General features: G+C 71.6%; 106 protein-coding genes, 1 tRNA gene and 1 pseudogene (1 of these 108 only partly in view). 51 read left to right on the top strand and 57 right to left on the bottom strand.

Annotated elements, in window-relative coordinates:
• The 3 genes from ACF1AG_RS08735 to glgB all read left to right on the top strand — a co-directional run.
• A partial coding sequence (locus ACF1AG_RS08735; RefSeq protein ID WP_391809534.1) for an alpha-glucosidase C-terminal domain-containing protein occupies positions 1-486 on the top strand: 486 nt, incomplete at its 5' end.
• A gap of 110 nt (positions 487-596) precedes the next feature.
• A complete protein-coding gene (locus ACF1AG_RS08740) occupies positions 597-2,015 on the top strand; it encodes a maltokinase (RefSeq protein ID WP_359607536.1) in 1,419 nt (472 codons plus the stop codon).
• Between the two features lie 32 nt (positions 2,016-2,047).
• Positions 2,048-4,648 (top strand): 1,4-alpha-glucan branching enzyme, encoded by a 2,601-nt coding sequence (glgB, locus tag ACF1AG_RS08745; RefSeq protein ID WP_391809535.1) that lies wholly within the window; start codon positions 2,048-2,050, stop codon positions 4,646-4,648.
• 15 nt (positions 4,649-4,663) lie between these two features.
• On the opposite strand, the gene ACF1AG_RS08750 is transcribed toward glgB, so the two are convergent.
• The 4 genes from ACF1AG_RS08750 to ACF1AG_RS08765 all read right to left on the bottom strand — a co-directional run bounded on the left by ACF1AG_RS08750 (position 4,664) and on the right by ACF1AG_RS08765 (position 9,448).
• Positions 4,664-6,895, bottom strand: coding sequence for a HelD family protein (locus ACF1AG_RS08750; RefSeq protein ID WP_391809678.1), 2,232 nt, complete (start codon positions 6,893-6,895; stop codon positions 4,664-4,666).
• A 170-nt stretch (positions 6,896-7,065) separates the two neighbouring features.
• On the bottom strand, positions 7,066-7,389 hold the full coding sequence (locus tag ACF1AG_RS08755) for a thioredoxin family protein (protein WP_359607532.1): 324 nt from the start codon (positions 7,387-7,389) through the stop codon (positions 7,066-7,068).
• Positions 7,386-7,814: a MerR family transcriptional regulator gene (locus tag ACF1AG_RS08760; RefSeq protein ID WP_391809536.1), complete on the bottom strand. Its 429-nt coding sequence runs from the start codon at positions 7,812-7,814 to the stop codon at positions 7,386-7,388. Before ACF1AG_RS08760 ends, ACF1AG_RS08755 begins: the two co-directional genes overlap by 4 nt.
• Before the next feature lie 230 nt (positions 7,815-8,044).
• Positions 8,045-9,448 (bottom strand): cation:dicarboxylate symporter family transporter, encoded by a 1,404-nt coding sequence (locus ACF1AG_RS08765; protein WP_359599169.1) that lies wholly within the window; start codon positions 9,446-9,448, stop codon positions 8,045-8,047.
• 155 nt (positions 9,449-9,603) lie between these two features.
• On the opposite strand from ACF1AG_RS08765, the gene ACF1AG_RS08770 reads away from it, so the two are divergent.
• Both ACF1AG_RS08770 and ACF1AG_RS08775 read left to right on the top strand, forming a co-directional pair.
• Entirely contained in the window at positions 9,604-11,247 is a 1,644-nt protein-coding gene (locus ACF1AG_RS08770) for an ATP-binding protein (protein ID WP_387794848.1), read from the top strand.
• Between the two features lie 62 nt (positions 11,248-11,309).
• Positions 11,310-11,927 (top strand): response regulator, encoded by a 618-nt coding sequence (locus ACF1AG_RS08775; protein ID WP_387795064.1) that lies wholly within the window; start codon positions 11,310-11,312, stop codon positions 11,925-11,927.
• Between the two features lie 9 nt (positions 11,928-11,936).
• On the opposite strand, the gene ACF1AG_RS08780 is transcribed toward ACF1AG_RS08775, so the two are convergent.
• Complete coding sequence (locus ACF1AG_RS08780) at positions 11,937-12,479, bottom strand: hypothetical protein (protein ID WP_387794849.1); 543 nt, start codon at positions 12,477-12,479, stop codon at positions 11,937-11,939.
• 173 nt (positions 12,480-12,652) lie between these two features.
• On the opposite strand from ACF1AG_RS08780, the gene ACF1AG_RS08785 reads away from it, so the two are divergent.
• From ACF1AG_RS08785 to ACF1AG_RS08800, 4 genes are all read left to right on the top strand, one after another.
• Positions 12,653-14,044 (top strand): extracellular solute-binding protein, encoded by a 1,392-nt coding sequence (locus ACF1AG_RS08785; protein WP_387794850.1) that lies wholly within the window; start codon positions 12,653-12,655, stop codon positions 14,042-14,044.
• 19 nt (positions 14,045-14,063) lie between these two features.
• Positions 14,064-15,011, top strand: coding sequence for a sugar ABC transporter permease (locus ACF1AG_RS08790; protein ID WP_359599164.1), 948 nt, complete (start codon positions 14,064-14,066; stop codon positions 15,009-15,011).
• 5 nt (positions 15,012-15,016) lie between these two features.
• Complete coding sequence (locus ACF1AG_RS08795; RefSeq protein WP_391809537.1) at positions 15,017-15,880, top strand: carbohydrate ABC transporter permease; 864 nt, start codon at positions 15,017-15,019, stop codon at positions 15,878-15,880.
• 287 nt (positions 15,881-16,167) lie between these two features.
• Positions 16,168-16,890 (top strand): XRE family transcriptional regulator, encoded by a 723-nt coding sequence (locus ACF1AG_RS08800; protein ID WP_391809538.1) that lies wholly within the window; start codon positions 16,168-16,170, stop codon positions 16,888-16,890.
• Between the two features lie 73 nt (positions 16,891-16,963).
• Here the strand turns inward: ACF1AG_RS08800 and ACF1AG_RS08805 are convergent, their stop codons facing one another.
• On the bottom strand, positions 16,964-17,989 hold the full coding sequence (locus ACF1AG_RS08805; protein ID WP_359599159.1) for an ATP-dependent 6-phosphofructokinase: 1,026 nt from the start codon (positions 17,987-17,989) through the stop codon (positions 16,964-16,966).
• Positions 17,990-18,204: 215 nt separating this feature from the next.
• Between ACF1AG_RS08805 and pta the strand changes: the two genes are divergently transcribed.
• From pta to pyk, 3 genes are all read left to right on the top strand, one after another.
• The gene (gene pta / locus ACF1AG_RS08810) at positions 18,205-20,301 is read left to right on the top strand and encodes a phosphate acetyltransferase (protein WP_391809539.1); all 2,097 of its coding nucleotides are present in this window, start codon (positions 18,205-18,207) and stop codon (positions 20,299-20,301) included.
• Positions 20,298-21,509, top strand: a complete 1,212-nt coding sequence (locus tag ACF1AG_RS08815; protein ID WP_391809540.1) for an acetate kinase — start codon at positions 20,298-20,300, stop codon at positions 21,507-21,509. The genes pta and ACF1AG_RS08815 overlap by 4 nt, the downstream gene beginning before the upstream one ends.
• 73 nt (positions 21,510-21,582) lie before the next feature.
• A complete protein-coding gene (pyk, locus tag ACF1AG_RS08820) occupies positions 21,583-23,010 on the top strand; it encodes a pyruvate kinase (RefSeq protein WP_359599155.1) in 1,428 nt (475 codons plus the stop codon).
• Positions 23,011-23,102: 92 nt separating this feature from the next.
• Here the strand turns inward: pyk and ACF1AG_RS08825 are convergent, their stop codons facing one another.
• The 4 genes from ACF1AG_RS08825 to ACF1AG_RS08840 all read right to left on the bottom strand — a co-directional run bounded on the left by ACF1AG_RS08825 (position 23,103) and on the right by ACF1AG_RS08840 (position 27,363).
• Positions 23,103-24,422, bottom strand: a complete 1,320-nt coding sequence (locus ACF1AG_RS08825; protein ID WP_359599154.1) for a hypothetical protein — start codon at positions 24,420-24,422, stop codon at positions 23,103-23,105.
• Positions 24,412-24,981: a DUF6114 domain-containing protein gene (locus tag ACF1AG_RS08830; protein WP_359599152.1), complete on the bottom strand. Its 570-nt coding sequence runs from the start codon at positions 24,979-24,981 to the stop codon at positions 24,412-24,414. The genes ACF1AG_RS08825 and ACF1AG_RS08830 overlap by 11 nt, the downstream gene beginning before the upstream one ends.
• Before the next feature lie 116 nt (positions 24,982-25,097).
• On the bottom strand, positions 25,098-25,733 hold the full coding sequence (locus tag ACF1AG_RS08835) for a DUF6230 family protein (RefSeq protein WP_354763626.1): 636 nt from the start codon (positions 25,731-25,733) through the stop codon (positions 25,098-25,100).
• Between the two features lie 655 nt (positions 25,734-26,388).
• Positions 26,389-27,363, bottom strand: coding sequence for a tetratricopeptide repeat protein (locus ACF1AG_RS08840; RefSeq protein WP_391809541.1), 975 nt, complete (start codon positions 27,361-27,363; stop codon positions 26,389-26,391).
• A 236-nt stretch (positions 27,364-27,599) separates the two neighbouring features.
• On the opposite strand from ACF1AG_RS08840, the gene ACF1AG_RS08845 reads away from it, so the two are divergent.
• Positions 27,600-28,220: a TetR/AcrR family transcriptional regulator gene (locus ACF1AG_RS08845; RefSeq protein WP_359599149.1), complete on the top strand. Its 621-nt coding sequence runs from the start codon at positions 27,600-27,602 to the stop codon at positions 28,218-28,220.
• Between the two features lie 118 nt (positions 28,221-28,338).
• Complete coding sequence (locus ACF1AG_RS08850) at positions 28,339-29,139, top strand: SAM-dependent methyltransferase (RefSeq protein ID WP_359599148.1); 801 nt, start codon at positions 28,339-28,341, stop codon at positions 29,137-29,139.
• A gap of 78 nt (positions 29,140-29,217) precedes the next feature.
• Here ACF1AG_RS08850 and ACF1AG_RS08855 read toward each other — a convergent pair whose 3' ends face one another.
• The 5 genes from ACF1AG_RS08855 to ACF1AG_RS08875 all read right to left on the bottom strand — a co-directional run bounded on the left by ACF1AG_RS08855 (position 29,218) and on the right by ACF1AG_RS08875 (position 32,631).
• A complete protein-coding gene (locus tag ACF1AG_RS08855) occupies positions 29,218-30,918 on the bottom strand; it encodes a methylmalonyl-CoA mutase family protein (protein ID WP_359599147.1) in 1,701 nt (566 codons plus the stop codon).
• An 84-nt stretch (positions 30,919-31,002) separates the two neighbouring features.
• On the bottom strand, positions 31,003-31,335 hold the full coding sequence (locus ACF1AG_RS08860) for a DUF3817 domain-containing protein (RefSeq protein ID WP_359599146.1): 333 nt from the start codon (positions 31,333-31,335) through the stop codon (positions 31,003-31,005).
• Positions 31,336-31,378: 43 nt separating this feature from the next.
• On the bottom strand, positions 31,379-31,888 hold the full coding sequence (locus ACF1AG_RS08865; protein WP_145827411.1) for a MarR family winged helix-turn-helix transcriptional regulator: 510 nt from the start codon (positions 31,886-31,888) through the stop codon (positions 31,379-31,381).
• A 108-nt stretch (positions 31,889-31,996) separates the two neighbouring features.
• A complete protein-coding gene (locus tag ACF1AG_RS08870; protein ID WP_359599145.1) occupies positions 31,997-32,290 on the bottom strand; it encodes an MTH1187 family thiamine-binding protein in 294 nt (97 codons plus the stop codon).
• A complete protein-coding gene (locus tag ACF1AG_RS08875; RefSeq protein WP_359599144.1) occupies positions 32,287-32,631 on the bottom strand; it encodes a DUF3817 domain-containing protein in 345 nt (114 codons plus the stop codon). The genes ACF1AG_RS08870 and ACF1AG_RS08875 overlap by 4 nt, the downstream gene beginning before the upstream one ends.
• A gap of 190 nt (positions 32,632-32,821) precedes the next feature.
• Here ACF1AG_RS08875 and ACF1AG_RS08880 point away from each other — a divergent pair, with 190 nt between their 5' ends.
• The 4 genes from ACF1AG_RS08880 to ACF1AG_RS08895 all read left to right on the top strand — a co-directional run bounded on the left by ACF1AG_RS08880 (position 32,822) and on the right by ACF1AG_RS08895 (position 35,474).
• Positions 32,822-33,454, top strand: a complete 633-nt coding sequence (locus ACF1AG_RS08880; RefSeq protein WP_359599174.1) for an AIM24 family protein — start codon at positions 32,822-32,824, stop codon at positions 33,452-33,454.
• Between the two features lies 1 nt (position 33,455).
• Entirely contained in the window at positions 33,456-34,106 is a 651-nt protein-coding gene (locus tag ACF1AG_RS08885) for an AIM24 family protein (RefSeq protein ID WP_359599143.1), read from the top strand.
• Complete coding sequence (locus ACF1AG_RS08890; RefSeq protein WP_387794855.1) at positions 34,103-34,900, top strand: AIM24 family protein; 798 nt, start codon at positions 34,103-34,105, stop codon at positions 34,898-34,900. Before ACF1AG_RS08885 ends, ACF1AG_RS08890 begins: the two co-directional genes overlap by 4 nt.
• A 97-nt stretch (positions 34,901-34,997) precedes the next feature.
• Positions 34,998-35,474, top strand: a complete 477-nt coding sequence (locus tag ACF1AG_RS08895) for a MarR family winged helix-turn-helix transcriptional regulator (protein ID WP_006130189.1) — start codon at positions 34,998-35,000, stop codon at positions 35,472-35,474.
• 25 nt (positions 35,475-35,499) lie between these two features.
• On the opposite strand, the gene ACF1AG_RS08900 is transcribed toward ACF1AG_RS08895, so the two are convergent.
• Both ACF1AG_RS08900 and ACF1AG_RS08905 read right to left on the bottom strand, forming a co-directional pair.
• Positions 35,500-36,951 carry a sensor histidine kinase gene (locus ACF1AG_RS08900; protein WP_391809542.1) on the bottom strand — a complete coding sequence of 484 codons (1,452 nt, stop codon included), beginning with the start codon at positions 36,949-36,951 and terminating at the stop codon, positions 35,500-35,502.
• Complete coding sequence (locus ACF1AG_RS08905) at positions 36,948-37,613, bottom strand: response regulator transcription factor (protein ID WP_359599141.1); 666 nt, start codon at positions 37,611-37,613, stop codon at positions 36,948-36,950. Before ACF1AG_RS08905 ends, ACF1AG_RS08900 begins: the two co-directional genes overlap by 4 nt.
• 121 nt (positions 37,614-37,734) lie before the next feature.
• Between ACF1AG_RS08905 and ACF1AG_RS08910 the strand changes: the two genes are divergently transcribed.
• Entirely contained in the window at positions 37,735-38,367 is a 633-nt protein-coding gene (locus ACF1AG_RS08910) for a PepSY domain-containing protein (RefSeq protein ID WP_359599140.1), read from the top strand.
• 119 nt (positions 38,368-38,486) lie between these two features.
• On the opposite strand, the gene meaB is transcribed toward ACF1AG_RS08910, so the two are convergent.
• Positions 38,487-39,458, bottom strand: a complete 972-nt coding sequence (gene meaB / locus ACF1AG_RS08915) for a methylmalonyl Co-A mutase-associated GTPase MeaB (protein WP_359599139.1) — start codon at positions 39,456-39,458, stop codon at positions 38,487-38,489.
• A 40-nt stretch (positions 39,459-39,498) separates the two neighbouring features.
• Positions 39,499-40,722, bottom strand: coding sequence for an acetyl-CoA C-acetyltransferase (locus tag ACF1AG_RS08920; protein WP_359599137.1), 1,224 nt, complete (start codon positions 40,720-40,722; stop codon positions 39,499-39,501).
• A 147-nt stretch (positions 40,723-40,869) separates the two neighbouring features.
• On the opposite strand from ACF1AG_RS08920, the gene mce reads away from it, so the two are divergent.
• The 7 genes from mce (at position 40,870) to ACF1AG_RS08955 (ending at position 50,592) form a co-directional block, all read left to right on the top strand.
• Positions 40,870-41,310 (top strand): methylmalonyl-CoA epimerase, encoded by a 441-nt coding sequence (mce, locus tag ACF1AG_RS08925; RefSeq protein ID WP_359599136.1) that lies wholly within the window; start codon positions 40,870-40,872, stop codon positions 41,308-41,310.
• 226 nt (positions 41,311-41,536) lie between these two features.
• Positions 41,537-45,418: a polarized growth protein Scy gene (gene scy, locus ACF1AG_RS08930; RefSeq protein WP_391809543.1), complete on the top strand. Its 3,882-nt coding sequence runs from the start codon at positions 41,537-41,539 to the stop codon at positions 45,416-45,418.
• A 183-nt stretch (positions 45,419-45,601) separates the two neighbouring features.
• Positions 45,602-46,540, top strand: a complete 939-nt coding sequence (locus ACF1AG_RS08935; RefSeq protein WP_359599132.1) for a cellulose-binding protein — start codon at positions 45,602-45,604, stop codon at positions 46,538-46,540.
• 89 nt (positions 46,541-46,629) lie between these two features.
• The gene (locus ACF1AG_RS08940) at positions 46,630-47,592 is read left to right on the top strand and encodes an ABC transporter ATP-binding protein (RefSeq protein WP_391809544.1); all 963 of its coding nucleotides are present in this window, start codon (positions 46,630-46,632) and stop codon (positions 47,590-47,592) included.
• 2 nt (positions 47,593-47,594) lie between these two features.
• Positions 47,595-48,368 carry an ABC transporter permease gene (locus ACF1AG_RS08945; protein WP_359599128.1) on the top strand — a complete coding sequence of 258 codons (774 nt, stop codon included), beginning with the start codon at positions 47,595-47,597 and terminating at the stop codon, positions 48,366-48,368.
• Between the two features lie 143 nt (positions 48,369-48,511).
• The gene (locus ACF1AG_RS08950) at positions 48,512-49,708 is read left to right on the top strand and encodes an ABC transporter ATP-binding protein (RefSeq protein ID WP_359599127.1); all 1,197 of its coding nucleotides are present in this window, start codon (positions 48,512-48,514) and stop codon (positions 49,706-49,708) included.
• Positions 49,705-50,592 carry an ABC transporter permease subunit gene (locus ACF1AG_RS08955; RefSeq protein ID WP_359599125.1) on the top strand — a complete coding sequence of 296 codons (888 nt, stop codon included), beginning with the start codon at positions 49,705-49,707 and terminating at the stop codon, positions 50,590-50,592. Before ACF1AG_RS08950 ends, ACF1AG_RS08955 begins: the two co-directional genes overlap by 4 nt.
• A 34-nt stretch (positions 50,593-50,626) precedes the next feature.
• Here the strand turns inward: ACF1AG_RS08955 and ACF1AG_RS08960 are convergent, their stop codons facing one another.
• Positions 50,627-50,959, bottom strand: coding sequence for an ATP/GTP-binding protein (locus tag ACF1AG_RS08960; RefSeq protein ID WP_359599124.1), 333 nt, complete (start codon positions 50,957-50,959; stop codon positions 50,627-50,629).
• A 241-nt stretch (positions 50,960-51,200) separates the two neighbouring features.
• Between ACF1AG_RS08960 and ACF1AG_RS08965 the strand changes: the two genes are divergently transcribed.
• Entirely contained in the window at positions 51,201-52,229 is a 1,029-nt protein-coding gene (locus tag ACF1AG_RS08965) for an LLM class flavin-dependent oxidoreductase (RefSeq protein WP_387794858.1), read from the top strand.
• 84 nt (positions 52,230-52,313) lie between these two features.
• Here the strand turns inward: ACF1AG_RS08965 and ACF1AG_RS08970 are convergent, their stop codons facing one another.
• Complete coding sequence (locus ACF1AG_RS08970; RefSeq protein ID WP_359599121.1) at positions 52,314-52,706, bottom strand: SCO5389 family protein; 393 nt, start codon at positions 52,704-52,706, stop codon at positions 52,314-52,316.
• Positions 52,707-52,994: 288 nt separating this feature from the next.
• Here ACF1AG_RS08970 and nucS point away from each other — a divergent pair, with 288 nt between their 5' ends.
• Positions 52,995-53,666, top strand: a complete 672-nt coding sequence (gene nucS / locus ACF1AG_RS08975; protein WP_359599120.1) for an endonuclease NucS — start codon at positions 52,995-52,997, stop codon at positions 53,664-53,666.
• 74 nt (positions 53,667-53,740) lie between these two features.
• On the opposite strand, the gene ACF1AG_RS08980 is transcribed toward nucS, so the two are convergent.
• From ACF1AG_RS08980 to ACF1AG_RS08990, 3 genes are all read right to left on the bottom strand, one after another.
• Positions 53,741-56,257 (bottom strand): ATP-binding protein, encoded by a 2,517-nt coding sequence (locus tag ACF1AG_RS08980; RefSeq protein WP_391809545.1) that lies wholly within the window; start codon positions 56,255-56,257, stop codon positions 53,741-53,743.
• Positions 56,258-56,518: 261 nt separating this feature from the next.
• Entirely contained in the window at positions 56,519-56,842 is a 324-nt protein-coding gene (locus tag ACF1AG_RS08985; RefSeq protein ID WP_019524073.1) for an STAS domain-containing protein, read from the bottom strand.
• A 153-nt stretch (positions 56,843-56,995) separates the two neighbouring features.
• A complete protein-coding gene (locus ACF1AG_RS08990; protein WP_359599117.1) occupies positions 56,996-57,844 on the bottom strand; it encodes a 3-hydroxyacyl-CoA dehydrogenase family protein in 849 nt (282 codons plus the stop codon).
• A gap of 287 nt (positions 57,845-58,131) precedes the next feature.
• Here ACF1AG_RS08990 and ACF1AG_RS08995 point away from each other — a divergent pair, with 287 nt between their 5' ends.
• Both ACF1AG_RS08995 and ACF1AG_RS09000 read left to right on the top strand, forming a co-directional pair.
• Positions 58,132-58,797, top strand: a complete 666-nt coding sequence (locus ACF1AG_RS08995; RefSeq protein ID WP_359599115.1) for a 1,4-alpha-glucan branching protein — start codon at positions 58,132-58,134, stop codon at positions 58,795-58,797.
• A 51-nt stretch (positions 58,798-58,848) separates the two neighbouring features.
• Positions 58,849-59,421, top strand: coding sequence for a cob(I)yrinic acid a,c-diamide adenosyltransferase (locus ACF1AG_RS09000; RefSeq protein WP_163086965.1), 573 nt, complete (start codon positions 58,849-58,851; stop codon positions 59,419-59,421).
• A 3-nt stretch (positions 59,422-59,424) separates the two neighbouring features.
• Here ACF1AG_RS09000 and ACF1AG_RS09005 read toward each other — a convergent pair whose 3' ends face one another.
• Positions 59,425-59,607 carry a DUF5708 family protein gene (locus ACF1AG_RS09005; protein WP_391809546.1) on the bottom strand — a complete coding sequence of 61 codons (183 nt, stop codon included), beginning with the start codon at positions 59,605-59,607 and terminating at the stop codon, positions 59,425-59,427.
• Entirely contained in the window at positions 59,604-60,167 is a 564-nt protein-coding gene (locus ACF1AG_RS09010) for a hypothetical protein (protein WP_391809547.1), read from the bottom strand. The genes ACF1AG_RS09005 and ACF1AG_RS09010 overlap by 4 nt, the downstream gene beginning before the upstream one ends.
• A 153-nt stretch (positions 60,168-60,320) precedes the next feature.
• Between ACF1AG_RS09010 and ACF1AG_RS09015 the strand changes: the two genes are divergently transcribed.
• The 3 genes from ACF1AG_RS09015 (at position 60,321) to ACF1AG_RS09025 (ending at position 64,117) form a co-directional block, all read left to right on the top strand.
• Entirely contained in the window at positions 60,321-61,511 is a 1,191-nt protein-coding gene (locus ACF1AG_RS09015; protein ID WP_359599110.1) for a histidine kinase, read from the top strand.
• Positions 61,511-62,152: a response regulator gene (locus ACF1AG_RS09020; protein ID WP_391809548.1), complete on the top strand. Its 642-nt coding sequence runs from the start codon at positions 61,511-61,513 to the stop codon at positions 62,150-62,152. The genes ACF1AG_RS09015 and ACF1AG_RS09020 overlap by 1 nt, the downstream gene beginning before the upstream one ends.
• Before the next feature lie 141 nt (positions 62,153-62,293).
• Positions 62,294-64,117, top strand: coding sequence for a glycoside hydrolase family 18 chitinase (locus ACF1AG_RS09025; RefSeq protein WP_359599106.1), 1,824 nt, complete (start codon positions 62,294-62,296; stop codon positions 64,115-64,117).
• Positions 64,118-64,332: 215 nt separating this feature from the next.
• Here the strand turns inward: ACF1AG_RS09025 and ACF1AG_RS09030 are convergent, their stop codons facing one another.
• The 25 genes from ACF1AG_RS09030 to ACF1AG_RS09150 all read right to left on the bottom strand — a co-directional run bounded on the left by ACF1AG_RS09030 (position 64,333) and on the right by ACF1AG_RS09150 (position 91,076).
• Positions 64,333-64,779 carry a DUF2550 domain-containing protein gene (locus ACF1AG_RS09030; RefSeq protein WP_279329966.1) on the bottom strand — a complete coding sequence of 149 codons (447 nt, stop codon included), beginning with the start codon at positions 64,777-64,779 and terminating at the stop codon, positions 64,333-64,335.
• A gap of 128 nt (positions 64,780-64,907) precedes the next feature.
• Positions 64,908-65,285: a F0F1 ATP synthase subunit epsilon gene (locus tag ACF1AG_RS09035; protein ID WP_033275518.1), complete on the bottom strand. Its 378-nt coding sequence runs from the start codon at positions 65,283-65,285 to the stop codon at positions 64,908-64,910.
• A 131-nt stretch (positions 65,286-65,416) separates the two neighbouring features.
• Positions 65,417-66,853, bottom strand: coding sequence for a F0F1 ATP synthase subunit beta (gene atpD, locus ACF1AG_RS09040; RefSeq protein WP_215211545.1), 1,437 nt, complete (start codon positions 66,851-66,853; stop codon positions 65,417-65,419).
• Positions 66,853-67,770 (bottom strand): F0F1 ATP synthase subunit gamma, encoded by a 918-nt coding sequence (locus tag ACF1AG_RS09045; protein WP_391809549.1) that lies wholly within the window; start codon positions 67,768-67,770, stop codon positions 66,853-66,855. Before ACF1AG_RS09045 ends, atpD begins: the two co-directional genes overlap by 1 nt.
• 21 nt (positions 67,771-67,791) lie before the next feature.
• Positions 67,792-69,381: a F0F1 ATP synthase subunit alpha gene (gene atpA, locus ACF1AG_RS09050; protein ID WP_359599103.1), complete on the bottom strand. Its 1,590-nt coding sequence runs from the start codon at positions 69,379-69,381 to the stop codon at positions 67,792-67,794.
• Between the two features lie 148 nt (positions 69,382-69,529).
• Entirely contained in the window at positions 69,530-70,345 is an 816-nt protein-coding gene (locus ACF1AG_RS09055) for a F0F1 ATP synthase subunit delta (protein ID WP_359599101.1), read from the bottom strand.
• Positions 70,342-70,884, bottom strand: a complete 543-nt coding sequence (locus tag ACF1AG_RS09060; protein ID WP_048459222.1) for a F0F1 ATP synthase subunit B — start codon at positions 70,882-70,884, stop codon at positions 70,342-70,344. Before ACF1AG_RS09060 ends, ACF1AG_RS09055 begins: the two co-directional genes overlap by 4 nt.
• 41 nt (positions 70,885-70,925) lie before the next feature.
• Positions 70,926-71,156: an ATP synthase F0 subunit C gene (atpE, locus tag ACF1AG_RS09065; protein WP_006130155.1), complete on the bottom strand. Its 231-nt coding sequence runs from the start codon at positions 71,154-71,156 to the stop codon at positions 70,926-70,928.
• A gap of 75 nt (positions 71,157-71,231) precedes the next feature.
• Entirely contained in the window at positions 71,232-72,059 is an 828-nt protein-coding gene (gene atpB, locus ACF1AG_RS09070) for a F0F1 ATP synthase subunit A (protein WP_359599099.1), read from the bottom strand.
• Positions 72,060-72,284: 225 nt separating this feature from the next.
• A complete protein-coding gene (locus ACF1AG_RS09075; RefSeq protein ID WP_359599097.1) occupies positions 72,285-72,722 on the bottom strand; it encodes a hypothetical protein in 438 nt (145 codons plus the stop codon).
• Between the two features lie 310 nt (positions 72,723-73,032).
• Positions 73,033-74,388: an MraY family glycosyltransferase gene (locus ACF1AG_RS09080; RefSeq protein ID WP_391809550.1), complete on the bottom strand. Its 1,356-nt coding sequence runs from the start codon at positions 74,386-74,388 to the stop codon at positions 73,033-73,035.
• 124 nt (positions 74,389-74,512) lie between these two features.
• On the bottom strand, positions 74,513-75,751 hold the full coding sequence (gene glyA / locus ACF1AG_RS09085; protein WP_391809551.1) for a serine hydroxymethyltransferase: 1,239 nt from the start codon (positions 75,749-75,751) through the stop codon (positions 74,513-74,515).
• A gap of 101 nt (positions 75,752-75,852) precedes the next feature.
• Positions 75,853-76,533, bottom strand: coding sequence for a protein-tyrosine-phosphatase (locus ACF1AG_RS09090; RefSeq protein ID WP_359749215.1), 681 nt, complete (start codon positions 76,531-76,533; stop codon positions 75,853-75,855).
• On the bottom strand, positions 76,530-77,177 hold the full coding sequence (locus ACF1AG_RS09095) for an L-threonylcarbamoyladenylate synthase (RefSeq protein WP_359599091.1): 648 nt from the start codon (positions 77,175-77,177) through the stop codon (positions 76,530-76,532). The genes ACF1AG_RS09090 and ACF1AG_RS09095 overlap by 4 nt, the downstream gene beginning before the upstream one ends.
• Positions 77,178-77,233: 56 nt before the next feature.
• Positions 77,234-78,073 (bottom strand): peptide chain release factor N(5)-glutamine methyltransferase, encoded by an 840-nt coding sequence (prmC, locus tag ACF1AG_RS09100; protein WP_233226695.1) that lies wholly within the window; start codon positions 78,071-78,073, stop codon positions 77,234-77,236.
• 70 nt (positions 78,074-78,143) lie between these two features.
• Positions 78,144-79,211, bottom strand: coding sequence for a peptide chain release factor 1 (gene prfA / locus ACF1AG_RS09105; RefSeq protein ID WP_359599089.1), 1,068 nt, complete (start codon positions 79,209-79,211; stop codon positions 78,144-78,146).
• Positions 79,212-79,316: 105 nt separating this feature from the next.
• Positions 79,317-79,538: a 50S ribosomal protein L31 gene (gene rpmE, locus ACF1AG_RS09110; protein ID WP_024884511.1), complete on the bottom strand. Its 222-nt coding sequence runs from the start codon at positions 79,536-79,538 to the stop codon at positions 79,317-79,319.
• Positions 79,539-79,704: 166 nt separating this feature from the next.
• Positions 79,705-81,480: a trypsin-like serine protease gene (locus ACF1AG_RS09115; RefSeq protein WP_359599087.1), complete on the bottom strand. Its 1,776-nt coding sequence runs from the start codon at positions 81,478-81,480 to the stop codon at positions 79,705-79,707.
• Positions 81,481-81,647: 167 nt separating this feature from the next.
• A complete protein-coding gene (gene rho / locus ACF1AG_RS09120; protein ID WP_359599085.1) occupies positions 81,648-83,681 on the bottom strand; it encodes a transcription termination factor Rho in 2,034 nt (677 codons plus the stop codon).
• Between the two features lie 418 nt (positions 83,682-84,099).
• Entirely contained in the window at positions 84,100-85,017 is a 918-nt protein-coding gene (gene thrB, locus ACF1AG_RS09125) for a homoserine kinase (RefSeq protein ID WP_086700728.1), read from the bottom strand.
• Between the two features lie 470 nt (positions 85,018-85,487).
• The gene (gene thrC, locus ACF1AG_RS09130; protein WP_391809552.1) at positions 85,488-86,546 is read right to left on the bottom strand and encodes a threonine synthase; all 1,059 of its coding nucleotides are present in this window, start codon (positions 86,544-86,546) and stop codon (positions 85,488-85,490) included.
• A 6-nt stretch (positions 86,547-86,552) separates the two neighbouring features.
• Positions 86,553-87,845 carry a homoserine dehydrogenase gene (locus ACF1AG_RS09135; protein ID WP_190002609.1) on the bottom strand — a complete coding sequence of 431 codons (1,293 nt, stop codon included), beginning with the start codon at positions 87,843-87,845 and terminating at the stop codon, positions 86,553-86,555.
• Positions 87,846-88,025: 180 nt separating this feature from the next.
• Positions 88,026-89,417 carry a diaminopimelate decarboxylase gene (gene lysA, locus ACF1AG_RS09140; protein ID WP_359599082.1) on the bottom strand — a complete coding sequence of 464 codons (1,392 nt, stop codon included), beginning with the start codon at positions 89,415-89,417 and terminating at the stop codon, positions 88,026-88,028.
• 17 nt (positions 89,418-89,434) lie between these two features.
• On the bottom strand, positions 89,435-90,496 hold the full coding sequence (gene nrtL / locus ACF1AG_RS09145) for an ArgS-related anticodon-binding protein NrtL (RefSeq protein ID WP_391809553.1): 1,062 nt from the start codon (positions 90,494-90,496) through the stop codon (positions 89,435-89,437).
• Positions 90,497-90,593: 97 nt separating this feature from the next.
• Complete coding sequence (locus ACF1AG_RS09150) at positions 90,594-91,076, bottom strand: response regulator (protein WP_359599171.1); 483 nt, start codon at positions 91,074-91,076, stop codon at positions 90,594-90,596.
• 133 nt (positions 91,077-91,209) lie between these two features.
• Between ACF1AG_RS09150 and ACF1AG_RS09155 the strand changes: the two genes are divergently transcribed.
• Positions 91,210-91,281: transfer RNA gene (locus ACF1AG_RS09155), tRNA-Arg, on the top strand.
• A gap of 316 nt (positions 91,282-91,597) precedes the next feature.
• Positions 91,598-91,690, top strand: a pseudogene (locus tag ACF1AG_RS09160) (DNA-binding protein); the annotation flags it as partial.
• 9 nt (positions 91,691-91,699) lie between these two features.
• Here the strand turns inward: ACF1AG_RS09160 and ACF1AG_RS09165 are convergent.
• Together ACF1AG_RS09165 and ACF1AG_RS09170 are read right to left on the bottom strand one after the other, a co-directional pair.
• Complete coding sequence (locus ACF1AG_RS09165; RefSeq protein ID WP_391809554.1) at positions 91,700-92,047, bottom strand: hypothetical protein; 348 nt, start codon at positions 92,045-92,047, stop codon at positions 91,700-91,702.
• The gene (locus tag ACF1AG_RS09170; protein WP_391809555.1) at positions 92,040-92,894 is read right to left on the bottom strand and encodes a class I SAM-dependent methyltransferase; all 855 of its coding nucleotides are present in this window, start codon (positions 92,892-92,894) and stop codon (positions 92,040-92,042) included. Before ACF1AG_RS09170 ends, ACF1AG_RS09165 begins: the two co-directional genes overlap by 8 nt.
• Positions 92,895-93,135: 241 nt before the next feature.
• On the opposite strand from ACF1AG_RS09170, the gene ACF1AG_RS09175 reads away from it, so the two are divergent.
• From ACF1AG_RS09175 to ACF1AG_RS09200, 6 genes are all read left to right on the top strand, one after another.
• The gene (locus tag ACF1AG_RS09175) at positions 93,136-94,434 is read left to right on the top strand and encodes an extracellular solute-binding protein (RefSeq protein WP_391809556.1); all 1,299 of its coding nucleotides are present in this window, start codon (positions 93,136-93,138) and stop codon (positions 94,432-94,434) included.
• Positions 94,434-95,375 (top strand): carbohydrate ABC transporter permease, encoded by a 942-nt coding sequence (locus ACF1AG_RS09180; protein ID WP_391809557.1) that lies wholly within the window; start codon positions 94,434-94,436, stop codon positions 95,373-95,375. Before ACF1AG_RS09175 ends, ACF1AG_RS09180 begins: the two co-directional genes overlap by 1 nt.
• Positions 95,372-96,232 carry a carbohydrate ABC transporter permease gene (locus ACF1AG_RS09185; RefSeq protein WP_359749237.1) on the top strand — a complete coding sequence of 287 codons (861 nt, stop codon included), beginning with the start codon at positions 95,372-95,374 and terminating at the stop codon, positions 96,230-96,232. The genes ACF1AG_RS09180 and ACF1AG_RS09185 overlap by 4 nt, the downstream gene beginning before the upstream one ends.
• 185 nt (positions 96,233-96,417) lie before the next feature.
• On the top strand, positions 96,418-97,245 hold the full coding sequence (locus tag ACF1AG_RS09190) for a CPBP family intramembrane glutamic endopeptidase (RefSeq protein WP_391809558.1): 828 nt from the start codon (positions 96,418-96,420) through the stop codon (positions 97,243-97,245).
• Positions 97,242-98,399 carry a histidine kinase gene (locus ACF1AG_RS09195; protein ID WP_359599071.1) on the top strand — a complete coding sequence of 386 codons (1,158 nt, stop codon included), beginning with the start codon at positions 97,242-97,244 and terminating at the stop codon, positions 98,397-98,399. Before ACF1AG_RS09190 ends, ACF1AG_RS09195 begins: the two co-directional genes overlap by 4 nt.
• Positions 98,396-99,061: a response regulator transcription factor gene (locus tag ACF1AG_RS09200; protein WP_359599069.1), complete on the top strand. Its 666-nt coding sequence runs from the start codon at positions 98,396-98,398 to the stop codon at positions 99,059-99,061. The genes ACF1AG_RS09195 and ACF1AG_RS09200 overlap by 4 nt, the downstream gene beginning before the upstream one ends.
• Here ACF1AG_RS09200 and ACF1AG_RS09205 read toward each other — a convergent pair.
• Both ACF1AG_RS09205 and ACF1AG_RS09210 read right to left on the bottom strand, forming a co-directional pair.
• Positions 99,054-99,722 carry a hypothetical protein gene (locus ACF1AG_RS09205; protein WP_391809559.1) on the bottom strand — a complete coding sequence of 223 codons (669 nt, stop codon included), beginning with the start codon at positions 99,720-99,722 and terminating at the stop codon, positions 99,054-99,056. The two genes, ACF1AG_RS09200 and ACF1AG_RS09205, sit on opposite strands and share 8 nt — an antisense overlap.
• The gene (locus ACF1AG_RS09210) at positions 99,712-100,227 is read right to left on the bottom strand and encodes a SigE family RNA polymerase sigma factor (RefSeq protein ID WP_359599065.1); all 516 of its coding nucleotides are present in this window, start codon (positions 100,225-100,227) and stop codon (positions 99,712-99,714) included. Before ACF1AG_RS09210 ends, ACF1AG_RS09205 begins: the two co-directional genes overlap by 11 nt.
• A 436-nt stretch (positions 100,228-100,663) precedes the next feature.
• Here ACF1AG_RS09210 and ACF1AG_RS09215 point away from each other — a divergent pair, with 436 nt between their 5' ends.
• On the top strand, positions 100,664-102,439 hold the full coding sequence (locus ACF1AG_RS09215; RefSeq protein ID WP_359599064.1) for a beta-ketoacyl-[acyl-carrier-protein] synthase family protein: 1,776 nt from the start codon (positions 100,664-100,666) through the stop codon (positions 102,437-102,439).
• 361 nt (positions 102,440-102,800) lie between these two features.
• On the opposite strand, the gene ACF1AG_RS09220 is transcribed toward ACF1AG_RS09215, so the two are convergent.
• On the bottom strand, positions 102,801-103,814 hold the full coding sequence (locus tag ACF1AG_RS09220) for a Ku protein (RefSeq protein WP_359749249.1): 1,014 nt from the start codon (positions 103,812-103,814) through the stop codon (positions 102,801-102,803).
• Positions 103,815-103,878: 64 nt separating this feature from the next.
• On the opposite strand from ACF1AG_RS09220, the gene ligD reads away from it, so the two are divergent.
• The gene (ligD, locus tag ACF1AG_RS09225; RefSeq protein WP_391809560.1) at positions 103,879-104,760 is read left to right on the top strand and encodes a non-homologous end-joining DNA ligase; all 882 of its coding nucleotides are present in this window, start codon (positions 103,879-103,881) and stop codon (positions 104,758-104,760) included.
• A gap of 147 nt (positions 104,761-104,907) precedes the next feature.
• Here the strand turns inward: ligD and ACF1AG_RS09230 are convergent, their stop codons facing one another.
• The gene (locus ACF1AG_RS09230; RefSeq protein ID WP_391809561.1) at positions 104,908-105,720 is read right to left on the bottom strand and encodes an NERD domain-containing protein; all 813 of its coding nucleotides are present in this window, start codon (positions 105,718-105,720) and stop codon (positions 104,908-104,910) included.
• Positions 105,721-105,819: 99 nt separating this feature from the next.
• Between ACF1AG_RS09230 and ACF1AG_RS09235 the strand changes: the two genes are divergently transcribed.
• The 8 genes from ACF1AG_RS09235 to ACF1AG_RS09270 all read left to right on the top strand — a co-directional run.
• Positions 105,820-106,326, top strand: a complete 507-nt coding sequence (locus ACF1AG_RS09235; RefSeq protein WP_391809562.1) for a dual specificity protein phosphatase family protein — start codon at positions 105,820-105,822, stop codon at positions 106,324-106,326.
• A gap of 150 nt (positions 106,327-106,476) precedes the next feature.
• On the top strand, positions 106,477-107,055 hold the full coding sequence (locus ACF1AG_RS09240) for an SH3 domain-containing protein (RefSeq protein ID WP_391809563.1): 579 nt from the start codon (positions 106,477-106,479) through the stop codon (positions 107,053-107,055).
• A 43-nt stretch (positions 107,056-107,098) separates the two neighbouring features.
• Positions 107,099-108,460 carry an FtsW/RodA/SpoVE family cell cycle protein gene (locus ACF1AG_RS09245; RefSeq protein WP_359749259.1) on the top strand — a complete coding sequence of 454 codons (1,362 nt, stop codon included), beginning with the start codon at positions 107,099-107,101 and terminating at the stop codon, positions 108,458-108,460.
• Positions 108,457-109,917: a penicillin-binding protein 2 gene (locus ACF1AG_RS09250; RefSeq protein ID WP_359599054.1), complete on the top strand. Its 1,461-nt coding sequence runs from the start codon at positions 108,457-108,459 to the stop codon at positions 109,915-109,917. The genes ACF1AG_RS09245 and ACF1AG_RS09250 overlap by 4 nt, the downstream gene beginning before the upstream one ends.
• 164 nt (positions 109,918-110,081) lie before the next feature.
• The gene (locus ACF1AG_RS09255) at positions 110,082-111,020 is read left to right on the top strand and encodes a diiron oxygenase (RefSeq protein ID WP_359599053.1); all 939 of its coding nucleotides are present in this window, start codon (positions 110,082-110,084) and stop codon (positions 111,018-111,020) included.
• Between the two features lie 95 nt (positions 111,021-111,115).
• Positions 111,116-111,769: a helix-turn-helix domain-containing protein gene (locus ACF1AG_RS09260; protein WP_359599052.1), complete on the top strand. Its 654-nt coding sequence runs from the start codon at positions 111,116-111,118 to the stop codon at positions 111,767-111,769.
• Positions 111,770-111,808: 39 nt separating this feature from the next.
• A complete protein-coding gene (locus ACF1AG_RS09265; RefSeq protein WP_359599050.1) occupies positions 111,809-112,123 on the top strand; it encodes a hypothetical protein in 315 nt (104 codons plus the stop codon).
• Positions 112,124-112,226: 103 nt separating this feature from the next.
• Positions 112,227-113,265, top strand: the 5' portion of a protein-coding gene (locus ACF1AG_RS09270; protein ID WP_391809564.1) for an NlpC/P60 family protein. 131 nt of this gene lie beyond the right edge of the window; only the first 1,039 of its 1,170 coding nucleotides appear in the window; its start codon is at positions 112,227-112,229; the stop codon falls past the right edge of the window.

The following is a 113,265-nucleotide window of genomic DNA, read 5'->3' on the forward strand; positions in this document are numbered from 1 at the left end:
GTGCGCACCCCCATGCAGTGGACCCCCGACCGCAACGCGGGCTTCTCCTCCTCCGACCCCGGCCGCCTCTACCTGCCCACGATCATGGACCCGGTCCACGGCTACCAGGTCACCAACGTCGAAGCCTCCATGGCCTCGCCTTCCAGCCTGCTGCACTGGACCCGGCGCATGATCGAGATCCGCAAGCAGAACCCCGCCTTCGGCCTCGGCTCCTACACCGAGCTGCCCTCCTCCAACCCCGCCGTCCTCGCCTTCCTCCGCGAGGCCCCCCCGAACGGGGAAGACGGGGACGACCTCGTCCTCTGCGTCAACAACTTCTCCCGTTTCGCGCAGCCCACGGAGCTGGATCTCAGCGCCTTCGAGGGGCGGCACCCGGTGGAGCTGTTCGGGGGGGTGCGGTTCCCGGCCATCGGCGAGCTGCCGTACCTGATGACGCTCGGGGGGCACGGCTTCTACTGGTTCCGGCTCCGGAAGGACGCCGCGTAGAACCCGGGGCGGGGCGGTTTCTCCCGCTCCGCCCGGGGCACGCATGAGTAACACCCCGCCCACCGGCGGCGCCCCGTGGCGCGCCGACAGAGGGGAAAGGACGCGACGCCATGTCGGAAGCCGTCACACGCACCGTCACGACCCCGCCCGGCCTCATTGCGTCACTGGATCCACTGTTGCGGGAATGGCTGCCGAGACAGCGCTGGTTCGCCGGGAAGGGCCGCCCGGTCACCGGGTTCGACCTGGTCGCGGCCACCGAGCTGCTGCCGGCCGGCGCCAAGCTCGGCCTGTACCACCTGCTGGTGCGCGCCCATCAGCCCCTCCAGCCCGGCCACGGCGGGCACGAACAGCCGGGCGACTGCTACCAGCTGTTCATAGGCGTGCGCGAGGCGCTGCCGCCCCGGCTGGCGCCCGCGCTGATCGGTCATGTGTCACAGGGTCCCCTGGCCGGACGGACGGTCTACGAGGCCCTGCACGACACCCGGCCCGCCGATCTGCTCCTGGAGGCCCTGCGCACCCGGGCCCGGATCGGCGGGCTTCGCTTCGAGCGCGACCCGCGCCAGGAGATGCGGCCCGGCCTGGTGCCGCGCCTGATGACCGCCGAGCAGTCGAACTCGTCGGTCGTCTACGGCGACACGTTCATCCTGAAACTGATGCGCCGGGTGGTGCCCGGGGTCAACCCCGACCTGGAGCTGCCGCTGGCGCTGGCCCGCGAGGGCTGCCCCCGGGTGCCTCCGCCGACCGCGTGGCTGGTCGCGGACGCCGAGGACACGGCCGGGCCTTCGCACACGGCCGAGCCGTACGTCCTGGGCGTGCTCCAACCCTTCGTGCAGGGCGCCACCGACGGCTGGGAGCTGGCGCTGCGGGAGCTGGCCAAGGGCGAGGACTTCACCGCCGAGGCGCGGGCCATCGGGCGGGCCACCGCCGAGGTGCACACCGCGCTGGCGCGCGCCCTGCCCACGGTCACCCTGGGTCATGTGCAGATGCGCGCGCTGGTCGGCGGCATGACCGAGCGGCTGGAGGCGGCCGTGCACGCGGTGCCCGCGCTGCGGCCGTACGCGGAGGATCTGCGCTCGGCATACACCGCGCTGGACGACCTCGCGTCCGAGGGCCGCACCTGGACCGCCCAGCGGATCCACGGTGACCTGCACCTCGGGCAGTGCCTGCGCTCCCCGGCCGGCACCTGGTCGCTGATCGACTTCGAGGGGGAGCCGGCCAGGCCGCTGGCCGAGCGCCGGATGCCGCAGCCGGAGCTGCGGGACGTGGCGGGCATGCTGCGCTCCTTCGACTACGCGGCGCGCACGACGGACCCTCCGCAGCCCGACTGGGCCAACCACTGCCGGGCGGCCTACTGCACCGGGTACGCGGAGGCCGCCGGCCGTGACCCGCGCACCGAGCCGGTGCTGCTGCGCGCGTACGAGACCGACAAGGCGGTCTACGAGGCGGTCTACGAGGCCCGGCACCGCCCCGACTGGCTGCCCGTGCCGCTGGCGGCGCTGCGCCGGCTCGCCTCGGCCGGCCCCACCTGATCCACCCGACCCGCGTCCAGGAGGCTTCGCCCGTGACCCCCCGCCCCGAGTCCAGCGGTCCGACCCCGGAGCAGCCGGCCGACCGACGCCCCACCGAGCCACCGGCGCCCGCGCGGAAGAAGAAGCCCGCGAAGAAGCAGCCCGCTCCGGCCGCGACGGAGAAGCCCGGCCCGCGCAAGACGTCCGCGAACTCGCGCAAGACGTCCGCGAAGAAGACGGCCGCCGCGGCGACGAAGAACGCCCCGGCCGCGAAGGCCACGGTGCAGAAGGCCGCCGCCGAGAACAGGAAGGGGACGCCGACGCGGCCCGCGCGCCGTCGCACCGCCGAGGCAGCACCGCAGCCCACGGGCAGCCGCACCACTGAAGCAGCACCGCCACCGGCGGCAGTGACACCCCCGGTGCCGGAGAAGACACCGCGATGCGCGCCGCCGGAGGCGGAGATCGCCGTCTCCCCCGCCGTCGACGCCGGCGACCGGGACCGGCTGCTGCACGGCACGCATCACGCACCGCACTCCGTGCTGGGCGCGCACCCCGTGCCCGGCGGGGTCGCCTTCCGGGCGTTCCGGCCGTACGCGCGGGCCGTGACCGTGGTGTCCGGTGGCATGACCGTCGGCCTGCACGACGACGGCGACGGCTTCTTCTCCGGCCTGCTGCCGCTGCGGGACGTCCCCGCGTACCGGCTGCGCGTCGCGTACGAGGGGGCCGAACTGGAGACGGAGGACGCCTACCGCTTCCTGCCCACACTGGGCGAGCTGGACCTGCATCTGATCGGCGAGGGCCGGCACGAGGAGCTGTGGACGGTGCTGGGCGCGCACCCCATGACCCACCAGGGTGTGAGCGGCACCCGCTTCTCGGTGTGGGCGCCGAACGCGCAGGGCGTGCGGGTCGCGGGCTCGTTCAACCTGTGGGACGGCACCGGCTTCCCGATGCGCTCGCTGGGCTCGACCGGGGTGTGGGAACTGTTCGTGCCCGGGATCGGCGAGGGCGAACTGTACAAGTTCGAGATCACCCGCCCGGACGGGTCGAAGACCCTGCGCGCCGACCCGATGGCCCGCCGTACCGAGGTGCCCCCGGCCACCTCGTCGATCGTCACGTCGTCGCGGTACGAGTGGGGCGACGCGCAGTGGCTGGGGCGGCGGGCGGAGGTGCCCGCGCACCGGGCGCCACTCTCGGTGTATGAGGTGCACCTGCCGTCGTGGCGGCCGGGGCTCACCTACCGGCAGCTCGCCGAGCAGCTCCCCGCCTATGTGAAGGACCTGGGCTTCACGCACGTCGAGCTGATGCCGGTCGCCGAGCACCCCTTCGGCGGCTCCTGGGGGTACCAGGTCACCGGCTTCTACGCGCCGACCGCCCGCATGGGCACCCCGGACGACTTCAAGTACCTGGTGGACGCTCTCCACCAGGCCGGCATCGGCGTGATCATGGACTGGGTGCCGGCGCACTTCCCGCGTGACGAGTGGGCCCTGGCCGAGTTCGACGGCCGCCCCCTGTACGAGCACTCCGATCCGCTGCGTGCCGCGCACCCCGACTGGGGCACCCTGGAGTTCGACTTCGGGCGGCGCGAGGTGCGCAACTTCCTGGTGGCGAACGCCCTGTACTGGTGCGAGGAGTTCCACATCGACGGGCTGCGGGTGGACGCGGTCGCCTCCATGCTCTACCTGGACTACTCGCGCGAGCCCGGCCAGTGGACGCCGAACGAGCACGGCGGCCGGGAGAACCTGGACGCGGTGGCGTTCCTGCAGGAGATGAACGCGACCGTGTACCGCAGGGTGCCGGGGGTCGTGACGATCGCCGAGGAGTCCACCGCCTGGGACGGCGTCACCCGCGCCACCCACCACCGCGGCCCGAGCGGTTTCGGCGGACTGGGCTTCGGGCTGAAGTGGAACATGGGCTGGATGCACGACTCGCTGGAGTACATGAGCCACGAGCCGGTGCACCGCAGGTACCACCACGGCGAGATGACCTTCTCGATGGTGTACGCGTACAGCGAGAACTACGTGCTGCCGGTCTCCCACGACGAGGTGGTGCACGGCAAGCGGTCGCTGGTGTCGAAGATGCCCGGCGACTGGTGGCGGCAGCGCGCCGACCTGCGGGCCTACCTGGGCTTCATGTGGGCCCACCCCGGCAAACAACTTCTCTTCATGGGCCAGGAGTTCGCGCAGGGCGCGGAGTGGTCGGAGACGCACGGCCCGGACTGGTGGCTGCTCGACCCGCACTACGGCGCGGAGGCCGACCACCGCGGTGTGCGGGACCTGGTGCGCGACCTCAACACCGTCTACCGGGCCAGCCCCGCGCTGTGGCGGTACGACACCGAGCCGGCCGGATTCCGCTGGGTGGCCGGGGACGCCGCCGACGACAACGTGCTGGCGTTCCTGCGGTACGACGCCGACGGCTCGCCGCTGCTCGCGGTGTCCCACTTCGCGCCGGTGGTGCGGCACGACTACCGCGTCGGCGTCCCGGACGACGTGCCCGCCTGGCACGAGGCCCTGAACACCGACGCGGCCCGCTACGGCGGCTCCGACGTCACCAACCCCGACCCGGTGAAGCCGGAGCCGCAGGGGTGGCACGGTCTGCCGGCGAGCATCCGGCTGACCCTGCCGCCCCTGGCGACGGTGTGGCTGCGCCCGGCCTGACGGCGGGCGGGCGGTCTACGCGAGCGCCTTGGCCAGCGGCTCCGGTAGCGGCTCGGTGTGCAGCACGCCGAGCCGCTGGGTGGCGCGGGTGAGCGCCACGTACAGGTCGCTGGTGCCGTAGCGTCCCGGCTCGACCACCAGGACCGAGTCGAACTCGAGTCCCTTGGCCTGGCGCGGGTCGAGGAGCACCACCTGGTGGGTGAGGTCGGGTTCGGCGCCCGCCGTGACCCCGTCCAGGCGGGCGGCCAGGGCGCGGTGCAGCTCGCGCGGGGCGACGACCGCGAGACGGCCCTCCTCGGGGGTGAGCTCCCTGACCGCCTCGGCGGTGGCGGCGGGCAGGTCCGCGGTGGCGCGGGCCCACGGCCTCACCCCGGTGGCCCGCACCGAGCCGGGCGGTTCGAAGCCGGGGTACGCGTCCCGGACCACGGCGGCGGCGACCTCCATGATCTCCGCGGGGGTGCGGTAGTTGACGCCGAGCCGGTGGTGCTCCCAGCGGTCCTCGACGTACGGGTCGAGGATGCCTTCCCAGGAGCCGACGCCGCCTGCCTCCGAGGTCTGCGCCGGATCGCCGACCAGCGTCATCGACCGGGTGGGGCTGCGCCGCATCAGCAGCCGCCACGCCATCGGGGACAGCTCCTGCGCCTCGTCCACGATGATGTGGCCGAACGCCCAGGTGCGGTCGGCGGCGGCGCGTTCGGCGGCGCTGCGGTGGTCGTCCTCCTCGTGCCGTTCGGCGAACCGCTCGGCGTCGATGATGTCGTGCGCGGAGAGCACCTCGGAGGACTCGGGGTCGTCCTCCTCCTTGTCCTCGAACTCGAAGGTCCGGGAGGCGTAGGAGACGTCCAGCACGCCTTGGGCGTAGGCGATCTGCCGTTGCCGCTCGCGTTCGGCGCGCTCGCGGGCGAGCCGGTCGTCCTCGCCGAGGAGTTCGGCGGCCTCGTCCAGCAGCGGCACGTCGGAGACGGTCCAGTGCCGGGTGACCGGGCGCCGGACCGCGGCGGCGTCCCCGTCGGGGAGGTAGCCCTCCGGGGCGGCGAGGAAGTCCGCGACCAGCCGCTGCGGGGTGATCCGCGGCCAGAGCTGGTCGATCGCCGACCACACCTCGGGGTTCTCGGCCAGCTCGTCGCGGATCTGGGTGATGTCGCTCGGGTCGAGCAGGTTGGACCCGTCGTACGGGTCGGTGCCGATGCGCTCGGCGAGCATGTCGGTGAGCGTGTTGAGGATGTACCCCTCGAAGTGCTCGCGTGCCGCGTTGTGCGGCAGCTTCGTGGCGCGGGTGCGCTCCCGGGCGACGTTCACCAGGCCGTCGTCGAGCATCAGGACCTCGCGGTCGTGCTCGATGGCGATGACCGGATCGGGCAGCGCCTGCCGGTCGCGGACGTACTCCGCGAGCACGCCGGCCATCTCGGCCCGCCCCTTGACGGCGGCGGCCTCCGGCGTGTCCGTACGGGTGGTCCGCACGCCCGGGAACAGCTCGCCGACGGTCGCGAGGAGCACGCCGGTCTCGCCGAGGCTGGGCAGCACCTCGCCGATGTAGCCGAGGAACGCCGGGTTGGGTCCGACGATCAGCACGGCGCGGCGGGCGAGCAGCTCGCGGTGCTCGTAGAGCAGGTACGCGGCCCGGTGCAGGGCGACGGCGGTCTTGCCGGTGCCGGGGCCGCCCTCGACCACCATGATGCCCCGGTGCGGAGCCCGGATGATGCGGTCCTGGTCGGCCTGGATGGTGCGGACGATGTCGCCCATGCGGCCGGTGCGGGCGGAGTTGAGGGCGGCGAGCAGCACGGCGTCGCCGGTGGGATCCTCGTGACCGGTGCGGGTGTCGTCGCCGAGGTCGAGGATCTCGTCGTGCAGGCCGGTGACCCGGCGGCCCTCGGTGGCGATGTGCCGGCGGCGGCGCAGCCCCATCGGGGTGTGGCCGGTGGCCAGGTAGAACGGGCGGGCGACGTCGGCCCGCCAGTCGATGAGGAGCGGAGTCAGCTCGTCGTCGTCGGCGCGCAGGCCGATGCGTCCGATGTGGTGGGTCCGTCCCGGGACGAGGTCGATGCGGCCGAAGCAGAGGGAGCCGTCCACCGCGTTCAGCGCGGCGAGCAGCCCGGAGCGCTCGGCGACCAGGATGTCGCGCTCCAGCCGGGCCTGACGGGGCGTGTCGCCCTGGGCGAGGGCGTCCGCCACACCGGCCTCGGCGTCGCCCCGCAGGACGTCCACCCGTGCGTACAGTCCGTCGATGAATTCCTGTTCCTGCCGCAATTCATCGTCCGGATATTCGGTGTTTGACAATTCCACTCCCGCCCGGATATACTGTGCTCACTGAACTTCTTCGCGACTTCGCATAACGAAGGCGTGAATGGACGAATATACGCAAGGAAAACCCCCGGGCGCAATTACCCGGGGGTTTTCCTTGCGCGGAGGGCGACGGTTCAGAGCACGTCGCGCAGTTCCTCCCGCAGCCGCCGGCCCGGGCGCGCGCCGACCATGGAGCGCAGCGGCTCCCCGTCGCGGAAGACGACGAACGTCGGCATCGACAGCACCTTGTACGCGTTGGTCGTCGCCGGATTGCGGTCCACGTTCAGCTGGACCACCTTCAGCCGGTCCTCCTCCGCCGCCGCCAGCTCACGCAGCACCGGCGCCATCTGCCGGCACGGCGGGCACCAGTCGGCGGTGAACTCCACCAGCACCGGAAGCCCGGCGCCCAGCACCTCCTCCGCGAAATCCGCGTCGGTCACCTCGGGCACGCCGCTCATCGCGGTCCCCCTCCCAGTTCGCACTCCGGTTCCGGACCACCCGGGACCGCCGCGTCGGCTGCCAGCTCCGCACGGGCCGCCTCCGCCCTCGCCAGCTGCCGCCCGACCTGCTCCCGCACCGCGCCCAGCTCGGCGATGAGCGTGTCGATCTCGTCGAGCTTGCGCCGGTAGACCTGGAGCGAGGCCGGGCAGGAGTCGCCCTCGGGGTGCCCGGCGCGCAGGCACTCCACGAACGGCCGGGTCTCCTCCAGGCCGAACCCGAAGTCCTGGAGGGTGCGGATCTGCCGCAGCAGCCTCAGGTCGGACTCGTCGTAGGTCCGGTATCCGTTCCCGTTCCGCCGTGCGGGCAGCAGCCCGCGGGACTCGTAGTACCGCAGCGTCCGCGTCGTGGTCCCGGCGCGTGCGGCCAGCTCGCCGATTCGCATGCCGTCGAACGTAAAGCTTGACGCGGGCGTCAGGGCAAGGGCGCAGGGCGGGGACGGGAACGGGGAGAGGCCGGAGGGCCGAGGAAGGGAAGAGGCCGGGCGGCCGGACCCACGGGGAGAGAGTCCGGCCGCCCGGCGGGAGGCCCTGTCAGGGGGCGGGCCTCCGGGGACCGGCCGGCCGGGGCGACGGGGGGTGCGGCCCGGCCTGCCGGGGTGGGGAGGGCCTGGGGTCAGGCCTTGGCGAGCTCCTTCTCGCCGCCCGGTCCGGACGCCTCGGCGTGGTCGTCCCGGCCGGCGCCGTCGCCGCCGTCGCCGTGGTCGTCGAGCAGCGTGCGCTCGTCGAACGGGGCGCGTCCGGCCAGCACCTCGGCGACCCGCTCCTTGTCGATCTCCTTCGTCCAGGTGCCGATCAGCACCGTGGCGATCGCGTTGCCGGCGAAGTTGGTCAGCGCGCGGGCCTCGCTCATGAAGCGGTCGATGCCGACGATCAGGCCGATGCCGTCCACCAGGGCGGGCTTGTGCGACTGGAGACCGCCGGCCAGGGTCGCGAGGCCGGCGCCGGTGACACCGGCGGCGCCCTTCGAGGCGACCAGCAGGAACAGCAGCAGCGGGATCTGCTCGCCGACCGACATCGGCGTACCCATGGCGTCGGCGATGAACAGCGAGGCCATGGTCATGTAGATCATGGTGCCGTCGAGGTTGAAGGAGTAGCCGGTCGGGACGGTGATGCCGACCACCGGCTTGCTGACGCCCAGGTGCTCCATCTTCGCGATGAGCCGCGGCAGCGCGGACTCCGAGGAGGAGGTGGACAGGATCAGCAGGAACTCACGGCCCAGGTACTTGAACAGGGTCCACACGTTCAGACCCGCGACGATCTTCAGCATCGCGCCGAGCACCACGAAGATGAACAGCACACAGGTGACGTAGAAGCCGAGCATCAGCACGGCGAGGCTCTTGAGCGCGTCCAGGCCCGCCGAGCCGGTGACCGCGGCCATGGCGCCGAAGGCACCGACCGGGGCCGCCCACATGATCATGGCGAGGACGCGGAAGACGAGCCGCTGGATGTGCTCGATGCCGCGCAGGATCGGCTGCCCCGCGTTGCCCATGGCCTGGAGGGCGAAGCCGCAGAGCAGGGCGATCAGCAGGGTCTGGAGCACCTCGCCCTGGGTGAAGGCGGACACGATCGTGGTCGGGATGATGCCGAGCAGGAACTCGGTGGTGTCCTTGGCCTCCGCGTCGATCTGCGCGTGGCCGGTCTCCTTGACCGCGTCGGTGATCGCGAGGCCGGTGCCCGGCTCCAGGATGTTGCCGACGACCAGGCCGATGGCGAGCGCCACCACCGACATGACCATGAAGTAGCCGAGGGCGATGCCGCCCACCGCGCCCACCTTGGCGGCCTTCCGCACGGACCCGATGCCCAGCACGATCGTGCAGAAGATGATCGGCGAGATCATCATCTTGATCAGGTTCACGAAGCCGGTGCCGATCGGCTTCAGCTCGACCGCGAAGTCCGGCGCGATCAGGCCGACGGCGATGCCGAGGGCAACCGCGATGATCACGGCGATGTAGAGATAGTGCGTGCGGTCCCGCTTTGCCTTGGGTGCGGCAGGTGCCGTATCGGCGGTGCTGGTCACGGCGGCCCTCCTTGACGTCGTCGTCGGCATCACCGGCGTGCGGCTCACGTCCGGGGGATGGTTCGGGGGAACGCGGCGACTATGTCGTGCCTTGTGAGTGCGGTCACCCTTCCGTTCATTTAGTTCACCGGGAGGGCGCGAGGCAGACTGGCTGGATGCGCATCCCCCTCCCCCGGCCCCGCAGCCTCGCGGGACAGCTCTTCGCCATGCAGGCCGTGCTGCTCACGGTCGTCGTGGCGGGGTACGCGCTGGCCACCTATCTCAGCCACCGCAGCGAGGCCGAGGAGGCCGCGGGACGGCAGGCCGCGTCGGTGGCGCGCTCCGTCGCCGACTCGCCGTCGGTGCGGGAGGCGATCCGCTCGTCGGACCCGTCGGGACGGCTCCAGCCGTACGCGGTGGCGGTGGTGCGCGACACCGACGTGGACTTCGTCACGATCATGGATCCGCGGGGCATCCGCTGGACCCACCCCGACCCGGCCCAGATCGGCCTGCCCTTCCAGGGGCACACCGGCCCGGCGCTCCAGGGGCGCACCTTCACCGAGACCTACACCGGCACGCTCGGCCCGTCCGTGCGCGCCGTGACACCGGTGCGGGACGGCGACCGGATCGTCGGCCTGGTCAGCGCGGGCATACGGGTCGACGAGATCGGGCGGCGTGTGCAGGAGCAGCTCGCAGCGCTGCTGGCGGTCGCGGCGGGCGCGCTCGGGCTCGGCGCGATCGGCACATACGTGATCAACGCGCGGCTGCGCCGGCACACGCACGGGATGAACGCGACCGAGCTGAGCCACATGCACGACTACCATCAGGCCGCGCTGCACGCCGTGCGCGAGGGGCTGCTGATGCTGGACGGACAGTTCCGGGTGGCGCTGATCAACGACGGCGGCCGGGAGCTGCTCGGGGTGGACCAGGAGGAGGACGTGGTGGGCCGGTCGGTCCCGGAGCTGGGCCTGCCGGCCCCCTTGACGGGGGCGCTGCTCGCCTCCGAACCCCGGGTCGACGAGGTGCACCTCACGGCCGACCGGGTGCTGGTGGTGAACACCTCGCCGGTCACCGGCGGCCAGCGGCGCGGCTCCGTGGTGACGCTGCGGGACGTCACCGAGCTGCAGTCGCTGATGGGCGAGCTGGACTCGGAGCGGGGCTTCACGCAGGCGCTGCGCTCCCAGGCGCACGAGGCGGCCAACCGGCTGCACACCGTGGTGTCGCTGATCGAGCTGGGCCGCGCCGAGGAGGCCGTCGAGTTCGCCACGGCCGAGCTGGAGCTGGCGCAGGCCCTCACCGACCAGGTGGTGGCGGCGGTGAGCGAGCCCGTGCTGGCGGCGCTGCTGCTGGGCAAGACCGCGCAGGCCAACGAGCGGGGTGTGGAGCTGGTGGTGTCCCCGGACAGCCGCCTGGACGACGGTCTGCTGCCGGAGGCGCTGCCCTCCCGCGACCTGGTGACCATCCTCGGCAACCTGATCGACAACGCGGTGGACGCGGCCCAGGGCGGGGTGCGGCCGCGGGTGACGGTGACGGCGCTGACCGAGGAAGACGGCTCGGAGCTGGTCCTGCGGGTCGGCGACACCGGGCCGGGCGTCGACCCGGAGCGCGCCGAGGAACTGTTCCGGCTGGGCTACACCACCAAGCCGTCCGGCCCCGGCGGCCGGGGTCTGGGTCTCGCCCTGGTCCGGCAGGCGGTGTCCCGGCACGGCGGCACCCTCGCGGTGACCTCCGGCGAGGACGGCGGCGCCGTGTTCGACGTGCGGATGCCGCTGCGGGAGACGGCCTGTGCGGTCGTGAACGGCGCGGGCGGTGCCGTGTGACCGCGCAGCCGATCAGGGTGCTGGTCGTCGAGGACGACCCGGTGGCCGCCGACGCGCACGTGATGTACGTGGGGCGGGTGCCCGGCTTCGTCGCCGTCGGCAAGGCGCACACCGGGGCGCAGGCCCGCCGGGCGCTCGACCGCACCCCAGTCGACCTGCTGCTCCTCGACCTGCACCTGCCGGACGTGCACGGGCTGCAGCTGGCCCGCACGCTGCGGGCGGCCGGCCATCACGCCGACGTGATCGCGGTGACCTCGGCGCGGGACCTCGCGGTGGTCCGCGAAGGGGTGTCGCTCGGCGTCGTGCAGTACGTGCTGAAGCCGTTCACCTTCGCGACGCTCCGCGACCGGCTGGTCCGGTACGCCGAGTTCCGCGCGGCGGCCGGCGAGGCGAGCGGCCAGGACGAGGTCGACCGCGCGCTGGCGACCCTGCGCGCCCCCGGCCCGGCCGCCCTCCCGAAGGGCCTCAGCGGCCCCACCCTGGAACGCGTCTCCACGGCCCTGCGCGACGCCCCCGACGGCCTCACCGCCACGGGCGTCGCGGAGGCGGTCGGCATATCCCGCATCACGGCCCGCCGCTACCTGGAACACCTGGTCGACGCCGGCTGCGCGGCCCGCCGCCCGCAGTACGGGACGGTGGGACGGCCGGAACTCCAGTACCGGTGGGTGCCGGGCACCTGATCCGGGCCGTCACGCGGCCCGCGCGAACCGCACGACCTGCGAGGCGAGCCCGGCCACGGCGAGCGCCTCCAGCACGGACAGCGCGACCATCAGTCTCCCGTGGCCGTCGTCCTGCGCCCAGAACACCACCAGGGCGGCGAGCGGGACGGCGCAGAACGCGGTCAGGTCGACGGCGAGCTGCACCGCCTTACGGGACCGCCGCCGGGTGTCCCTGCCGTGCGAGGCCTCCCACCCGAACGTGGTGAAGCCGCTTTCGCCGGCCGCGAGCGCGGCCAGCCGGGGTCCCAGGGAGTCCCGGACGTAGAGGCCTATCGCCGTGATCTTCTCGTCGTTGACCACGTAGGTCCATCCGAGGACCACGCACACCGGCGGCAGCGCCAGCAGCATCGACGGCTGCTTCGCCTGCGCCGCGGCGGCGATGACGGCAGCCACCACGGCCAGCGTCACATAGAGGAGGTTGTCCCGGAACCCGATCCTCGCCTTCTGCTCGTCCTTCACGCTCTGGTACTCGGCCAGCAGCAACTGCCCCACAGTGACGCCCTGTTCCGGCACTCCGTCTCCCATCCTCCGGTGAACCGACCGGTGACTGCCCAAGCTCACGAAGCCTTCACCGCCCCCGGCGGTTCCCCATGCGCACGCTCATTGACCTGGCTGGACCACTCAACTTACGTTCGCCGGGCAGCCGTCCAGGCCACAGTGTCGTGTGCCCGTAGGAGGTCGTGCCCGTGCGCCCCACCGCCGCTCGCCCCCGCACAACCGTCCGTCCGACCGCGTTCGTCGCCCTCTGCGCCGCCGCCCCGCTGCTGCTGACCGCCTGCGGCGGCGGGTCCGGCGGGGACCCGGACACGCTGAAGGTGTCCTTCAAACAGTCCACCGACAACTCCGTGAAGGTGATGGACACCTATCTCGCGGACATCAAGAAGCAGTTCGAGAAGGCCAACCCGGGCAAGAAGGTGGAGCTCGTCCCCATCAAGGCGCCGGACGCCGAGTACTACACCAAGCTCCAGCAGATGCTCCGCTCCCCCCGGACCGCGCCGGACCTGGTGTACGAGGACACGTTCCTCATCAACTCCGACATCACCAGCGGGTACTTGAAGCCGCTCGACCCCTATCTCGCCGGCTGGAAGGACTGGGACCTGTTCGCCGACACCGCCAAGGCCGCCGCGCGGGGCGAGGACGGGAAGACGTACGGCGTCCCGGACGGGACCGACACGCGGGGGCTGTGGTTCAGCAAGGACGTCTTCGCGAAGGCGGGTCTGCCCGCCGGCTGGCAGCCGAGGACCTGGGAGGACGTCCTGGACGCCGCCCGCGCCATCAAGGAGAAGGTACCCGGCGTCATCCCGCTGAACGTCTACACCGGCAAGCCGGTCGGTGAGGCGGCCACCATGCAGACCTTCGAGATGCTGCTGTACGGCACGGGCGACGGCACGTCCGACCCGCTGTACGACAAGGACAGCAAGAAGTGGGTCACGGCGGGCGAGGGCTTCCGGGACGCCCTGACGTTCGTCGAGACCGTCTACGAGGAGAAGCTCGGGCCCGACGTCGCCGACGCCCTCGACCCCAACGTGGGCACCCGGGTGCGCGGCGAGTGGCTGCCGGAGGGCAAGCTCGGCATCGCGCTGGACGGTTCCTGGCTGCCGCAGGACTGGCTGGAGGGCAGCGGGCACGAGTGGCCGGAGTGGCCGAAGGAGCTGGGGCTCGCGGCGATGCCCACCCAGAACGGGCAGGCGCCCGGCAAGGTGAGCATGTCCGGCGGCTGGACCTGGGCGATCCCCGCCAAGGCCGCCAACCCCGACCTGGCCTTCGAGTTCGTGAAGACGATGCAGACCAAGGCCAACGCGCAGAAGTGGTACGTCGCCAACTCCGGCATCGCCGTCCGCGAGGACGTCGCGGCGGACCCGGCGTACACGGCGGCCCAGCCCGGCATCCGGTTCTTCACCGATCTGGTGGAGCACACCCACTACCGGCCCGCGTACCCGGCGTACCCGAAGGTGTCGACCGCGATCCAGGAGGCGATGGAGGCCGTGACCACGGGTGACGCGTCCGTGGAGGAGGCCGCGCGGGCCTACGACGAGGCGCTGCGCGACGCCGCCGGCGGCGAGGTCACCTCGAAGTGAGCGGCGACGGGACGCTCCGATGACCGCCGCCGCACCTGACGCGGGCCCGGACCTCGCGAAGACCCCGGGCCCGCCCGCCGCCTCTCCGTCCCCTCGGGACCGGCGCGCCCTGCGCCGGTTCCTCCCCCGCCTCCTGCCGCTCACCCCCGCGCTGGCCCTGCTGCTGGTGTTCCTCGCGGGGCCGATCGCGTACTGCGTCCTCATCGCGTTCACCGATCTGCAGCTGACGGGGCAGGCGCAGGAGTCGTTCGTCGGTCTGGACAACTTCCGGCGGGCGTTCCGCGACGAGGCGTTCCTCAACGCCGTCTGGCTGACCCTGGTGTTCACGGTGGTGTCGGCGCTGGTCGGGCAGAACACCCTGGGTCTGGCACTGGCCGCGCTGATGCGGCGGGCGTCGAAGCCGGTGCGCACGCTGACCGGCGGGGTCGTCGTGACGGCGTGGGTGCTGCCGGAGGTGGTGGCGGGGTTCCTGCTGTACGCCTTCTTCCGCCGCGAGGGCACGCTGAACGCGGTCCTGGACCTCCTCCACCTGCCGTCGCAGAACTGGCTGTTCACCCTGCCGATCCTCGCGGTGTCCTTCGCCAACGTGTGGCGCGGCACCGCCTTCTCGATGCTGGTGTACTCCGCTGCGCTGAACGAGATCCCGAAGGAGATCACCGAGGCCGCCGAGGTGGACGGGGCGAGCGGGTGGCGCCGGATGTGGCACGTCACGCTGCCGATGATCCGCCGCTCGATCGGCACCACGCTGATGCTCAACACACTCCAGACGCTGTCGGTGTTCGGTCTGATCTGGGTGATGACGCGGGGCGGCCCCGGCGGGAAGAGCCAGACGCTGCCGCTGTTCATGTACGAGCAGGCCTTCCAGAACAGTCTGATCGGTTACGGCACGGCGGTGGCGCTGCTGCTTCTGCTGGTCGGCTCGCTGTTCTCGCTGCTCTACATGCGTCTGCTGCGGACGGAGGTCTGACCGCCATGTCCCTGTCGTCGCGGTCCTTGTCGTCGCGGTCCCTGTCGTCGCGCCGCACCGCCCGGCGGCTGGCCGCCGACGCCGGGCTGCTCGTCGTCGCCGTCGCGTTCCTGCTGCCGCTGGCGTGGGTGGTGCTCTCCGCGGTCGACCCGCACGCCGGTCTGCGGGTGAAGGCGCCGGACGGGCTGACGGCGGAGCACTTCGACGCGATCCTCACCGACGAGATCACCTTCACCCCGCTGCTCAACAGCCTGGTCCTCTGCGGGGGCGCGACCGCGCTGACCGTGGTGTGCGCGGCGCTGGCCGCGTATCCGCTGTCCCGCTTCCGGTCGCGGCTCAACCGGCCGTTCCTGCTGACGATCCTCTTCGCGACCAGCCTCCCGATCACCGCGATCATGGTGCCGGTGTACGCGCTGTTCGTGCGGGTGAATCTGATCGACACCGTGCAGGGCACGGTCTTCTTCTTCGCCGCCTCCCAACTTCCCTTCGCCATATGGCTGATGAAGAACTTCATGGACGGCGTGCCGAGGGAACTGGAGGAGGCGGCCTGGACCGACGGGGCGTCCTCGCTGCAGTCGCTCGCACGGATCGTGCTGCCGCTGATGGGGCCGGGCCTGGCGGTGGTGACCGTCTTCTCGTTCGTGATGACGTGGGGGAACTTCTTCGTCCCGTTCATGCTGCTGCTCAGCCCGGATCTGATGCCGGCGTCGGTGAGCATCAACGACTTCTTCGGCAACCGCGGGATGGTGGCGTACGGCCAGCTCGCCGCGTTCTCGATCGTCTACTCGACGCCGGTGATCCTGCTGTACGTACTGATCTCGCGGCGGCTGGGGGCGGGGTTCGCGCTGGGCGGTGCGGTGAAGGGGTGACCGGCGGATTCGCGCCGCGCGCCGGGACGCGGGCGGAGGGGCGCACGGGGCGCGGAGCCCGTACGGGGGTGCGAGGGGCGGGCGTCCGTTCCGTCCCGCTCCTGCGCGGGCAGGGGGCGTGCGGACACGCATATGCCCACTGAGCTTGCCGTTCGCAATACGGAGCGCGTCGCTCCGGGACCGGCCCGGTCCTCCCGCCGAAACGCGACCGGCCGGTAGCCGTACCTTCCTACGATCCGTGTTCCTGGCCGAACAGACCGTAGTCACCCCAGGCGTTCGCGCCTAGCTTGTGGGCCGTGCGCCGACCTCCCCTTCGCAGCGACCGCCATCCGCCCCCGCCGTTCAACGCCCCCGCCGCCCGGCGGCTGCGCGCCGCGCTGGGCCTGGGCCCGGACCATGTGGCCCACGCCCTGCGCGCCTCCTACGACCTGCAGTACGTCACGCCGGCCCTCGTCGCCGCATGGGAACGCGGCAGCGCCTCCCCGTCCCATCCCGAACTCACCGCTCTCGCGGGCGTGCTGTGGTGTTCACCCGGCGAACTCATAGGCCGCCCGCGCACCTTGCGCGAGCACAGGATGGCCCGCGGCCTTGCCCCGGAGGACGTCGCCCACACCGTGGGGCACGAACTCCAGGCGTATCTGCGGATGGAGGAGACGGGGCAATGGCGGGGCACCGAGCGCCAGACGGCCGCCCTGACGAGACTGCTCGGTCTGTCCCTGGCCGACGCCCTCACCGTCACCGGCCGTGAGGAGCACCTGGCGGAGCTGCTGCGCGACGCGGTGACCACGCGCTGGCAGGCGTACGTCCGGCCGGTGTCGAAGATCGCCCCGCTGGAGCGGCGCCTCCTGGAGGAGGTGCTGCACCGGCTGCACCAGGACTACCAGGGCCACATGGCGGCCACGCTCAGCTGGGGCGGCGGCCCCACCGACGCGTCCGACCCGGGGCGGGACTTCCTGGCCCGCGTCGTCGACCACTTCTGGACGGCGGTCGAGGACGGCGGCCGCGCCTGAACGGCGCACGGGACGCGCCCGCCCGGTCCGCCGCCGACCGGGCGACACCCTCTCGGGAGTCGAAGGGACCGGTCTAGAAGACCGACTCCGCCTCGTCCATGCGGTCCTTCGGGACCGTCTTCAGTTCCGTGACCGCCTCCGCCAGCGGCACCATCACGATGTCCGTGCCGCGCAGGGCGGTCATCCTGCCGAAGTCGCCCCGGTGGGCGGCCTCGACCGCGTGCCAGCCGAAGCGGGTGGCGAGGACGCGGTCGTACGCGGTCGGTACGCCGCCGCGCTGGACGTGGCCCAGGATGACCGGCTTGGCCTCCTTGCCGAGGCGCCGCTCCAGCTCGTACGCCAGGGCCGTGCCGATGCCCTGGAAGCGCTCGTGGCCGAACTTGTCGATCTCGCCCTTGCCGTAGTCCATGGTGCCCTCGGCCGGGTGGGCGCCCTCGGCGACGCAGATGACCGCGAACTTCTTGCCCCGGTCGAAGCGCTCCTCGACCATCTTGACCAGCTGGACCGGGTCGAAGGGCCGCTCGGGCAGGCAGATGCCGTGGGCGCCGGCGGCCATGCCGGACTCCAGGGCGATCCAGCCCGCGTGCCGGCCCATGACCTCGACGACCATCACCCGCTGGTGCGACTCGGCAGTGGTCTTCAGGCGGTCCATCGCCTCGGTGGCGACGCCGACGGCCGTGTCGAAGCCGAAGGTGCGGTCCGTGGAGGAGATGTCGTTGTCGATCGTCTTGGGGACGCCGACCACCGGCAGACCGGCGTCGGACAGCATGCGGGCCGCCGTCAGCGTGCCCTCGCCGCCGATCGGGATGAGCGCGTCGATGCCGAACTCGTGGATCATGTCGGAGGCGTTCTCGCAGGCCTCGCGCAGCCGGTCGCGCTCCAGCCGGGAGGAACCCAGTATGGTCCCGCCGCGCGCCAGGATGCCGCTGACCGCGTTGAGGTCCAGCGTCCGGTAGCGGCCGTCCAGCAGGCCGGAGTAGCCGTCCTCGAAGCCGATGACCTCGTCGCCGTAATTGTCCACCGCCCGGTGCACGACCGACCGGATCACTGCGTTCAGCCCAGGGCAGTCGCCGCCTGCGGTGAGGACTCCTATACGCATCGTGCTGTGTCTCCTGGTCGCTGTCGATACCGGTGAGCCGTTGCCGATTCTTTCACGTCCCCCGGAGCACCGCCGACGGCCCGATGCACGGGCGTCCTAGCCAGCGCCGCGGGTATTGTCAAGAGGGATCCGCTCACCTGTGTGGGCGGTTTCCAGGCCCCGCCGTCGCCCCTCGCGGCCCCCGACGAAGCCCCTCGACGAAAGGGAGAGCGCGCGTGACCCGCAGCGTGTACGTGACCGGAATCGACCGCGGCGACGGCCGCCAGGTCGTCGAGCTCGGGGTGATGGAGCTGCTGACCCGGCAGGTCGACCGGGTGGGCGTCTTCCGCCCCCTGGTGCACGACGGTCCCGACCGGCTCTTCGAACTGCTGCGCGCCCGCTACCGGCTCTCCCAGGACCCCGGGACCGTCTACGGCATGGACTACGCCGAGGCGTCCGCGCTCCAGGCCGAGCGCGGCACGGACGAGCTGGTGTCCACCCTGGTCGACCGGTTCCACCTGGTGGCCCGTGACTACGACGTGGTGCTGGTGCTGGGCACCGACTACGCGGACACGCAGTTCCCGGACGAGCTGTCCCTGAACGCCCGCCTGGCCAACGAGTTCGGCGCCTCGGTCATCCCCGTCGTCGGCGGCCGGAAGCAGACCGCCGAGTCCGCGCGCGCGGAGACCCGCAACGCCTACCGCGCCTACGACACCCTCGGCTGCGACGTACTGGCGGTGGTGGTCAACCGGGTCGCGCGCGAGGACCGGGACGAGATCGCCGAGCGGCTCGCCACCCGGCTGCCCGTGCCCTGCTACGTGCTGCCCGACGAACCCGCGCTGTCCGCGCCCACCGTGTCCCAGATCGTCCACACCCTGGGGGCGAAGGTGGTCCTCGGCGACGACTCCGGACTCGCCCGCGACGCCCTGGACTTCGTCTTCGGCGGTGCGATGCTGCCCAACCTCCTGGCCGCGCTGACCCCCGGCTGCCTGGTGGTGACCCCGGGCGACCGGGCGGACCTGGTGGTGGGCGCGATGGCCGCGCACAGCGCCGGCACCCCACCGATAGCCGGGGTGCTGCTGACCCTGGACGAGGTGCCCGGCGAGCGCATCCTCACCCTCGCCGACCGGTTGGCGCCCGGCACCCCGGTGCTGTCGGTGCCGAGCAACAGCTTCCCCACCGCCGAGCAGCTGTTCTCCCTGGAGGGCAAGCTGAACGCGGCCACCCCGCGCAAGGCGGAGCGGGCGCTCGGCCTGTTCGAGCGGTACACCGACACCGCCGAGCTCACCCGCGAGGTGTCCGCGCCCAGCAGCGACCGCGTCACCCCGATGATGTTCGAGCACAAGCTGCTGGAGCAGGCCCGCTCCGACCTGCGCCGGGTGGTGCTGCCGGAAGGCTCCGAGGAGCGGGTGCTGCACGCGGCGGAGGTGCTGCTGCGCCGGGGCGTGTGCGAGCTGACGCTGCTCGGCGACGTCGACCAGATCCGCAAGAAGGCCGCCGACCTGGGCATCGACCTGGGCGACACCCAGCTGATCGACCCGGCCACGTCGGAGCTGCGCGACTCCTTCGCGGAGAAGTACGCGGCGCTTCGCGCCCACCGGGGCGTCACCGTGGAGCTGGCGTACGACGTGGTGTCCGACGTGAACTACTTCGGCACGCTGATGGTCGAGGAGGGCCTCGCCGACGGCATGGTGTCCGGCTCCGTGCACTCCACGGCGGCGACCATCCGCCCGGCCTTCGAGATCATCAAGACCCGCCCCGACGCGGACATCGTCTCCTCGGTGTTCTTCATGTGCCTGGCCGACAAGGTGCTGGTGTACGGCGACTGCGCGGTCAACCCGGACCCGGACGCCGAGCAGCTCGCCGACATCGCGGTGCAGTCGGCGGTCACGGCGGCGCGGTTCGGGGTCGAGCCGCGGATCGCGATGCTGTCCTACTCGACGGGCACGTCCGGTTCCGGCGCCGACGTGGACAAGGTGCGCCGGGCGACCGAGCTGGTCCGCGAGCGCAGGCCCGACCTGAGCATCGAGGGGCCGATCCAGTACGACGCGGCCGTGGAGCCGTCGGTGGCGGCGACCAAGCTGCCGGACTCCGAGGTGGCCGGCCAGGCATCCGTGCTGATCTTCCCCGACCTGAACACCGGCAACAACACCTACAAGGCCGTGCAGCGCTCGGCCGGCGCGATCGCCGTCGGCCCGGTCCTCCAGGGCCTGCGCAAGCCGGTCAACGACCTGTCCCGGGGCGCCCTGGTGCAGGACATCGTCAACACCGTCGCGATCACCGCCATCCAGGCGCAGGTCCCGGCCCCGAGCGAGAAGGCAGCCGCCCAGTGAGCCCCTCCCGTGTCCTCGTCCTCAACTCCGGCTCCTCGTCGGTGAAGTACCAGCTGCTGGACATGGGCGACAGCAGCCGGCTGGCGTCCGGTCTCGTGGAGCGGATCGGCGAGCGCACCTCCCTGGTGCGCCACACCCCGCTGGCGTCCGGCGGGGAGACCCGGGAGCGCACCGGCCCGGTCGCCGACCACGAGGCCGCGCTGAAGGCGATGGGCGAGGAACTCGCGGCCGACGGTCTCGGCCTGGACTCCCCCGAGCTGCTGGCGATCGGCCACCGGGTGGTGCACGGCGGCAAGTACTTCACCGAGCCGACGGTGATCGACGAGCGGGTGCTCGCCGAGATCGAGCGGCTGATCCCGGTGGCGCCGCTGCACAACCCGGCCAACCTCACCGGCATCCGCACGGCGACGGCGCTGCGCCCGGACCTGCCGCAGGTCGCCGTCTTCGACACCGCGTTCCACACGACGATGCCGGAGTCGGCGGCCCGCTACGCGATCGACGTGGAGACCGCCGACGCGCACCGGGTGCGCCGCTACGGCTTCCACGGCACCTCGCACGCGTACGTCTCCCGGGCGACGGCGCGGCTGCTGGGGAAGGCGCCCGAGGAGGTGAACGTGATCGTGCTGCACCTGGGCAACGGGGCGTCCGCCTCGGCCGTGCGGGCGGGCCGCTGCGTGGACACCTCGATGGGGCTCACCCCCTTGGAAGGGCTCGTGATGGGTACGCGGTCCGGTGACATGGACCCGGCCGTGATCTTCCATTTGATGCGCGTCGGCGGAATGTCCGCCGACGAGGTCGACGCCCTTCTGAACAAGAGGAGCGGGCTGGTCGGGCTGTGCGGGGACAACGACATGCGGGAGATCCGGCGCCGTATCTCCGAGGGCGACGAACGGGCGCAGCTCGCCTACGACATCTACATTCACCGGTTGAGGAAGTACATCGGCGCCTATTACGCCGTTCTCGGACAGGTGGACGCGGTGGCCTTCACCGCCGGTGTCGGCGAGAACTCCGCCGAGGTGCGGGAGGCCGCGGTGGCGGGCCTCGAAGGGCTCGGCCTGGCGGTCGACGGCGAGCGCAACGCGGTGCGCGGCGGCGGGGCGCGGCTGGTCTCGCCCGAGGGGGCACGGGTCGCGGTCGCGGTGGTACCCACGGACGAGGAAATGGAGATCGCCCAGCAGACATACGCACTGGTCGGAAAGAACAACTGAGCATCGGGAACCTCATTTGTACATTCCGCCAGACGGAATATTCCGTAGCGAAACAAACCGATAGGATCGCCCCATGCGCCGTTCGAAAATCGTCTGTACTCTCGGCCCCGCGGTCGACTCCCATGAGCAGCTCGTCGCTTTGATCGAAGCCGGCATGAACGTGGCCCGCTTCAACTTCAGCCACGGCTCGCACGCCGAGCACCAGGGCCGGTACGACCGGGTCCGGGCCGCCGCCAAGGAGACGGGCAGGGCCGTCGGCGTCCTCGCCGACCTCCAGGGCCCCAAGATCCGTCTGGAGACCTTCGCCGAGGGCCCCGTCGAGCTGGTGCGCGGTGACGAGTTCACCATCACCACCGAGGACGTACCCGGTGACAAGACGATCTGCGGGACCACCTACAAGGGCCTCCCGGGCGACGTCTCCCGCGGCGACCAGGTCCTGATCAACGACGGCAACGTCGAGCTGAAGGTGCTGGACGTCGAGGGCCCCCGGGTGAGGACGATCGTCATCGAGGGCGGCGTCATCTCCGACCACAAGGGCATCAACCTGCCCGGCACGGCCGTGAACGTGCCCGCGCTGTCCGAGAAGGACGTCGAGGACCTGCGGTTCGCCCTGCGGATGGGCTGCGACCTGGTCGCCCTGTCCTTCGTCCGGGACGCGAAGGACGTCGCCGACGTCCACCGCGTGATGGACGAGGAGGGCCGCCGCGTCCCCGTCATCGCCAAGGTGGAGAAGCCCCAGGCGGTGGAGAACATGGAGGACGTCGTGATGGCGTTCGACGGCGTGATGGTCGCGCGTGGCGACCTGGCCGTCGAGTACCCGCTCGAGAAGGTCCCCATGGTGCAGAAGCGCCTGATCGAGCTGTGCCGGCGCAACGCCAAGCCGGTGATCGTGGCGACCCAGATGATGGAGTCGATGATCACCAACTCCCGTCCGACCCGCGCCGAGGCCTCCGACGTGGCCAACGCGATCCTGGACGGCGCGGACGCGGTCATGCTGTCGGCGGAGTCCTCGGTCGGCGCGTACCCGATCGAGACGGTCCGGACGATGTCGAAGATCGTCACGGCCGCCGAGCAGGAGCTGCTCTCCAAGGGCCTCCAGCCGCTGGTGCCGGGCAAGAAGCCGCGCACGCAGGGCGGCTCGGTGGCCCGCGCGGCCTGCGAGATCGCCGACTTCCTCGGCGGCAAGGGCCTGGTCGCCTTCACCCAGTCCGGCGACACGGCCCGCCGCCTGAGCCGCTACCGGGCGGCACAGCAGATCATCGCGTTCACGACGGACGAGTCCACGCGCAACCAGATGACCCTCAGCTGGGGCGTGGAGCCGCACGTGGTGCCGTTCGTGAACAGCACCGACGAGATGGTCGCGCTGGTGGAGCAGGAACTGGTCCGCCTGAGCCGCTTCAACGAGGGCGACATCGTGGTGATCACCGCCGGCTCCCCGCCCGGCGTCCCCGGCACCACCAACATGGTCCGCGTCCACCACCTGGGCGAGGCGACCGCCTGACCCGGCACCGACCGAACGCCCGAGGGCGCCCCCTGCGAGCAGGGGGCGCCCTCGGTGTTGCGGCTCCCGGGGTGGGCTCGGGGTGCGGGCCGTCAGCCGGTGACGTACTGGTGGAGTCCCGGTACGTGCAGGGTGCCGCCGAACTGGCCGGCCTGCTGGACCGTGACCTTGGTGAAGTAGATCAGCGGGATGTTCAGCGGCGGCGGGTTCTCCGGGTCGAACGTCACCGGGATCAGGCCCAGCAGGTTGCCGGAGATGCTCTCGGTGTACATCACGGTGTCGCCGTCGCGGATGGTCGACGTCGAGCCCTTGGCGGCCTGGACGTGGTACGTCTTGCCGGACTGCTTGTCCTTGACCGTCTGGTGCAGGTCGCCGATGTCGGTGCCGTCGGAGATGACGTACTTCAGCACCTTCTTCTTGGTGCCGTTGGCGGTCCGCACCTCGACGATGCCCTTGTAGTCGGCGCCCTTCAGCAGCAGCGAGCTGGCGTTCAGGAACCACGGGTCGTCGGGGAGCGGGACGTTGTTGTCGACCCCGCCTTCGGCGTCGGTGGCGACCGGGCAGTCCTCCAGGTCGATCCCGGACGACTCGGAAGGGCTGGGCGAGGCGGTGGCCTCGGGCTCCTTCGTCTCCTCCGGCTCCGGCTCCTCGGTCTGCTCCGTGGTGTCCTTCGCCGCGTCGGCGGCCTTCTCACCGGTGTCCCCGGCGGTCTCGGCGGCCTTCTCCGCGGGCTTCTGCGCGGTCTCCTCGCCCTCGTCCGGCTCCCCGGCGGGGGCGGACGACGACGCGGAGGCGGACGGGCTGGGACTCGGGGTCTCCTCGTCCTTCTTGTCGCCGGGCGTGAAGACGTCCTTGATGGCGTCCCCGATCTGCTCCAGCAGGTTCTTGTCGGTCTCCGACGGGGACGGGGCGGGCTCGGTGTCCGCCGCCTGTCCGCCCGCGGTCGCGGAGGGCGTGGGCGCCGGCCCGGCCTCGTCGTCGGAACCTGAATCCGGCGAAGAGTCCGATCCCTTGCCCGTGTCCTTCTCCGGGTCTTCCTGGGCGGGGGCGGAGCCGGTCGGGTCCGCCGACGGCTCCTTGTCGTCCTCGGAGGCGCTCTCGCTCGCGGTGGCGGACGGCGTGGGCGACGCGCTCGCGTCCCCCTTCTCCGCCTTCTCGATGGCCTCCAGGCACTCCTTGAACTCGTCGGCCGTGAGATTCCTCGACGACGGCTGGTCGTCGGCCTGGGCGAGCGTCGGGGTGAAGCCCATCCCCATCAGTACCGCGGTCGGCATCGCCGCTATGGCTATCGCCTTCCCCGCGGGCATGTGGAACCTGGTGAACAGCGGCTTCTTGGGTGCCGCGTGTCGCGGCCCGGTTCTCACACGGGACGCCTCCACATCAGCCCCGTGGGTCACCTCGTCAGCCGGCACTGTGCCTCCCGTTCGCCCCGTTCGCCGGGCTCGTTCCTGACAGATCGTTCGGCTCACCCGTCGCCGCGGCGCCCTCTGCGGGGCCGGAGTCCGTGGATTCGGGGAAGGCGCCCTCGGGTGCGCCGCCGTGCACGCCCTTGTCCGCCTGCAGCTCCTGCTCGGGCGGCTCGCCGGACACCCACGACACGGCCATCGCGCCGCCCACGAGGGCGAAGAGGAAGCCGATCAGGAAGCCGCCGAGGTTGGACACGGGGATGGACACCAACGCCAGCAGAATCGCCGCGACACCCGCGAACACGCGGATGTGCTTCTGGAACCAGAGGCTGACGCCGAGGACGACGAGCAGCACGCCGATGATCAGGGACCCGGCGCCCGCGGTGGTCGCCATCGCCAGGGTCAGGTGACCGATCTGCAGGTTCGCGTACGGGAAGTAGGCGATGGGGAGTCCGCCGATGATGATGAACAGACCGGCCCAGAAAGGCCGCTGGCCACGCCAGGCGCGGAACTGCAGCCGTCGGCGAGTGAACTGGCCGGAGGCGGCAGGAGTCTCGGCGCTCATGAGAAACAGCTCCCTGGATGGCGTTGCTGTGGTGGTGATGTGCGCCGCGCGTGAAAGCGCGGTGGGAAGGTGGACGGGCGGGGGCGCCACCGGCTCCCCCGCCCGTCAGCGAGTGCTTAGTAGCACTCCTTGACGCCCGTCGAGAGCGACATCTTCAGGCCGCTGAGCTTGAAGGTTCCGGCGGTGGTCGCCCACGCCGTCTGCTTCACGTCCTTCAGCACGGCCTTGTCGGCCTGCTGCGCGAACCCGAAGGGGTTGGCCTGCTCGCCGCCACCCTTCATGCCCGGACCCTTGTTGGCGTCCTTGGCGGCAACACCGATGTCGATGTTCGTGAACGTCGCATCGGCGTTCAGGTCGGCGACGTCGATGTACAGGTTCTTGGCCTCGACCGGCTGAGCGCCGTCACCAGCGCGCAGGATCAGGCTGACGTTCCCGAGCACCGGAATGTTCGGGGTGACGACCGACTGGCACAGGCTCTTGATGGTCGCGGACTTGAACGCCGAGACCGCGACGGGGTGAACCGTCTTCTTGCCGTCGAGGGTGTACCCCTCGTCCAGAGCGCCGTACTGCGAGAAGCCCTCGCCGACGAGCTCCTTCGTGGTCACCTTGAACGACTGGCCGGAAACGCTGAACGACGCCGCGAGGGCGCCCTGCGCGAGAGCGACACCTATGCAAGCCGTGGCGGCCACGCTGGGCACCATGACCACAGCGAACCGCTTCCATCTGGTCCCGCCACGCACCTGGGACTCCATATTTCCTCCTTCTCGGACGTACATCTCCTGTCCTGGCTCGCCGCCTTGAACGGCGGCCGAGTCGGGCAGGGATGGGAGAAGTGCTACGTCCTCGGGAAGGAGAGCGCCCGCATTCGGCGACGCGAGGTACGCGCCCGAATCACCGGCGATCACCCCCGAGCGACAACCACTGGTCGCGCCTGACACGCATCACGCACAACCCTGCTGGACAGGCTTCACCGGACGGGCGAAGACCCCCCTGTCCAAGGAGCGCCGTCATTGCCGGCGTTCCTGCTCGGTGGGGACCCAGGAGTTCCCGCGGCCCGACCGGCTGTCGGGGTACGGGTAATGGACCGAGCGTGGCCGATCGTGGTGCATTCTCGCCGCCTGCACAAGGGGGTTCGTTACTCGCTAGTAACGGCGCGATAACCGCGGGACGACCCGGCGGACCCGAGCGGCGACGCTGGGTGCACCGATGGGGGTGTACAAAACCATTGATCAGTGGACAGATTCCGACAGATCAACTCGGTTGACTTACTGGCAGTAACAGCGGCCGCGATTACCAAGATTTGGTAAAGCGCGGCCGCTTCGGCCTCTGCCTGCCAGCGTGCACCTCGGGTCCCGCCCGTCGCCGTAACGGGCGAAAGCGGCGGAACGGGCGCCCGGATCCGAGGGGTTAGAACAGCGCGCGAGCCAGGGCGCGGCGCGCGGTCACCACGGCGGGATGGTCGGCGCCGACCACGTCGAACAGCTCCAGCAGCCGCACGCGCGCGGCCTCCCGGTCGTCGCCCGCCGTGCGGGCCACGGTGTCGACCAGCCGTCCGAAGGCGTCCTCGACATGACCGCCCGCCAGGTCCAGGTCGGCGGCGGCGATCTGCGCCGGTACGTCGCCCGGCTTCCCGGCGGCGTCCTTGCGCACCCGCTGCGGGTCCATGTCCCGTACGCGGCGCAGCAGTTCCGCCTGGGCGAGGCCCAGCTTGGCCTCGGGGTGGGCCGGGTCCTCGGCGAGCACGTTCTTGTAGGCCTGCACGGCGCCGTCGAGGTCGTTGCCGTCCAGCGCGCGGGCAGCCGCCTCCAGGAGGGAGTCGTACGGGCCGGCGGGGATCTCGTCGGCCGCCGGGGCACCGCCCGGCTCGGCCTCCGGGTCGACGGTCAGGCCCGTCAGTCCGAAGCGCTGCTCGGCGACCTGCACCAGCTGGTCCAGGGTCTGGCGGATCTGCGCCTCGCCCGCGGCGCCCTGGAAAAGCGGGAGGGCCTGTCCGGCCACCACCGCGAAGACGGCGGGGATGCCCTGGATGCCGAACTGCTGCATCAGCATCTGGTTGGCGTCGACGTCGATCTTGGCGAGGAGGAAACGGCCGTTGTATTCGACGGCGAGCCGCTCGAGGACGGGGCTCAGCTGCTTGCAGGGCTCGCACCACTCGGCCCAGAAGTCGATGACGACCGGGACCTCGGTGGAACGCTGCAGGACGTCGCGTTCAAAACCGGCCTCGTCGACGTCGATGACGAGATCGGCGGGCGAGACGGCGCCGGTGCCGCCCGTGCGGGCGGCCTCGGCGCGCGCCTGCTCCGCCTTCGCCTTGGCCTCCTGGGCCGCCTTCACCGCGGCGAGGTCGACGACTCCGCTCATGGACATGTTCCGTGGCTGCATGCGTCTATCCTCCCCCGTACCCCGCGTGAGTGTGAAAAGCGCCCGGGAAACACAGGCGTTCGTGTGGTGCTGGTGCGCCGGGTCCCCACCCGGCACGGTGGTCGTCGCTCGGGCACGTCAGGTGCTCACGTGCTTTCGCTACGAGTCGTAGCGTAACGGCAAGGGGCCGGTGCCCGGCGCCGGTTCCCGGTGATCTCCCTCACCACCGCACGGAATCCGCCGGTTATGGTCGTGCCATGCAGCGCCGCCACCCAGTCAGTCGCACCGGGCGCCCCCGCAGCGCCGCGGCCGACACCGCGATCCTCGCCGCGACCCGGCAGGCGCTGGTGGACCTGGGGTGGTCGGGACTCACGCTCTCGGACGTCGCGGTGCGCGCCGGAGTGGCCAAGACGACGCTGTACCGGCGCTGGGCGGGCAAGAACGAGCTCGTCGTGGACGCCGTGGCCGAGCTCTTCGACGAGCTGACGCTGCCGGACCGCGGTTCGCTGGCGGCCGACATCGAGGGCGTGGTGCTGCAGTTCGCCGCGATCCTGGCCCGCCCGGAGGCCCGCAGCGGGCTGATGGCGGTGGTCGCCGAGGCAACCCGGGACGAGGCGCTGCGCGAGCGGATCCGCGCCTCGATCGTCGACCGGCAGAAACGGCTGGTGATCGCGGGCCGCGCCCGCGCCCAGGAACGGGGCGAACTCCCCCCGGAGTCCGACGCGGAGCGCTCGGCCCGCGCGGTCGACCTGATCTTCGACATGGTGGCGGGATCGGTGGTGCACCGGACCCTGGTCAGCAACCAGCCGGCCGACGCGGAGTGGGTGCACGGGCTGACCCGGGTGCTGCTGTCGGGGCTGGCGGCGAGCGCACGCTGAGCGTTCCCCGAAGAGCGCGGTGAACCGGCCACGGTCGGCCGATACTCTCCTGTCACCGCGCGGTCACCCGCTGCGATGATCGTGACCGCTTCGGGACGCACGCATCAGGGGGACAGGCATGACCGGCGCCGTACGCATCGACACGTCCACGCCGCACCCGGCCCGGGTGTACGACTGGTTCCTCGGCGGCAAGGACAACTACCCCGTCGACGAGGAGCTGGGCCGGCAGATCATGGGCGTGGACGGCACCGCCCGGCACGTGGCCCGCACCAACCGGTGGTTCATGCAGCGCGTCACCCGCTGGCTGGCGGGCCCCGGGGGCGTACGGCAGTTCCTGGACATCGGCACCGGCATACCGACCGAGCCGAACCTGCACCAGGTCGCACAGGGCATCGCGCCCGGGTCGCGGGTGGTCTACACGGACAACGATCCCATCGTGCTGAAGCACGCAGAGGCGCTGCTGCGCAGCACGCCCGAGGGCGCCACCGACTACGTGCAGGCGGACGTGCGCGAACCCGGCCGGATCCTGAAGGAGGCCCGGCAGACCCTGGACCTCACGCGTCCGGTGGCACTGTCCCTGGTGGCGCTGACGCACTTCCTCGGCGAGGAGGACGACCCGCACACCCTGGTGGCCGGTCTCGTCGACGCCCTGCCGTCCGGCAGCTACCTGGTGCTGTCGCAGCTCACGGCGGACTTCGACCCGGAGGCCGTGGCCCGCGGGGTCGAGATGTACCGGGCGGGCGGCGTCACCCTGGCGCCCCGCTCCCGCGACGAGATCGCCCGGTTCTTCGAGGGCCTCGAGCCCGTCGAGCCGGGGGTGGTCCGGCTGACCGACTGGCACCCGGAACTCGCGGTCGGGGAGACCGTCGACGAGCGCGCGGTCGTCTCGCTGTACGGGGCGGTCGCCCGCAAGCCGTGAACGCGCCGCGCCCCGGCAGGCGAGGGGCCTGACGGGGCGGGGCGGTCGTACGACGGGGCGGGGTCGCCCCCTGATGCGTCAGAAGCCGGCGGGCTCCGTGTAGACGCCCCACTCGTCGCGCAGGGCGTCGCAGATCTCGCCCAGCGTGGCTTCCGCGCGGACGGCGTCGAGCATCGGCTCGATCATGTTCGCGCCGGAGCGGGCCGCCTCGACCATCGCGTCGAGCGCGCCGCGCACCTTCGCATCGTCGCGGGCGCTCTTGCGCTCGCCCAGCAGCCGTACCTGCTCGCGCTCCACCTCGTGGCTGACCCGGAGGATCTCCAGGTCGCCGGTGACGGAGCCGGTGTGGACGTTGACGCCGACGACCTTCTTGTCGCCCTTCTCCAGCGACTGCTGGTAGCGGAAGGCCGACTCGGCGATCTCGCCGGTGAACCAGCCGTCCTCGATGCCGCGCAGGATGCCGGAGGTGACGGGCCCGATGGGGTGCTTGCCGTCGGGGTGGGCGCGAAGCCCCCGCTCCTTGATCTGCTCGAAGATCTTCTCGGCGTCCGCCTCGATGCGGTCGGTGAGCTGCTCGACGTACCAGGAACCGCCCAACGGGTCGGCGACGTTGGCGACGCCGGTCTCCTCCATCAGCACCTGCTGGGTGCGCAGGGCGATCTCGGCGGCCTGCTCGCTGGGCAGCGCGAGGGTCTCGTCGAGGGCGTTGGTGTGGAGGGAGTTCGTCCCGCCGAGCACGGCTGCGAGCGCCTCGACGGCGGTCCGCACCACGTTGTTGTACGGCTGCTGCGCGGTGAGCGAGACGCCGGCGGTCTGGGTGTGGAACCGCAGCCACTGCGCCTTCTCGCTCTTGGCGCCGTAGACGTCCCGCATCCAGCGCGCCCAGATGCGGCGCGCGGCGCGGAACTTGGCGATCTCCTCGAAGAAGTCGACGTGCGCGTCGAAGAAGAAGGACAGGCCGGGCGCGAAGACGTCCACGTCGAGGCCGCGGCTGAGGCCCAGCTCGACGTACCCGAAGCCGTCGGCGAGCGTGTACGCCAGCTCCTGCGCGGCCGTCGATCCGGCCTCGCGGATGTGGTAGCCGGAGACCGACAGCGGCTTGTAGGCGGGGATGCCGGCCGCGCAGTGCTCCATCAGGTCGCCGATCAGGCGCAGGTGCGGCTCGGGCTGGAAGAGCCACTCCTTCTGCGCGATGTACTCCTTGAAGATGTCCGTCTGGAGCGTGCCGTTGAGCACGCCCGGGTCGACGCCCTGGCGCTCGGCGGCGACGAGGTACATGCAGAAGACGGGCACGGCGGGCCCGCTGATGGTCATCGAGGTGGTGACGTCACCGAGCGGGATGTCCTTGAACAGGACCTCCATGTCGGCCGCCGAGTCGATGGCCACCCCGCAGTGGCCGACCTCGCCCAGCGAGCGCGGGTCGTCGGAGTCGCGGCCCATGAGCGTCGGCATGTCGAAGGCGACGGAGAGGCCGCCGCCGCCGTTGCCGAGGATCATCTTGTAGCGCTCGTTGGTCTGCTCGGCGTTCCCGAACCCGGCGAACTGCCGGATGGTCCACGTCCGCCCCCGGTAACCGGTCGGATACAGCCCGCGGGTGAACGGGTACTCCCCCGGCCAGCCGATCCGCTCGAACCCGTCGTAGCGGTCCCCGGGCCGCGGCCCGTACACCGGCTCCACGGGATCCCCGGAGAGCGTGGTGAAGTCTGCGTCGCGCTTGCGCGCGGCGTCGTACCGGGCCTGCCAGCGACGGCGGCCCTCATCGATGGCGTCAGCGTCCATACCCTCGAATTTACTAGGACGTCCAAGTAAATGTCGATGGGGGACCGCCGTACGCTCGTCCGTACGGCGGTACGACGCGGGACGTCAGGCCTTGGCGACGGCCGGCTCGGGGCTCTCCGTGAGGGGCTCCACCTGCTGCGTCACCTTGCGCTCGACGAAGAAGGCGGCGAAGGGGATCGTCCCGGAGAGCAGCAGCCACAGCAGCTTGCCGAACGACCACTTGGCCTTGGAGCCGAGGTCGAACGCGAAGATCAGGTAGATGATGTACAGGAAGCCGTGAGCCTGGGAGACGACGAACGTGATGTCCTCGCCCTTGCCGAAGCCGTACTTGAACACCATGCAGGTGCACAGCACCAGCAGCATGACAGCGGTGACGTAGGCCATGACCCGGTAGCGGGTCAGCACGCTCTTCTTCATGGGATCGAGCGTAACGGCACGTTCCGGGCGATCTTCCGGGGGGTCACTCCCCTTCGAAGTCCCCCGCCGCCAGTCGGAGGGGCCGGAGGATGGCGAAGAGTTCCGAGCACTCCTCGGCGTCGTAGGCGCTGAGGCCGAAGTCCATCGCCATCAGGTCGCGGGTGGCCGACTCGACCACCTCTCGGCCCTTGTCCGTGATGGAGGCCAGCGTGCCGCGGCCGTCGTTGGGGTTGGGGCGCTTGGCCACCAGACCCGACCTGACCAGCCGGTCCACGGTGTTGGTCACCGACGTCGGATGCACCATGAGCCGCTCGCCGATCTTGGACATCGGCAGCTCGCCGGACTTGGAGAAGGTCAGCAGAACCAGCGCCTCGTACCGCGCGAACGTGAGCCCGTACGGCTTGACCACCGCGTCGACCTGGGCCAGCAGGATCTGGTGGGCCCGCATGATCGAGGTGATCGCGGCCATCGACGGCACGCTTCCCCAGCGCTGCTTCCAGAGCTCGTCGGCACGGGCGATGGGATCGAACGAGAGACTGAGCGGTTTGGGCACGGACCAGACCCTACCGGCGGGTCAGATGCCGGTCAGCCCTGTCTCGCCCTTCGGTCCGCGGGGCGGACGGCACGGCGGTCGCGCCGCCGACGCCCGCCCCGCACGGAGTCAGCCGGCGAGGTGCCGTTCGACGGTCTCCACCTTGGACGTCAGGCCGTCCTCCACGCCCTGGCGGATGTCCGCCTTGAGGACGAGGGAGACACGCGGCGCGCGGGCCTCCACGGCGGCCACGGCGCGCTTCACCACGTCCATGACCTCGTCCCACTCCCCCTCGATCGAGGTGAACATCGCGTCGGTGCGGTTCGGCAGCCCGGATTCGCGGACCACCCGCACGGCGTCGGCGACGTACTCCCCCACGTCCTCGCCGACGCCCAGCGGCGTCACGGAAAAGGCGACGATCACGCGTTCACGACCCCTTCCTTGCGGGCGCGGGACGCGATCACCGCGTCCTCGGTCTCACGCTTCAGCCGCCGCTCGGCGAAGAAGCCGCCGACGGGCAGCACCGACATCAGGAAGTAGAAGGCGGCGGTCCCCAGCGACCACTTCGCCCGGTTCCAGGCGTCGGCCCAGAAGAGCACGTAGAGGACGAAGAGGAAGCCGTGGACCGCGCCCATGACCGGGACGGCATTGAACTCGGTGGTCCGCTTCAGGACCGAGCACACGAGCAGCAGCAGGAACGAGATCGCTTCGGGGCCCGAGACCAGGCGGAGGCGGCGGAGTGCGGAGGCGGTCTTGATGTCCACGGGTCACCTTCGGAAGGGAGAGACGTCGGTGTCGACGGTGCTGTCGGCTTGTGAACGCGCGCACAAGCGTAGCCATTGTGGCAAACGCCGTGGGTGATCACCGCAGGGGGTCGGGGCCGCATCAGGGTGCGACTCCTCCTTCAGGATCTGGGCGCGGCGCAAAAGGGCCGCTACCGTCGCACACGTGGCGATGTTCCGACTTCAGAGCAGCAAGGTCCTCGCCGTCGACATGACCGGGGACGCCGTCAAGGCGAAGAACGGCTCCATGGTCGCGTACGACGGGCAGATGGCCTTCAAGAAGCTCACAGGCGGCGGTGAGGGCCTGCGGGGGATGGTGACCCGGCGGCTCACGGGCGAGCAGATGACGCTCATGGAGGTGAAGGGGCACGGCACCTGTTTCTTCGCCGACCGGGCCTCCGAGATCAACCTCGTGGCCCTGAACGGCGAGAAGCTGTACGTCGAGTCCAGCAACCTGCTGGCCACCGACGGCGGCCTGCGCACGGGGACCACGTTCACGGGCCTGCGCGGCGCCTCCCAGGGCAACGGGCTGTTCACGACCACGATCGAGGGCCACGGCCAGGCCGCGATCATGTCGGACGGCCCCGCCGTGCTGCTGCGGGTCGGCCCTCAGTACCCGCTGACGGTCGACCCGGGCGCATACGTCGCCCACCAGGGCGACCTGCGGCAGTCCTTCCAGTCGGGCGTGACGTTCCGCACGTTCATGGGCGAGGGCGGCGGCGAGGCCTTCCAGATCCGCTTCGAGGGCGACGGGGTGGTCTACGTCCAGCCCAGTGAGCGCAACACCATCGCGGGGGACGTCTGACATGGGCTTCCGGGAGATCAACTCCAAGATGATCGAGGCGACCGTCGCACCCGGTCAGCGGCTGTTCAGCCAGCGCGGCGCGATGCTCGCGTACAAGGGCGAGGTCGGCTTCACCCCGAACCTGCGCGGCGGCCAGGGCGGGGTGATGTCCATGATCGGCCGGCGCGTGGCCAACGAGGACACGCCCCTGATGACCGTCGAGGGCGACGGCACCGTGCTGTTCGGGCACGGCGGCCACCACATCCAGGTGATCAACCTCTCCGGGGACACGCTGTACGTCGAGGCGGACCGGCTGCTGGCCTTCGAGGGGACGCTGGAGCAGGGCACGGTGTTCCTCGGCTCGCAGGGCGGGGTGATGGGCATGGTGCGGGGCCAGGTCTCCGGGCAGGGCCTGTTCACCACCACGCTCAAGGGGCACGGCGCGGTCGCCGTGATGGCCCACGGCGGGGTGATCGAGGTGCCCATCACCCCGCAACGCGCGGTGTACGTCGACCCGCAGGCGTACGTCGCCCACCACGGCGACGTCCGCAACAAGCTGTCGACGGCGCTCGGCTGGCGGGACATGGTGGGCCGGGGTTCCGGCGAGGCCTTCCAGCTGGAGCTGAGCGGCAGCGGCGCGGTCTACGTCCAGGCCTCGGAGGAGAAGCTGTGAGCATGTACGGAACGCCGGGCGCCGGGGCCGCGGCCTTCGACCCCATGACGCTGCCGTCCGACGACAACGTCAACGACTACACCTTCTGCGTGGAGCTCAAGGGCACCCAGTGGTTCATGCAGAAGGGGAAGATGATCGCCTACTACGGCGCCATCGAGTTCAACGGCATCGGGCACGGGCGACTCGACCGACTTGTCCGGAAGGCGTTTCATTCGCCACTGCACGCGAGCGACTGGGTCGTGGCGGAGGGCTCGGGCAAGATGCTGCTCGCCGACCGGGCCTTCGACGTCAATTCGTACGACTTGGACGACGGCAATCTGACCATTCGCTCGGGCAACTTGCTCGCTTTTCAGCCAAGTCTGTCGCTGAAGCAGTCGATCGTGCCAGGTTTTCTGACACTGATCGGAACCGGGAAGTTCGTGGCGGCGTCCAACGGACCGGTGGTGTTCATGGAACCGCCGATCAGGGTCGACCCGCAGGCGCTGGTCGGCTGGGCGGACTGCCCGTCCCCGTGCCACCACTACGACCACGGCTACATGACCGGCCTCCTGGGCGGCCTACGTGCGATGACGGGCCTGGGCGGGGCGTCCGGCGAGGAGCACCAGTTCGAGTTCGTCGGCGCCGGCACGGTGCTGCTGCAGTCGTCCGAGGCCCTGATGACGGAGCAGGCCGCGGGAGCACCCCCGCAGCAGCCGGGGGTACCCGGCGGCGGGCCGGGCGGGGCCGGACCCGGCGCAGGCGGACCGCGCCTTCCCGGACAGCTGGGGGACCTCCAGCGTCGCTTCGGGCTGTGAGCGGTAGTGTGCGGGGTGTGACATCGAACGCCTGCACGTGATGTCACTCGGAAGCCCTATTAGTACGCCTTTCAACTTCCTTAGGTAGACTTCATTCATGGAGACCGAGACGGCCACCCGCTGGCTGACCAATGCGGAGCAGTGCGCCTGGCGCACCCACCTGGAGGTCAACAAGCTGCTGACCTACCAGCTCGAGAAGGATCTGCAGCCGTTCGGCCTGACAATGAACGACTACGAGATCCTGGTGAACCTGTCCGAGTCGGAGGACCGGCGGATGCGGATGAGCGACCTCGCCTCCGCCACGATGCAGTCCAAGAGCCGGCTCTCCCACCAGATCACCCGGATGGAGAACGCCCACCTGGTCCGCCGGGAGAACTGCGAGTCGGACCGCCGCGGCCTCTACGCGGTCCTCACCGACCACGGCATGGAGACGATGCAGAAGGTCGCCCCGCACCACGTGGCGTCCGTGCGCCGGCACTTCATCGACCTGCTCTCCCCCGAGGCCCTGATCGAGCTCGACAAGGCCCTCAAGCCCATCGCGGAGCACCTGCGGGGGCAGCGGGGACGACTCTGACGTCCTCCCCCTCCCTGCGGCCCGACTAGACCCGGGGCGTGCCCCGGTCCGCGCCGGCGAGCGGCAGGCGGAGTTCGAAGAGGGCTCCGCCCGCCGGCGCCGCGCCCGCGGTGAGCGTGCCGCCGTGCCGTACGGCCACGTCCCGCGCGATGGCCAGGCCGAGACCGGCTCCGCCGTCGTCCCGGCTGCGCGCCGCGTCCAGCCGTACGAACCGCTCGAAGATCCGCTCGCGGTCGGCCTCGGCCACCCCCTCGCCGTCGTCGGCGACGCCCACCACGGCCTCGCCGCCCTCCCGGCGCACGGTCACCGTGATCCGCTCACGGGCATGCCGCTCCGCGTTGTCCAGCAGGTTGGCGAGCACCCGCGCGAGCTGGCCGCGTGACCCGGCGGTCTCGGCGCGCTCCGCCTCCACCGTTACGCCCTGGCGCCCCTCGGCCGCCTCCCGGGCCAGCGCGGCCAGCTCCACCCGGGTGCCCGCGGGCCGCTCCCCCGCGTCCAACCGCGCGAGCAGCAACAGGTCGGCGGCGAGGTTCTGCAGCCGTACGGTGTCCTCGACCGCGCCCTCCAGGTCGAGCAGTTCGGGGTGGGCGGCCGCGACCTCCAGCTGGGTGCGGAGCGAGGCGATGGGGCTGCGCAGTTCGTGGGACGCGTCGGCGACGAAGGCACGCTGCCGCTCCACGGAGGTCTCCAGCGCGGCGAGCGTGGCGTTGGTGGTGCGGGCGAGCCGGGCGATCTCGTCGTGCGTCGCCGGTTCCGGGACGCGGCGGCGGAGGTCCTCGGAGGCGGTGATCGCGGCCATCTCCCGGCGGATGCCCTCGACGGGACGCAGGGCCCTTCCGGTGACCAGCCAGGTCACCGCGGCGACGACGCCGAGCAGCAGCGGGAAGCCGATGAGCATGGCGGTCAGCGCGGTGCCCACGGCGCTGTGCTCCGCGGCCAGCGGGGCGCCCGCGTGGACGGTGAGACGGCCCCGGTCGGGGGTCTCCACCTCGACTGCGGCGAAGCGGTAGTCCTCGGTGTCGCCGTCGATGGTGGCGGTGCCGTTGGTGTAGCTCGCGCCAGGGGCGATCTCGCCGGGGCCGAGGGAGTCGTCGTCCCGGTCGTCGCGGTCGTCGTCCTGGTCGTCGTCGCGGTCGTCGTCGTCGGACCGGGCCGGTTCGGGGGTCACCTCGGAGGCGCCCGTGCCACTGATCCGCTCCAGGTCCTCCGAGGCCGCGAGCAGGACGCCGTCCTCGTCGACGATCTGCACGGGGGTGTCCTCGGCGTCCAGCCCGGAGAGCTTGTCGAGGGGCGTACGGGCGGCCAGTTCGGAGGCGACGGCCTGCGCGGAACGCTCGGCCCGGGTGCCCGCCTCGCCGGTCAGGTTGGCGCGCAGGGACAGCAGGAGCGCGGTGCCGGCGGCGACGAGGGCCACGGCGACGACGAGCGTGGCGCCGAGCGTCGCCCGGGAGCGGACCGAGCCGAACAGGCGGCTCACGGGGCCTTCTCCAGCCGGTAACCGGCGCCGCGCACCGTGCGGATGAGGTCCGCGCGGAGCTTGCGGCGCAGTGCGCTGACGTAGACCTCGACGATGTTGGGGTCGCCCTCGTAGGCGAAGTCCCAGACGTGCTCGAGGATGTCGGCCTTCGACACCACCTCACCGGCCCGCAGCACCAGGTGCTCCAGAACCGAGAACTCCTTCGCGGTCAGCTCGGCCTCCTCCTCGGCGAGCCAGACCCGGCGGGCGGCGGTGTCCACCTTCAGGTCGCCGTGCACATGGACCGGGGACCCGCCCGCGGCCTGCCGGCGGCGCAGCAGCGCCTTCACCCGGGCGACCAGGACCACGTAGGAGAAGGGCTTGGTGAGGTAGTCGTCGGCGCCGGTGTCCAGGCCCTCGGCCTCGTCGTACTCGCCGTCCTTGGCGGTGAGCATGAGGATCGGCACGTCGTGCCCGGCGGCGCGCAGGGCGGCGCACACCCGGTAGCCGTTGAGCCCGGGCAGCATGATGTCGAGGATCACCAGGTCGTACGGTTCCGCCGTGGCCCGGTCCAGCCCCTCGCGGCCGTCGTGCACGACGTCGACGGCGTACCCCTCGGCGGTGAGGCCCTTGGCGAGGGAGAGGGCGAGGCGCTTTTCGTCCTCGACGATCAGGAGTCGCATGGGACCCAGGGTCGCAAAGGGAAGCTGAAGATCACTTCAGGCTGCTTCAGCTTCCGCTCAGCGTCGGTGGGCGACATTGATGTCGTACAGCGCGAAGCACACCGACTCGGGAGGAACGCACATGAAGCGCAACATCGTGATCGCCGTCGTCACGGCCGCGGCACTGGTGGGCGGGGGCACGGCGACGGCGCTGGCGGTCGCGGGGGACGACGACGACACGACGTCGGTGACGCGGACGGACGACGACCGGGACGACCGCGGCGAGGACCGCTCGGACGACCGGGACGACGACCGTTCGGACGACCGGGACGACGGCGACGACGGTGTGGCCCGTGCCGCCGCCCCCGGTGGCGTGACCGCCGCCGAGGCCATCACCGCCGCGCTTGAGCACACACGGGGTACGGCCGTCTCCGCCGAACTGGACGACGGCTCCTGGGAGGTCGACGTCCTCGCCGAGGGCGACACCTGGCACACCGTCAGGATCGCCCCGGACAGCGGCAAGGTGCTGGGCGCCGAGAAGGACGACGAGGACGACGCGGCGGAGGTGCGCGCCGCGCTCAAGGGTGCCTCGGTGACGGCCGAGGACGCGGCGAAGGCCGCGGCCGCGAAGGGGACGGTCGTCTCCGTGGATCTGGACGACGACGGCGGCGACAAGGGCTGGGAGGCGGAGACGCGTGCCTCCGGCGGAGACGCGCGGGACTGGAACGTCGACCTGAAGACGGCGTCCGTCACACCGGACCGCGACGACGACTGACGGTCGTCCTCAAACGCCGGACGGGCTGAAGATCAGCCCCTCCGGCGTTTGAGGAGCGGGGTCCGGGGCGGAGCCCTGGGTCGGGACGGGAAGGGGCGGCGGGGGCGAGAACCCCGTGCTCAGCCGTCGGACGAGCCCCCCTGGGTCAGACCCTCGACCAGCTCGTCCGCCGCCCGGTAGGGATCCAGCCGACCCGCGACGATACGTTCCGCGAGCGCCCCCAGGCGGCGGTCCCCGTGGAGGTCGCCGATGCGGCGGCGCAGGGCCGTGACGGCGATCGTCTCGACCTCGTGGGCCGCGCGGGCGCGGCGGCGCTCTGCGAGGACCCCCCGTTCCTCCATCCACGCCCGGTGCTTCTCCAGCGCCTCGACGACCTCGTCGACGCCCTCCTGGCGGGCGGCGACCGTCTTGACGATCGGGGGGCGCCAGTCGCCGGGGCCGCGGGACTCGCCGAGGCCCAGCATGTGGTTCAGCTCGCGGGCGGTGGCGTCCGCGCCGTCGCGGTCGGCCTTGTTGACGACGTAGACGTCGCCGATCTCGAGGATTCCGGCCTTGGCGGCCTGGATGCCGTCGCCCATGCCGGGGGCGAGGAGGACCACGGAGGTGTCGGCCTGGGAGGCGATCTCCACCTCCGACTGGCCGACGCCCACCGTCTCCACCAGGATCACGTCGCAGCCGGCCGCGTCCAGGACGCGGATGGCCTGCGGCGCGGCCCAGGCGAGGCCGCCCAGGTGGCCGCGGGTGGCCATGGAGCGGATGTAGACGCCCGGGTCGGAGGCGTGCTCCGACATCCGGACGCGGTCGCCGAGCAGGGCGCCCCCGGAGAAGGGGGAGGACGGGTCGACGGCCAGGACGCCGACCCGCTTGCCCTGTTTGCGGTACGCGGTCACCAGCGCCGAGGTGGACGTCGACTTGCCGACGCCCGGGGAGCCGGTGAGGCCGACCACGTAGGCGTTGCCCGCGAGCGGCGCGAGGGCCGCCATGACCTCCCTGAGCTGCGGTGACGCCCCCTCCACCAGGGAGATCAGCCGGGCCACGGCCCGTGGCCTGCCCTCTCTGGCCTGGGCCACCAGAGTGGAGACGTCCTGCATCACAGCTCCGTTCACGTAAGGGAAGTCGGCAACAACCGGGTCAGGCCTTGGGTACCCGCACGATCAGCGCGTCACCCTGGCCGCCGCCACCGCACAGCGCCGCGGCGCCGACGCCGCCGCCGCGCCGCTTCAGCTCCAGCGCCAGGTGTAGCACCAGCCGCGCGCCGGACATCCCGATCGGGTGGCCGAGGGCGATGGCGCCACCGTTGACGTTCACCATTTCGGTGGAAACGCCGAGGTCCTTCATTGACTGGACGGCAACCGCCGCGAACGCCTCGTTGATCTCGATCAGGTCGAGGTCGGCAACCTCCAGGCCCTCCTTCTTCAGGGCGTGGCGAATGGCGTTCGAGGGCTGCGACTGGAGCGAGTTGTCGGGGCCGGCCACGTTGCCGTGGGCGCCGATCTCGGCGATCCACTCCAGGCCCAGCTCCTGCGCCTTGGCCTTGCTCATCACGACCACGGCGGCGGCGCCGTCGGAGATCTGCGAGGAGGAACCGGCGGTGATGGTGCCGTCCTTGGCGAAGGCCGGGCGCAGCTTGCCCAGGGACTCGGCGGTGGTGTCGCCGCGGATGCCCTCGTCCTTGCTGAAGAGCACCGGGTCGCCCTTGCGCTGCGGGATCTCGACCGGGGTGATCTCGGCCTCGAAGACGCCGTTCTTCTGCGCGGCGGCGGCCCGCTGGTGGGACAGGGCGGCGATCTCGTCCTGCTCGGGGCGGGCGATGCCGAGGCGGGTGTTGTGCTTCTCCGTGGACTCGCCCATGGCGATGTTCTCGAAGGAGTCGGTCAGGCCGTCGTGCGCCATCGCGTCGAGCATCTGCACCGCGCCGTACTTGTAGCCCTCGCGGGACTTCGGCAGCAGGTGGGGGGCGTTGGTCATGGACTCCTGGCCGCCGGCCACGACCACGTCGAACTCGCCCGCGCGGATGAGCTGGTCGGCCAGCGCGATGGCGTCGAGGCCGGAGAGGCACACCTTGTTGACGGTGAGCGCCGGGACGTTCATCGGGATGCCGGCCTTCACGGCGGCCTGGCGCGCCGGGATCTGCCCCGCCCCGGCCTGGAGCACCTGCCCCATGATCACGTACTGGACCTGGTCGCCGCCGATCCCCGCACGGTCGAGGGCGGCCTTGATCGCGAAGCCGCCGAGGTCGGCTCCGGAGAACGACTTCAGCGAACCGAGCAGCCGACCCATCGGGGTGCGGGCGCCCGCGACGATGACGGACGTCGTGCCGTTCGTTGCGGATGATGCAGAAGATGCAGAAGTCATGAGCTGCGGTCCCCTTCCGGCTGCACAGCCGAGGAGTGAACGAGGGTTTACTTCGAATGTACTGACGCGCGGGCGACCCCGTCATCGGCCTTTCGGTGTGATCGCGCGCACGTTGCGTAACCGTCCCGGGCGCGCTGCACTGATTCCATGCTGACGCGAATCGACCACATCGGGATCGCCTGCTTCGACCTCGACAGGACCGTGGAGTTCTACCGCTCCACCTACGGCTTCGAGGTGTTCCACTCGGAGGTCAACGAGGAGCAGGGCGTGCGCGAGGCAATGCTCAAGATCAACGAGACCTCGGACGGCGGTGCCTCCTACCTGCAGCTCCTCGAGCCGACCCGCGAGGACTCCACCGTCGCCAAGTGGCTCGCGAAGAACGGCGAGGGCGTCCACCACATCGCTTTCGGTACGGCGGACGTCGACGCGGAGGCGGCCGGCATCAAGGAGAAGGGCGTACGCGTTCTGTACGAAGAGCCCCGGCGCGGTTCCATGGGGTCACGGATCACCTTCCTGCACCCGAAGGACTGCCACGGCGTACTGACAGAACTGGTCACTTCCGCGCCCGTTGAGTCGTCCGAGCACTGACCCACGTACATAAGGGCCGGTAGGGTTGGGTCTGGTCGCCGCTCGAAGCGTGGTGACCGAGCCCCGTCGTGTTCGGCGACGGGATCGCCGGGGCCGGGTGGCGGGGGGCGAGCGCGGGGCAGCAGCCCATGCTCCGCCGATGATCTGACACCATTCCCCGGGGGCTCCGTTCGGGATGGGCGGAGCTCGGCCAGACTTGCGACCAGGGGACGGATGGGACCGCGCAGTGCGGGGCTACGAGAGCCAGGAGCGAGAGCCGGCGGCTGACGTCGACCACCTCTCTCGGTTCGAAGCCGAGATGAAGCGGCTGAAGACCGAGCGGGAAAAGGCGATCCAGCACGCCGAGGACCTCGGCTACCAGGTCGAGGTGCTGCGCGCCAAGCTGCACGAGGCGCGGCGCACCATCATGTCCCGTCCCGCCTACGACGGCGGCGACATCGGCTACCAGGCCGAGCAGTTGCTCCGCAACGCGCAGCTGCAGGCCGACCAGCTGCGCGCGGACGCCGAGCGGGAGCTGAGCCAGGCCCGCGCCCAGACCCAGCGCATCCTCCAGGAGCACGCCGAGCAGGCGGCCCGCCTCCAGGCGGAGCTGCACCAGGAGGCGGTGACCCGGCGCCAGCAGCTCGACCAGGAGCTGGCGGAGCGCCGTCAGACCGTCGAGACGCACGTCAACGAGAACGTGGCGTGGGCGGAGCAGCTGCGGGCCCGCACCGAGGAGCAGGCCCGCCGCCTGATGGAGGAGACCCGCGCCGAGCGGGAGCAGGCGCTGGCCGCCGCCCGCGAGGAGGCGGAGCGGCTCACCGCCGAGGCCCGCCGCCGGCTGCAGAGCGACGCGGAGGCAGCCCGCAGCGAGGCCGAGCAGCTGCTGCGCCGCGCCCGCACGGACGCCGAGCGGCTGCTGAACGCCGCGTCCACGCAGGCCCAGGAGGCCACCGAGCACGCCGAGCAGCTGCGCACCTCCACGGTCACCGAGTCGGAGTCGGCGCGCCGCCGGGCACAGGAGATGAGCCGGGCCGCCGAGGAGCGGATGACCGAGGCGGAGAGCGCGCTGCGCGAGGCGCGCTCAGAGGCCGAGAAGGTGCTCGCCGAGGCGAAGGAGGCCGCCGCCAAGGCGCTGGCGTCCGCCGAGGCCGCCAACGAGACCCGCACGCGCACCGCCAAGGAGCAGGTGGCACGGCTGGTCAGCGAGGCCACCAAGGAGGCCGAGTCCACCAAGGCGGACGCCGAGCAGCTGGTCGCCGACGCCCGCGCCGAGGCGGAGAAGATCGTCGCGGAGGCCGCGGAGAAGGCCCGTACGCTCACCGCGGAGGAGTCGGCCACCCAGCTGTCCAAGGCGGCCAAGACCGCGGAGGACGTGCTCAACAAGGCGTCCGAGGAGGCCAAGCGGACCACCAAGGCGGCCGCCGAGGAGGCCGAGCGGATCCGCCGCGAGGCGGAGGCCGAGGCGGACCGGCTGCGCGCCGAGGCGCACGACATCGCCGAGCAGCTGAAGGGTGCGGCGAAGGACGACACCAAGGAGTACCGCGCCAAGACGGTCGAGCTGCAGGAGGAGGCGCGCAGGCTGCGCGGCGAGGCCGAGCAGCTGCGCGCCGACGCGGTCGCGGAGGGCGAGAAGATCCGCGCGGAGGCCCGCAAGGAGGCCGTGGCGCAGATCGAGGAGGCGGCCACGTCCGCCGAGGAGCTCCTCGCCAAGGCCAAGGCGGACGCGGACGAACTGCGGTCCACCGCGCAGACGGACAGCGAGAAGGTCCGCACCGAGGCCATCGAGCGCGCCACGACGCTGCGCCGGCAGGCCGAGGAGACCCTGGAGCGCACCCGCAAGGAGGCCGAGCGGCACCGCGCGGAGGCCGTCGAGCAGGCCGACGCGCTCAAGGAGGACGCCGAGCGGACCGCGCGCGAGCTGCGCGAGGAGACCGAGCGGGCCGTCGAGGCGCGGCGCGCGGAGGCGGCCGACGAGCTGACCCGGCTGCACACGGAGGCCGAGGAGCGCCTCGCCGCGGCCGAGCAGGCGCTGAGCGACGCGCGCGAGGACGCCGCCAGGATCCGCCGCGAGGCGAACGAGGAGGCCGAACGGCTGCGCACGGAGGCCGCCGAGCGGATCCGTACGCTCCAGCAGCAGGCCGAGCAGGAGGCCGAGCGGCTGCGCGACGAGGCCGCCGCGGACGCGTCGGCGTCCCGGGCGGAGGGCGAGGCCGTCGCCGTGCGGCTGCGGTCGGAGGCCGCTGCCGAGGCGGAGCGGCTCAAGTCCGAGGCGCAGGACAGCGCGGACCGGATGCGCGCGGAGGCCCAGGCCGCCGCCGAGCGGATCGGCACGGAGGCGTCCGAGACGCTTGCGGCGGCGCAGGAGGAGGCCGCCCGGCGGCGCCGGGAGGCGGAGGAACTCCTCGGCGCGGCCCGCGAGGAGGCCGACGAGGAGCGCCGGCGGGCCCGCGAGCAGAGCGAGGAGCTGCTGGCGGCGGCGCGCACCCGGGTGGAGGAGGCGCAGGCCGAGGCCGTGCGGCTGGTCGAGGAGGCGGACCGGCGCGCCACGGAGATGGTGTCCGCGGCCGAGCTCCACGCCCAGCAGGTGCGGGACTCCGTCGCGGGGCTGCACGAGCAGGCGCAGGAGGAGATCGCCGGGCTGCGCAGCGCCGCCGAGCACGCGGCGGAGCGCACCCGTCGCGAGGCCGAGGAGGAGGCGGACCGGGTCCGCAGCGACGCCTACGCGGAGCGGGAGCGGGCCAGCGAGGACGCGGGCCGGATGCGGCGCGAGGCGCAGGAGGAGGCCGAGGAGGCCAAGTCCCTGGCGGAGCGCACCGTTTCGGAGGCGATCACGGAGGCGGACCGGGTCCGCGCCGAGGTTTCCGAGCACGCGCAGCGGCTGCGCACCGAGGCGTCCGACGCGGTCGCCGAGGCCGAGCAGGCCGCGGCGCGCACCCGGGCGGACGCCCGCGAGGACGCCAACCGGATCCGTTCGGACGCGGCGACGCAGGCGGACACGCTCATCACCGAGGCGCGCAGCGAGGCGGAGCGGCTCACCGAAGAGACCATCACGGAGACCGACCGGCTGCGTACCGAGACGGTCGCCGAGGCCGAGCGGGTGCGGTCGGAGTCGGTGGCCAAGGCGGAGAAGCTCATCGCGGACGCCACCGGCGACGCGGAGCGGCTGCGCGCCGAGGCCGCGGAGACCGTGGGGTCGGCGCAGCAGCGGGCGGAGCGGCTGCGGCACGAGGCCGAGCGGGTCAAGGCCGACGCGGAGTCGGAGGCGGAGCGGCTGGTGTCCTCCGCGCGCGAGGAGGCCGAGCGGACGCTGGACGACGCCCGCAAGGAGGCCAACAAGCGGCGTTCGGAGGCGGCCGAGCAGGTCGACACCCTCATCACGGAGACCACCGCCGAGGCGGACAAGCTGCTCACCGAGGCGCAGCAGCAGGCGCTGAAGACCACGGCCGACGCCGAGTCGCAGGCGGACACCATGGTGGGCGCGGCCCGCAGCGAGGCCGAGCGGCTGGTGTCCGAGGCGCGGGTCGAGGGCAACTCCCTGGTGGAGAAGGCCCGTACGGACGCCGACGAGCTGCTGGTCGGCGCACGCCGGGACGCGACGCAGATCCGGGAGCGCGCGGAGGAGCTGCGCGACCGCATCACCACCGAGATCGAGGAGCTGCACGAGCGGGCCCGGCGCGAGGCCGCCGAGACCATGAAGTCCGCCGGCGACCGTTGCGACGCGCTGATCAAGGCCGCGGAGGAGCAGCTCGCCAAGGCGGAGGCCAAGGCGAAGGAGATCGTCTCCGAGGCCAACTCCGAGGCGGGCAAGGTGCGCATCGCCGCCGTGAAGAAGGCCGAGGGTCTTCTCAAGGAGGCGGAGCAGAAGAAGGCCACGCTCGTGAAGGAGGCCGAGGAGCTGAAGGCCGAGGCGGTGCGCGAGGCACGGCGCACCGTCGAGGAGGGCAAGCGCGAGCTGGAGGTCCTCGTCCGGCGCCGCGAGGACATCAACGCGGAGATCTCGCGCGTCCAGGACGTCCTGGAGGCCCTGGAGTCCTTCGAAGCCCCGGCGGGCGGCAAGGACAACGGCGTCAAGGCGGGGGCTGCGGCGGGTGCTACCCGTACGGGTGGCAAGTCAGCCGAGAGTTAGCAAACCGGGCGAAATCCCTTGTACGGTGAGGGCTTTGACCATGGCTTTGGCAAGGCTTCCGGCGGCGAGCCACTCAAAAGGGGTGTCATCTTCCGTATCAAACGTGCATCCGCTCGATGACACAGCGCTTCGGCCCCTAGGATTCCACCTATCACCTCACCGGTCTCATTCGACAGGAACCCCATGAGCGACACTTCCCCCTACGGCTTCGAGCTTGTGCGGCGTGGGTACGACCGCGCTCAGGTGGACGAACGTATCTCCAAGCTCGTCTCCGACCGTGACAGCGCTCTCACCCGCATCACCGCTCTGGAAAAGCGCATCGAAGAGCTCCACCTCGAGACGCAGAACGCCCAGGCCCAGATCAACGACGCCGAGCCGTCGTACGCGGGTCTCGGCGCGCGCGTGGAGAAGATCCTCCGTCTCGCCGAGGAGGAGGCCAAGGACCTGCGCGAGGAGGCCCGGCGCGCCGCGGAGCAGCACCGCGAGCTCGCCGAGTCGGCCGCCCAGCAGGTGCGCAACGACGCCGAGTCCTACGCCTCCGAGCGCAAGGCCAAGGCGGAGGACGAGGGCGCCCGGATCGTCGAGAAGGCCCAGGGCGAGGCAGCCCAGCTGCGCTCCGAGGCGCAGAAGGACGCCCAGTCCAAGCGCGAGGAGGCGGACGCCCTCTTCGAGGAGACCCGCGCCAAGGCCGCCCAGGCCGCCGCGGACTTCGAGACGAACCTGGCGAAGCGTCGCGAGCAGTCCGAGCGCGACCTGGCCTCGCGTCAGGCCAAGGCGGAGAAGCGCCTCGCGGAGATCGAGCACCGCGCGGAGCAGCTCCGGCTGGAGGCCGAGAAGCTGCGCACCGACGCCGAGCGCCGGGCCCGCCAGACGGTGGAGACCGCCCAGCGCCAGGCCGAGGACATCGTGGCCGACGCCAACGCCAAGGCCGACCGGATCCGTTCGGAGTCCGAGCGCGAGCTGGCGGCGCTGACCAACCGCCGCGACTCCATCAACGCCCAGCTGACCAACGTCCGCGAGATGCTGGCGACCCTCACGGGTGCCGCGGTCGCCGCCACCGGCGCGCCCGCCACCGAGGACGAGCCCGTCTCCCGCGGCGTCCCGGCCCAGCAGTCCCGGTAGCACCACCGGGCCACCGGGCGACCGGACCCGGCGCGAAGCCCTCTGCCACTGCGGTGGCAGAGGGCTTCGCCCCGTTCTAGCGTGGCCGCATGATCGAGCTGGAGGGGCTGACCAAGCGGTACGGCGAGAAGGTCGCGGTGGACAACCTGACCTTCACCGTCCGGCCGGGCATCGTCACGGGCTTCCTCGGCCCGAACGGCGCCGGCAAGTCGACCACCATGCGGATGATCCTGGGGCTCGACCACCCCACGGCCGGGGACGTACGCGTCGACGGTACGCACTACGACCGGCTGAAGGACCCGCTGACGAACATCGGCGCGCTGCTGGAGGCCAAGGGTGTGCACCCGGGGCGCAGCGCCTGCAACCATCTGCTGTGGCTCGCGCAGAGCAACGGCATCCCCGAACGGCGGGTGCGGGAGGTGCTGGACGAGGTCGGCCTGACGGCGGTGGCGCGGAAGAAGGCCAAGGGGTTCTCGCTCGGCATGGGGCAGCGGCTCGGCATCGCCGCCGCGCTGCTCGGCGACCCGCGGATCCTGATGTTCGACGAGCCGGTCAACGGCCTCGATCCCGAGGGCATCCACTGGATCCGCACGCTGATGAAGTCGCTGGCCGGGCAGGGCCGCACGGTGTTCGTCTCCTCCCACCTGATGAGCGAGATGGCCCTGACGGCGGACCACCTCGTCGTCATCGGGCAGGGCCGGCTGCTCGCCGACACCTCGATGGCGGAGTTCATCGAGCGCAACTCCCGCTCCTACGTCCGGGTGCGCACCCCGCAACGGGAGGCGCTGCTGGACGCGCTGCACCGCGCGGGCGTCACCGCCGTCGACGGTGCGGACGGGACGCTCGAGGTGGACGGAACGCCCGCCGAGGCGATCGGCGAGCTGGCCGCGCGCAACGGGGTGGTGCTGCACGAGCTGAGCCCCCAGCAGGCGTCCCTCGAGGAGGCCTTCATGCAGTTGACGGCGGAGTCGGTGGAGTACCACGCGCACACCGGCGCGCCCCTGCCCCCGCAGCAGCGACAGCAGTGGGGCGAGAGCTGGAGGAAGGGCTGAGCATGGCGACGGGACAGGTCGTACGGTCGGAGTGGACCAAGATCCGGTCGGTGGCGTCGACCGTGTGGACGCTGTCGACCGCGGTGGTCGTCACCATCGCGCTCGGCATGCTGATCTCGGCACTCTCGAAGAACGAGTTCGACAACCTCGACGAGCGGGAGAAGCTCGCCTTCGACCCGACCTTCATCAGCTTCGCCGGGACCAGCCTGGGCCAGCTCGCGATGATCGTGTTCGGGGTGCTGGTGGTGTCGAACGAGTACAGCACCGGGATGATCCGGGCCTCGCTGGCGGCCGTGCCCAAGCGGGGCGTCTTCCTGTTCAGCAAGCTCGCCGTGGCCACCGCCCTGGCGTTCGTGGTCGGGATGGCGACCAGCTTCGCCACGTTCTTCCTGGGCCAGCTGATGCTCGGCGACCTCAGGGCGTCCATCGGCGACGACGGGGTGCTGCGCGCGGTGTTCGGCGGCGGGCTCTACATGACGCTGATCGCGCTGTTCTCGATGGGCGTGGCCGCGATGCTGCGCTCCCCCATGCTGTCGCTGGGCATCCTGATGCCGTTCTTCTTCCTGATCTCCAACATCCTCGGCAACGTGAGCGCCACCGAGAAGGTCGGCCGATTCCTGCCCGACCAGGCGGGCAGCAGGATCATGCAGGTCGTCACGCCGGTGGACGACGACACCCCGTACGGCCCCTGGGGCGGGCTCGGCATCATGGCGCTGTGGGTGATCGCGGCGGTCGCCGGCGGCTACGTGCTGCTGAAGCGTCGTGACGCCCAGTGAACGCACAGTGAACGACCGTTCGGCAACGGTTCCGGCCCGCCCGTGATGCGCCCTTGAGCGGAACCGTCAGCGCCCCGATAAGCTCCTAACCCTTACGGGGGGCGTATGCCCCGCTGTCCTGAACCTTTCGATGGGTGCGGAGCATGATCGAGGCAGTCGGCCTGACCAAGCGGTACGGCGACAAGACCGCTGTGTACAACCTTTCCTTCCAGGTGCGTCCCGGCGCCGTCACCGGCTTCCTGGGCCCCAACGGCTCGGGCAAGTCGACGACGATGCGGATGATCCTCGGTCTGGACAACCCCACCGCGGGCCGTGTCACGATCTGCGGCCACCCGTACGACAAGCTGCCCAACGCTCCCCGCCAGGTGGGCGCGCTGCTGGACGCCAAGGCGGTGCACGGCGGCCGCTCCGCCCGCAACCACCTGCTCAGCCTGGCCCAGCTGTCGGGCATCCCGGCCCGCCGGGTGGACGAGGTGCTGGGCGTGGTGGGTCTGCACGAGGTTGCGGGCCGGCGGTCCAAGGGCTTCTCCCTCGGCATGGGGCAGCGCCTGGGCATCGCCGCCGCGCTGCTGGGCGACCCCCAGGTGCTGCTGTTCGACGAGCCGGTCAACGGCCTCGACCCCGAGGGCATCCTCTGGGTGCGCAACCTGATGAAGTCGCTGGCCGCCGAGGGCCGTACGGTCTTCGTCTCCTCGCACTTGATGAGCGAGATGGCGCTGACCGCGGACCATCTCATCGTGATCGGCCGCGGCCAGCTCATGGCGGACATGAGCGTGCGGGACTTCATCTCCCACAACTCCGCCGACTTCGCGCGGGTGCGCACGCCCGACAGCGAGCCGCAGCAGCGCGAGAAGCTGTCGGCGGCGATCACCGAGGCCGGCGGCCATGTGCTGCCCGAGCAGGACGGCGCGCTGCGGGTGACGGGACTGCCGCTGCCCCGGATCAGCGACCTCGCCCACGACCACGACGTACGGCTGTGGGAGCTGTCGCCGCACCAGGCGTCCCTGGAGGAGGCGTACATGCGGATGACGCAGGGCGCCGTCGACTACCGCTCGACCGTCGACCAGAAGGAGGGGCTCCAGCAGCCGCTCCCGCCGGGCGCGCAGCCGCCGATGCCGGTGCCGGGTCAGGGCCAGCCCGGCTGGTACGCCCCGCCGCCGCCCCAGCAGGGCGGGCAGCCCTTCACCCCGCCGCAGGCCCCCGCGGGCCCCTACGGCGCTCCCCCGGCCCCCGCGGCCGCTCCGGGCGCCCCGGCGGCGAACCCGTACGCGCAGGCGCCGCAGAGCGCTCCCCAGTCCGCCCCCTCAGCCGAGCCGACCAAGTCCGAGGACGCCCGATGAGCACGCCCCAGCCCCCGATGCCGCAGAGCGCCGCAGCCGAGTGGCCGGCCGCCCCCGGTGCCGCGCCCTCCGCCCCGGCGTACCCCACCTACACGTCGCCCATCCCGGTGGTTCCCACCCACCTCGGGCACGCGCTCGCCTCCGAGTGGACGAAGATCAGGTCGGTGCGGTCGACCATGTGGACGCTGGGCGTCCTCGTCGCGCTCGTGGTGGGCATCGGCCTGCTCACCGGTCTGGTGATCGCCAACGCCGACCCCGACCTGGGCGGCGAGAGCCCGCTGTCGCTGGGCTTCTTCGGGCTGCTGCTCGGCTCGATGTGCCTGATCACGCTCGGCGTGCTGACCACCGCCTCCGAGTACGGCACGGGCATGATCCGCACGACGATGGTCGCCTGTCCCAGCCGCGGCCGGGTGCTCGCGGCGAAGGCCCTGGTGTTCTTCCTGGTCGCCTTCGTGGTGACCCTGGTGTGCGCGTCGGTCGTGGGCCTGCTGCACGTGTCGCTGCTGGAGGAGTACAACGCCGCGGAACCGACCGGCGAGGAATGGCTGAAGGGCACGGTCGGCGTCTCGCTCTACCTGGCGCTGCTCGGCACCCTGTCGCTGGCGGTCGGGTCGATCGTGCGGCACTCGGCGGGCGCCATCACCATCATGATCGCGCTGGTCCTCGCCCCGCTGGTGATCGCGCTGTTCATGTTCTCGCCGTCGCTGTCGGACGTGCAGCAGGCGCTGTTCGAGTACTCCATCCCGAACCAGATGAGCATCTTCTACGCCAACTCCCTGTCGGAGTCGGGCCCGTCGGGGTGGGATCCGCTGTGGATCATGCTGGTCGCCGCGGGCGCCGCGCTGGCCGCCGCGTTCGCCCTCCTGCGGAAGCGGGACGTCTGAGGACGTCCAGGGACATCCAGGACCCGGAGGTCCGTCAGAACCTCGGCGCGTTACGGGACCGCTGCACCCGCGTGGTGCGGCGGTCCTTCGCGTTCCAGCAGGCCTTGTGCCAGTGCCGGCGCTCGTCGACGCCGGAGTGCTCGGGCCAGGCCACCACGTGCGGCACCCCGTCCGGAATCAGCTGGTCGCAGCCCGGGCACCGGTAGGACTTGCCGCGGGCGCTGCTGCCCGCTACGTGCCGCACGCTCCACTCCTCGCCCTGCCAGGACTGTGTGGACTGCCAGCCGCCGTACCTCCCGGAGCGGTCGTCCTCGGCGCTCCGGCCGGACGAACCGGCTCCCTTGGGTCGGTTGCGACGCGGGGACACAGGACACCTCACGGGGCTATACAGGATGCACGGACCGCGTCCAGCCTAGTCGCCGCGGACCGGGGTACGCGTACGCCGCCAATCGTCACAAGTCACTCCGTGGCGCGCGGCGGCCCCGTGAGAGCGCCCCGTTCTGCAGACAATCCGCAAAATCGCTCACCCGGCCGTGTCCTCGGCACGTGTCGGGGGGTTATGCCCTGCGGGGGAGCTCCGCGTCGGAGCCAAGGAAGCAGGAAGAGCAATGCGCGTTGGAAGTTTCGTGTTGGCCGCCCGGTTCCCCGGGCAGGGCGAAGGGGAAGCGCTGCACCGCGCGGTGCGCTCCGCCGAAGTGGCCGAGGAGTCGGGGCTCGACACGGTCTGGCTGGCCGAGCACCACTTCGTGCCCTACGGCACCTGCCCGTCCGCCGTCACCCTGGCGGCCATGCTGCTGGGCCGCACCCGGCGGCTGCGCGTGGGCACGGCGGTCAGTGTGCTGCCCACCGCCCACCCGGTCGCGCTCGGGGAGCAGGCCGCGCTGCTGCACGTCGCCAGCGGCGGACGGTTCTCGCTGGGCCTCGGCCGCGGCGGCCCGTGGGTGGACCTTGAGGTCTTCGGGTCCGGCCTGGAGGCGTACGAGAAGGGGTTCCCGGAGGCGCTCGACCTGCTGTTGCGGTGGCTTCGCGAGCCGTCCGTGGGAGCCGACGGCGAGCGGTACCGGTTCCGCGAGGTGCCCGTCGTCCCCCGCCCCTCGGAGGCGCTGACCGAGGCCGAGGGCCCGGAGGTCGTGGTCGCCTGCACCTCCCCCGCGAGCGTACGGCTGGCGGCCGAGCGCGGGCTGCCGATGCTGCTGGGCATGCACGTCGGCGACGAGGAGAAGGCCGAGATGGTCGCCCTGTGGCGGCGCCACGCGCGGGCCGGCGGCCGGACCTCCGCCGAGATCGAGGCCGCGGCCCATGTCTCGGCCGGGGTCTGCCAGATCGCGGACCGGCGCCCGGACGCGGCCGAGATCCTGCTGAAGGCGATGCCGGGCTGGCTGAAGCAGGGGCTGGACGCGCATGTGACGGTGGACGGCCGCGAGCGCCGGATGCGCGACCCGCTGGCCTACACCGAGCTGCTGTGCGGGCTGCACCCGGTGGGCACCCCGCGGCTGTGCGCCGACCGGCTCGCCGCGACCAGCGAGCGGACCGGCATCTCACGTTTCGCGCTGCTCGTCGAGGGCTCCGGCGACCTGGCGGCGACGGAGGAGAACGTACGGCGGCTGGGGGCCGAGGTGCTCCCCCAACTCACCTGACCGATAAGACAGTTCCAGGGATGCTTGCCGCCCCGGTACAGACCGCACCTCCCGCGTACGGAGCGGCAAGCTATCGATGGAGCGTCAGCAGTCGCGCAGTTCCGGGGACTGGTTGAGCAGTTGGTTGCGCACCGAGGTGAAGCGGGCCAGCGTCTCGTCGACCGAGGAGTCAAGCGGGAACACGGCCACCCGGTGGCAGTTCTGGAAGGCCAGCCGAACACCGAAGTGCCGTTGCAGCGCGCCGCGTATCGCGTCACTCGCGAGCGCACGCAGCAGCTGACCGCGTGCCTGCTCGTCCGGCGGGGGCGTCTGGTTGTCGGCGAAGGTACCGCCGTCCACCTTCAGCTGGGCCACCAGGGAGCTGATCATCTCCCACGCGTAGGGCAGGGAGGTCCGGACGCAGTCGACGAAGGCAGCTTCGTCGACCTCGCCTCGCTCGGCCTGTTCGAGTAGGGCCGGTGAGACGTCGAGCGACATGGGTTCTCCTCTCGCACCCCCAGCACTCGGGGGTTGCCTGACAGATAAGGGAGTGCGCGAAAACGGGCACGCTGCGTACACAGTTCGCGACCTCCCGTTCAATACCGTAAGCAACGGACGGTGACCGCACCAGGAGAACGGGCGGATGCGGAACTTCCTGTAGGCCGGGAATCGGCCATTGCGGAACACGCGTTTTCCAGGAGATACAGGACGCGCCTCCTGGGCCGCGAGGGGTGCCCGTGAGGGCGAATCGCGTCCACCCCGGCCGGTCGAGTAGCGTTGCCGACCATGCGTCTCGTCATTGCCCGCTGCTCCGTGGACTACGCCGGGCGGCTCACCGCGCACCTGCCGTCCGCACCTCGTCTGATCCTGGTCAAGGCGGACGGCAGCGTCTCGATCCATGCCGACGACCGGGCCTACAAGCCCCTCAACTGGATGTCGCCGCCGTGCGCCCTGAAGGAGGGCACCGGCGAACAGGAGGGCGTCTGGACCGTCGTCAACAAGGCGGGCGAGAAGCTCATCATCACGATGGAGGAGATCCTCCACGACTCCTCGCACGAACTCGGCGTCGATCCCGGCCTGATCAAGGACGGCGTGGAAGCACACCTTCAGGAGCTGCTCGCCGACCGCATCGAGACCCTCGGCGAGGGCTACACCCTCATCCGCCGTGAGTACATGACGGCGATCGGACCCGTGGACATCCTGTGCCGGGACGCCGACGGGCAGACCGTCGCCGTCGAGATCAAGCGGCGCGGCGAGATCGACGGCGTGGAGCAGCTCACCCGTTATCTGGAACTGCTCAACCGCGACCCGCATCTCGCGCCGGTGCGCGGCATCTTCGCCGCCCAGGAGATCAAGCCGCAGGCCCGGGTGCTCGCCTCCGACCGCGGCATCGGCTGCCAGATCCTCGACTACGACGCCCTGCGCGGCATCGAGGACGACAAGCTGCGCCTGTTCTGAGCGGCGCGCCACGACGGCACGCACCAGGGGGCCGGGTTCCGTGCGGAACCCGGCCCCCTGGTGCGTCCGGCGGGTCAGATCATCGTCTCCGACTCCTCGGGCGAGGCCTGATCCGTGCTCTGCGTGGCGCTCGCGGAGGTCTCCACGGGGGCGGAGGAGGCGGGACCGCTGGCGGAGTTGCTGGTGCTCGGCTCGCCGGTGGACGGGTCCGTCTCCGTGGGCTCCTCCGTGGGCTCCTCCGTGGGCTCCTCGGTCTCCGAGCCGGTCGGGTCGGGCGACGTGGAGGTGGTCGGCTTCGGCGACTTGGTCGGCTTGGCCGGCGTGGTGCCCGGCGACGTCGGCCTCGTCGGCTCGTCCGGCTCCTCCGTGCGCGTCTCGTCGTCCGACGGCTCGTCGGACTCCGTGGACGTCGGCGGCGGGTCGTCGGCGGTGCCGAGCGTGCCGTCGGGACCGGGGTCGGTGGGGCGGCTGGTGGCCTTCCCGGTGTCGCCCTTGTTGCCGGCCGCCGGGTCCGCGTCGAGGTCGCCGTCGTCCGGGCCCTGGCTGGCGGACGGGTTGACGCCGACGTTCTCGGAGGGCGACGCGGGGTCGTTGCCGGACGTGGCTCCGAGGGTGACGACGGTGCCGAGGACGGCGACGAGCAGCGCGCCCGCCCCCGCCGCGACCAGGTTCCGCCTGGCGAGCCCTTTGAGCCCGCCCGGGACGCGGTCCTTGGTCCGCTGCGGGACCGTCGCGGCCGGCACGGAGCCGGTGACGACCAGACCGGTGTCGGCGGGCGGCTGGAGGTCGGGGAAGGCCATCGGCACCCCGCGGGGCGGGGACGCCGACTCCTCGACGTGCGCCTCGGGCATCTCCTCCGCCGCGGTCGGCGCGATGGCCAGCGGCACGCCGGAGCGGTCGGCGACGAGGGCCAGCGCCCTGCGGCCCGCGACCGTGCCGCGCTTGTCGGCGAGGGCGCCGCGCAGGCCGATGGACGCCTCCAGCTCGGCGCGCGCCCGGTCGAGCTGTCCCGCGCACAGCGCGTGGATGCCCAGCTCGTGGTGGAAGTAGGCCTGTTCACCCACGTCCCCGGCGATGCGGGCGGCCTCCGCGCCGGCCCGCAGCGCCCGCTCCCAGGCGCTCCAGTGCAGCCCGGAGGCGAAGGCGGGAGCGGCGGTGCGGGCGAGCCGCACGGCCGTGCCGGGCTCGTCGGCGGTGTCGGCGGCGAGCGGCGACAGGGCGGTGAGCGCGGCGAGGACCGCGTCGGACTCGGCGCAGACGCGCTCCGGGGTGACCGAGGGGTGCCCGGTCCACCAGGCGTAGTGCTGCGCGGCCTCGCGGATGCGGGCGTCGGCGTCGTCGGTGTACCCGGCGGCCTCCAGCTGGGCGGGGACGCCCGCGGCGAGCCGGTAGCGGGCGCCGACCGGGGACACCAGTCCGCAGGAGACCAGTTCGCCGAGGGCGGCGTCGGCGTGGGTGTCGCCCACCAGGGCGGGCAGGTGCGCCTGGTGCGGCACCTCGCCGCCGAGCGCGACGGCGAACCGCAGGGTGGCGCGGGCGGAGGCGCTGAGCCGGGAGGCGAGCAGCGGTGCGGGCGCGGCGGCCTCGCCGAGGGAGGGCAGCGGGACGTCGTCGCCGTCGGCGGGGTCGTAGGGCGCCTCGTCGGTCCGTACGTCCTCGAAGACGCCGAACTCGTCGACGGCGCTGGTGCCGGCCCGCAGCCGGTCGCGCTGCCGCAGCAGGGCGCCCGCCTGGACGAAGCGCAGCGGCAGTCCCTCGGACTCGAACCACAGGTCGCCCGCCCAGGTGGCCTCCTCCTCGGTGAGGGTGCGGCCGACGGCGTGCCCGAGCAGGTCGAGGCCGGCCGCGCGGTCGAGGCCGGACAGCTCGACGTCCTCCACGCCGGCGTCGGCGGAGGGGTCGGCCACCTCCGGGGCGGCGGCGAACAGGAAGGCGCACTCGGGGGTGGCGTCCAGCAGCTCGTCGAGGGCGGCCCCGCCGAACTCGAGGTCGTCCAGGACGACGACGGCGCCGATCTCGCGGACGCTCTCGAGCAGTTCGTCCCGGTCGGGTCGGTGCAGGGGCGCGTCGAAGACAGCGTGGAAGAGGTCGTGGAGGAGGTCGTCGGCGGTGCGGCGGTGGCCGTCGAGGCGGACCACACCGTCGGGCGCGAGGTCGGCGCAGTCCTCGGCGACGACGTCGAGCATCCGGGTGCGGCCGGAGCCGCCGGGGCCGACGAGACGCACGGAGCGGCCGCGGGCGAGCAGCCTCACCAGCGTCTCCCGCTCGTCCTGGCGGGCCAGCAGGGGCAGCGCGGGCTGCGCCGGGCCCGGGGGGACGGGCGGGGCGGCGGCGCGCTCCACCTCGGCGCGTTCGGACTCGGTGAGCTTGCCGGGGCGGGCGGGCCGCTCGGCGGGCGGGCAGGGCTCGATCTCGCTGCCGTCGACGGGATTGACGGTCAGCAGGAAGTCCCCGGAGACGAGCTGGACCGTGCGGGCGGGCACGGGCGTGTGCTGTCCGAAGTCGGAGGTGAGGGGTTCCCTGGGAGGGCGCTGGCGCGGCGTGTCGCCGCCGTGGCCGTACTCCTCGGGTCCCGTGTGGTTCGGGTCCATAGGTCCTAGCCCCCCAAAAGCGTCGTGGCTGAAGCCCTCCCCGGCCTCGCTGCACACCGCGCTGTCGCTTCTGGTCCGGGCCCGCTCGAGGGTTGCAAGGCAGCGGGCAGCCGAACCCTAAACCTTCGGTCAGTATCCACGACAGTCCGGGGTGCCAGGGCGTCCGACTGGTCACGGTCTCGTGAGGATTGTGCGCGCGGCGCGGGGTTCGCGGGTGTGGGCCCCGCTTCTCCGGCTCGTCCGTCGTGCACCCGTACGCCCTTACACGCGGGGCAGTGTGTCCACCCCGATGCCCCCCTCGATCGCCAGGATGCGGTGCAGCCGGGTGGCCACCAACAGGCGCTGCATCTGCGGCGGCACGTCGCGCAGCACCAGGCGCCGGCCGCAGCGGCCGGCCCGTCGGTGGGCCCCCATGATCACCCCGAGTCCGGTGGCGTCCCAGGAGTCCAGTTCGGACAGGTCCAGCACCAGGTCGCCGACTCCGTCGTCGACGGCCGAGTGCAGGACCGTACGGGCGTCCGCCGCGCTGCGGACGTCGAGGCGGCCCCCGACGACCAGCTCGGCGTGGTCGCCCCTGATGTGCATATGCGCTCCCCGTGATGCGTGGTGTGCTCCGCGGTGTCCTGACGGCCGGTGTTGCAACCTCTGACTGCGTGACGGCCGCGGAGGTTGCTGGCTGTGAGCGAACCGATACCGAATTCACCCCGGCGTGTGATGCACGCCGGGGTGTGCGCGGTCTCAGTGCTCGTAGAAGCCCTGCCCGCTCTTGCGCCCGATGTCACCGGCGTCAACCATCCGGCGCATCAGCTCGGGTGCCGCGAACTTCTCGTCCTGCGACTCCGTGTAGATGTTGCCCGTGGCGTGCAGCAGGATGTCCACGCCGGTGAGGTCGGCGGTGGCCAGCGGGCCCATGGCATGGCCGAAGCCCAGCTTGCAGGCGAGGTCGATGTCCTCGGCGCTGGCCACGCCCGACTCGTACAGCTTGGCGGCCTCGACGACGAGGGCGCAGATGAGACGGGTGGTGACGAAGCCGGCGACGTCGCGGTTGACGACGATGCAGGTCTTGCCGACGGACTCGGCGAACTCCCGCGCCCTGGCCAGGGTTTCGCCGCTGGTCTTGTAGCCGCGGACCAGCTCGCAGAGCTGCATCATCGGCACCGGCGAGAAGAAGTGCGTGCCGACGACCCGCTCGGGGCGCTCCGTGACGGCCGCGATCTTGGTGATCGGGATGGCCGAGGTGTTGGAGGCGAGGACGGTGTCCTCGCGTACGAGCTTGTCGAGCGTGCGGAAGATCTCGTGCTTGACCTCGAGCTTCTCGAAGACGGCCTCGACGACGACGTCCGCGTCCGCGCAGGCGTCGAGATCGGTGGTCGTGGTGATCCGGCCGAGGGCGGCCTCGGCGTCCTCCGCCTCGAGCTTCCCCTTGGCGACGAACTTGTCGTACGACGCCTTGATCCCGTCCGTGCCCCGCGTCAGCGCCTCGTCGGTGACGTCGCGCAGGACGACCTCCCAGCCCGCCTGTGCGGAGACCTGGGCGATGCCGGACCCCATGAGACCGGCCCCGATGACGGCGAGCTTGCGTGCCACTGTGCGACTCCCCTGATACGCGCTGTCCATGTTCTCCAGGAGCGGACATTAGCGTTCACGGGGAGCCCTGTGACCGGTAAGTAACGCGCGTCACGTCTCACATGACGGACATCACACCGGCGGCAGACGCGGCGGGAGCCGACGGTGCGTCAGGTCACGGGTTCCCGCCGTCCCGAGGGCCGGTACGGCCGCGCGGGCCGGTGGTCCGGGGAAAGCCGTCGCGTGGGAGCGCCGCCGGTGCGAGGGTGGGGGCCGGTGTGTCCGCCCGTCGAAGGAGAACCCCCGGCATGTCCGTCATCCACCGCACCACCCTCGAGCCGACCAAGCTGGAGCTGCTGGCCGGCTGGCTGCCCACCCGGCCCTGGTACCGCGGCGGTCCCCAGGAACCGAAGCTGAGCAAGGCGGGCGGTTTCCGGCTCGACGACCCCGCGGGCGAGGTCGGCATCGAGTTCATGCTGGTCCGGGACGAGTCGGGCGACGCCCCGGTCGACTACCTGGTGCCGCTCACCTACCGCGCCGCACCGCTCGACGGGGCGGACGCGGCTCTCGTCGGCACCGCCGAGCACGGGGTCCTGGGCCGCCGCTGGATCTACGACGGCTGTCACGACCCGGTGGCCGTCGCCGAGTTGGCGGCGCTGGTCGAGGGCCGCGCGGAGCCGCAGGCGCAGAACGAGAGCCACACCCCCGACCGTGAGGTGGGCCGCGCCCTGGCGGGCGAGGGCCCGGTGCCGGCGGAGTTCCCGGCGGTCGAGGACGCCGAGGAGCACACCGAGCTGACCGCGCCGGACGGCACGGTGCTGCGCGTGCTGCGCACCCCGCACCCCGCCCCGGACGGCGCCCCGCAGGCCGAGCCGGGCACGGCGGGCCACGTCACCGGGGCGTGGGACGCGCCGGACGGTGCCCGGGTGCAGGGCCTGATGGTGCTGCTGCTGACGCCGCCCCCCGCACCGTGACAGTGCGCACACGGGCGCCCCGTGCCGCCGGTGCGTCACTAGGCTGACCTCATGGTCAATCTGACACGCATCTACACGCGGACCGGCGACAAGGGCACCACGCACCTCGGGGACATGAGCCGGGTCGCCAAGACCGATCTGCGGATCTCCGCCTACGCGGACTCCAACGAGGCCAACGCGGTGATCGGCACGGCGATCGCCCTCGGCGATCTTCCGGACGAGGTGGTCGCGGTCCTCACCCGCGTGCAGAACGACCTGTTCGACGTGGGCGCCGACCTGTCGACCCCGGTGGTGGAGGACCCCAAGTACCCGCCGCTGCGGGTCGAGCAGTTCTACGTCGACCGGCTCGAGGAGGACTGCGACCGCTTCAACGAGCAGCTGGAGAAGCTGCGCTCGTTCATCCTGCCGGGCGGCACGCCGGGCGCGGCGCTGCTGCACCAGGCGTGCACGGTGGTGCGCCGGGCGGAGCGCTCGACGTGGGCGGCGCTGGACGCGCACGGCGAGACGATGAACCCGCTCACCGCGACCTACCTCAACCGCCTGTCGGACCTGCTCTTCATCCTGGCCCGCATCGCCAACAAGGAGACGGGCGACGTCCTGTGGGTGCCGGGCGGCGAGCGCTGAGCCCTACCGGCGCACGGCCCGGAAGAGGCCCAGCAGGATCTCGGTGCCGCCGAGGAACATGAGCACGACGCCCGCCTTGGGCAGCGAGATCACCGGCAGCTCCACCCCCTGGGTCCAGCGCCACAGGGCGAGGCCGCCGAGCACCGTGCCCGCGCCCGTGGCGCAGTGCCCGGCCGCCCGCCTCACCGGCCCACCCGCTCGCGGCCGGCGGCGTCCGCCGGGGTCTTCTTGGGCCACAGCCAGTAGGTGAGGGCGATCAGGCCGTGGATGCCGGCCGCGCGCCAGGCGGTGGCGCGCCAGGACTCCAGGGAAGTCACGCGGCCCGGGTCGCCGACGTACCAGATGGCGAGTTGGAGCAGCGCTGTCGCCACGGCGGCGGCGATCAGCGTGCCCAGCCAGACCTTGGTCTCGTGCCGGGCGCGGGCCAGGCCGTAGCGCGGCGGCCGCACCAGCGGGCGGCCGTCGAGCCGGTGCGCCGCGTGACCGTCGAGCCACTTCACGGTGCGGTGGCCGTGGCCCACCGTGTACCCGATGTAGAGCGCGGCCAGCCCGTGGGTCCAGTCCGGCTCGGCGCCGTTCTTCAGGTCCCACGCGGTGGCGACGAGCAGCACGACCTCCAGCACCGGCTCGCACAGCAGCAGCGCCAGTCCGGTGCGCGGCATCCGCAGCAGGTAGCGGAAGGCCAGTCCGGCCGCCAGCAGCACCCAGAACCCGATCTCGCAGGCGATGATCAAGGCGACGATCACGGTTCGCTCCTCTCGGTCACCCTTCCAGGCTTCCGTGCGGACCGGGCGGGCGCGTCGTCGCCGCCGACGAATCCGCGGTACATCGAAAGATGCAGTGCAGGACCGGCCTCGGGGATCAGGCGCACGCCGCGCCCACCGTGTTGGATGGGATCCATGGCCGTACGACCCCTCCGCCCGCCCCGCTTCGACGTGGCCGCCGCGCTCGCCGGGCTGCTCGGCGGGCTGCTGCTGTGGGCGTTCGGGCTGGGCGTGCGACCGGACAGCGACCCGCTCGTGCTGTTCGACGGCCGGTGGGCGCTGCTGGTGCCGCTCGGCGTGACGGCGTGCTGCGAGCTGCTGCGGCGCACCGCCCCGCGCACCGCGGTGGCCGTCGGCACGCTGGCGCTGGCCGGGGACGTCATGACCCAGGGCAGCATCGCGACGATCGTGATGTACACCGACCTGATGTACGCGGCCGTGGTCTACGGCTCCCCCGCGACCGCCCGCCGGCTGCCGTGGATCACCGGGGTGCTGACGCTGGCCGGGATGCTGGTGCCGTACGCGGTGTTGCGGGTGCCCGAGGCACTGCTGATCGGTCTGGTGGTCGGCGCGGTGACCTTCGCGCCGGCGTCGACCGGTCTGATCGTGCGCAACCACCGGGACGCCGCCGACGCCGCCCGGCTCCAAGCCGAACAGACCGCGCTGCTGGCGGAGATGGACCGGGTCCAGGCGGTCACCGCGGAACGCTCGCGCATGGCGCGGGAGTTGCACGACCTGGTCGCCAACCACCTCTCCGCGATCGCCATCCACTCCACCGCCGCGCTCTCCCTGGACGACCCGGCGACCTCGAAGGACGCGCTCGCCGTGATCCGGGAGAACAGCGTCCAAGGTCTGTCCGAAATGCGACGGCTCATCGGCATCCTGCGCGACGGCGCCGACGACCGCGAGCCTGCCGCCACCCCGACCCTCGACGGACTCGGCGGGCTGGTCGACAACGCCCGCGCCAACGGCCTCGACGTCGCCCTGGAGGCCGAGCCCGGCGCCGTGCCCGCGCCGGTGGAGCTGGCCGCGTACCGGATCGTGCAGGAGTCGCTGACCAACGCGCTCAAGCATGCCGCTCCCGGCCGGGTGAGCGTGTCCCTGCGCCGCTCGCCCGACGCCCTGGAGATCCGCGTGACCAGCCCTTACGGCGACCGCGACGGCCCCCGCGCGCCAGGCTCGGGGGCAGGTCTGGTCGGGATGCGCGAGCGGACGGCCCTGCTGGACGGTTCCTTCGAAGCGGGCCCGGTCGGCGGCCCCGAGGGCAAGCAGTGGGTGGTGCGTGCCACCCTTCCGGTCACCGACGTCGAGCAAGGAGAAGCGTGATGATCCGGGTCCTGGTCGCCGAGGACCAGTCCGCCGTGCGCGCGGGACTGGTACTGATCCTGCGCAGCGCGCCGGACGTCGAGGTGGTGGGCGAGGCGGCCGACGGCGAGCAGGCGGTGGCGCTCGCCCGGGAACTGCGCCCGGACGTCGTGCTGATGGACGTGCAGATGCCGCGCCTGGACGGGGTCTCGGCGACCCGGAAGGTGGTCGGGGAGAACCTCGCGGACGTGCTGGTGCTGACCACCTTCGACCTGGACGAGTACGTGTTCGGGGCGCTGCGGGCCGGGGCGGCCGGATTCCTGCTGAAGAACACCGAGGCGAAGGACCTGATCGCGGCGGTGCGCACGGTGGCGCGCGGGGAGGGGATCGTCGCCCCGGCGGTGACGCGGCGGCTGATCGCCGAGTTCGCCGCCAAGCCCGCCCGGCCGGTGGCGGCGGACCCGTCGGTGCTGGACGCGCTCACCCGGCGGGAACGGGAGGTGCTGTCGTGCCTCGGGGAGGGGCTGTCCAACGCCGCCATCGCGGAGCGCCTGGACATGGCCGAGGCCACGGTGAAGACGCACGTCAGCCGCCTGCTGGGGAAGCTGGAGCTGCGAAGCCGGGTGCAAGCCGCCGTTCTGGCCCAGGAGTTGGGCATCTGAAGACGCCGTGAAGGTTTAAAGGCGAAAGAGTCGCGCACGGTGGTCCAGACCTATTGACCCGTGGTCCAGACCTTTCTATTCTCGCCGCACCGTGGGCACGAAGGCTCAGTCGTGCCCCCATCCCCCAGAAGGAGGCGCGGCATGCGCTTCAGACACAGAGTCGCGGCCGGAATCGCGACCCTCGTGCTCCCCTTCGCCGGCCTCGTCGGCCTCGCGAACCCCGCCCAGGCGGCGACGTCGGCGACCGCGACCTACGTCAAGACCCAGGACTGGGGCTCCGGCTTCGAGGGCAAGTGGACCGTCAAGAACACCGGCACCACCAGCCTCAGCTCCTGGACCGTCGAGTGGGACTTCCCCGCCGGCACCTCGGTCACCTCCGCCTGGGACGCGGACGTCACCTCCTCCGGCACCCACTGGACCGCGAAGAACAAGTCCTGGAACGGCACCCTCGCCCCCGGCGCCTCCGTCAGCTTCGGCTTCAACGGCGCCGGCTCCGGCTCCCCCGCCAACTGCAAGCTCAACGGCGGCAGCTGCGACGGCGGCTCCACCAACCCCGGTGACAACCCGCCCAGCGCCCCCGGCACCCCGACCGCCTCGGACATCACCAACACCTCGGTGAAGCTGTCCTGGAGCGCGGCCACCGACGACAAGGGCGTCAAGAACTACGACGTGCTGCGCGACGGCGCCAAGGTCGCCACCGTGACCGCCGCCTCGTACACGGACACCGGTCTCACCGCCGGCACCGACTACTCGTACACCGTCCAGGCCCGCGACACCGCCGACCAGCTCGGCCCGGTCAGCGGGGCCCGCGCGGTGCGCACCACCGGAGGCACCACCGAGCCGCCCACCGGCGACAAGGTCAAGCTCGGCTACTTCACCGAGTGGGGCGTCTACGGCCGCAACTACCACGTCAAGAACCTGGTGACCTCGGGCACCGCCTCGAAGATCACCCACATCAACTACGCCTTCGGCAACGTGAAGAACGGGCAGTGCACCGTCGACGACACGTACGCCGCCTACGACAAGGCCTACACCGCCGACCAGTCGGTCAGCGGCCAGGCCGACACCTGGGACCAGCCGCTGCGCGGCAACTTCAACCAGCTGCGCCAGCTGAAGGCGAAGTACCCGCACATCAAGGTGCTGTACTCCTTCGGCGGCTGGACCTACTCCGGCGGCTTCGGCCAGGCCGCGCAGAACCCCGCCGCGTTCGCCCGGTCCTGCAAGCAGGTCGTGGAGGACCCGCGCTGGGCCGATGTCTTCGACGGCATCGACATCGACTGGGAGTACCCGAACGCCTGCGGCCTGACCTGTGACAGCTCCGGCCCGGCGGCGTTCAAGAACCTCTCCCAGGCGCTGCGCAACGAGTTCGGCCCGAACTACCTGGTCACCGCGGCCATCACCGCCGACGGCTCCAACGGCGGCAAGATCGACGCGGCCGACTACGGCGGCGCCGCCCAGTACCTCGACTGGTACAACGTGATGACCTACGACTACTTCGGCGCCTTCAACGCGCAGGGTCCGACGGCCCCGCACTCGCCGCTGACGTCGTACCCGGGCATCCCGCAGGCCGGCTTCAACTCGGCCGACGCCATCGCCAAGCTGAAGGCCAAGGGCGTCCCGTCCAAGAAGCTGCTGCTCGGCATCGGCTTCTACGGCCGCGGCTGGACCGGAGTCACCCAGTCCGCCCCCGGCGGCACCGCGACGGGCGCCGCGCCCGGCACCTACGAGGCGGGCATCGAGGACTACAAGGTCCTCAAGAACAGCTGCCCGGCCACCGGCACCATCGCCGGCACCGCGTACGCCCACTGCGGCAGCAACTGGTGGTCCTACGACACCCCCGCCACCATCAACTCCAAGATGGCGTGGGCCAAGTCCCAGGGCCTCGGCGGCGCCTTCTACTGGGAGTTCAGCGGCGACACCGCCAACGGTGAGCTGGCCTCCGCCGTCGACGCCGGACTGAAGTAACGCTCGCCCGGCACACGCGATCGCCCCTCCTCCCGGCCGGGAGGAGGGGCGATGTGCGTCAGCGGCGGATCAGGCGACGTTCACCCTCCCCCAACAGCATCGCTGCCGGGGGTGCCCCCATCCAGCGGTGCCCTGAACGCCGCTACGCGACGTTCACCCTCCCCCAACAGCTTCGCTGCCGGGGGTACCCCCATCCAGCGGTGCCCTGAACGCCGCTACGCGACGTTCACCCGCTGCCCCGGAGGCGCCGCCTCCAGCCAGGCGAGGAAACCGGTCAGCGCGTCCTCGCTCATCGCGAGCTCCAGACGCGTGCCCCGGTGGAGACAGGCGAGGATCACCGCGTCGGACAGCAGCGCCAGCTCCTCCTCGCCCTCCGGGACGCGGCGGCCGGCCACCTCGATCGCGGAGCGCTCCAGCACACGGCGCGGACGGGGGGCGTAGGAGAAGACCCGGAACCACTCGACCCGGTCGCCGTTGTAGCGTGCCACCCCGTACGCCCAGCCCTTGCCGCCGGCGTCGCCCTTCTCGGGCGCGTCCCAGCGCAGGCTGCAGTCGAAGGTGCCGCCCGACCGCTGGATGAGCCGGCGCCGCAGGCCGAAGACGAAGAGCCCCACCACCACGAGGGCCACAACGATTCCGCACACAGTCAGAGCGAGGACCATCGGCACCGACCTCCTCGTCTCCTAGGTAACGGAACGGAAAAATCATCCAGATCTGCCTCAGCCGCGACCGGCTCCGGATCGCTCCGGTGCCGGCCGCGGCTGAGTGACGTCATCTCACCGTGTCGGGATCAGCGCCCCGCCGTCGCCGCCCGCAGACGGACGTCCGCGGCACGCTGGGCCTCTGCGTCGTCCTCCGCCTTCGCGCGGGCGAGCTCCTGCTCCACGCGCTGGACGTCGATCTCGTCCGACAGCTCGGCGATCTCGGCCAGCAGCGACAGCTTGTCGTCCGCGAACGAGATGAATCCGCCGTGCACCGCGGCGACGACCGTCCCGCCCTCGGGCGTGCGGATGGTCACCGGGCCCGACTCCAGCACACCGAGCAGCGGCTGGTGACCGGGCATGACGCCGATGTCGCCGGACGTGGTGCGCGCGACGACCAGGGTGGCCTCGCCGGACCAGACCTCTCGGTCGGCCGCGACCAGCGCGACGTGCAGCTCAGCAGCCAAGGTGGCTCCTCGGGTCACCACCCGGCGGTAGTGCCGGGTGTTGGTTACAAGTCTAGTGGGCGTGGCAGAGGGGGCGGGACGTGCCCGCCCCCTCAAGGGTGAGCCGTTCGGCTCACTTCAGAGCGCGGGGGTCAGGAGACGCCCAGCTCCTTCGCGTTCTTCTTCAGGTCCTCGATGCCACCGCACATGAAGAACGCCTGCTCCGGGAAGTGGTCGTACTCGCCGTCGCAGATCGCGTTGAAGGCCGCGATCGACTCGTCCAGCGGGACGTCCGACCCGTCGACGCCGGTGAACTGCTTGGCGACGTGGGTGTTCTGGGACAGGAAGCGCTCCACGCGACGGGCACGGTGGACGACGAGCTTGTCCTCCTCGCCGAGCTCGTCGATACCGAGGATCGCGATGATGTCCTGCAGGTCCTTGTACTTCTGCAGGATGTTCTTCACGCGCATGGCCGCGTTGTAGTGGTCCTGCGCGATGTAGCGCGGGTCCAGGATCCGGGACGTCGAGTCCAGCGGGTCCACGGCCGGGTAGATGCCCTTCTCCGAGATCGGACGGGAGAGCACCGTCGTCGCGTCGAGGTGGGCGAAGGTGGTGGCCGGGGCCGGGTCGGTCAGGTCGTCCGCGGGGACGTAGATCGCCTGCATCGAGGTGATCGAGTGACCACGGGTCGAGGTGATGCGCTCCTGGAGGAGACCCATCTCGTCGGCCAGGTTCGGCTGGTAGCCCACCGCGGAGGGCATACGGCCGAGCAGGGTCGACACCTCGGAACCGGCCTGGGTGAAGCGGAAGATGTTGTCGATGAAGAACAGCACGTCCTGCTTCTGCACATCGCGGAAGTACTCCGCCATGGTCAGACCGGCCAGGGCCACGCGCAGACGGGTGCCCGGGGGCTCGTCCATCTGGCCGAAGACCAGCGCGGTCTTGTCGATGACGCCCGACTCGCTCATCTCGTCGATGAGGTCGTTGCCCTCACGGGTGCGCTCACCGACACCGGCGAACACCGACACACCGTCGTGGTTGTTGGCGACGCGGTAGATCATCTCCTGGATGAGCACCGTCTTGCCGACGCCGGCGCCGCCGAACAGACCGATCTTGCCGCCCTTGACGTACGGGGTCAGCAGGTCGATGACCTTGACGCCGGTCTCGAACATCTCGGTCTTCGACTCGAGCTCGTCGAAGTTCGGCGCCTTGCGGTGGATCGGCCAGCGCTCGCCCGTGTACTCCTCGTCGGTGTTCAGCACCTCACCGAGGGTGTTGAACACCTTGCCGGTGGTGAAGTCGCCGACCGGCACGGAGATGGAGGCGCCCGTGTCGGTCACCGGGGCCTGGCGGACCAGACCGTCGGTGGGCTGCATGGAGATGGTGCGGACCAGGCCGTCACCCAGGTGCTGCGCGACCTCGAGGGTCAGCGTCTTGAGCTCGCCCTCCTTGGCCGGGTCGGCGACCTGGACGTGCAGAGCGTTGTAGATCTCCGGCATGGCGTCGACGGGGAACTCCACGTCGACGACCGGGCCGATGACCCGGGCGACGCGGCCCGTAGCCGTCGCGGTCTCAACAGTGGTGGTCATTAGTTGTCACTCCCCGCGGTCGCGTCGGCCAGGGCACTGGCGCCACCGACGATCTCGCTGATTTCCTGGGTGATTTCGGCCTGGCGGGCCGCGTTGGCAAGACGGGAGAGCGTGTTGATCAGCTCGCCCGCGTTGTCGGTGGCCGACTTCATCGCGCGCCGCGTGGCGGCGTGCTTCGAAGCGGCCGACTGGAGCAGCGCGTTGTAGATCCGGCTCTCCACGTACCGCGGCAGCAGCGCGTCGAGGACGTCCTCCGCCGAGGGCTCGAAGTCGTACAGCGGAAGGATCTCGCCCTTGCCGGCGGTCTCCGTGGCCGCTTCCTCGAGGCGCAGCGGCAGCAGCCGGGAGCCGACCGCCGTCTGCGTCATCATCGAGACGAACTCGGTGTAGACGATGTGGAGTTCGTCCACGCCGCCGTCCGCCGTCTCCGACTGGATGGCCTCGATCAGCGGCGCCGCGACCTTCTTGGCGTCCGCGTACGAGGGCTCGTCGGTGAAGCCGGTGAACGTCTCCGCGATCTTGCGCTCACGGAAGTTGTAATGGGCCACACCGCGCCGGCCGACGATGTACGTGTCGACCTGCTTGCCCTCGCGCTCGAGGCGCTCGGTCAGCTGCTCCGCCGCCTTGATGGCGTTGGCGTTGAAGGCGCCGGCCAGACCGCGGTCGCTCGTGAGGAGCAGGACCGCGGCACGGGTCGGGTTGTCCGCCTCCGTGGTGAGCGGGTGCATGGTGTTCGACCCGGTTCCGACCGCCGTGACCGCGCGGGTGAGTTCCTGCGCGTACGGCGTGGAGGCCGCCACCTTGCGCTGCGCCTTGACGACGCGCGAGGCGGCGATCATCTCCATCGCCTTGGTGATCTTCTTGGTCGCGGTGACGGATCGGATGCGACGCTTGTAGACCCGGAGCTGAGCTCCCATGAGTCAGGTCCCTTCCTTACGTCACTTGGCGGCGGACGGGGCGTCCTCGCCGAGCAGCTTGCCGTCGCTCGTCTCGAACTGCTTCTTGAACTCGGCGATCGCGTCGGCCACGGCCTGCAGGGTGTCGTCCGACATCTTGCCGCCCTCGCGGATGGAGGTCATGAGGCCCTGCTCCTTGCGGTGCAGGTACTCCAGGAGCTCCTTCTCGAAGCGGCGGATGTCAGCGACCGGCACCTCGTCCATCTTGCCGGTGGTGCCGGCCCAGACGGAGACGACCTGGTCCTCGGTCGACATCGGCTGGTACTGGTCCTGCTTCAGCAGCTCGACCATGCGCTGACCGCGCTCCAGCTGCGCCTTCGACGCGGCGTCCAGGTCGGAACCGAAGGCGGCGAACGCCTCCAGCTCACGGAACTGGGCGAGGTCCACGCGCAGACGGCCGGAGACCTGCTTCATCGCCTTGTGCTGCGCGGAACCACCGACTCGGGAGACGGAGATACCGACGTTCAGCGCGGGGCGCTGACCGGCGTTGAAGAGGTCAGACTCCAGGAAGCACTGGCCGTCGGTGATGGAGATGACGTTGGTCGGGATGAACGCCGAGACGTCGTTGGCCTTCGTCTCGACGATCGGCAGACCGGTCATCGAGCCGGCGCCCATCTCGTCGGACAGCTTCGCGCAGCGCTCCAGCAGACGGGAGTGCAGGTAGAAGACGTCACCCGGGTAGGCCTCACGGCCCGGCGGGCGGCGCAGCAGCAGCGACACGGCGCGGTAGGCGTCGGCCTGCTTCGACAGGTCGTCGAAGATGATCAGGACGTGCTTGCCCTCGTACATCCACTGCTGGCCGATGGCCGAGCCGGTGTACGGCGCCAGGTACTTGAAGCCGGCCGGGTCGGACGCCGGGGCGGCGACGATGGTCGTGTACTCCAGCGCGCCGTTCTCCTCCAGCGCGCGGCGGACCGACGCGATGGTGGAGCCCTTCTGGCCGATGGCGACGTAGATGCAGCGGACCTGCTTCTTCGGGTCGCCGGAGCGCCAGTTGTCACGCTGGTTGATGATCGTGTCGACGGCCAGCGCGGTCTTGCCGGTCTGACGGTCGCCGATGATCAGCTGACGCTGACCACGGCCGATCGGGGTCATGGCGTCGACGGCCTTGTAGCCCGTCTCCATCGGCTCGTGCACCGACTTGCGCTGCATGACCGTGGGGGCCTGCAGTTCGAGGGCGCGGCGGCCCTCGGTCTCGATCTCGCCGAGGCCGTCGATCGGGTTGCCGAGCGGGTCGACCACACGGCCGAGGTAGCCCTCGCCGACGGCGACGGACAGCACCTCGCCGGTGCGGGTGACCGGCTGGCCCTCCTCGATGCCGCTGAACTCACCGAGGACGATGGCACCGATCTCGCGCTCCTCGAGGTTGAGGGCGAGGCCGAGGGTGCCGTCCTCGAACTTCAGCAGCTCGTTGGCCATGGCCGAGGGCAGGCCCTCGACCTTCGCGATGCCGTCACCGGCCAGGGTGACCGTACCGACCTCCTCGCGCGAGGCCGCGTCCGGCTTGTACGACTGGACGAAGTTCTCCAGCGCGTCCCGGATCTCCTCCGGCCGGATCGTGAGCTCCGCCATCTGAGTTCCCTGCTCTCCTTGTTGGGCCCGAAGTTTCACTTGGGGGGTATGGGGACTCCCCCCAATATGAGGTGAATCCTCTTCACGGCCCAACCAGGGCCGTAAGTGCGTACTGCTTACTGCTTACTGCTTATGAAGAATGTGGTGCCTAGCTCGCCAGCCGGCGGCTCGCGTCCTCGAGCCGGTCCGCCAGGGAGCCGTTGATGACCTCGTCACCGACCTGCACCCGGATCCCGCCGACGACCGCGGGGTCGACGTCGAGGTTGAGGTGCATCCGCCGGCCGTACAGCTTCGCTAGGGCGTCGCCCAGGCGCTGCTTCTGGCCGTCGCTCAGCGGTACCGCGGAGGTGACCACGGCCACCATGCGGTCCCGGCGGTCGGCGGCGAGCTTGGACAGGGATTCGAGTCCCGCCTCCAGGCTACGTCCACGCGGCGCGGTGACCAGTCGCGTCACCAGACGCTCGGTGGCCGCGTTCGCCCTGCCGCCGAGCAGGCTGCGCAGCAGCTCGCTCTTGGAGGAGGCGGGCGCGCTGCGGTTGGTGAGCGCGGCGCGCAGCTCGGTGCTGGAGGAGACGATCCGGCCGAACCGGAACAGCTCGTCCTCGACGTCGTCGAGCGCACCGGCCTTCTGGGCGGCGGAGAGGTCGGCGGTGTTCGCCAGCTCCTCCAGTGCGTCCACCAGGTCGCGGGACTGCGACCAGCGGGAGCGCACCATGCCGGCCACCAGGTCGGCGGCCGGGCCGCTGACCTGCGAGCCGAGGAGGCGCCGGGCCAGGTCGGCCTTGGCGTCACCGGCCTGCGCCGGGTCGGTGAGGACCCGACGCAGCGACACCTCGCGGTGGAGCAGCGCGGTGACGGCGGCCAGCTCACCGGCGAGCGAGCCGGCGTCCGTGGACGTGGAGTCCGTCAGCGCGTCGAGACGCTCGCGTGCGGCTGCCAGGGCGTCGCGGCTCGCTCCGTTCATCGTGCGGCCTCGGCCTTCTGGTCGAGCTCGTCGAGGAAGCGGTCGATCACGCGGCTCTGCCGGGCGTGGTCCTCGAGGGACTCGCCGACGAGCTTGCCGGCCAGTTCGGTGGCGAGCTTGCCGACGTCCTGGCGCAGCGCGGACGCGGCGGCCTTGCGGTCGGCCTCGATCTGGGCGTGACCGGCGGCGACGATCTCCTCGCGCTGCCGCTGGCCTTCCGCGCGCATCTCGGCGATGAGCGTGGCGCCCTGCTCCTGCGCCTCCTGGCGCAGACGCGCGGCCTCGTGCCGGGCCTCGGCGAGCTGGGCCTTGTACTGCTCCAGGACGCTCTGGGCCTCGGTCTGGGCGGCCTCGGCCTTCTCGATACCGCCCTCGATGGCCTCGCGACGCTCTTCCAGAACCTTGTTGATGTTCGGGAGGAGCTTCTTGGCGAGGAAGCCGAAGACGATGACGAAGGCGAGCAGGCCGATGACAAGCTCAGGGATCGGCGGGACGAGAGGGTTCTCCCCCTCGCTCGCCGCGATGAGCAGCTGGCTCATGTGAGTGCCTTTCGTCTAGTCGGCTGGACTGGTCTGGTGGCTCAGTAGCCGTAGACGAACGGCATGACCAGACCGATGAGGGCGAGCGCCTCACAGAAGGCGAAGCCGAGGATCTGGTTGGCACGGATCAGGCCGGCGGCCTCGGGCTGGCGGGCCAGCGCCTGGGTGCCGTTACCGAAGATGATGCCGACGCCGACGCCCGGGCCGATCGCGGCGAGGCCGTAACCGATGGAGCCGAGGGAGCCTTCGACAGCAGCAAGGGTCGCAGACATGCCAGTTCTTCCTTTTCTTTACGGACCGGTGGGGGTTGGCCACCGGACGATCTGTGGAGGTGGAGGGCGGTGGGCTCAGTGGTGCTCGGCCATGGCGCCCTGGATGTACGTGCAGGTCAGCAGCACGAACACGTACGCCTGGAGGGCCTGGATGAACAGCTCGAAGGCGGTCATCACGATGACCATCACGAACGAGACACCCGCGTAGGCGATCCCGATGCCGTTCAGCATGTACCAGGTGGCGATCGTGAACAGCAGCAGCAGGGTGTGCCCGGCGAACATGTTCGCGAAGAGTCGCACGGCGTGGGTGAACGGCCGGATCAGCAGGTTCGAGAAGAGCTCGATCAGCATGGCCAGCGGAAGCACCGGGCCGAGCGACTTGTCGTAGCCGGTGACGTTCTTCCAGAAGCCGACGAAGCCCTGCCGCTTGAACGTCAGCACGACCCAGGTGATGTAGACGACCAGGGCGAGGACCAGCGGGTACGAGATGATCGACGTGACCGGGAACTGGGCGACCGGAATGATCGACCAGAGGTTCATCATCCAGACGAAGAAGAAGAGGGAGACGACGAAGGGAACGTACTTCTCGCCCTCCTTCTTGCCGATCGTCTCGTAGACGACGCCGCGGCGGATGAAGTCGTAACCGGCCTCCGCGACCATCTGGAGCTTGCCCGGCACCACCTGCGGACGGCGGAAGGCGGCCCAGAAGAAGCCGATGATGATCACCGAGCCGAGGAGCGCCAGGAGCATCGTCTTGTTGAAGTACAGGTTGCTGTCTCCGTCGCCCCACAGGGGCTGGAACAGGAACGAGTGCAGGCCCGGGGACACGTCGGCGAAGCCACACCCGTCGAAGAGGTGGCAGTTGGTGTCGAAGGCGAGCACCTGCGTCGGGTCAGCACTCACCGCGGGCTCCTTCAGCGTGGCGCATAGGTACGGCAACCTCGTTGTGTCGGCGCGGCGCTGAGCCGCGGTTCGGCACGGGACTGGTGTTACGGATGTGGGGGCGGCTGGGGGGCATCTCGCCTCGCGATTGAGCAGGCGTCAGCAGGGATGCCCGCGCCCGCGATGCCGCAGTTGGCACCGGACGATAGCAGGGTCTTGCATGCCTCTTTATCCCGGCCCTACCCGTCACGACGAGTGCCCCGATTTTTCGGACTTCGTGTCCGTCGTCGACTCGGGTTCGACGTAGAGAATCTTGGACTTCATGTGGGCTCGCGTCTGCGCCGCGATCCACGCGAGCGTGCCGGCGACGAGCGTGATCGCGAAGGCCTTGGGGTGGAACAGCGTGGTGTTCTTGAACACGGCCAGGAAGACGAACAGAAGCAGGATCTGCGCCGCGTAGAGCATCAGCCCCATCGCCTGGAACAGGTGAGGAAGCGACTTGGCGGTGCGCTGCAGGACGTAGAGGCCGATGCCCATGAAGAGGACGACCACGACGGTGGCGACGATCGCGCCGACTGCTCCCTTGCCGCCGACCGTCAGGCCACTGACGAGCGCGGCAACGGCTCCGACGGCAGCCGTGGGCACGGCGGCCTGGGCCAGGATCCGGACGTCATTGGACGGCATGGCGGCAACTCCGCAATTCACAGGGGGTGGTGTCGTCATGGACGAGCGTAAACCCCCGGGCCGGGTGCGATTTCACCGCACCGGTGAGCCGTCAGAGGGCGGCTCGTCGGCTCTTTCCGGGGACTCGTGAACGGTATCACAAACTATTTGATGCAGTCTTTACCTGAATCGTGTGCTCGGAGTCACACATGAGGGGGAACGCGCGCGTGCGAGCGGGCACCGGGGCCCCTATGTCTGATATTGGGGCGGTTGATGCACCCAACTCCGCCCCATAGGTCCCCCACGACTTGGCAATGCTCTAGTCGAATTCTTACCTTGCCCGTGACCGGTCGGCCAGGCGTGCGCGGGGTCCCACGGCACTCGCGCCGTTGACACCGGAGACACCGGCCGCCACCGGCGTCCGGTCCCCCGCGGCGGCCTCCTGGGCCCCCTCCACGGGCTGTGCGCCCGCCTCCGCGGCGGCCCCGGCGGTCTCCGGCACGTCGGGCTTCCCTGCGCTCCCGCGCCGGTAGCGCGGCGGCACGAACGCCTCGGCCCAGCGCGGGGCGCGCGGGGTGAAGCGCGGCAGCAGAAGCAGCACCAGACCGATCGTCGAGAGGAAGACCACACTCAGCACGATCCACATCGACGCCGAGTTCACCGAGTACGCCAGCGCGCCGAAGGCGATCAGCGCCGACCAGAAGTACATGATCAGCACCGCCCTGCTGTGCGAGTGCCCGATCTCCAGCAGCCGGTGGTGCAGATGCCCCCGGTCCGCGGCGAACGGCGACTGACCGCGCCAGGTGCGGCGCACGATCGCCAGGATCAGGTCGGCGGCCGGCACCGCGATGATGGTCAGCGGCAGCAGCAGCGGGATGTACACCGGCACCGTCTGGTGCACGGCCTCCTTCTCCGAACCGGCGAACAGCTTCAGCGCGTCCGGGTCCACCTGCCCGGTCACGGAGATCGCGCCGGCCGCCAGCACCAGCCCGATGAGCATCGATCCGGAGTCGCCCATGAAGATCCGCGCCGGATGCATGTTGTGCGGCAGGAAGCCCAGGCACATGCCCATCAGGATCGCTGCGAACAGCGTCGCCGGGGCGGCCGCCTCGATGCCGTACGAGTACCAGATGCGGTACGCGTACAGGAAGAACGCCGCCGCCGCGATGCACACCATGCCGGCCGCGAGACCGTCCAGGCCGTCGACGAAGTTGACCGCGTTGATGGTGATGACCACCAGCGCGACGGTGAGGAGCGTGCCCTGCCACTGGGTGAGCGCGACCGAGCCGACACCCGGGATCGGCAGCCACAGGATCGTCAGACCCTGCATGACCATCACGCCGGCGGCGATCATCTGCCCGCCCAGCTTGATCAGCGCGTCGATCTCGAACTTGTCGTCCAGGACGCCGATCAGCCAGATCAGCGCGGCCCCGGAGAGCAGCGCCCGCGGCTCGTTGGACTTCTCGAAGAGCGTGTTGAGGTTGGTCAGATGGTCGGCGACCAGCAGACCCGCGCACAGGCCGAAGAACATCGCGATCCCGCCGAGCCGCGGAGTGGGCTCCCGGTGCACGTCACGTGCCCGGATCTCCGGCATCGCCCCCGCCACGATCGCGAACTTCCGCACCGGTCCCGTCAGGAGGTACGTCACCGCGGCCGTGATGCAGAGCGTCAGCAGGTATTCACGCACGGGCTTCCCCACAGATCTCGCTGGCCTTCACAGCCCCACACCCTAGCGAGGGGCGGATACCAGTGGGGACTGCCGGGTGGTGACGATGGTTGCACGGACGGGCCCGTGAAGCGGCCGGGGCGGCTCAGCGCGGGTACGGCGGGAAGGCCGCCACCAGGTCGCGGACGTCCTCCCGGGCCCGTGCCGCGTCCGTGCCGCCGCGCAGCACGCTCGCCAGCACCCCGGCGACCAGCGTCATCTCCCGGGTACCCATGCCCTGCGTGGTCACGGCCGCGGTGCCCAGCCGCAGCCCCCGGTCGTCCTCGCGCGGCAGCGCACAGCAGTCGAGAACCATGCCCGCCGCCGCCAGCAGGCCGCGCGCGGTTCGCCCGTCGACGCCGAGCGGGGCCGGGTCGGCGGTGATCAGGTGGGTGTCGGTGCCGCCCGTGGTGACGACGAGCCCCTCGGCGGCGAGGGCGGCGGCCAGCGCCCGCGCGTTGGTCACCACCTGGTGGGCGTACGCCGCGAAGGCCGGGGTCGCCGCCTCCCCGAAGGCGACCGCCTTGGCGGCGATGGTGTGCATCTGCGCCCCGCCCTGGGTGAAGGGGAACACCGCACGGTCCACCCGCTCGGCCAGCTCCGTGCCGCACAGCAGCATCCCGCCGCGCGGCCCCCGCAGCACCTTGTGCGTGGTCGCGCAGACGATGTCCGCGTACGGCACCGGGCTCGGCGCCGCTCCCCCGGCGATCAGGCCCATGGGGTGCGCCGCGTCCGCGATCAGGTAGGCGCCCACGTCGTCGGCGACCTCACGGAAGAAGGCGTAGTCGATGTGGCGCGGATAGGAGATGGACCCGCACACGATCGCCTTGGGGCGGTGGGTGCGGGCCAGGGCGCGGACCTGCTCGTGGTCGATCCGGCCGCTCTCCGCGTCCACCCCGTAGCCGACGAAGTCGAACCAGCGGCCGGAGAAGTTGGCCGGCGAGCCATGGGTGAGGTGGCCGCCGTAGGGCAGGCCGAGGGCGAGGACCGTGTCGCCGGGGCGCAGCAGGGCGGCGTAGGCGGCGAGCACCGCCGAGGAGCCGGAGTGCGCCTGGACGTTGGCGTGTTCGGCGCCGAACAGCGCCTTGGCGCGGTCCACGGCGAGCCGTTCGGCCACGTCGACGATCTCGCAGCCGCCGTGGTGCCGGTTGCCCGGGTATCCCTCGGCGTACTTGTTGGCCAGCGGAGAGCCCAGGGCCGCCAGCACCGCGGGCGACATGAAGTTCTCGGCGGCGATCAGCTGGAGCGTGGTCGCCTGCCGCTCGCGCTCCCCGAGCAGCACCTCGGCGAGCTCGGGGTCCTGGCGGCGCAGGACATCGGCCTCGCGCGCAGGGGTGACCGTCATGGTGGACTCCCGGACGTCGGCACTGACGTACGACCAATGTAGGCCCGCCCGTCCCGGTACGCCCGAGTTCTTGCAACCCTCCCGCGGGCGCCGCCGGGCGCTCAGGTCCGTGCGGGCACTCCGGTCAGCGCCGTGACCACGGGGTCCAGCGCCTGGTGTATCTCGTCGCCGATGGAGCGGAAGAAGGACAGCGGGGCGCCGTACGGGTCATGGACCTCGTCCGCCTCGGCCGTGGGCGCCAGCAGCCAGCCGCGCAGCGCGGCGGACGCGCGGACCAGGGCGCGGGCGCGCATGACCAGGCCGTCCTCCAGAGGCGGCAGGGTGGCCGGGTCGATCGCGTTCACCAGGCGGGTGAACTCCTTCAGCGTGAAGGTGCGCAGCCCCGCCGAGTGGCCCATGGAAATGACCTGGGCGCGGTGGTCGCGTGTCGCGGTCAGCACGAGGTCGGCGCGGATGACGTGCTCGTCGAGCAGCTCCCGGCCGGTGAAGCCGGAGACGTCCGCGCCGTACTCCGCCAGCACGGTCTCCGCGTGCGCCTCCATCGGGGCGCCCTCGTGGCCCCAGGTGCCGGCGCTCTCGACGATCAGCCCGCCGCCCAGGACACCCAGGCGCTGGTGCACGAAATGCCGGGTCAGCCGCTCGGTGATGGGCGAGCGGCACACGTTTCCGGTGCTGACGTGGAGGATCCGGAAGGTGTCACGCGGGAGCCCTACGAAGGTGGTGGTGATCTCCGCGGCTCGTTCCCCGTTGCCTATGCCACGCCCCGCCTCAGGGGCCGTCAATTCGCCACCTCGAGATCGGGTACCACCTTGCGCAGCTCGTCGGCCGAGAGGGCGCCCTCGCGCAGCAGCACGGGCACCGGGCGGGTGACGTCGACGATGGAGGAGGGCACGTTGCCCGGCGTGGGGCCGCCGTCGAGGTAGACGGAGACGGAGTCGCCGAGCATCTCCTGCGCGGCGTCGCAGTTCTCCGGCGCCGGGTGGCCGGTGAGATTGGCGGAGGACACGGCCATCGGGCCGACCTCGGTGAGCAGCTCGATGGCGACCGGGTGCAGCGGCATGCGCACCGCGACCGTGCCGCGGGTGTCGCCGAGGTCCCACTGGAGGGACGGCTGGTGACGGGCGACCAGGGTCAGCGCGCCCGGCCAGAACGCGTCGACCAGTTCCCAGGCCATCTCGGAGAAGTCCGTCACCAGACCGTGCAGGGTGTTCGGGGAGCCGATGAGGACGGGCGTGGGCATGTTGCGGCCGCGGCCCTTGGCCTGGAGCAGGTCGGCGACGGCTTCCGAGGTGAAGGCGTCGGCGCCGATGCCGTACACGGTGTCCGTCGGCAGCACCACGAGCTCGCCCCGGCGCACTGCGGACGCGGCCTCGCGCAGACCGGTCACGCGGTCGGTCGCGTCGTTGGTGTCGTATCGCCGAGCCATTTAGCGGGCCTCCTCGTACACGTGCTGCTGGGGGGAAGAAGTATGCGCCGGTCCGGTCACGGCAGCGCCTTGCGTGCGGTGGCGAACCGGGGGCGGTTGTTCAGGTCGGGGTGGTCGGCCGCGTCGGTCCAGCCCCGGTCCTCGGCGAAGATCCACGGCACCTGCCCGCCCTGGGTGTCGGCGTGCTCGACGACGACCACGCCGCCGGGGCGCAGCAGCCGGTGCGCGGTGCGCTCCAGGCCGCGGATCAGTTCGAGGCCGTCCTCGCCGGAGAACAGGGCCAGCTCGGGGTCGTAGTCGCGGGCCTCGGGGGCGACGTACTCCCACTCGGTGAGGGGGATGTACGGCGGGTTGGAGACGACCAGGTCGACCTGGCCGTCGAGGTCCGGGAAGGCCGTCAGGGCGTCTCCCTGGCGCAGTTCGACCCTGGACCCCTCCATGTTCTTCCGGGTCCACCTGAGGGCGTCCTCGGACAGCTCCACGGCGTACACGCGGGACCGGGGGACCTCCTGGGCGAGCGCGAGGGCGATCGCGCCGGAGCCGGTGCACAGGTCGACGATGCACGGCTCGACCACGTCCATGGCGCGCACCGCGTCTATGGCCCAGCCGACCACCGACTCGGTCTCCGGGCGGGGCACGAAGACACCGGGGCCCACCTGGAGCTCCAGGTAGCGGAAGTACGCCCGTCCGGTGATGTGCTGGAGCGGCTCGCGGGCCTCACGGCGGGCGATGACCTCCCAGTACCGGGCGTCGAAGTCGGCGTCCTTGACCGTGTGCAGCTCGCCGCGCTTGACGCCGTGCACGAACGCGGCGAGCTCCTCCGCGTCGGTGCGCGGCGAGGGCACGCCCGCGTCGGCGAGCCGCTGGGTGGCCTGGGCCACCTCGGCGAGCAGCACGCCGCGGGGGTTCGGGGGTCGCCCCCCAATGTGTTGCTGCACGCTGGTCCTCCGGACTGTCTTCGGGTGCTTAGGCGGCGGCGAGCTTGGCGGCCGAGTCCGCGTCGACGCAGGCCTGGATCACCGCGTCGAGGTCGCCGTCCAGGACCTGGTCCAGGTTGTACGCCTTGAAGCCGACGCGGTGGTCGGAGATGCGGTTCTCCGGGTAGTTGTACGTACGGATCTTCTCGGAGCGGTCGACGGTGCGGACCTGGCTGCGGCGGGCGTCGGCGGCCTCGCGCTCCGCCTCCTCCTGGGCCATGGCGAGGAGCCTGGAGCGCAGGATACGCAGTGCCTGCTCCTTGTTCTGCAGCTGGCTCTTCTCGTTCTGGCAGGAGGCGACGACGCCGGTCGGGATGTGCGTGATGCGCACGGCGGAGTCGGTGGTGTTCACCGACTGCCCGCCCGGGCCGGAGGAGCGGTAGACGTCGATGCGCAGGTCGTTGGGGTTGATCTCCACGTCGACCTCCTCGGCCTCCGGGGTCACCAGGACGCCCGCGGCGGAGGTGTGGATGCGGCCCTGCGACTCGGTGGCCGGCACGCGCTGCACGCGGTGCACGCCGCCCTCGTACTTCAGCCGGGCCCACACGCCCTGGCCGGGCTCGGTCTGCCCGCGGGTCTTCACCGCGACCTGGACGTCCTTGTAGCCGCCCAGCTCGGACTCGGTGGCGTCGATGATCTCGGTCTTCCAGCCGACGCGCTCGGCGTAGCGCAGGTACATGCGCAGCAGGTCGCCGGCGAACAGGGCGGACTCGTCGCCGCCGGCGCCCGCCTTGATCTCGAGGATGACGTCCTTGTCGTCGCTGGGGTCGCGCGGGACCAGCAGCAGCCGCAGCTTCTCGGTGAGTTCCTCGCGCTGCTGCTCGAGGTCCTTGACCTCGGCGGCGAAGTCCGGGTCGTCGGCCGCCAGTTCGCGCGCGGCCCCGATGTCGTCGCCGGTCTGCTTCCAGGAGCGGTACGTGGCGACGATCGGGGTGAGTTCGGCGTAGCGCTTGTTCAGCTTGCGCGCGTTGGCCTGGTCGGCGTGGACCGACGGGTCGGCGAGCTTCTTCTCCAGGTCGGCGTGCTCGGCGACGAGTTCCTCGACGGCCTCGAACATCTTGGGCTCCTGCTGGTGCGTGGGTGAAGGGCGGGCGACCAAAAACGCCGGTCCCGGCCTGCCCCCGGGCGGGGGCGCGGCCGTGGACCGGCGATTCGGTGCTCGCTACTTCTTGGAGCCGGCGGCCTTGCCGAAGCGGGCCTCGAAGCGGGCCACACGGCCACCGGTGTCGAGGATCTTCTGCTTGCCCGTGTAGAACGGGTGGCACTCGGAGCAGACCTCGGCGCGGATGTTGCCGCCGGTGATCGTGCTGCGGGTGGTGAACGACGCGCCACAGGTGCAGCTGACCTGCGTCTCGACGTACTCGGGGTGGATGTCGCGCTTCAAGGTGTCTCCTAGGTATCGGGAGGGCGCCGGGTCGCCGCCGCGGGATGCGGGAGCGTGAACCGGAGCCGACGTACCAGTCTGCCAGGACTGGGGCCGTCTCCCAAAACGGGGGTGGCCCCGGGATCATTCCCGGGGCCACCCTTCGTCCTCACGGACGGCGTCGTGCTCAGCCCAGCAGGTCGTAGTTCTGGTAGCCGGTGCCCATGGAGACGCGCGTCGAGAAGAACGGCGCCGCGTTGCGGCCGGTGCCCCGGTACGCGTACAGGGTGCCGCTCGGCGTGCGGGCCAGCAGGTCCGCCTTGCCGTCGCCGCTGACGTCACCGACGGTGACGACCGCGTTGTACGTGGTGCTCTTCCACGTGGCCAGCTTGGTGCGGCCCGTGAAGGAACCGGCGCCGGCCTTGCCCGTGCCCTTGTACAGGTACAGGTCGCCGGTGCTGCGGACGCGGGCCACCAGGTCGGCCAGGCCGTCGCCGGTGAAGTCGCCGTGGCCGCGCAGGACGTCGAACCCGGCCCAGCCCGTGCCCGTCTTCAGACGGGTCGAGAAGGTGCCGTTGCCCTTGCCCGGGTACGTCCACAGCACGCCCGCCGAGTCCACCATCAGCAGGTCGGGCACGTAGTCGCCGGTCACGTCACCGGGGGTGACGATCTGGCGGACGGACTTCCAGCCGGTGCTGAGCCGCTTGGTGGCCCAGGAGTTGCTGGAGATCACGTAGTGCGCCCAGTACAGGGACCCGTCCGTGGCGCGGTAGACGAGGTCCTGGTAGCCGTCGCGGTCGAGGTCGGTCTGGAGGACGATGTTGACGCCCCTCCAGTCGCCCCACTCCTCCTGGGCGGCGAACTTGGAGCTCAGCGAGTTCCGGGAGTAACCGACACCCGTGGACTTCTTGCGGACCCACAGGTCGGCGCGGTGGTCACCGTTCATGTCGGTGTCGTCGACGCGCGGGTAGGTGACGCCGACATAGCTCGCCACCTTGGTGAAGACGCCGAAGGCGCCCTTCTCCACACAGTCCTTGATGCCCCAGGAGACGACGCCCACGATCCGGTTGTTGACCACCAGCGGACCACCGGAGTCGCCGTTGCAGGCGGTGGTGGTGCCGGCGTCGCTGCCGGTGGCCGGCGCGCCCGCGCAGACCATGTGACCGCGGACGTAGTCGCTGCCCCAGTAGGCGCCGCAGGTGGCGTCGGACTGGATCGGCAGCGTCGCCGTCTTCAGGTACTCGGAGATCTCGTTGTTGGTGGAGGTGGTGCGCCCCCACCCGTAGACCCGGGCGTTGGTCCCGGCGGCGTACGACGCGGTGTCACCCGCGGTCGTCATACGCAGCGGCGTGGCCTTCACCGGCACCGGCAGCGTGAGCAGCGCGATGTCGTTGTCGATGGCGGCCGCGTTGTACGCCGGGTTGTGCCACTGCCGCCAGACACCGGTGGCGGTGCCGCCGTGCAGGTCGCCGTCGACCGAGGGCAGCTGGGTGGCGCCCGTGACGACGGCGCCGTTCAGGTGCCAGTTGTAGCCCTTGACGCAGTGCGCGGCGGTGAGGATCTTCGTCGGCGCGACGACGACGCCGCCGCAGAAGAAGCCCTCGTCGGCGACCGGGTCGTAGTAGTGCAGCTGCGCCATCCAGGGCGCCGCGGAGATCGTGGTGGTGGTGCCACCGATGATCTTCGCGTCGATGCCGGAGTCGGCCTTGCCGCTCGTGCTGAGCGGCGCCTTGTCCTTGGCCCGGGCGGTCTCGTCCGCCGCCATCGCGTCCACGACGCGGCGGATCAGCTCGGACTGCGAAGGTGACTCCATCGCCGGAGTGACGTTCGGCTCGGGCAGCGCGGGCGCCGCCTGGGCCGCCGGCGCCGACAGCAGCGCCGCCCCGACGGCCGCGGCGGCACCGGCCGCGGCCACGGCGAACCGGCGTCTGCGACGGCCGGGTCCGGACATGGGTATAGCCATGCAATTCCCCCCTCGGGATGCTGAGTTCGAGCGTCACACCCTGTTCAGGGACAGCTCGAAGCAGCGTGATCGTACACCTGTCCGACCACATCTGTGCACGAAAAACGGCCGTCCCGTGGAGGGACGGCCGTTCGCGTGCCCCCGCGGGGGCTCAGAAGGGGGTGACGTCAGTCGCCGTTGCCCGGCGTCGGCGTCGTCTTCTGGATCTGCATCAGGAACTCGACGTTCGACTTGGTCTGCTTCATCTTGTCGAGGAGCAGCTCGATCGCCTGCTGCTGGTCGAGCGCGTGCAGCACCCGGCGCAGCTTCCAGACGACCGCGAGCTCCTCGTTGCCGAGCAGGATCTCTTCCTTACGCGTACCGGACGCGTCCACGTCCACCGCGGGGAAGATGCGCTTGTCGGCGAGCTTCCGGTCGAGCTTGAGCTCCATGTTGCCGGTGCCCTTGAACTCCTCGAAGATCACCTCGTCCATGCGGGACCCGGTGTCCACCAGGGCGGTGGCGAGGATGGTGAGCGAGCCGCCGTCCTCGATGTTGCGGGCCGCACCGAAGAAGCGCTTCGGCGGGTACAGGGCGGTCGAGTCGACACCACCGGACAGGATGCGGCCGGAGGCCGGGGCGGCCAGGTTGTAGGCACGGCCCAGACGCGTGATCGAGTCGAGCAGCACGACGACGTCGTGACCCAGCTCCACCAGGCGCTTGGCGCGCTCGATGGCGAGCTCCGCGACCGTGGTGTGGTCCTCGGCCGGGCGGTCGAAGGTCGAGGAGATGACCTCGCCCTTCACCGACCGCTGCATGTCGGTGACCTCTTCCGGACGCTCGTCGACCAGGACGACCATCAGGTGGCACTCGGGGTTGTTGTGCGTGATCGCGTTGGCGATCGCCTGCATGATCATGGTCTTGCCGGTCTTCGGCGGGGCCACGATCAGACCGCGCTGGCCCTTGCCGATCGGCGACACGAGGTCGATGATCCGCGTGGTCAGCACGCCCGGGTCGGTCTCCAGGCGGAGCCGGTCCTGCGGGTACAGCGGGGTCAGCTTGTTGAACTCCGGGCGGCCGCGGCCGTGTTCGGGCGCCATGCCGTTGACGGAGTCCAGCCGGACCAGCGCGTTGAACTTCTCGCGCCGCTCGCCTTCCTTGGGCTGACGGACCGCACCGGTGATGTGATCGCCCTTGCGCAGGCCGTTCTTGCGGACCTGGGCGAGGGAGACGTACACGTCGTTCGGGCCGGGCAGGTAGCCGGAGGTCCGAATGAAGGCATAGTTGTCGAGGATGTCCAGGATGCCCGCGACGGGGATCAGGACGTCGTCCTCGTTGATCTGAGGCTCCTGCACGTCGTCGCGGCCACGGCGGCCACGGCGGTCGCGGTAGCGTCCGCGACGGCCACGGCGGCCGGCTCCGTCGTCGTCGTACCCGTCGTCCTGACGGCCCCCGCCGCCCTGCTGGTTCTGCTGACGGCCGCCGCCCTGGTTCTGCTGCTGGTCGTCGCCCTTGTTACGGCGGTCGCCACGGTCACCGCGGTCACCACGGTCGCGGTCACGACCGCGCTCACGGCGGTCGCGGCGGCGGCCCTCGCCGCCGTCGTGGTCGGACTTGCCCTCGCCCTGCTGGGACTGCTGCTGGGCCGGGGCGTCGGACTTGGTCTCGGTCTTCGCCTCGGCCGTGACGGTCTCGGTCGCGGCGGCCGGGGCACCCGCGTCGGCGGTGGCGCGACGGCGGCGGCGCTCGGGGGCGGCCTCCGTGGCCTGCTCGGCGGCGGACGCCTTCGGCGAGGGCTGACCGGGGATGTCGATCTGCTGCTGGGCCGCGGCCTTGTCGGCGGGCGCCTGCTCGTCCTTGGCCTCGGTCTTCTTCTCGGCCTTCTCGGCCGTGTCACCCGTACGCGTGCGGGAGGTCGCGCGGCGCTTGGGCTTGGTCTCGGCGGACTCGGCCTTGGCCGGGGCGTCCCCGGAAGGGGTGCCTCCACCGGCGGCCTGCGCCTCCTTGATGACCTCGATCAGCTGGCTCTTGCGCATGCGCGCCGTGCCCCTGATACCGAGGCCGGATGCGACCTGCTGCAGCTCGGCCAGCACCATGCCCTCGAGGCCGGTACCGCGGCGCCGCCGGGAGCCGGCACCGGAGGCAGGCGCGGAAGCGTCCGTGGCGGGCGCGGCAGCGGTCTCCTCGACACGTGCGCCCATCAGATCGGTGGTGTCGCTCACGAAGGGTCCTTCCCTGGAGCGGACGTCGGCCTGTCTGGCTCGGCGACCGGTTGTGCTGTCCGGCATCGTTCCCTGATGTGTGGACCGTGCCGGGGCGGTTGTCCGCCTGCGCGGCGGAAGAGATATCTGGTGATGGCGCTACCTCGAGCCGTGGCACCCGGTGTCACGTGGCGTGGTCGCACCGATTCCGAAGCTCCCCCAGAGGGGGTGCCCCCACCTGCGGGCCGCTCGGTGTCCGCGTACGACGTACTGCCCTCGTACGTAGCAGTGAACACAGTGCGGCTTGGGGGGCTCCCGGAAGAATGTCTGTCCCGGACGGGGACACGAGGCACCTCGCCATGGTGGGGTCGGGTGCAGACTTGAGGTTAACACTACCGGATCCAACAAACATTCCCCCTCTCCAAATCCGGCAACCGTGTCAGGTGGCGAGCGGAAGGACGCTCGCTCCCTGGACGTCCAGGCTCAGCCGGTTGGCGGCCCAGTCGGCGCCGGCGAGCGCCTCGACCTTGTCGGCCGTGCCCGCGTCGGCCAGCGCCATGACCGTGGGTCCGGCGCCGGAGATGACCGCGGGGATGCCGTCCCCGCGCAGCCGCTCCACCAGTGCGGCGCTCTCCGGCATCGCCGGGGCGCGGTACTCCTGGTGCAGGCGGTCCTCGGTGGCGGGCAGCAGCAGCTCGGGGCGCCGGGTGAGGGCCTCGACGAGCAGGGCGGCACGGCCCGCGTTGGCGGCGGCGTCGACGTGCGGCACGGTGCGCGGGAGCAGTCCGCGCGCGGTCTCGGTGAGGACCGGCTTCGCGGGCACGAAAACCACCGGAACGATGGAATCGGCGGGCTCCATCCTGATCGCCCGGGCGGCGCCGCCCTCCATCCAGGACAGGGTGAAACCGCCGAGCAGACAGGCGGCGACGTTGTCGGGGTGGCCCTCGATCTCGGTGGCCAGCTCGAGCAGCGCGGTGTCGTCGAGCTTGCTCTCGGCGCCTATGGTCACGGCGCGGGCGGCGACGATCCCGGCGCAGATGGCGGCCGAGGAGGAGCCGAGGCCCCTGCCGTGCGGGATGCGGTTGGCGCAGACGATCTCCAAGCCGCGCGGCTGCCCGCCGAGCAGGTCGAAGGCGGTGCGCAGGGAGCGTACGAGAAGGTGGCTCTCGTCCCGCGGGAGGGTCTCGCTGCCCTCACCCGCGATGTCGATGTGCAGCCCGGAGTCGGCCACCCGGACGACGACGTCGTCGTAAAGGCCCAGCGCCAGGCCGAGGGCGTCGAAGCCCGGGCCGAGGTTGGCGCTGGTGGCGGGGACGCGCACCCGGACGGCGGCGGCGCGGAACGCGGGACCGGCCATCGCTCGAAGACTCTCCTTGAGCTGCGTGAACTGTCGAATGACGTTCGATGGACATTCGATGGCGTACGAGAACCCTGGCGCCGCCGACCGGGCTGGCCGGCCGCTTCCGGGCCGTCCCGGGTCACTGGCGGGACCCTGGGGACGACGGACTGCCGCGGCATATGCGGCGGGCGGGTTCCCTACAGCCTATCGAAGGAAGGTTCACCTGCGACATAGGGCGCACAGGAGGCGCACGATGCGTGTCGCAAGCCCCCTGTGCACCCCCCGTAGGTAGCGTCCCCACGCAGGCGCGTCCTTACGCCGGTTCTGCGGTTCCGCATCCGCGGAAGCGCGTGGTTCTCGCGGTTCCGCATCGGCAGTAACGCACGGTTCTCACGGCTCCGCATCGACGGAAGCGCGTGGTTCTCGCGGGCTTCGCGTCGACGGAAGCGCGTGGCCCGGCGGGCCGGACGGCGCCTGCTCCCGGCGGGTCAGACGAGACCGAGGCGCTGGGCGGCGGTCGCCGCGTCGACCGGGACGGTGACCGGCTGCGGGGCGCCCGCGACCGCCCAGTCGGGGTCCTTCAGACCGTTGCCGGTGACCGTGCAGACGATCTTCTGACCCGGGTCGACCATGCCCTGCTCGGCGGACTTCAGCAGACCGGCGACCGACGCGGCGGACGCCGGCTCGACGAAGACCCCCTCCTGGGAGGCCAGCAGCCGGTAGGCGCGCAGGATCTCACGGTCCGTCACCTCGTCGATACGGCCGCCCGATTCGTCCCGCGCGGCGAGCGCGAGCTGCCACGAGGCGGGGTTGCCGATCCGGATGGCGGTGGCGATCGTCGAGGGGTCCTTGACGACCTCGCCGCGCACGATCGGGGCGCTGCCGGAGGCCTGGAAGCCCCACATGCGCGGGGTGCGGGAGCTGACACCGTCGGCGGCGTACTCCTTGTAGCCCTTCCAGTACGCGGTGATGTTGCCCGCGTTGCCCACCGGCAGGACGTGGATGTCGGGGGCGTCGCCCACCATGTCCACGATCTCGAAGGCGGCGGTCTTCTGGCCCTCGATGCGTACCGGATTGACCGAATTGACCAGCGCCACCGGGTAGTTGTCGCTCAGCGAGCGGGCCAGCGTGAGGCAGTCGTCGAAGTTGCCGTCGACCTGGAGGATCTTCGCGCCGTGCACCAGCGCCTGGCCCATCTTGCCCAGCGCGATCTTGCCCTGCGGCACCAGCACGGCGGAGACCATGCCGGCGCGCACGCCGTACGCGGCGGCGGACGCGGAGGTGTTGCCCGTGGAGGCGCAGATGACCGCCTTCGCGCCCTCCTCCTTGGCCCGGGAGATGGCCATCGTCATGCCGCGGTCCTTGAAGGACCCGGTCGGGTTCGCGCCCTCGACCTTGAGGTGGACCTCGCAGCCGGTGCGCTCGGAGAGCACCTGCGCGGGCACGAGCGGCGTACCGCCCTCACGGAGCGTCACGACCGGCGTGGTGTCCGACACCGGAAGCCGGTCCCGGTACTCCTCGATGATTCCGCGCCACTGGTGGGTCATTGCTGGTTACTCTCCTTCAACCCGCATGATGCTGGCGACACCACGCACGGTGTCGAGCTTGCGCAGCGCCTCCACGGTCCCGCCGAGGGCCGCGTCGGACGCACGGTGGGTGACGACGACGAGCGACGCCTCCCCGTCCTTGCCTTGCTGGCGGACCGTGTCGATCGAGACACCGTGCTCCGCGAACACGGTGGCGACCTGGGCGAGGACACCCGGTTTGTCGGCCACGTCCAGGCTGATGTGATAGCGCGTGACGACCTCGCCCATAGGCGAGACGGGCAGCGCCGCGTAGGCGGACTCGCCGGGTCCCGTGGTGCCGCCGAGCCGGTTGCGGCCGACCGCGACCAGGTCGCCGAGCACGGCGGAGGCGGTCGGGGAGCCGCCCGCGCCGGGGCCGTAGAACATCAGCTGCCCCGAGGCGTCGGACTCGACGAACACGGCGTTGTAGGCGCCGCGCACGGAGGCCAGCGGGTGGCTGAGCGGGATCATCGCCGGGTGCACGCGGGCGGTGACCGACGCGCCGTCCTCGGCCCGCTCGCAGATGGCGAGCAGCTTGATGGTGCAGCCCATCTCCCTGGCGGAGGCGAAGTCCGCGGCCGTCACCTCGGTCATGCCCTCGCGGTAGACGTCGTCGAGGCGCACCCGGGTATGGAAGGCGATGCCGGCGAGGATGGCGGCCTTGGCGGCGGCGTCGAAGCCCTCGACGTCGGCGGTCGGGTCGGCCTCGGCGTACCCCAGGGCGGTGGCCTCGTCGAGGGCCTCCTGGTAGCCCGCGCCCGTGCTGTCCATCTTGTCGAGGATGAAGTTGGTGGTGCCGTTGACGATGCCGAGCACCCGGTTGACCTTGTCGCCGGCGAGGGACTCGCGCAGCGGGCGGATCAGCGGGATGGCGCCGGCCACGGCGGCCTCGTAGTAGAGGTCCTTGCCGTGCTCCTCGGCGGCGGCGTGCAGCGCGGCGCCGTCCTGGGCGAGGAGGGCCTTGTTGGCGGAGACGACGGAGGCGCCGTGCTCGAAGGCGGTGGTGATGAGGGTCCGGGCGGGCTCGATGCCGCCGATGACCTCCACGACGATGTCCAGGTCGCCGCGTTTGACGAGGGCGGTCGCGTCGGTGGTGATCAGCGCGGGGTCGATGCCCTCGCGCACCTTGTCCGGGCGCCGTACGGCCACGCCGGCGAGCTCGACCGGGGCGCCGATGCGGGCGGCGAGGTCGTCGGCGTGCGTCGTCATGATGCGCGCCACCTCTGAGCCGACCACTCCACAGCCCAGCAGCGCCACCTTCAGCGGACGCGTACGCATCATCCGACCTCGTTTCCTGATTACCGTCTCGGTTGCACCAGTCTCACTCACCGAACGGGACTTTCTGTGCAAAGTCCGGATCGTGAGACGTCTATTTCATTTACATGTCCGCGCCGACGAAAGATCTTCCGCCGGCGCGGACACCCGGCCCGGGGCCTACTCGGGGCCCTGGTCGGAGGTCTCTCACCCGACGTCGAGCCGGAGCAGGTCCTCCTCCGTCTCGCGCCGGACGATGACGCGCGCCTGGCCGTCCTTGACGGCGACCACCGGCGGTCGCAGCACGTGGTTGTAGTTGCTGGCCATGGACCGGCAGTACGCCCCGGTCGCCGGCACGGCGATCAGGTCGCCCGGCGCCAGGTCGCCCGGCAGGAACGCGTCCTTCACCACGATGTCACCGCTCTCGCAGTGCTTGCCGACGACCCGGGTGAGCATGGGCTCGGCGTCGGAGGAGCGGGAGACGAGGGAGACGCTGTACTCGGCGTCGTACAGGGCGGTGCGGATGTTGTCCGACATGCCGCCGTCGACGGACACGTACGTGCGCAGCCCGTCGAGCGGCTTGACCGTGCCGACCTCGTACAGCGTGAAGGCGGTCGGCCCGACGATGGCGCGCCCCGGCTCGACGGAGATGCGGGGGGTGCGCAGCTTCGCGGCCTCACACTCACGGGTGACGATCTCGGTGAGCGCCTTGGCGATCTCGTGCGGCTCGCGGGGGTCGTCGTCGCTGGTGTACGCGATGCCGAGGCCGCCGCCGAGGTCGATCTCGGGCAGCTCGACGCCGTGCTCGTCGCGGATGTCCTTGAGCAGCCCGACCACGCGGTGCGCGGCGACCTCGAACCCGGACATGTCGAAGATCTGCGACCCGATGTGCGAGTGGATGCCGATGACCTCCAGCCCGTCGAGCTGGAGCGCGCGCCGCACGGCCTCGGCGGCCTGCCCGCCGGCCAGCGGGATGCCGAACTTCTGGTCCTCGTGGGCGGTGGCGATGAACTCGTGGGTGTGCGCCTCGACGCCCACGGTGATGCGGATCTGCACCCGCTGGCGCGTACCGAGCTCGCGGGCGATGTGGGCGACGCGGACGATCTCCTGGAAGGAGTCGAGCACGATGCGGCCGACGCCGGCCTCGACGGCGCGGCGGATCTCGGCGACGGACTTGTTGTTGCCGTGGAAGGCGATGCGCTCGGCGGGCATCCCGGCGGACAGCGCGGTGGCCAGCTCGCCGCCGGAGCAGACGTCGAGGTTCAGCCCCTCCTCGTTCAGCCAGCGGACGACGGCCCGGGACAGGAACGCCTTGCCGGCGTAGAACACGTCGGCGTCCTCTCCGAAGGCGGTGCGCCAGGCGCGGGCCCGGGAGCGGAAGTCGTCCTCGTCGAGGATGTAGGCGGGGGTGCCGTACTCCTCGGCGAGCCGCTTCACGTCGGTCCCGCCGACGGTGAGCACGCCGTCGGCGTCACGGGTGACGGTCTCGGACCACACCTTGGGGTCGAGGGCGTTGAGGTCGGAGGGCGGCGCGGAGTAGTGCCCCTCGGGGAGGACGTCGGCGTGACGGGGCCCGGCGGGGTGTGCGGAACGGCTCATGGCAGGTCTTGGGCTTCCTAGAGATGTTCGGGTGCGTCGATGCCGAGCAGGGTCAGGCCGCCGGCCAGCACCGTCCCGGCGGCTTCGGCGAGGGCGAGCCGGGCACGGTGGGCGGCCGAGGGTTTCTCGTCGCCGAGAGGCAGGACGGAGGGCAACAGGGGCGCGAGCGCGTCGGCGACGGCGACCAGGTGCCGGGCGAGCCGGTCGGGGGCGCGGTGGGCGGCGGTGGCGGCGAGGACGCGGGGGTGGTCGGCGAGGGTGTGCAGGAGGGCCTCGCCGTGAGGTGTGACGGGGCCGGGCTCGGGGGTGAAGCCGAGGTCGGCGGCGTTGCGGAGGAGGGCGCGGGTGCGGGCGTGGGCGTACCGGACCCGGAAGAGGGGGTTGGTCTCGCGCTGGGCGAGGTGTTCGTCGCCGTGGGCGCCGCTGTCGGGTCCGCCGATGCGGGGGCGGTCGTGGGGGGCCGGGTGGAGCAGGGCCCAGCGGGCGGCGTCGCGGCCGAGGGGGGTGGGGTCGGCGGGTTCGGGGACGGGGCGGAGGGGGTCCCTGCCGGGGCGTACGTGGATGTCTTCGGGGACGCCGAGGATACGGACCCAGGCGTCCTCGGGCGGGCGTGCGCAGTGCAACTGGGGATGGGCCCCCTGGGACCGCAGCACGCGGGCGACGGAGTCCATGAGGACCAGGGCGCGGACGTCGGGGGCGGCGTGGAGCTCGGGTGACTGCCCGGCGAGGGCGTCGCTGTGCCCGTACCGGGGGCCGGCGCGGAGGATGTCACGCACGAGACGGCCGTCGGCATCACCGGCGAGGGAGATGTTGAGGAACCCGGGTCCGGTGACGACGACGTCGCTGATCCCGTCGGTGTGGAGAAGTCGGGTGCGCAGCAGCTCGGCGACGGCGGGGGCGGGCTGCCCGGCCGGTCGGGCGAGCTGGAGGGCGACGTTGGTGGCGTAGTCGCCGCAGCCTCCGGGCCCGGGGGGTGCGACGACGACCCGCTCGGGCAGCACGGCCACGGCGAGTTCCCCCTCGTCCACGGCACGACGCACTGCGTGCAGCACGGTGCGGGAGAGCTCGACGGGGGTCACGGGACAAGCGTAGGCGAGGAGGGGGGTGGGTAGGCGAACAGGTTGGCCGGCTGTCCCGAGATGTGGACGGACGTGGACAGGCTGGGCGTGCCTCGGGTCAGCCCCCGGCGTGCTCGGCTGCGGCCTCGGCGCCCCCGGACCCGCGCACGCGTCCGGTCGAGGAATCGATGAGGGACTGCACGACCCTCACGAGTTCCTGCGGCTCGAAGGGCTTGGCGAGGAAGGCGTCGACGCCGACGTCGAGCCCGCTCTCGACCTCGTGCTGGGAGCAGGCGCTGACGATGACGAGGGGAATGCCGGCGGTACGGGGGTCGGACCGCAGACGCCCGGCGGTTCTGAGCCCGTTGAGCCGGGGCATGACGACATCCAGGGTGATGAGGTCGGGCCGCACCTGATGCACGACTTCCAGACACTCGGCACCATCGGCCGCGGTCACCACCTCGATGCCCTCCAGCTCGAGGTTGACCCTGATCAACTGCCGGATGACCTTGTTGTCGTCGACGACAAGAACCCGGCCCGAAGTGCTCGGCACGACTCGAGAGTAGGTCGGGACCGGCCACCGCGTCCGGCGTTTCCCCACTTCCACCCCGACCGGGGTACGGGCCGCACGGGAGCCGAGCGGGACGGACGCCGCGGGACGCGAAAGTGGTTCATGACCACCCCGGGAGAACTGGTAGTGTTCTACCCGTCGCCGCGATCACCGCGACCGACACGCCCCCGTAGCTCAGGGGATAGAGCAACGGCCTCCGGAGCCGTGTGCGCAGGTTCGAATCCTGCCGGGGGCACCTTGCATGAGGTGCCCAAAGACCCCGTCACCAGCGGAAACGCTGAGAGCGGGGTCTTCGCGTATGTGCACGCGTAAGCGGGCCGGGGGCGGCCGTATGCCGGGGTCCGGGCCCGCCCTGGAGTTGAGCCCGGTCGGCAGTGCCCAGTACCTGAGGCCGTACGAGGCAAGCGGCGAGGCGACCGCGCCAGCGCCAGCGCACGGACCTCCTGCCAGACGCGGTAGTGCGTCCAGCCCGCGGACGCCGCGAGCCCACGCCGGACAAGGACCAGGTCCAGGCTCTGCGAGATCAGCTCCACGAGGCTCGCAGGCAGCAGCTCGCCGCGCCCGGGCCGGTCACGGTTCTCACGTCCGACCCCGAGGACCTGACAGCGCTCTCGGGCGGGCGCATCACCGTGGGCAAGGTCTGACGGCGGCGCTCAGCCCTCGCGCCTGGATTCCCTGAGCAGGTTGTCGTCCTCGTCGTACAGCTCCAGCGTGTACGTCGTCGCCCCGCAACGCGTGAGCTGGGCGGCCAGGTCGTCGAAGCGGGACGGGGCGACGACTCCGTTCAGGAGTACGTCCTGCCCGTCGACGGGCTCGAGTTCGACCTCGCACCAAGTGGTGCCCACCTCGTGGCCGTACCAGGACGATGGTCTCGATCTCCAGCCGAGTCTTTCGAAGCGCTCGGCCATGGGGGCGACGTCCCTGTGGCCGTGCAGGATGCCGCACACGTTGTTGGAGATGTCCGTCCACTCCGGGGCGAGGTCGCCGGACTCGTCAGGCATGGGTTGCCGTCACCAGCCAGCAGCTCATCCTCAGCCGCACCCCCTCCTCCGTCGCGTACATCCCGAACGCCTCCGTCGCCGCCTCCCGTGCCCGCTCCACGGCCTCCTCCGGCGCGTCCCTCAGCCAGTGCCGCATCGGGCCCCACCCGAAGAGGAACTCCGACGCGTCCGACGGGTCCCTCCCCCACTTCTGCTCCGCCTCCAGTGGCGCCACCTCGATCCCCTCGAAGCCCGCCGCCGACAGCACCGCCCTCACCCGGCTCGGGTCCGCGAACGAGGCCGGGCCCGTCTCCGACGCCGCCGTCAGGTCCGGCAGCGGCGCATGCTGCGACACCGCCGCGAACACCCTTGCCTGGTCCTGGCGGTCGAAGGACTGTGGGCAGACGAAGGCCAGGCGACCGTCCCCCGGTCGCAGCGCGCCGGCGATGTTCCTGAACGCCGCCACCGGGTCCGCGAAGAACATCACTCCGTACCGGCTCACCGCCGCGTCGAAGCTCGCCGGTTCGAATGCGTGAACCTGGGCGTCGCCCTGGACGTGGGTGACATTGGGGAGTCCTTCCGCCTCGGCCGTCGCTCGCGCGCGTTCCAGCATGGGCGCGGAGAGGTCGATGCCCACGGCCTGCCGTGCACGGCGGGCCGCCAGTCGCGTCACGCTGCCGTTCCCGCAGCCGATGTCCAGCACCGTGTCCGTGGCGCGGAGGGCGGCCGCTGCCAACAGAGGTTCGTTGACTCCGTTGTTCAACGCGTCGTAGCGGGCCTGGTGGTCGGCCCAGTGTCGGCCCTCGTAGCCGTTCCACGCCTCGTACTGATGCATGTTCGCGGTGTTCGTGATGGGGGTGTCCGCCATGGGGACATCGTGCCCTCACCTGGGCGGATTCCGCGCCCCCTTTGCGGCAGCCGCGCCGCAAGTGGCATCTGGGGGAACCATGGCTGAGTTCATGTATGTAAATACTGTTCATTCTATTGATTCGACATGACCTCTCTGCATAGAGTCCCGCCACCTCGCCCGTACGGAATGGACGGAGCCTCCCGTGTCGAAGCAACTCCGCAAGCCTGTACGAACGCGGCGGCTCGGTGCAGTCGGCGCCGTGGTCGTCGCAGCCGTCGTCACCGCCGCCGGGTGTTCCTCGGGGTCGTCCGGGACGGAGCAGGACGCCTCGCAGCCGCTGGAGGTGTGGATCCGGCAGGACGCCGGGAGTGCGGCCGCGGAGTCGGCCGAGGCGCTCACCAAGGCGTTCTCCGAGGAGAGCGGCATCGAGGCGAAGCTCGTCGCCGTCGGCGTCAACGACTTCGAGACCAAGCTCCAGCAGCGCACCGCGCAGAAGGACCTCCCCGACATCGTCATCAACGACACCGGCCAGCTGGGCAACCTGGTCACCCAGGGGCTCGTGCGTGAGGTGGACCGGGAGGGCACCGCCGGGAGCGGGGACATCGCCGACCGCGCCTGGGAGGCCGCGCAGGGGTACGACGGAAAGTACTACGGGGTGCCCTTCAATTCGCAGGCCTTCGCCTTGCTCATACGCAAGGACTGGCGGGAGAAGGTGGACGCCCCGCTGCCCTCCTCCTGGGACGAACTCATCCAGCTCGCCGCCACGTTCACCAACGACGACCCGGACGGCAACGGCAAGAAGGACACCGCCGGCATGGTGGTGCCCGGCAGCACCACCCGCGGGTATCTGACCTGGTGGTTCTCCACCATGCTCTGGTCGGAGGGCGGTGACTTCGTCAAGAAGCAGGGGGACGGGTACATCGCCGCCGTCGACGACCCCGCCTCCGTCAAGGCCGTCGAGAAGCTCCAGGCCATGTTCTGCGGCTCCAAGGTCGTGCAGCCCGGCGCCAGCACCGCCGACTCCGCCACCACCCACACCGTCTTCGAGAGCGGCAAGGGCGGCATCTACCTCACCGGGCCGTACATGCTGCCCCGGTTCGACGGGTCGCTCGGCAAGGACAAGTACGAGGTCGTCGCCGCCCCGCCCGGCGCAGGCGGCGAGGCGGCCGCCCTGGCCGAGGGGGAGAACGTCTATCTGATGGCCGGGTCCGGCAACGAGAAGGGGCAGCAGGCGTTCGCCGAGTTCGCCGCCTCGCCCGCCGGGCAGAAGACCGGCCTCGGGCTCGACAACGGCGGCATCATCGTCCGGCTGCCCGTGAACACCACCGTGGACGGCGCCGCCGAGCGCGAGGACCCCCGCTGGGACGTCTTCCAGAAGGTGTACGACGAGCACGGCCGCAACGCCCCCGCCCTGCCCAACTGGGCGACCGTCCGCCAGATCTCGTCCGAGGGGCTGAACGGCGTGGTCTCCGAGTGTTCCCGTGACGTCGCCGGCGCGATGGGCGAACTCGCCGACGAGATCGACGCCGAGCTCGAGAAGCAGGGGGCCAAGGGCTGATGGCGGTGACCGAGGCGCGGGCGGCGTCGCGGAAGACGCAGGCGCGGCGCCCGGCCCGCACGGCTCCCCCGATGCGGTCGCGGGTGCGGCGGGGCGCGACGCCGTGGCTGTTCCTCGCGCCGGCGCTGCTGCTCTTCCTGTACTTCAAGTTCATCCCCATGGCGCAGGCCGTGCGGATGAGCTTCCAGGAGGTGCGGCCGTTCCTCGGCAACACCTATGTCGGCGGCGAGAACTACGCCGAGATCGCGGGGAGTTCTGACTTCGGCGCGGCCGTGTGGCACACGGTCGTGCTGGCGGTCGCGACCACGGCCGGCTCCATCCTGCTGGGCCTCGCGCTGGCGCTCCTGCTGGAGGGGCAGACCCGCTCGCTGTGGTTCGTCCGGTCGGCCGTCTTCCTGCCGGTCGTCACCGCCATGGCGGTGGTCGCCGAGGTGTGGCGGGTCATGTACTACCCGGCCGAGGGCGGCGCGCTGAACTCCGTCCTCGGCGTGCTCGGGCTGGGTCCGAGCGAGTTCCTCAACTCCCCCGACAGCTCGCTCGCGTCCATCGCCTTCGTCGGCATCTGGCGGGGCGCCCCGTACGACATGATAATCTTCCTCGCCGGTCTGGCGGGTGTGGACCGGGTGCTCTACGAGGCGTCCGCCGTCGACGGGGCCTCGCGGTGGCGGCGGATCTGGCACGTCACCCTGCCGGGGCTTCGGCCGGTGTTCGCCATTCTGCTCACGCTCGCGGCGATCCGGGGCCTGCGCGTCTTCACCGAGGTGTTCCTGCTGACCAACGGCGGGCCCGACGGCTCGACCGAGGTGCTGCTGACCCTGACGTACAAACTCGGCCTCGAACGCAACGAGCTGGGCGTCGCTGCTGCCGGGACCGTGCTCCTGTTCCTGGTGCTGCTGGTGCTGACCGTGGCGTCGCGGCTGCGCCGGAGGGAGGTCCGATGAGGAACGAGACGGCGCTCGGACTGGCGGAGGCGCGCGGGCCCTGGGCGCGGCTGCTGCGGTTCGTGCTGTACACCGCCCTGTTCTTGGTGTTCGCGGGGCCGTTGCTCGCGCTGATGGTCGGCGCGTTCACCCCGACCGTGGATCCCACGCAGTTCACCCTGTGGCCCGACCGGCTGTCCCTGGACAACCTGGAGCGGGCGGTCGACCGCAACGTACTGGACTACCTGCTCAACTCCTTCCTCGTCGTGGGCGGCGGGCTCGCACTCCAGGTGCTGGTCAGCGTGTTCGCCGGGTACGCCCTGGCCCGCAAGCGGTTCCGCGGGTCGGCGGTCGTGCTGGTGCTCATCCTGGCGACGATGATGCTGCCCGAGGAGGTCCTCGCCGTCCCGCTGTCCGTGCTCCTGGCGGACCTGCCGCTGCTGCACGTCAGCCTGGTCGGCTCGCTCGTCGGCATGATCGTGCCGGTGGCCGCCTGGGGGTTCTCCATCCTGGTGATGACCGAGTTCATGAAGGAGATCCCGAAGGAGCTGGAGGAGTCGGCGCGGCTGGACGGCGCGGGCGAGTTCCGGGTGTTCTGGCAGGTCGTGCTGCCGTTGTGCCGGCCCGCGCTGGGCGTCATCGGCATCTTCGGGTTCACGATGATCTGGGACCAGTACATGCTGCCGCTGCTGGTCGCCACCGATCCCGCCCAGTACACCCTGCCGCTGGCGCTGCGCTCCCTCCGCTCCGACGACCAGGTGGGCATCGGCGTGCTGCTGGTGGGTGCCTTCCTCGCGATGCTGCCGTCGGTGCTGGCGTTCCTCGCGCTCCAGCGGTCCTTCATCCGCGGGCTCACCTCCGGCGCCGTGAAGGGGTGACCCGGCGAGGCAGCCGCGACGGCCCGCCCCCACGGGGGACGGCGCACTCCCTGTCCCCCGTGGGAGCTACGCGAGGGTGTCCACTCGCCGGTGACGCTTCCCGCGGCGTGTCTCCGTAGCGTCGGGGTGGTCGGAGCGGCGGTCCCGTCACCGCCGCGTCACCCCACCTCGCCGAGGAGCAAGTCGTGCGTGTCGTCTGGCAGTTGATAGCGGTTGTGCTGGTGTCCATGGTCGCGGGGCAGAGTGTGGCCGCGGCCGAGGACAATCCGTGGGCCACGCTCGGCCTGGGCCTGGTGGCGTCGGTGCTGTCCGTGTACGTCTACGCCTGGGTCGTGGGGCGCACCGAGAAGCGCGCGGTCACGGAGGTGGCCTGGAAGGGCGCGGCCGGCGCCGTCGGCCGGGGTGTGCTGATCGGCACGCTGGTGTTCGCCGCCGTGGTCGCGAACATCGCGTTCATGGGGCACTACGAGGTGGACGGCTGGGGGTCGTACACCGGAGCGGTCGGGCTGGCCGGGTTCATGGCCGGCGCCTCCGTCACGGAGGAACTCCTGTTCCGCGGCGTATTGTTCAGGACCGTGGAGGAGCGGTTCGGTACGTGGGGGGCGCTGGTCCCGACCAGCGTGCTGTTCGGCGCATGGCATCTGGCGAACCCGGACGCGAGCCTGTGGGGCGCCGCCGTCATCGCGCTGTCCGCGGGTCCGATGCTGGGCGCCGCGTACGTCGCCACCCGCAGTCTGTGGATGCCGATCGGTCTGCACTTCGGCTGGAACTTCGCCGCGTCCGGCATCCTCAGCACCGAGGTCTCCGGCAACGACACCCAGCAGGGTCTGATGGACGCCTCCACCTCCGGGCCGACCCTGATCAGCGGCGGTGAGTTCGGGCCCGAGGCCAGCCTCTACACGCTGGTGTTCTGCGCGCTGGTGACCGTCGGCTTCCTGTGGCTGGCGCGGCGGCGCGGCCAGCTGATGCCCCGCCGCTCGAAGCGGGCCGACGCGGCCGCGCTCGCCCGGTGACCCGTCTGCACGGGCTGCGGCAGGTCTGGGGCCGACTGCACGTCACGGCCCGGGACCTGCCGTTCGCGGTGCTGCTGTTCTCCCTGGCGTTCGTCCCGGGCCTGCGCGGCAGCGGCACCGACATCGGTGCGGTGGCGGAGCGCCCGTACGACGCCCTGGCCGTCGTCGTGATCGGGCTGCAGGCCCTTTCGCTGGCCCTGCGGCGGCAGTGGCCGGTCGTCTGCCTGGCCCTGGTGGCGGCCGGTTTCATCCTGGACCAGCTGCACGGCTACCACACCGTCGCGGGCACGGCACTGCCGCTGGCGCTGCTCAGCACGGGCGCCCATCTGGAGCGGTACCGGCGCACCACGGTCGCCGTGTTCTCCCTCGCGTACGTGCTGTTCGTGGCCGAGCTGGTGCGGCGGGGCACGGACGAGCCGCCGGCCGAGTTCGTGTCGTTCTACGTGGTGATGTGCCTGTTGTGGGGCGGCGGGGCGTGGCTGCGCTCCACCCGGATCGCCGAGGCGGAGCGGCGCCACCAGGTCGCGGAGCAGACGCGGGCGGCCGAGCGGGCCAGGATCGCGCGGGAGCTGCACGACGTGGTGACCCACCATGTGACGGCGATGGTGGTGCAGGCGGAGGCGGCGCGCTATCTGACCGCCGCGCCCGAACGGCTCGACGAGACGCTGGCCGCCGTCTCCGACACCGGTCGGCGGGCCGTCGCCGACCTGCGCCACCTGCTGGACCTGCTGAACCCGGACCACGGCGACAGCTCCCGGACGCCCCCGGTGGGCCGGCTGCTGACGCTGGTGGAGCAGACTCGGCGGGCCGGGCAGCCGGTGGAGTTCACCGAGAAGGGGACCCCGGCCGCGTCCACCGGGAGTGCCGACCTGGTGGCGTACCGGGTGGTGCAGGAGGCCCTGACCAACGCCCTCAAGTACGCTCACGGGCGGACCACTTCGGTTCTGGTGCGGCACAGCGAGAGGGACATCACGGTGGAAGTCGGCACGGACGGTCCCGGGACGCGGCCCGCGGCCTCGCCGGGCGGCAGCGGGCGGGGGCTGGCCGGTCTGCGGGAGCGGGTGGACGTCCTGGGCGGTGAGTTCGATGCGGGGCCGCGTCCCGGCGGGGGGTTCGCCGTGCGGGCGCGGATACCGACCGGGAGCTCGGTGTGAGCGGCGGGCCGGTCAGGGTGCTGGTCTGCGACGACCAGATGCTGGTGCGGACCGGGTTGGTGACGATCATCGGCGCGCAGCCGGACATGGAGGTCGCCGGCGAGTGCGCGGACGGGCGCGCCGCCGTCGGCCTCGCGGAGAAGGTGCGGCCGGACGTCGTGGTGATGGACGTGCGGATGCCGGTGCTGGACGGCATCGAGGCGACCCGGCAACTGGCCGGCTCCGGGGTGCGGGACCCCGTGAAGGTGCTCGTGGTGACGACGTTCAACCTCGACGAGTACGTGTACAAGGCGCTGCGCGCGGGGGCGAGCGGGTTCCTGCTGAAGGACGCGCCGCCGGACCGGCTGCTGCACGGCATCCGGACGGTGGCCTCGGGCGCGGCGCTGCTCGACCCGGAGGTGACCCGGCAGCTCGTGGGCCGGTACGCGTCCCGGATCCGGCCGTCCGAGGACGGCGGTGACCGGGAGGTTCCGCTGACCCCGCGCGAGCTGGAGGTGCTGCGGCTCATCGCGGACGGGCTGTCCAACAGCGAGATCGCGGCGGCGCTGGTGATCAGTCAGGAGACGGTCAAGACGTTCGTGTCCCGCATCCTGTCCAAGCTTCAGCTGCGGGACCGGGTGCAGGCGGTCGTCTACGCGTACCGGCGCGGGCTGGTCAGCTGAACTCCCCTCGCGTGGCCGTGAATTCGATCTGGTCGCCGTCGCGCAGCCGGTCGTGCAGCCATTCGGCGTCCCGCGCGCTGAGACCCACCCAGCCCGTGGTGCCGGAGAGGGCGCGCAGCATCTTGGCGTCGAAGGAGAGGGCGCCCGCGTAGACGGGCCGGCCGCCGGGGGCACGCAGTTCCACCAGGTACGGCACCTTCACCTCGCGGACCTCGGTCCTGCTCCTCAGCGGCAGCACCGCGCCGGATATCCGGGCGACCACGGTGAGCCGGGTGCCGGGCGGGAAGCGGCCGGCGGCGCGCAGGTCGACCCGCAGCACGCGGCCGCCGAGGGTGAGCGTACGCAGGTCCACGTCGAGCCGGCCGGAGGGGCGGGGCGCGCGGGCCGAGGCGGAGGCGGTGGGAGTCCCTGCGGGGTCGGGCGAGGTGGCCGGGGTGGCTCCGGGGCGGTGCCATTTCCCGGTGGGGTGGTCGGTGTGCAGGGCGAGGGTCACCACGGTGACCGCGCAGGCGGCCGTGGCCGCGGTGCCGAGGGCGAGGCCGGCCCTGCGGCGGCGTGAGCGGCGACGGGCGCGGATTCGCACCTCGGCGGCGGGCAGGGGCGGCGGGGTCTCGTGACGCGCGGCCAAGTCGCGCAGGGCGCCGCTGAGTTCATCCGACACGGCCGCCCCCCTCCCAGGCCGGCTCCTCGGCCTCGTCCACCGCCAGATGCCGGGCCAGTGCCGCCCGCCCCCGGGACAGGCGGGCCTTGACCGTGCCGACCGGCGCGCCGGTCTCGGAGGCTACCTGCTCGACACTGAGGTCGCACAGATGGTGCAGCACGACCGCCATGCGCTGGGATTCCGGGAGTTGGCGCAGGGCGGCGACCAGGGCGGTGCGGTCGGGGCCGGGGCCGGGCGTCGCCTCGGGCGGCGGGGAGTGCCGCACCAGTTCCAGCCAGCGCTTCGCGCGGCGCCAGCGGCTAACGGCGAGGCGCATGGCGACGGTGCGCACCCAGGCCTCCGGCGCCTGGTCGGCCATCAGCCGGTGGCGACGGTCCCAGGCGCGCACGAACGCCTCCTGCACCACGTCCTGCGCCTCGCCGAGATCCCCGGTGAAGGCGAAGAGCTGGCCGGTCAGACGGGGGAAGGCGGCCGCGTAGAAAGCGTCGAACTCGTCCTCGTCCATGCCCTCCACCGCAGTCTCTGATCGCCTGCGCGGCCCGCCCGCCGCCGTCCCGCGGGCCGGCCCGGCAGGTCGCGTCGCGCCCTTCGGAACGCGCCCCTGTGGGAAGACGCCGGAACCGGCCCCGGGGATCAGTCGTCGTGCCGGTGGGAACGGAGCCCTGCGGGGCGGCCGCGCGGAACGTGACGCGCGCCTCGTCCCGCGGGGGCGGTCCGGGCCCCGCTCACGGGCTTCGTGACGTTTTCCACAGTGGCAGTACGCTCCGGTAACTCTGCCCACTCGTCGGCGTCTTGACGAATGTGTTCCGTGTCACCCACCTGGTAGACCCGGACGAATCGGACACCCCGCGAAGTGGATCGTGGACCCGTTCGCGAGTCGTACAGAACACTCGGAACCGCCCGCAGTACGACAGTTCGGACCAAAGAGAGCATGCCCGGCCATGACGCACTCCCCCGAAACTCCTGAAGTACCCATACGGCCCCACCAGGTGACCGCCGCGGAGGTCGTCCCCGGCGACCTGTTCGCCCTGACCCCCGAGGACGCGGCCGAGCGCCGCTGGCACGTCGTCACGCACACGCTGCCCGTCTCCCCCGAGGTGATCCGGGTCACGCTGCGGCCGCCGCTCGGCGGGGTGGATCACGAGGAGGACCTGCGGCGCGAGCGGACGGTGACCGTCGCCGGGCGGCGGGTCGACGTGGACGCGGTGCCGCTGGTGGAACCGGAGTCCCTGGAGGGCGTGGACCTCCACGACGGCGACCGGCTGACCGTCCTGCGGGCGGTGGACCCGCTGGCCGCCGAGATGGCGTACGTACGCCGCTGGGGCGCCTGGCACCGGGACACCACGGAGTCCGCCGACGCCGAGGCCGTGTCCGACGCGGAGGTACGCCGCTGGGCCGCCGACGCCGTCCGCGAGGGCACGGTCGTACGGCACGAGCCGCGTCCCGTGCGTCAGGCGCGGGCGGCCGGGCCCCGGCGCGTGGTGGTCACCGGGCTCGGCGCGGTCACCCCGCTGGGCGTGGGCACCGGCGAGCTGTGGGACGGCCTGCTCGAAGGGCGGCACGGCATACGGGAGTTGACGGACCCGGAGTTCGACGGGCTGCCGGTGCGGACCGCCGGCACGGTGCCCGTCGACCCGGCCTCGCTGCTGCCCCGGCAGGCGGCACGCCGGATGAACCGGGCCGCGCAGTTCGCGGTGCTGGCTGCGCGCGAGGCGTGGGCCGACGCCGGGTACGCCGCCGGCGGCACCCGGGAGAGCGGGATGGACCCGGAGCGGGTCGGCGTGAGCCTGGGCGCCATCCTCGGGGACGCGTCCGTGCTGGTCGGCGGTGACCGGAAGCTGCGGGAGCGCGGGGCGCGGGGTGTGTCCCCGCTCACCACGCCCATGACGGTGCCGTCACAGGCCGCGTCGCAGGTGTCGCTCGATCTGCACATCACCGGTGAGGCACGCACCGTGACCAGCGCCTGCGCCTCCGGCACCGAGGCGATCGGGCAGGCCGTCGACCGGATCCGGTACGGCCGGGTCGACGTCGCGCTGGCCGGCGGCGCCGAGGCGGTGATCACTCCCGCGATCATGGCGTCGTTCGCGGCGATGCGGGCGCTGGCGGAGGGCGACCCGTCCGAGGGGTCGCCGTCACGTCCCTTCGCCAAGGACCGGGACGGGTTCGTCAACGGTGAGGGCGCGGGGGTCCTGGTGCTGGAGTCCGAGGAGCACGCCCGGGCGCGCGGGGCGCGGATCTACTGCGAGGCGGCGGGGTGGGGGCTGTCGGCGGACGCCTACCACGTCGCGGCCCCTGACCCGTCCGGCGACGGCATCGCGCTCGCCCTGCGGAGGGCTGTGCGGGACGCGGGAGCCGAGGTGGCCGACGTCGTGCACGTGAACGCGCATGCCACCGCCACGGTCGACGGGGACCTCGCGGAGGCTCGGGCGCTGCGGGGGGTGCTGGGCGTACGGGACGTTCCGGTGACCGCGCTGAAGGGGCACCTGGGGCATTTGCAGGGGGCTGCGGGCGGTGTGGAGGCGGTGGCTGCGGTGCTCACCCTGCACCACGGGACGGTGCCGCCCACGGTGGGGTGCGGAGAGGTGGACGACGGGATCGACCTGGACGTCGTCCGTGACGCCCCGCGTCCGCTGCCGGACGGCGGCGATCTTGTGCTGAGCAACTCCTTCGGCTTCGGCGGGCACAACGCGGTGCTGGCGTTGCGGCGGGTGTCGTAGCGCGGGGGCGGTTTTCAGCGCCCGGGCGTGGGGGTGGGCCGGGGGTGTCGGCGCACCTCGGCGCCAACGAGGTGCCGCCGCGCCCACCCGTGCCGCCCATCGGCACGAATACCCGCAGTTGGCGAGCGTGTGCCTGCCACAGGTGTCGGCGTAGCCGCCCGCGGCGGGGAGGGGACGGGGTGGGGGTGGGCGCCCGCAGCGGCCGGCGCGTCCACGCCCTGGGCCTCCCGAGACGCACTCTCGCGCCGGACCGAGGACGACCACCCCCACCGCGGCCCCGCACCACCACCCCACCCGTAGGCGCTACAGCAACCCCCACCGAACAGAACCCTGCGCCGCAGGCGTCACACCGCAACCCCAGTCAGGCCGAGCGCTTGCGGGACGTCGTCTTCTTCGCCGGGGTCTTCTTCGCAGCCGCCTTCTTCGTCGTGCTCTTCTTCCCGGTCTGGGACGTCTTCGACGTCGACTTCCGCGGCGAGGACGCCGTCTTCTTCTTCGCGGTCGACGTGGACTTCTTGCCCCCCGTGTCCTTCGGCGACGAGCGGCTCGTCCTGCGTTCCGGGAGCTGCTTGACCTCCGCGCCCTCCCCCCTCGACTCGCGTGCCGCCCGGACGCTGTTCTCCAGCGCCGCCATCAGGTCCAGGACCTTGCCGCCGCCGGCCTCCGGGGCCGGCGCCTCCTTCGGCGTCTCGCCGGCCGCCTTCGCGGCGACGACCTCCTCCACCGCCTCGCGGTACTCGTCGTGCAGGTCCTCCAGGTCGACCTCACCGAGCGTGTCCATCAGCGCGTCCGCGAGGTCCAGCTCCTTGTCGCGCACGGTGACGTCGGCGTCCGGCGCGACGCCCTCCGGGGCGCGGACCTCGTCGGGCCAGAGCAGGCCGTGCATGGCGATCGCGTCGCCCACCACGCGCAGCATGCCGAGCCGCTCCCGCCCGCGCAGGGCGTACTTCGTGATCGCGACCTTCTTGCTCCGCTTCAGCGCCTCCCGCAGCAGCGTGTACGGCTTCGCCGCGGGGGCCCCGCCCGCCTGGAGGTAGTACGCGGCGTCCATCTGGAGCGGGTCGATGCGGTTCTCGGGCACGAAGGCGACGATCTCGATCGTCTTGGCGGTCGGGATCGGCAGCCCGGCCAGGTCCTCGTCGGTGATCGGGATGATCGTGCCGTCCGAGTCCTCGTAGCCCTTGCCGATCTCCTGGCTGCTGACCTCCCGGTCCTCCAGCTCGCAGAACTTCCGGTAGCGGATCCGGCCGCCGTCCTCGGTGTGGATCTGACGGAAGGAGATCGAATGGTTCTCGGTGGCGTTCACCAGCTTGATCGGGATGCTGACCAGCCCGAACGAGATCGCGCCGTTCCAGATGGACCTCACGAGCAGCACCTCTCCGGTCGTCCGCCGATCGATGTCGGAGCCTTTGTCATGGTTTGCGTGAGATTCTCATCGTATGGCTCCCATCACGGAGGTGGAGGGGCGACGGCTCCCGCTCAGCAATCTGGAGAAGGTGCTGTATCCCGCCACCGGCTTCACCAAGGCGGAGGTCCTGCACTACTACGCGACCGTGGCCGACGTGCTGCTGCCGCATCTGAAGGAGCGGCCGGTGTCGTTCCTGCGGTATCCCGACGGGCCCGACGGGCAGGTGTTCTTCACCAAGAACGTGCCGCCCGGTACGCCCGACTGGGTCACGACCGCCGAGGTGCCGAGGTCGGAGGGGCCCGCGCGGATGGTGCTGGTGGAGGATCTGCCGAGCCTGATGTGGGCGGCGAACCTGGTCGCGGAGTTCCACACCCACCAGTGGCGGATCACCGACCCGGGCCAGGCGGACCGCATCGTGTTCGATCTGGACCCGGGACCGCCGGCGACGGTCGTGCACTGCTGCGAGGTGGCGCTGTGGCTGCGCGAGCGGCTGGCCGAGGACGGGTTCGAGGCGTACGCGAAGACGTCCGGCTCGAAGGGACTGCATCTGCTGACGGCGGTACGGGGCTCCTCACCCGAACAGGTGTCCGACTACGCGAAGGCGCTGGCCGTGGAGGCGGAGAAGGCGATGCCCCGGCTGGTGCTGCACCAGATGAAGCGCAGCCTGCGGCCGGGGAAGGTCTTCGTCGACTGGAGCCAGAACGCGGCCCGCAAGACCACGGCCGCCCCCTACACCCTGCGGGCCCGCGCCGAGCCACTGGTGTCGGCGCCGGTGACCTGGCAGGAGGTCGAGGAGTGCGAGTCGCCGGACCGGATGGCACTGAGAGCGCCCGACATCGGCCCGCGGCTCCAGGACTTCGGCGATTTGCTGGCGCCGCTGCTGGACCCGGACCAGGCGGGCACGCTGCCCTGACCACGCCCGCCCTTCCGCAGGACCGCCGCCTGCCCCTCCGCGGGACCGCCGCCCGGCCCCCTGCGAAACCACCGCCCGGACCCCCCGCGAAACCACCGCCCGAACCGCAGAACCACCGCCCCCCCCGCGGCCGTCAGTCCCGCGCCCTCACAGCCCCGCCCACGTCCTGCGGTCCCGCGCCGCCGCGTACAGCGCCTCGACGTCGGCAGGCTTCAGTACGCCTCCGTCCCGGGCCAGCCCCGGCACGTCCGCGACCGCCAGGATCCGCACCCCGCGTGGCGCGGCGGCGACCGTCACGCGGCGGGCGCCGGCCAGGACCAGCAGTGGGCGGACCTCGGCGGTGAGAGCGTGGGCGGCCCGGTCGGCGTCGGCGCGCACCCGGTGCAGCATGGGCTCGGGCGGAAGCCGGCCGATGCGCACCTGCGGCTCCGCGACGGTCACCCGCTGCCGGTGGGCGGACCGGACGTGCAGGGCGTACAGGCCGCCGGGGCCGATCAGCAGGTGGTGGAGGAGGTGGCCGCCGGGGAGCGGCAGCGAGTGCAGGGCGCGCCAGCCCGCGCCGCCCATGAGGTCGAGGGCGTCGAGGGCGTCGCCGACCGTCCGCTGCGCGTCGAGTTCCGCGCGACGCGGGTCCGGGCGCAGCCGGCGGGCCGGGCCGGGGGCGCGGTCCAGGTCGACGAGCAGGGACTCGCCGGGACGGTTCGGGGCGAGGTCGTCGTCGGGGTGGAGGGAGAGCCGGGCGAGATCGGCGGGGGTGGGGACCGGGGGCGGGCCGACGGCGACCGGGCCGGTGAGGTACGGGCCCAGGGCGGAGAGCACCTCCTCCTCGCGCTCGGCGTCGAGCAGGTGCACACGCGCCGCCTCACGGTCGTACCAGGCGATGTTCCTGCCGTCCTGGAGGCGGACGTGAAGCCGGTCCCTGCCGTGCCGGCGGGCCGGCACGACGCGCGGTCGGTCCATGCGCCATCACCCCGCCTCCATGGGAACAGGCGGGGTGCTGCGCGGGCAAGAAGCCGGATACCGTGGACAGGAGTTGGGCGACGAGAGTGGGAGGCGCCGTTGCGTACCCGCGAGGGCCGACCTGACGTACCGGCTCCGAAGAGCCCGTGGGACGAGATCGAGCCCGGCCTGTGGATGGGCGGGCACCAGGTGCGCGGGCCCGCCGGACGGGTGGAGCAGGTGGTGGTGCACCGCCAGTTCGACCTGGTGCAGAGCCTGATGCGGCTGCCGGGGCACGGGCCCGAGCCGGAGGCCGAGCATCAGGTGTGGCCCATCCCGGACGGCCCGCTCGACGGCACCCAGCTCGCGGGCGTGATCCGGCTGGCCGAGGCCGCGTGCGAGGCCCTGGACGCGGGGCGCACGGTCCTGGTCCGCTGCTTCCACGGCTACAACCGGTCGGGCCTGGTGGTCGCGCACGCCCTGATGCGCAGGGGCCGTTCGGCGGAGGACGCGATCCGGCTGATCCGGTCCCGCCGTTCCTCCTGGGCCCTGCACAACGGCCTGTTCGTCGACTACCTGCGGGCGGGGCTCACCACCGTGCGGCTGCCGGAGGAACCGGCGGAGTGACGGGGGCCGGCCGCCGTACCGGGGGTGCGTGACCCGGTAGGCGGAGCGCCCTCCCCGATGGCGCAGCAGGGCGGGCGGGCACCGGGGGGCGCTCCTAATGTGGCGACAAGTCACCTTCGACCTGTCGTCTCCCCCCATGGAGGTACTGCCATGTCCCTACGACGCCCGCGTCCCCCGCTGACCCGCCGTCTGCCCATAGCGCTCGCCGCCGGCGCCCTGGCGGTCGCGACCGCCGTCACCCCCGCGCTCGCCGCCGACGACCCGGGCCAGGGCAACCAGAACAGCCAGAGCAACCAGGGCAACTGGAGCCAGCAGGGCGGCGGCAACGGCAGCAACACGGGCTCCGGAAACGGCAACGGCAACGGCAACAACTCCGGGTCCGGGAACAACTCCGGGTCCGGCAACAGCAACGGTTCCCACCAGCAGGGCGGCGGCAACCAGGGCGGTGACGGCGGCGACTGGGGCAACCAGGCCGGCGGCAACCACGGCGACCAGGGCCAGTACCGCGGCGTGGTGACGGCCCAAAAGCTGGCCCTGCGCAGCGCCCCGAACCGCGGCTCCCAGGTCATCCGGTACGCCCACAAGGGCGAGGTCGTCTCGATCTTCTGCAAGGTGCCCGGCGGCAAAGTGGACGGCAACCCGCTCTGGTACCTGCTCACCGACGGCACCTGGGCCTGGGGCCCGGCCCGCTACATCGACAACATCGGTCCCGCGCCACGCTGGTGCTGATGAGCACACCACGCGAAGCGGAGCAAGTGGGTAAGTTCCGGACATGAGCAAGGCCGGTACCACCCTGGCGACTGCGGACCCGTCCGCGCCCGCCGTCCGTCCCACCGGACGCCGGGGCGTGGAACTCGCCCTCATCGTCCTGGCCGTCGGACTGTCGGTGTACGGCTACTGCGCCGTCGGCCTCGCCCAGAACGGCACCGTCCCGCCCGGCGCCGCCGGCTACGGCGCCGGGCTCGGTGTGCTCGCCGTGCTCGCCCATCTGGCGGTGCGCTGGCGGGCCCCGCTGGCCGACCCGCTGCCGCTGCCGATCGGGGTGCTGCTCAACGGGGTGGGCCTGGTGCTCATCTACCGGCTGGACCTGGAGACGCCCGGCGACCGGGCCGCGCCCGCCCAGCTGATCTGGTCGACGCTCGGGGTGGCGCTGTTCATCGCGGTGATCCTGGTGCTGCGCGACCACCGGGTGCTCCAGCGCTACACCTACCTGTGTGTGACCGTCGCGCTGGTGCTGCTGACCGTGCCGATCCTCTTCCCGGCGGTGAACGGCGCCCGCATCTGGATCCGGGTGGCGGGCTTCTCGATCCAGCCGGGCGAGTTCGCCAAGGTGCTGCTGGCGGTGTTCTTCGCCGCTTACCTGGCGGCGAACCGGAGCGCCCTGACGTACGCGGGCCGCCGCGTCTGGGGGATGCAGCTGCCCACCGGGCGGGTGCTCGGGCCGATCGTCGCCGTGTGGCTGGTGAGCGTGGGCGTGCTGGTCCTGGAGCGTGACCTCGGCACCTCGCTGCTGTTCTTCGGCCTGTTCGTGGTCCTGCTCTACGTCGCCACCGGCCGCACCGGCTGGATCGCGCTCGGGCTGCTGCTGGCCTCGCTGGGCGCGGTCGCGGTCGGGCGGCTGGAGCCGCACGTGCACCACAGGATCGAGACCTGGCTGCACCCGTTCGCCTCCATCGAGGCGGGCGAGGGCCCCAACCAGATCGCCCAGTCGCTGTTCGCCTTCGCCGAGGGCGGCATCCTGGGCTCGGGTCTCGGGCTCGGGCACTCCGTGCTGATCGGATTCGCCGTGAAGTCCGACTTCATCCTCGCGACGGCAGGCGAGGAGCTGGGCCTGGCCGGGCTGTCCGCGATCATCCTGCTGTACGGGCTGCTGGTGGAGCGCGGCTACCGGGCCGGGCTGGCGCTGCGCGACCCGTTCGGGCGGCTGCTCGCCGTGGGGCTCGCCTCGCTGGTGGCGCTCCAGGTGTTCGTGATCGCGGGCGGGGTGACCGGGCTGATCCCGCTGACCGGGATGGCCATGCCGTTCCTGGCGCAGGGCGGCTCCTCGGTGGTGACCAACTGGGCGATCGTGGCGCTGCTGGTCCGGCTCAGCGACAGCGCGCGGCGGCAGGCCGCCGCGGGTGACCTCCGGTGACCCGGCACATCCGGCACGCGGCGCTGTTCTGCGCGCTGCTGCTGGTGGCGCTGCTGGTCAACGCGGCCCGGGTGCAGGTGCTGCACGCGGAGGACTACGAGGCCAACCCGGCCAACCGGCGTGCCACGATCGTGCGGTACCAGCAGCCGCGCGGCGACATCTGGGTCGACGGCCGCCCGGTCACCGGGTCCCGGGACACCGGGGAGCATCTGCGGTACGAACGGACGTACAGCGACGGGCCGTTGTACGCGCCGGTGACGGGCTTCGCCTCGCAGGAGTACGGCACGACGCTGCTGGAGGCCACGGAGGACGCGGTGCTGTCGGGGGCCGCCCCGCTGCTGCAGCCGCTGCCGCTGTGGAACGAGTTCACCCGCTCCCACAGCGCGGGCGGTGACGTGCTGACCACGATCGACCCGCGGGCGCAGCGGGCGGCGTACGAGGGCCTGCGGGGACGGAAGGGCGCGGTGGCGGCGGTGGAGCCGTCGACCGGGCGCATCCTGGCGCTGGTGTCGGTGCCGAGCTACGACCCGGAGCCGCTGTCGGGGAACGGCAGGACGGCGCGGGAGGCGTGGGCGCGGCTGAACGCCGACCCGGACAGGCCGATGCTGAACCGGGCGGTGCAGCGCACCTATCCCCCGGGGTCGACGTTCAAGGTGGTCACCGCGGCGGCGGCGCTGGACGCGGGTGTGGTGAAGGGCGTCGGCGAGCCGACCCGCTCCCCCGACCCGTATCTGCTGCCGGGGACGACGACCCGGCTGGTCAACGGGACGGACAAGTGCCGGAACGCCACCCTGCGGGAGGCGTTCGTGCGGTCCTGCAACACGGTGTTCGCCCAGCTCGGGGTCACCACCGGGGTGGAGCGGCTGCGGCGGACGGCGGAGAGCTTCGGCTTCAACGACGCGGACCTGCGCATCCCGTTCCGGGTGGCGCCCAGCACCTTCGACACCACGGTGGACGCGGCGCAGCTGGCGCTGTCGTCGATCGGGCAGTACAACACGCGGGCCACGCCCCTGCAGATGGCGATGGTCGCGGCGGCCGTGGCGAGCGGCGGGCAGGTGCGGGAGCCGTACCTGGTGGAGCGGACCACGCGGGCGAGCGGTGGCACGGTGTCCGCGGCGGGGTCGGGAGCGGTGCGGCGGGCCATGCTCCCGGCGACGGCGAGCCGGCTGCGGGAGCTGATGCGCGGGGTGGTGGAGGACGGTACCGGCGGGAAGGCGGCGATCGAGGGCGCCGTGGTCGGCGGGAAGACCGGCACCGCCCAGCACGGGCTGGGCAACTCGGGGATGCCGTACGCCTGGTTCATCTCCTGGGCGCAGCGGGAGGAGGAGCTGGAGCCGAAGGTGGCGGTGGCCGTGGTGGTGGAGGACGGCGAGGGCAGCCGGCGCGAGATCAGCGGCGGCGGCACGGCGGCCCCGGTGGCGCGGGCGGTGATGGAGGCGGTGCTGGAGCCCGGGTGAGGGCCGGGGCACGACCTCCGGGGGTCTGCGCGACCGTGGCCGGAGGACGGGCGGGACGGACCGGTCGGCGACAAGTCCTGCGTGAGGGATTGACGGGCTTGCTGACAGGCAGTCTCATAAAGGTGACCTGCCGGTAACCCGAGACGCCCCGAGGTGGAACCGTCATGACGACCCTGTCGGAGACCGACGCGCTCGACGGCCTGCGGGACGCCCTCGGGCAGCTCAAGAACCGGGAGACGGTGGCCCTGCGCCTGCTGGAGTCCTCCGCGAAGCACTCCTTCGACCCGGACACGGAGCTGGACTGGGACGCGCCCTTCGAGGACGGCAAGTGGTTCTGGCCTCCGGAACTCGTGTCGCTGTACGGCACCCCGCTGTGGCGGCGGATGAGCGAGGAACAGCGGATGCTGCTCTCCCGGCACGAGGCCGCCGCGCTCGCCTCCCTCGGCATCTGGTTCGAGCTGATCCTGATGCAGCTGCTGGTCCGCCACATCTACGACAAGTCCGCGACCAGCGCCCACGTGCGGTACGCCCTCACCGAGATCGAGGACGAGTGCCGGCACTCGAAGATGTTCGCCCGGGTGATCGAGCGGAGCGGCACCCCCTGGTACCCGGTGAGCCGGATCCACCACAACCTGGGCCGGCTGTTCAAGACGGTCTCCACCACGCCCGGCTCGTTCACCGCGACCCTCCTCGGCGAGGAGGTCCTGGACTGGATGCAGCGGCTGACCTTCCCCGACGAGCGGGTGCAGCCGCTGATCCGGGGCGTCACGCGCATCCACGTGATCGAGGAGGCGCGGCACGTGCGGTACGCGCGTGAGGAGCTGCGGCGGCAGATGATGACCGCGCCGCGCTGGTCGCAGGAGTTCACCCGGGTCTCCTCGGGCGAGTTCGCCCGTGTGTTCTCGGTGGCGTTCGTGAACCCGGAGGTCTACACGAACGTCGGCCTGGACCGGCGCGAGGCCGTCGCCCAGGTGCGGGCGAGCGCCCACCGGCGCGAGGTGATGCAGCAGGGCGCGAAGAAGCTGACGGATTTCCTCGACGACATCGGCGTGCTGCGGGGCGTGGGCCGCCGGCTCTGGCGCTCCTCCGGTCTGCTGGCCTGACCAGGCGTTCACCGGGCGGGGCCCGGCGTCGGAATCCGGCCGGGGCGGGCGGCCGCGCCCGGCGTGCGACGGCCACGGCCGGTTACGCTGCGGGCATGACCTCGCAGGCCCCCACCCCCGCCTACCGGCGCCTCAGCGTCGAGGAGCGCCGCAGCCAGCTGCTGGAGGCCGCGCTGTCCCTCTTCGCCCACCGGGCGCCGGAGGAGGTGTCGCTGGACGACGTGGCGGAGGCGGCCGGTGTGTCGCGGCCCTTGGTCTACCGCTACTTCCCGGGCGGCAAGCAGCAGCTCTACGAGGCGTCCCTGAAGTCCGCCGCCGACGAGCTGCGCGACTGCTTCGACGAACCGGAGGAGGGCCCGCTGCTCCCCCGGCTGACCCGGGCCGTGGAGCGCTACCTCGCCTTCGTCGGCCGGCACGACGCCGGCTTCAGCGCCCTGCTCCAGGGCGGCAGCGTGGTGGAGACCTCCCGTACGACCGCGATCGTGGACGGGGTGCGGCGGGCCGCGGCCGAGCACATCCTGCGCCATCTCGGCGTGGAGGAGCCCGGGCCCCGGCTGCGGATGACCATCCGGATGTGGATCACGGCCGTGGAGGCCGCCTCCCTGATCTGGCTCGACGAGGACAAGCAGCCTCCCCTGGAGGAGGTGCGGGACTGGCTCGTCGAGCAGTTCGTGGCGGTGCTGACGGTGACCGCCCGGCGGGACGCGCAGACCGACGCCCTGGTGCAGGCGCTTGCCGCGGACCTGTGACCTGAGCCGGCGCTCCGGCCGATGGCCGAGACTGGTGGGGTGAAGAGCGAAGACACCCCTTTCGAGGGCGGCCCCATGGACGGGCGCGTCCTGCCCGTGCTGCTCGGCATCACCGGGCACCCGCCCAAGACGTACCGGATCCCCGTCCCGGCCCCGGACGGCGGCCCGCCCACCGTGCTGGTGTACCGGAGGGTGCCGCGCGGTGACAGCAAGCTCACCGGTCTGACCGCCCGCTGGAAGTACTCCTACGACCCCGCCGGCCGGGCCGGGAGCGAACGCCGCTGGCCGTGGTCGAGGCCCGCGCCGCATCCAGACGCCACGCCGCAGGGCAAGCCGGACGACGCCGACGGGTGACCCCGTTGCGCCGAACCGCGCACACTCGGCGAGCGGACCGCGCACACCCCCCTGATGCTCGCGGTGCGGAGCGGACGAGCCGCCCCGCGTCGGAGGTGATGGCATGTCAGGAATGCTTCTGCGTCTGGTGTGCACGGCGGCGCTGGCGGCCGGGACCGTGCTGGCGCCCCTGCCCGCGGCGGCCGCCCCGGAGCCGGGCGGCGGCGCCCCCGCGTCCGGCGGCCGTTCCGTCCCCGAGCTGCTGACGGACTTTCAGATCCTGTACCGGGAAGCCGAGAAGGCCACCGAGCGTTACAACGCCACCGAGGAGGCGCTGGACGAGCAGCGCGCCGCGACGGAACGACTGGAGAAGGCGCTGGCCCGCACCCGGCTCTCCCTCCACGACAGCAAGGGCGCCGCCGGACGGCTCGCCCGGCAGCAGTACCAGTCGCTGAGCGGCCTCTCCCCCTACGTCCGTCTCCTGCTGGCACGCGACCCGCAGCGGGCACTGGAGCAGGGCCACGTGATCGGGCAGCTCGCGCGGGAGCGGGCCCACACGGTGGGCCGGCTGACCGGGGACACGAAGCGGGCCGACGAGCTGGCCCGCCGGGCACGCAAGGCGCTGGACACGCGGATCGCGCTCACCGAGCGGCGGAAGAAGGAACGCGACCAGGTGGTGGAACGGCTGCGGGACGTCGAGGAGTTGCTGGCGTCCCTCACCGCGGACCAGCTCGCCGAGCTGGCCGAGCTGGAGCGCAGCCGGGTCGACGAGGCGCAGCGGGAGCTGGTGGCGTCCGGCGCGCTGAGCGGTGCCAACGCCCCTTCCGCCGCCGGTGAGCGGGCGGTGCGGTACGCGGTGGAGCAGCTCGGCAAACCGTACGAGTGGGGCGCGGAGGGCCCGGAGACGTACGACTGCTCGGGGCTCACCTCCGAGGCGTGGCGGGCGGCGGGCGCGGAGGTGCCGCGGACCAGCCAGGAGCAGTGGGCGCGGCTGGAGCGGATCGACCTGGTGGACCTGCGGCCGGGCGACCTCGTCGTGTACTTCCACGACGCCACGCACGTCGCCCTGTACCTGGGCGACGGGATGGTGGTGCAGGCGCCGCGGCCCGGTGCGCGGATCAAGGTGTCGCCGGTCGCGGCGAATCCGGTGCTGGGCGCGGTGC

The organism is Streptomyces sp. NPDC014764 (genome assembly GCF_043082785.1).
GTDB lineage: Bacteria > Actinomycetota > Actinomycetes > Streptomycetales > Streptomycetaceae > Streptomyces > Streptomyces althioticus.

Coding starts and splice junctions, on each gene's coding strand:
- ACF1AG_RS08740 (WP_359607536.1), top strand. CDS start 597: ATGTCGGAAGCCGTCACACGCACCGTCACGACCCCGCCCGGCCTCATT.
- ACF1AG_RS08755 (WP_359607532.1), bottom strand. CDS start 7,389: ATGAGCGGCGTGCCCGAGGTGACCGACGCGGATTTCGCGGAGGAGGTG.
- ACF1AG_RS08760 (WP_391809536.1), bottom strand. CDS start 7,814: ATGCGAATCGGCGAGCTGGCCGCACGCGCCGGGACCACGACGCGGACG.
- ACF1AG_RS08770 (WP_387794848.1), top strand. CDS start 9,604: ATGCGCATCCCCCTCCCCCGGCCCCGCAGCCTCGCGGGACAGCTCTTC.
- ACF1AG_RS08775 (WP_387795064.1), top strand. CDS start 11,310: ATGTACGTGGGGCGGGTGCCCGGCTTCGTCGCCGTCGGCAAGGCGCAC.
- ACF1AG_RS08790 (WP_359599164.1), top strand. CDS start 14,064: ATGACCGCCGCCGCACCTGACGCGGGCCCGGACCTCGCGAAGACCCCG.
- ACF1AG_RS08795 (WP_391809537.1), top strand. CDS start 15,017: ATGTCCCTGTCGTCGCGGTCCTTGTCGTCGCGGTCCCTGTCGTCGCGC.
- ACF1AG_RS08805 (WP_359599159.1), bottom strand. CDS start 17,989: ATGCGTATAGGAGTCCTCACCGCAGGCGGCGACTGCCCTGGGCTGAAC.
- pyk (WP_359599155.1), top strand. CDS start 21,583: ATGCGCCGTTCGAAAATCGTCTGTACTCTCGGCCCCGCGGTCGACTCC.
- ACF1AG_RS08830 (WP_359599152.1), bottom strand. CDS start 24,981: ATGAGCGCCGAGACTCCTGCCGCCTCCGGCCAGTTCACTCGCCGACGG.
- ACF1AG_RS08835 (WP_354763626.1), bottom strand. CDS start 25,733: ATGGAGTCCCAGGTGCGTGGCGGGACCAGATGGAAGCGGTTCGCTGTG.
- ACF1AG_RS08840 (WP_391809541.1), bottom strand. CDS start 27,363: ATGCAGCCACGGAACATGTCCATGAGCGGAGTCGTCGACCTCGCCGCG.
- ACF1AG_RS08845 (WP_359599149.1), top strand. CDS start 27,600: ATGCAGCGCCGCCACCCAGTCAGTCGCACCGGGCGCCCCCGCAGCGCC.
- ACF1AG_RS08850 (WP_359599148.1), top strand. CDS start 28,339: ATGACCGGCGCCGTACGCATCGACACGTCCACGCCGCACCCGGCCCGG.
- ACF1AG_RS08855 (WP_359599147.1), bottom strand. CDS start 30,918: ATGGACGCTGACGCCATCGATGAGGGCCGCCGTCGCTGGCAGGCCCGG.
- ACF1AG_RS08860 (WP_359599146.1), bottom strand. CDS start 31,335: ATGAAGAAGAGCGTGCTGACCCGCTACCGGGTCATGGCCTACGTCACC.
- ACF1AG_RS08880 (WP_359599174.1), top strand. CDS start 32,822: ATGTTCCGACTTCAGAGCAGCAAGGTCCTCGCCGTCGACATGACCGGG.
- ACF1AG_RS08885 (WP_359599143.1), top strand. CDS start 33,456: ATGGGCTTCCGGGAGATCAACTCCAAGATGATCGAGGCGACCGTCGCA.
- ACF1AG_RS08895 (WP_006130189.1), top strand. CDS start 34,998: ATGGAGACCGAGACGGCCACCCGCTGGCTGACCAATGCGGAGCAGTGC.
- ACF1AG_RS08905 (WP_359599141.1), bottom strand. CDS start 37,613: ATGCGACTCCTGATCGTCGAGGACGAAAAGCGCCTCGCCCTCTCCCTC.
- ACF1AG_RS08910 (WP_359599140.1), top strand. CDS start 37,735: ATGAAGCGCAACATCGTGATCGCCGTCGTCACGGCCGCGGCACTGGTG.
- meaB (WP_359599139.1), bottom strand. CDS start 39,458: ATGCAGGACGTCTCCACTCTGGTGGCCCAGGCCAGAGAGGGCAGGCCA.
- ACF1AG_RS08920 (WP_359599137.1), bottom strand. CDS start 40,722: ATGACTTCTGCATCTTCTGCATCATCCGCAACGAACGGCACGACGTCC.
- mce (WP_359599136.1), top strand. CDS start 40,870: ATGCTGACGCGAATCGACCACATCGGGATCGCCTGCTTCGACCTCGAC.
- ACF1AG_RS08935 (WP_359599132.1), top strand. CDS start 45,602: ATGAGCGACACTTCCCCCTACGGCTTCGAGCTTGTGCGGCGTGGGTAC.
- ACF1AG_RS08940 (WP_391809544.1), top strand. CDS start 46,630: ATGATCGAGCTGGAGGGGCTGACCAAGCGGTACGGCGAGAAGGTCGCG.
- ACF1AG_RS08945 (WP_359599128.1), top strand. CDS start 47,595: ATGGCGACGGGACAGGTCGTACGGTCGGAGTGGACCAAGATCCGGTCG.
- ACF1AG_RS08950 (WP_359599127.1), top strand. CDS start 48,512: ATGATCGAGGCAGTCGGCCTGACCAAGCGGTACGGCGACAAGACCGCT.
- ACF1AG_RS08955 (WP_359599125.1), top strand. CDS start 49,705: ATGAGCACGCCCCAGCCCCCGATGCCGCAGAGCGCCGCAGCCGAGTGG.
- ACF1AG_RS08965 (WP_387794858.1), top strand. CDS start 51,201: ATGCGCGTTGGAAGTTTCGTGTTGGCCGCCCGGTTCCCCGGGCAGGGC.
- ACF1AG_RS08970 (WP_359599121.1), bottom strand. CDS start 52,706: ATGTCGCTCGACGTCTCACCGGCCCTACTCGAACAGGCCGAGCGAGGC.
- nucS (WP_359599120.1), top strand. CDS start 52,995: ATGCGTCTCGTCATTGCCCGCTGCTCCGTGGACTACGCCGGGCGGCTC.
- ACF1AG_RS08980 (WP_391809545.1), bottom strand. CDS start 56,257: ATGGACCCGAACCACACGGGACCCGAGGAGTACGGCCACGGCGGCGAC.
- ACF1AG_RS08985 (WP_019524073.1), bottom strand. CDS start 56,842: ATGCACATCAGGGGCGACCACGCCGAGCTGGTCGTCGGGGGCCGCCTC.
- ACF1AG_RS08995 (WP_359599115.1), top strand. CDS start 58,132: ATGTCCGTCATCCACCGCACCACCCTCGAGCCGACCAAGCTGGAGCTG.
- ACF1AG_RS09000 (WP_163086965.1), top strand. CDS start 58,849: ATGGTCAATCTGACACGCATCTACACGCGGACCGGCGACAAGGGCACC.
- ACF1AG_RS09015 (WP_359599110.1), top strand. CDS start 60,321: ATGGCCGTACGACCCCTCCGCCCGCCCCGCTTCGACGTGGCCGCCGCG.
- ACF1AG_RS09020 (WP_391809548.1), top strand. CDS start 61,511: ATGATCCGGGTCCTGGTCGCCGAGGACCAGTCCGCCGTGCGCGCGGGA.
- ACF1AG_RS09025 (WP_359599106.1), top strand. CDS start 62,294: ATGCGCTTCAGACACAGAGTCGCGGCCGGAATCGCGACCCTCGTGCTC.
- ACF1AG_RS09030 (WP_279329966.1), bottom strand. CDS start 64,779: ATGGTCCTCGCTCTGACTGTGTGCGGAATCGTTGTGGCCCTCGTGGTG.
- atpD (WP_215211545.1), bottom strand. CDS start 66,853: ATGACCACCACTGTTGAGACCGCGACGGCTACGGGCCGCGTCGCCCGG.
- ACF1AG_RS09045 (WP_391809549.1), bottom strand. CDS start 67,770: ATGGGAGCTCAGCTCCGGGTCTACAAGCGTCGCATCCGATCCGTCACC.
- atpA (WP_359599103.1), bottom strand. CDS start 69,381: ATGGCGGAGCTCACGATCCGGCCGGAGGAGATCCGGGACGCGCTGGAG.
- ACF1AG_RS09055 (WP_359599101.1), bottom strand. CDS start 70,345: ATGAACGGAGCGAGCCGCGACGCCCTGGCAGCCGCACGCGAGCGTCTC.
- ACF1AG_RS09060 (WP_048459222.1), bottom strand. CDS start 70,884: ATGAGCCAGCTGCTCATCGCGGCGAGCGAGGGGGAGAACCCTCTCGTC.
- atpE (WP_006130155.1), bottom strand. CDS start 71,156: ATGTCTGCGACCCTTGCTGCTGTCGAAGGCTCCCTCGGCTCCATCGGT.
- ACF1AG_RS09075 (WP_359599097.1), bottom strand. CDS start 72,722: ATGCCGTCCAATGACGTCCGGATCCTGGCCCAGGCCGCCGTGCCCACG.
- glyA (WP_391809551.1), bottom strand. CDS start 75,751: ATGACGGTCACCCCTGCGCGCGAGGCCGATGTCCTGCGCCGCCAGGAC.
- ACF1AG_RS09095 (WP_359599091.1), bottom strand. CDS start 77,177: ATGGCTCGGCGATACGACACCAACGACGCGACCGACCGCGTGACCGGT.
- prfA (WP_359599089.1), bottom strand. CDS start 79,211: ATGTTCGAGGCCGTCGAGGAACTCGTCGCCGAGCACGCCGACCTGGAG.
- ACF1AG_RS09115 (WP_359599087.1), bottom strand. CDS start 81,480: ATGGCTATACCCATGTCCGGACCCGGCCGTCGCAGACGCCGGTTCGCC.
- thrB (WP_086700728.1), bottom strand. CDS start 85,017: ATGGCCGGTCCCGCGTTCCGCGCCGCCGCCGTCCGGGTGCGCGTCCCC.
- thrC (WP_391809552.1), bottom strand. CDS start 86,546: ATGACCCACCAGTGGCGCGGAATCATCGAGGAGTACCGGGACCGGCTT.
- ACF1AG_RS09135 (WP_190002609.1), bottom strand. CDS start 87,845: ATGATGCGTACGCGTCCGCTGAAGGTGGCGCTGCTGGGCTGTGGAGTG.
- lysA (WP_359599082.1), bottom strand. CDS start 89,417: ATGAGCCGTTCCGCACACCCCGCCGGGCCCCGTCACGCCGACGTCCTC.
- ACF1AG_RS09165 (WP_391809554.1), bottom strand. CDS start 92,047: ATGCCTGACGAGTCCGGCGACCTCGCCCCGGAGTGGACGGACATCTCC.
- ACF1AG_RS09170 (WP_391809555.1), bottom strand. CDS start 92,894: ATGGCGGACACCCCCATCACGAACACCGCGAACATGCATCAGTACGAG.
- ACF1AG_RS09180 (WP_391809557.1), top strand. CDS start 94,434: ATGGCGGTGACCGAGGCGCGGGCGGCGTCGCGGAAGACGCAGGCGCGG.
- ACF1AG_RS09185 (WP_359749237.1), top strand. CDS start 95,372: ATGAGGAACGAGACGGCGCTCGGACTGGCGGAGGCGCGCGGGCCCTGG.
- ACF1AG_RS09210 (WP_359599065.1), bottom strand. CDS start 100,227: ATGGACGAGGACGAGTTCGACGCTTTCTACGCGGCCGCCTTCCCCCGT.
- ACF1AG_RS09215 (WP_359599064.1), top strand. CDS start 100,664: ATGACGCACTCCCCCGAAACTCCTGAAGTACCCATACGGCCCCACCAG.
- ligD (WP_391809560.1), top strand. CDS start 103,879: ATGGCTCCCATCACGGAGGTGGAGGGGCGACGGCTCCCGCTCAGCAAT.
- ACF1AG_RS09230 (WP_391809561.1), bottom strand. CDS start 105,720: ATGGACCGACCGCGCGTCGTGCCGGCCCGCCGGCACGGCAGGGACCGG.
- ACF1AG_RS09240 (WP_391809563.1), top strand. CDS start 106,477: ATGTCCCTACGACGCCCGCGTCCCCCGCTGACCCGCCGTCTGCCCATA.
- ACF1AG_RS09245 (WP_359749259.1), top strand. CDS start 107,099: ATGAGCAAGGCCGGTACCACCCTGGCGACTGCGGACCCGTCCGCGCCC.
- ACF1AG_RS09255 (WP_359599053.1), top strand. CDS start 110,082: ATGACGACCCTGTCGGAGACCGACGCGCTCGACGGCCTGCGGGACGCC.
- ACF1AG_RS09260 (WP_359599052.1), top strand. CDS start 111,116: ATGACCTCGCAGGCCCCCACCCCCGCCTACCGGCGCCTCAGCGTCGAG.